Source organism: Actimicrobium sp. GrIS 1.19 (genome assembly GCF_035984655.1).
GTDB lineage: Bacteria > Pseudomonadota > Gammaproteobacteria > Burkholderiales > Burkholderiaceae_D > Actimicrobium.
Genome location: NZ_JAXCHT010000019.1, coordinates 1 through 91,781, shown reverse-complemented (window position 1 = coordinate 91,781; position 91,781 = coordinate 1). Strand labels below are relative to the sequence as shown.

The following is a 91,781-nucleotide window of genomic DNA, read 5'->3' as shown; positions in this document are numbered from 1 at the left end:
ATTACGCCGCAAATCTGGTGGCGCCATTACGCCGACAATCTTGTGGCGCCTTAACGCCGATTACGGAATGGCTCCTTAACGGCGAAAATTCACAACGGGCGTACTTGAAAGCAAAGCTGGCGAAGCCCTGCTCGGGAAGGCAGGCAAGGCAGCCACCACCAGAAACTGGGCAACCGTCCTCAAGCTACAGGCATTGGCAAACGAAACCGACGCCTGACCCATTCATCGACAGTGCCCGGCAATCCGTTTGGCTTCGGTGCTGGCGGCCTTGACGTCGTACATTGAAACAGTTTGCACCGCGTCTTCGAGCAAATCTAGGATGCCGTCCATCCGCGTAATCAGCTGATGAATCGCGGGCAGAGACGTGCGATACATCATCTCTTGGCACGCCCCCTGGCTCTTGATGCAAAAGATGCGACGTAAATACAATGCAGGTGACCGTGCCGGGGATTCTACGATTTGAACGCATTAACGATTGGTGCAGCTGTATGTGACTTCAGGAACTTGAGTGAAAGCAGGCCAACAACTATTCCAGTAAGTGCCCCAGCCCATAGATCAGATACGGTGCTGCTCCTTGCGGGAATAATGAGCTGATAGGCCAGCGCGCCATCGATCATGCCTAAGAGTGCGGCGAGCATCGGTCGGGCGAGATTCAGCCGAACCAGCAGGAACAAGCAAGGAAACCCTATTACAAGGCCCACTGCAAATCCGAAGATGGCTGCGAAGACTCCGAGAAAGACTAGAGGAGCGATAATTTCCAGCCAAGGGATTGGTCCCGGTCTTGTGAGCATCTCGGGGACCATCAATAATGGAAACACGATGCCAGCACAAATACCAGCCTTGACGGCTGCGTTCAGACAAATACGAGCGGAAACAGTCACTTGCAACCTATTGAGAGGCGGGCTTGCGCAGAAGTACACACTGCGTCCAGCTCGAGTGGCAAGCTATTTGGCGACATAGAACAATGCGAACGTAAATGTAATGGCGAGGCCGACCCAAAGCAGGCCTAGACCTGATGGAGCACGGCGTTCCAGCCTTGCCAGCAAGTCGGCAGCTTCGTCAGCACCTTCATCTTTGTTTGATCTGGGCAACACCCTGCTGAACAACAACGTCCCCATGGCGAACACGCATGCGCCAAGGCCTTCGACTCCTATCAAGAAGAAGAACCAGACAGGATCGACGGCTCGGAGCACTGTACGTGCGAAATGAGATCGTGCGGATTTCATAATGATGGTGCCACTGCCAATTGCCTCGGCGATCTCAAACATGAAAAACAGAGCCAGGACGCAGGACCAAACGACAAGAATTGCAATTCTGATCCGGCCCGCGATGGATGTCTTTGCCATGACAATCAAACGTGAAAGTGTGAAAGTGGGTCGTCCGAAGCGCCACGAAAACGAGATAGCACGGGGGTGTAAATAATTTTGTGTAATCGGTCATTTGGCAGGAGACTGCCATCCACAAGGAACCCAATGACCAAACGCAAAGCACAGCGTTAGAGTCATTCCGCTCGGCTGCCAAGTCGGCGCTCAGCTCGTGATTCAGCCATACCGACGCCAATGCTTTGGTACTGCAATTGCACGTCCAATGTCAGCTCACGCCGCCCGCGCCTTCTCAACAATAATCCCCTCGATGATCTTGGCCACGTCTTCGCACCGGTCCGTCACCGTCTCCAGCAACTCGTAAATCGCTTTCAACTTGATCAGCGTGCGCACATCCGACTCTTCGCGAAACAGCTTCGACATGGCCGCCCGCATCACGTGGTCGGCGTCGGATTCAAAGCGGTCGATTTCACTGCACAGTGTGAGGATCTGGCGCGCGTTGCCCATGTCGCTCAACAAGCCGACCGCCTTCTGCACGCGTTGCGCACAGCCCAGGCATAGCTCGGCAAGCCGTTTGGCTTCGGTGCTGGCGGCCTTGATGTCGTACATTGAAATGGTTTGCGCTGCGTCTTCGAGCAAATCCAGAATGTCATCCATTCGCGTGATCAGCTGATGAATCGCATCGCGGTTGAGCGGCGTAATGAATGCCCGGTGCAACAGCTCGATGACTTCGTGGGTGACCTTGTCGGCGTCCTTTTCGATGATTTCGATGGCATGCACGCGCAGCTCGAGATCATCAAAATTGGTCATCAATGCGACCATCTGCTCGGCGCCCTTGACGCACAGTGCCGCGTGCTCGTTGAACAACGTAAAGAATTTGCCTTTTGCTGGCATCAGCCGTCCGAACATATCCATCTCTTTCAACAAAAATACTTAGTCGCCGCCATACAACGGTGCATTGCCGGTGTAATTATCAAATTTGGTGTATTGCCCCATGAAGGTCAGTCGGACGCTGCCAATCGGGCCGTTACGCTGTTTGCCGATGATGATTTCGGCAGTGCCCTTGTCGGGCGAATCGGGGTTGTAGACTTCATCGCGATAGATGAACAGGATCACGTCGGCATCCTGCTCGATGGCGCCGGATTCACGCAAGTCGGACATGACCGGACGTTTGTTGGGGCGCTGCTCCAGCGAGCGGTTCAGCTGCGACAGTGCGATCACCGGGCAATTCAGTTCCTTGGCCAGGCCTTTCAGGCTACGCGAGATTTCCGAAATTTCGGTGGCGCGGTTTTCGCCCGATGAATTGGCCGACATCAGTTGCAGGTAATCGATGATGATCAGACCGAGCTTGCCGCACTGGCGCGACAGGCGGCGTGAACGGGCGCGCAACTCAATCGAATTCAGGGCTGGCGTTTCATCGATGTACAACTGCGCATCGTTCATCTTCTGAATCGCATGGGTCAGGCGCGGCCAATCCTCGTCGGCCAGCTTGCCGGTGCGCAGCCGATGCTGGTCGAGCCGGCCGACCGAACCCAGCATCCGCATGGCCAGCTGGGTGCCGCCCATCTCCATCGAAAACACCGCCACCGGCAGCCCGCTTTCAATGGCGACGTTCTCGCCGATATTGATCGAGAACGCGGTCTTGCCCATTGACGGCCGGCCGGCGACGATGATCAGGTCGCCGGGCTGCAGGCCGGAGGTCATCTTGTCGAGGTCGGCGAAGCCGGTCGGCACGCCGGTGATGTCGTTCTGGTTGTCGCGGTTGTACAGCTCGTCGATGCGCTCGACGACCTGCGTGAGCAGTGGCTGGATTTCCTGAAAGCCCTGTGCGCCGCGCGCGCCCTCTTCCGCAATCGCGAAGATCTTCGACTCGGCTTCGTCCAGCATCTGCTTGACTTCCTTGCCCTGCGGATTGAAGGCCTGGCCGGAGATTTCATCGGACACGGTAATCAGTTTGCGCAACACGCCGCGGTCACGCACGATTTCGGCATAGCGCCGGATATTGGCGGCCGATGGCGTGTTCTGCGCCAGCGCATTCAGATACGACAGGCCACCGACTTCTTCGGCCTTGCCGGTGCTGGTCAGCGATTCGAACACGGTAATGACGTCGGCCGGACGCGAGACGTTGATCAGCTTGACGATGTGCTGGAAGATGACCCGATGATCGTAGCGGTAAAAATCATCCTGGTGGACGAAGTCGGCAATGCGATCCCATGCGGCATTGTCGAGCAACAGACCGCCGAGCACCGACTGCTCGGCCTCGATCGAGTGCGGCGGCACGCGCAGTGCATCGAGCTGCGCATCTGGTCGCGAATCAGGGCGGGAATCGAAGCGGGAGTCGGGGCGGTCACGATTATTCATTGGCCGAATTATACCCTTGAGACGTGTTGCATCCTGGATGCATTCGGGAATATTCGCCCATGATCGCGACCTCCTCCGGGCGAAACCGAGCCAATGCGACAGGCGTAAAAAAAGCCGGACGAATCCGGCTTTCGATTACAACGCGACGCTGTCAACTCAAGCGTGCTCGCCCAACACTGCGACGGTGACTTCAACCACGACGTCGGTGTGCAACGCCACGGCGATCGCGTGATCACCAGTGGTTTTCAGCGGGCCTTGCGGCATGCGGATCTGTGCTTTTTCGACGGCGAAACCCTGCTTGGTCAGCGCTTCCGAAATGTCGGCATTGGTGACGGAGCCGAACAAACGGCCATCGACGCCCGACTTCTGCGAGATCTGCACGGTCATGCCGGTGAGCTTTTCGCCCTGGGCTTGTGCTGCGACCAGCTTGGCTTCAGCAGCTTTTTCCAGCTCGGCGCGTTTGACTTCGAATTCCGCGACAGCGCTGGTGGTGGCACGACGTGCCATGCGCTGCGGGATCAGGAAGTTACGTGCGTAACCGTCCTTGACTTTGACGACTTCGCCAAGATTGCCGAGATTAATGACTTTTTCCAACAAAATGATTTGCATGTTTTTCTCCGAATTGGGTAATTGACTGGATTAATTAAATCGCGGTCAATTACGCGTGGTGCAGGTCGGTGTACGGCAGCAGCGCGAGGAAACGTGCGCGCTTGATTGCCGTGTCGACTTGACGTTGATAGTGAGCGCGGGTACCGGTCAGGCGTGCTGGCATGATCTTGCCGTTTTCCTGAACGAAATCCTTCAGTGTATCCACGTCTTTGTAATCGACCTGTTCCACGTTTGCTGCGGTGAAGCGGCAGAATTTTTTACGCTTGAACAATGGGTTCTGTTGTTTGCGTTTTTCTTTAAGCTTGAGCTTGTTCTTGTCGAATTTTTTACCGAATGCCATTTGAGGCTCCTGTATCTAAAGGTGGTTCGAAATCAATGATGTGAAATACGAGACTTCTGCTATTGCGGTTCTTGCGAGCCAGAAAACCGGTGAACTGAAACGTTGCGCCCAATTGGGCCTGATTGAACCGACCTGAAATTTCGCCTGCTGCTATTGCAAAAACTTCAAACTCGACCAACCTTTCAACGCCTGCTTCAGTCTGTTGTGATGTGTGCAGCAATGTCGCTGACACGATCGGGATGCCTGCCGGTGTATAGCGCAAGATTTCTCGCTCGGCGATGCTGGCAACACACTGAAACTGGTTCACTGCTCCGGCCTGCAATTACGCAGCAGGCGCCTCGGAACGATGGCTCTTGGCCGCATCTTCCTTCTGCACTGCCTTCATCATTGGCGAAGGTGTGGTTTCAGCCTTCTTCAGTTTGACGGTCAGGTGACGCAGAACCGCATCATTGAATTTGAAGCCGGTCTCGATTTCAACCAGGGTCTCGTTGTCGCATTCGATGTTCATGCAAACATAGTGTGCTTTGGCGAGTTTCTGGATCAGGTAAGCCATCTGGCGACGACCCCAATCTTCGACACGGTGAATCTTGCCACCGCGGGCGGTGACAACGCCTTTGTAGCGTTCGATCATGGCGGGCACTTGCTCGCTCTGATCCGGATGGACGATAAAAACGATTTCATAATGACGCATACAGACTCCTTCTGGACGTATTGAAAAATTGCCCACCCCGGCGTCAAGACGAGTGTGGGAAGAGGACAGCCCGAGACTATAACCGCGAATGGCGGAAAACTCAACGAATATGGCCGCCTGCGCGCCGATCAGCCGGTAACGCCCCGCCGCTTCGTCGTTAATTCGCTTGCTTTTGCCTGCACACTGTATAAAACTACAGCCTGTCTATTTAACCAGCAGGTTCCGCCATGATCAAACTGACTGCGCGCCAGGAACAGATTCTCAACCTGATCAAGGACGCCATCGAGAACACCGGTTTTCCGCCCACCCGTGCCGAGATCGCCAATGAACTGGGTTTTCGATCAGCCAATGCGGCGGAAGAACATCTGCAGGCGCTGGCCCGCAAGGGCGCGATTGAAATCTCACCCGGCACCTCGCGCGGCATCCGCCTGCTGGAAATGGGCATCGAGCGCACCGGCGGCCGGCAGATGACGCTGCCGCACGTGGCGCTGATGCAATTGCGCCTGCCGCTGATCGGGAGGGTTGCCGCCGGATCGCCGGTCCTGGCGCTGGAGCACGTCGAAGCCAACTACAACGTCGATCCCGCGCTGTTTTCCGCCAGGCCGGATTATCTGCTGAAGGTGCGCGGGATGTCGATGCGCGATGCCGGCATTCTCGATGGCGATCTGATCGCGGTCAAAAAGAGCGACGTGGCGCGCAACGGCCAGATCGTGGTGGCCAGGCTTGGTGACGATGTCACGGTCAAGCGCTACCGGAAAACCGACGCATTCATTGAACTGATGCCGGAAAATACCGACTTCAAAACCATTCGGATTGACCCGGACCGCGAGGATTTCGCGCTGGAAGGGTTGGCGGTCGGCTTGCTGCGCGCCTGGGGCTAGCACGCCGCCTCCTGACCATTCGCTTCTTACTTGCGCGTGGCGAGGATCTGCTTGGCGATGCCGCGCAGGATATTGACCTCCTCGGTTTCCAGCCCGGTGCGGGCGAACAGCCGTTTCAAGCGCGGCATCAACTTCTTCGGATTGTCCGGATTCAGAAAATCAATCGCAACCAGCGCCTGCTCCAGATGCTGGTACATGCCCTCGATGTCGGCCAGGCCGGCAGCATCTCCCTGAAAACCAATGACGGAGGCGATCTTCGTCTCGCCGAGCGCGGCCATCCTGCATTCATAGGCCAGCACCTGCACCGCCTGGGACAAATTCAGTGACGAATACCCCGGGTTGGCCGGGATGTTGATCAGCACATTGCATTTTTCAACAATCTCGTTGGGCAAGCCAAAACGTTCGTTGCCCAGCACCAGCGCCGCCTGCAGCCCGGTGTTGGCCGCCAGTTCAGTGGCCAGCGCCCGCGGCATCACCACCGGCGGCGAAAATTCGCGCAATCGTGCGCTTACCGCAGCGGCGTAATTGCAGTCGGCCAGCGCCTCTTCGATCGAACCCACGATGCGCGCGCCGGCCAGCACATCCTGCGCACCACTGGCAAACGCCACCGCCTCATCCTGCGATACGGCGTCGGCGAAGCGCGGATTGACCAATACCAGATCGGAAAATCCCATGGTTTTCATGGCCCGCGCGGCGGCGCCGATATTGCCCGGGCGGCTGGTCTCGACCAGTACGAAACGGAGGCGATTGAAAACAGACGTGTCGATTTGGGCAGGGTTCATTTAAAATGGCGCCATTGCGCGGCACGTTGGAGAAAAAATCGGTGTTCGATTTTGAAGACGACGATGCCGCATCGCTCATTAAATCAATTCAGGCTGCGGCATCGACGTTGTGGATGTCGCCGCCATTTTAACGGAACCGCCATGCATCCCATGCTCAATACGGCGATCAAGGCCGCGCGTCGCGCCGCCGCGATCATCAACCGCGCCTCGTTCGACCTCGACCGCGTCAAATACGTCGAAAAAATGCCCAACGATTTCGTCACCGAAGTCGACCAGGCCGCCGAACAGGCAATCATCGAGATCCTGATTGGCGCGTATCCGGGCCATGCGGTGCTGGCGGAAGAGTCCGGCGCCTCGACCAATCTGCACGACGACAATGAAAACGTCTGGATCATCGATCCGCTCGACGGCACCACCAATTTCATCCACGGCTTTCCCCAATACTGCGTCTCGATCGCGCTGCAGCATCGCGGCCAGATTACCCAGGCGGTGATTTACGACCCGACCCGCAACGATCTGTTCACCGCCTCGAAAGGCGATGGCGCGTACCTCAACGACAAGCGGCTGCGCGTCGGCAAGCGTGACCGCCTGCAGGATGCGCTGCTCGGCACCGGTTTCCCGTATCGCAATATGCAGGGACTGGAAGAGTACATCGACATGTTTCGCATCATGACCCAGAAGTGCGCCGGCTTGCGGCGCCCTGGCGCGGCCGCGCTGGATCTTGCGTACGTGGCGGCGGGCCGCCTCGACGGGTACTTCGAAAAAGGCCTGAAGCCATGGGACATGGCGGCCGGATCGCTGATGGTCACCGAAGCCGGCGGCATCTGCGGCACCTTCGATGGCGAATCCGACTACCTGTACAAGGATGAAGTCATCGCCGGCTCGCCGAAGATCTTTGCGCAGATGGTTGCCCAGCTCGGCCCGTTCGCAAAGAAGTGACGTAACGTGACCAGTGCGGTTGCAGCTTGCCCATGGCATGGCTGCAGCCGCACCGTCTGGCTCACTGCGACATTTCCATCTTGATGCGCACGCGGTCTTCCTCCTCCTGCCGCGCCAGCTCCAGCTCGCGCATGACCGCGCCGACGTCGGCCGGACCTTCGGCCAGTGCAAACTTCCCGGTCAGCGCCGTCTCCGGCGTGAGCAAGCCATCCTTGTAAAGACTCCAGATTTCCTTCCCATACTGCGTGCCGACCAGCTCGGGCGCTACCACGCCGAAAAAATTCGTCAGGTTGTCGACATCGCGTTCCAGCATGCTTGAGGCCACGCTGCTGGCGGCTGCATCCAGCGCCTGCGGCAAGTCGATGATCACCGGGCCGTCCGCATCGACCAGGATGTTGTACTCGGACAGGTCGCCATGGATCACGCCGGCACACAGCATCTTCACCACTTGCCCGATCAGCATCGCGTGAAACGCCAGCGCACGCGCATGGTCGAGCTCGACATCGTTGAGGCGCGGCGCCGCGTTGCCGTCGGCATCGGTAATGAGCTCCATCAGCAGTACGCCTTCAAAACACACGTACGGCGTCGGCACCCGCACACCGGCGGCAGCCAGTCGATACAGCGCGTCGACCTCGGCGTTTTGCCAGACTTCCTCGGCCATCTTGCGGCCATAGCGCGTGCCCTTCTCCATCGCCCGCGCCTGCCGGCTGTTCTTGACGCGCCGACCTTCCTGGTAGGCCACCGCCTGATGAAAACTGCGCTCGGTAGCGTCCTTGTAGACCTTGGCGCAGCGCACGTCGTCGCCGCAGCGCACCACATACACGGTGGCTTCCTTGCCGCTCATGAGCTGACGCATGACCTCATCGATCAAACCTTCTTCAACCAATGGCTGGATTCTTTTTGGTGTTTTCATTGATGCATTCTCACAAGTCAGGCTTGGCGTCGGACTTGATGGTGGCAGGGTCGAGCGGTTCACGGGTCTTGTCGTCGGCACGGCCATTTTCCGGATCGCCCAGGTAGCCCTCGACCCGCTCGAAGAACTGGTCATAGAACTTCCTTGCAGCGATCGTCTCGCTGCCGACCTTGACCAGGGCATCGTCAGTCGAGCCAAACGGCAGCGACAGCGAACCCAAGACGCTGACGCCGACACTGGCGGTGGTGGTGCTCTTCTTCAGCGTGTAGGTGTCGCGCACGGCATTGGCGAAGACGGTGGTCGCATTGCTGCCGTTGCTGTCGGCGGCGCAGACGACATCGAAGTCGACCTGCAAGTGGGTGTCGGGGTCAGGCTGAAAATTCTTCTTGCCCTTGACGTGCGACGTCGCCGCCTCGCGAACCAGATAACCCTGTCCCAGCAAGGCCCGGCGCGCCGCTTCGCAGACCACCGACTCCGTGCCGGCAAAGCTGTGTGCGAAGGTATTGGCCACGCCAAATTCATCGCTGTGACGCAGCACCGGTTTCGGCGTTGCACAGGCGGACAGTGCAAGGATGGTCATGCCATGCAAAACAATTCGGGGAAGTTTACGCATTGATTGTTCGATTCCGTATGGGGTGGGATTGACTCCGACTGCGCGCGATCGTGGCGCAATTTCATGACGCGGCGTGGGTCCCGTCCCGAAGCATACCGGGTTCTTCCTGCCGGGACGATGTTTTAGCAACGCTGACACGTCGCATCGAGTAGCGTGGCCGCGCCTTGCCGGCCAGGTTTTCACAGGCGCGCACGCCGTTCCGGCCGGATAAGCTGTTGCCGGTCTCCAACCCCTGCTATACTACGGCGGCGCGGCACATTGTCCAGTCATCCTGCCGCGGTCTCACTTCTCCGCATCCTAATCCGTTTGCCTGCGACTGGCGCCCCAAGTGGCGACAGGCCGAACTTCTATAAAGTTTCACTATGTCTTTTGCTCAACTCGGCCTGTCAGCCGATATCGTGCGTGCCGTTACCGAACACGGCTATACCGTCCCTACCCCGATTCAGGCGCAGGCCATTCCGGCCGTGCTGCTGGGCGGCGATTTGCTGGCCGGCGCGCAAACCGGCACCGGCAAAACCGCCGGCTTCACGTTGCCAATCCTGCATCGCCTGTCGAGCGGTGCAGCGGCGCCCACCAGCAGCACCAGCGCGCGTCCGATCCGGGCGCTGATCCTGACGCCGACGCGCGAACTCGCCGCGCAGGTGGAGGAAAGCGTGCGCACCTACGGCAAGTATTTGAAACTGACGTCGGCGGTGATTTTCGGCGGTGTCGGCATCAATCCGCAAATCAAGCTGTTGAAGCATGGCGTTGACATTCTGGTCGCCACGCCAGGCCGTCTGCTCGATCACATGCAGCAAGGCACCGTCAACCTGTCGCAAGTCGAGATCCTGATTCTGGACGAAGCCGACCGCATGCTCGACATGGGCTTCATCAAGGACATCAAGAAGATCCTGGCGGTGCTGCCGAAGAAGCGCCAGAACCTGCTGTTCTCGGCCACCTTCTCGGAAGAGATCAAGACGCTGGCCGATGGCCTGCTGAATGCGCCGGCCATGATCGAAGTGGCACGACGCAATTCGACGGTCGAAATCATCGCGCAGAAAATCCATCCGGTTGACCGCGACAAGAAACATCCGCTGCTGGCACATCTGATCAAGACCCGCGAATGGTCGCAGGTACTGGTATTTACCCGCACCAAGCATGGCGCCAACAAGCTGGTCGAGCAACTCGAGAAGGACGGCATCAGCGGCATGGCAATCCACGGCAACAAGAGTCAATCGGCGCGCACCAAGGCGCTGGCTGAATTCAAGGATGGCAAGTTGCAGGTGCTGGTTGCGACCGACATCGCCGCGCGCGGCATCGACATCGATCAACTGCCGCATGTGGTGAATTACGATCTGCCCAACATCCCTGAAGACTATGTCCACCGGATCGGTCGTACCGGCCGTGCCGGCGCCACCGGCGAAGCCGTCTCGCTGGTCTGTGTCGATGAACACGAAATGCTGCGCGATATCGAAAAACTGATCAAGCGTGAACTGCCGAAGGAAGTCATCGCCGGTTTCGAACCCGATCCAACCGCGCGCGCCCAGCCGATTCAGCTGCGCAGTGGCGGCGGCGGTGGCCGTGGTCAGCCGCAAGGCCGCACCACCGTCGTCAAGAACCGGGTCTCGCCACCGGCCAAGCCGAGTGGCGGTCCGTCGAAGAGCTTTGGCGCCGTCAAATCGTCAGCACCACGTCGTTCCGGCGGCCGCGGACGCTGATCCGGTTGCGCCGCCGCAGCGAATGCGGCGGCGCATGTTTTATCGGCGGATCAGGATTCTTTTTCGCTACAATGCCCGGACGGTGCAGATCCGCGCCGGCATAGATCAATGTGGCCGAGATACGCCTTATTCATGCGACAAGCTGAGCCTGTTTTCCATTCCTGCAGCGTGCGCCTTGCGTTAAACGGCCGGATCGTTCGCGCGATGCGGTCGCGAGGTACGCCTTGAAGTTCGGCCCCGGATTCATCACGCGGTCGCTGGCACGCCTGCAACTTCTGATTCTGTTGCCGGCGCTCGCCGTGCTTCTGCTGGCGCTGGTCTGGACCGTTATCTACGTCCGCCTGGTCGACGAACGGGCCGCCGCCATCGACGACGCCACCAGCATGGCCGAGTCGCTCAGCCGCGATTATGCCGACCGCACCGCGCGGGTAATGCGGCAGGTCGATCAGGTCACCCGTTTTTTGAAATTCGCAGTCGAGCAGCAAGGCACACAGTTTCGTTTCGATGAGTTCGTGCGCAACAGGGGCATGCTGCCGGCCGACCTGCTGGCCCATGTCAGCCTCTTCAACAGTCGCGGCGACGGCGTTGCCAGCAATCGCGCCGGCGCCATGAGCAACGTCGCCGATCGCGATTATTTTGCCGCGCATGTTGATGTCGACACCGGCGAGTTCCATATCAGCAGCCCAGTGATGGAGCCAGGTGCAAGCGAGTGGTCCATCATCGTCAGCCGCCGCCTGAACCATCCGGACGGCAGTTTTGCCGGCGTGGTCGCGTGCGCGCTGCAACAGGATTTCCTGACCAACTTTTCACCGATCGCGCTGTATCCGGGTGGTTTCGTCGGCCTGCTCGGCGCCGATGGCCGGTTCCGCGCCAGTCGCATCGGCGCGCGCCTGTTCTCGGGCGACGACAAGCATTTCTCGGGCTGGATCAAACCGGTCGCGGCGAACCGCTCGGTCGCCTTCATCCGCGACAACCCGTTTGACCACATCAGCCGGATCTTCAGCTATCAGCAGCTGGACGAATTTCCGTTGATGGCGGTGGTCGGCATCGAAGAGCAGCGCGCGCTGCAATCCTTCTACCGCCACCGCATCGTGTATCTCTGGACTGGGGCGGCCGGCTCACTGGGCATCCTCGCCTTCATCGGATTATTGCTGGTGCAGGGTACGCGGCTGCGCAAGAGCGAACTGGCAACAGTCCGCGCCCAGGCGGTATTCCGGGCCGCGGCCGAAGGCAGTCCCGACGCACTCACCATTTTGCGCGCAGTGCGTGGCACGAATGGGCAAATCAATGACTTCATCATCACCGAGATCAATGAGCGCGGCGCCCGTCTGATTGGGCGCACCAAAGACGACATTCTTGGCCTGACGCTGGCGGTGACGGTGCCCAGCGCGCACCTCGATGGCCGCTTCGCTAAATATCTGCAGGTAATGGCAAGCGGCAAGCCGATGGAGCTGGAATTCGCGGCCGACACGCCGATCGGGCCGCTCTGGCTGCGCCATCAGGTAGTGCCGATCGAGAATGGCCTTGCCATCACCACGCGCGACATCACCGCACGCAAGCTGGCCGAACAGGAAACGCGCAACAGCCGCGCCTTCCTGCAATCGTTGATCGACAATCTGCCGCTGGCGGTCTATGCCCGTGACATGCGCGGCAAGGATGGCAAGATGATCGTCTGGAATCAGACGGCGGAACTGGTCACCGGCATCGCCGCATCCGCGGTGCTCAATCAACCGGGCGCCAGCGCCCTGCCCGGTTGGATCAACGACACCCTCAATGAACTCGAAACGCGCATGAAAGACGATCCGATGGTGATCGATGTGCCGCAGGTACCGTTTCGCAGCATCGATGGGCGTGACCATTTTCTGCGGGTCATTTCGGTGCCGCTGCTTTCCGAGGACGGCAAGCTGGACTACATTTTGGGTATCGCCGAAGACATCACGATCAATCGCCAGCAGGAGCTGGCACTGCGCAGCAAACAGGCCGAGCTGGTCGCCGCCAACGATGCGTCGCCGCTAGGACTGTTCCGCACGGATCCGAAAGGCAACTGCACCTACGTCAACCGCACCTATGAGGAGATGGCCGGGATATCGAGCACCCAGGCGCTCGGCGACGGCTGGGTCAAGGCGATTCATCCGGAAGACCGCCTGAAGGTGATCAAGGCATGGAACCGCATCCCCGGCGTCCATACTTCCTTCCTTGGCACCTATCGCTTTCGCCACCTGAACGGACGGCTGGTGTGGGTCTCGATGAAGACCGCGCCGATCGTGGTTGATGGCGAAGTGGAAGGCTACGTCGGCAGCGTCGACGACATTACGGCCCGGCGCGAAGCCGAGCAGGCGCTATCAAAAAGTGAACAGCGCTTGCGCACGATTACCGATACGCTGCCGGCACTGGTGGCGTTTGTCGATGCCGAGCAACGCTATCGCTTCAACAATCTGGCCTACGAACGCGCCTTTGGCATCAACCGCGACGACATCAAGTACCAGACCATCCGCCAGTTTGTCGGCGAAGAGCAATACGCCTACATCGAACCGTATCTGCAGCGCGCGCTGAACGGCGAAACGGTAACCTTCGAACACGAGGAAGGCGCTAACGGCGCACAGCGGTGGGCCGAAGCAACTTACATTCCCCAGCTCGCCCTCGAAGGCAAGGAAGTGGTTGGCATTCACATGATGATTCACGACATCACCGCCAAGAAACGCGAAGAACAGCGCCTGCTGCAACTGGTGCAGATCGACAGTCTGACCGGCCTGGTCAATCGCACCGGCTTCGAAAACAGGCTGGCGCTGGCCATGACGCATTCGCGCTCGGACCAGAATCTGATGGCATTGATGTATCTCGACATTGATCACTTCAAGAACGTCAACGACAGTCACGGACATCCGGTCGGCGATGCGCTGTTGAAGGGTTTCGCCGGGCGACTCTCGCGCGCGGTGCGTTCCACCGACATCATCGCCCGCCTCGGCGGCGACGAATTCACCGTTATCATGGAGCACATCAGCAAACGCGAGGACGCTGAAAAGATTGCCGCCAAAATCATTACCGCGATGCGACCGTTGTTCATGCTCGAGGGCCGGCCGCTTTCGATTACCGCCAGCATCGGCGTGGCGTACTTCAACGGCACCTCGGCCGACGCCAAGAGCCTGATCCGGCAGGCCGATGAGATGCTCTATCAGGCCAAGGCACGCGGCCGTGATCAGTATTGCCTGTGGCCACCGACAACATGATGCGCCGCGCGCGGCACCGGAGTACCAAATGAAAATGCGCAAGAAGTCGGACCTGCCAAGCAAAATCTGCGTGCAATGCGGCCTGCCGTTCACATGGCGCAAGAAATGGGAAAAAACGTGGAACGACGTCAAGTACTGCTCCGAGCGCTGCCGCCGCAGCACGCCAAATTGAGCACTTAATGAATGGGGCGCCGCCGGACCTCTCGCGCCCTCTGGAAGGGATCACCGTGCGACAGTTGCAACCCAAAAAATTACTGCATTCAAAATGGACGGCAGTGCACGTTGTCGCCAGGGAAAAGCACTTCCTCGTCACCCGCGTGATGCAGCCGGAGCAGCCCGACGCGCCCATTGAATGGATCGACATCGAGGCGGTGCACAGTCAGGCGGTGCGACGCATCGCGTGGCAAGAGCTGACCGACGCGGCACGCTGGCATCAGGGCTGGGTATGAGCATGGGATCGCTGGGCAGTGCATTTCGCGCCCTGGTCATCGGTGCCAGCGGCGGCATCGGCAGCGCCTTCGTCACCGCGCTGGAGGCCGATCCGGCTTGCAGCGCGGTGCTCGCACTGCATCGGCACAGCCATCCGCCGATCGACTTTGCGGACGAGGCCAGCATTGCCGCGGCCGCCGCGTCAGCCGCCAGCCACGGACCGTTTCAGCTGATCATCAACGCTGCCGGCCTGCTGCATTCGAGCCACTTCATGCCGGAAAAGCGTCTCGCCGATCTGCACTACGAACAGATGCTCGAGACCTTTCGCGCCAATACCTTCGGCCCGGCCATGGTGCTGCGCCATTTCACCCCATTGCTGGCGCGCGAGCGCAGCATCATGGTGATGCTGTCGGCCAAGGTCGGCAGCATTGAAGACAACCGGCTCGGTGGCTGGTACAGCTATCGCGCTTCCAAGGCGGCGCTCAACATGCTGGTGAAGACGGCGTCGATCGAAGTCAGGCGCAGCAGAGCGCTGGCGGTGCTGGTCGCGCTGCATCCGGGCACGGTCGACACGTCGCTGTCAGGCCCATTCGATGGCGCGCGCATCGGCCGCCCGGCACGGCAGGCGGCCGGCGAAATGCTGCATGTGATCGACCGGCTCGGCGCGGCGCAGTCCGGCGGTTTTTTTGCCTACGACGGCGCGCAACTTGCATGGTGATGCGGCGCCCGCCGGCTGTTAAGATGTGCGGCCAGTCCGTGCCGTCACCGGCCGATGATTACAGAAAAGAACAAGCCGACGCATGACCCACCAGCCCGACCCCGACCTGAAATCGCATACCCCGATGATGCAGCAGTACCTGCGCATCAAGGCCGATCATCCCGACACCCTGCTGTTCTACCGCATGGGCGATTTCTACGAAGTGTTCTTCGACGATGCCGTCAAGAGCTCACGCCTGCTCGGCATCACCCTGACCCAGCGCGGCAATTCCAACGGCGCGCCGATCAAGATGGCCGGCGTGCCATTTCATGCGGTCGAGCAGTACCTGGCCAAACTGGTCAAGCTGGGCGAGTCGGTGGCCTTGTGCGAGCAGATCGGCGACCCGGCCACCAGCAAGGGACCGGTCGAACGCAAGGTGGTGCGCGTGATCACGCCAGGCACCCTGTCGGACGCCGACCTGCTGCCGGAAAAATCCGACCGCCCGCTGCTGGCACTGTCGGTGCTGGTGCAGCGCAAGCAGTTGACGGTGGGACTGGCCTGGCTCTCGATGGCCAGCGGTGCGCTGCGCATGATGGAATTTGTCACCGATGCCGGCGCCATCGATGCGCGCCTGAAGCAGGAGCTCGAACGCATCGCGCCCGCCGAAATCCTGATTTCCGACGCCACCGATGATTGGCTGCGCGCCTCTGGCGCTATCGCCCGCACGCCGGTGCCGCACTGGCATTTCGACATCCCCAATGGCCGCCGCACGCTGCTCGACCAGCTGGGCGTGGCGACCCTGCAGGGCTTCGGCGCCGACGACCTCGGTGCCGGCTGCGGCGCGGCGGGCGCATTGCTCAAGTATGCCCAGAGCACGCAGGGCAAAGGGCTGGGTCATGTGCGCACCCTCACCGTCGAATCGGAAAACGAATTCATTGGCCTCGATGCCTCCACCCGCCGCAACCTGGAGCTGACCGAGACGATCCGCGGACAGGAAGCCGGCAGCGCCTCGCCGACGCTGTTTTCCTTGCTCGACCATTGCCGCACCGCGATGGGTTCGCGCCTGCTGCGCCATTGGCTGCATCATGCGCGGCGCGACCAGCGCGTGGCCCGGGCCCGCCACGCCGCCATTGCTGCACTGCTGCGCTCCGATGCTGCCGCCGGGCTGGCGACCACGCTGGCGGCGGTCCCCGACGTGGAGCGCATCACCACCCGCATCGCCCTGCTCTCGGCCCGGCCGCGCGACCTGGCCGGCATGCGTGCCGGCTTGCAGCAACTGCCGTCGCTGCGCGCGTATGTCGACATGTGCAATCGCGAAGCCGATGCACCGCTGCTGCGCGAGATTCAGACTGCGCTGGCGACGCCGACGGACTGTCTCGATCTGATCGAACGCGCGATTGCGCCGGAACCCGCCGCGATGGTGCGCGACGGCGGCGTCATCGCACGCGGCTTCGATGCCGAGCTGGACGAACTGCGCGGGCTTTCGGAGAACGCCGGACAATTTCTGGTTGATCTCGAAAGCCGTGAACGCAGCCGCACCGGCATCGCCAATTTGCGCGTCGAATACAACAAGGTGCATGGCTTTTATATCGAAGTCACGCATGGCCAGACCGACAAGGTGCCGGACGATTATCGCCGTCGCCAGACCCTGAAAAATGCCGAGCGCTACATTACGCCGGAACTGAAGGCGTTCGAGGACAAGGCACTGTCGGCGCAGGACCGCGCCCTGACGCGCGAGAAAATCCTGTATGACCAGCTGCTGCGGGATCTGGCCCGGCACATCGGCCTGCTGCAGGAGATTGCGCGCGCGTTGGCCCGTCTCGACACACTGGCGGCACTGGCCGAGCACGCGGCGCGGCACGACTGGTGTGTCCCGCAACTGGTGGCGGAACCGTGCATCACGATCGTCGCGGGTCGGCACCCGGTCGTCGAGAACGTCATCGAACGCTTCATTGCCAACGATTGCGCGTTCAGCGACGAGCATCGCCTGCTGCTGATTACCGGCCCGAACATGGGCGGCAAATCGACCTACATGCGCCAGGTTGCGCTGATCACCCTGCTGGCCTACGTGGGCAGCTACGTGCCGGCCACGGCCGCCACCATCGGCCCGATCGACCGTATCTTTACCCGCATTGGCGCGGCCGACGACCTCGCTGGCGGACGCTCGACGTTCATGGTTGAAATGACGGAATCGGCCGCGATTCTGCATGGCGCCACGGAGCAGTCGCTGGTGCTGATGGATGAAGTCGGACGCGGCACCTCGACCTTCGACGGACTGGCGCTGGCCTGGGCCATCGCCCGCCATCTGATCGACATCACCCGCAGCTTCACGCTGTTTGCCACCCATTACTTCGAGCTGACGCAATTGGCTGACGCCCATCCGACCGCCAGCAATGTGCATCTGTCGGCGATCGAACACAAGGATCGCATCGTCTTCCTGCACGCCGTGCAATCCGGCCCGGCATCGCAGAGCTACGGCTTGCAGGTGGCGCAGCTGGCCGGTGTCCCGCAACCGGTGATCCGCGCCGCGCGCAGGCATCTGGCGCTGCTGGAAGCGCAATCGGTACAGTCGACGCCGCAGTTCGATCTGTTCGCCACCAGTGCCGCGATCGTGCCCGCCGACGAGGTTGCACCGCCGCAGCTGGCCGACGCGCTGCGCGATGCGCTCGACCAGATCGATCCCGATGCGTTGACCCCGCGCGATGCACTGGAACAGCTGTACCTGCTCAAGCAACTCGCCCTTGGCCCGGCCGCATGAGCCGGCCATGTTGAGCCTCGCCCGGCCTGCACTGCTGGCGATGTTATTGGTCGCCGGCGTCGCCGATGCCGCTGGCGCCGGCTTTGATATCGGCATCATCGCGCCGACTGCGCGTGCCGCCGGCGAGGACAGCGCGGTGCGGCGCGCCATCGCCGAGAGCGACGAGGACAACCTCGCATTCGTGGTGGTCAACGGCATCAAGAGCGCCGAAGAAGGCTGTGATGATGCGCTGTATCTCGAACGTAAACTGCTGTTCGATGCGGCAAAAAACGGCGTGATCGTCGCGCTCAACGGTGACGATTGGGTCGACTGCAAGAATGCGGCGGGACGGTCGATTGCCGCGGAACGCCTGAATCGCCTGCGCGAATTGCTCTACGTCGACGATTTTTCATTCGGCGGTAGCAAGATTCCCGTATCGCGCCAGTCAAACACGGCAAAATTTCGCACCTACACGGAAAACATGCGCTGGGAATTCGGTCCCATCCTGTTCGCCACCGTCAATCTGCCGGCAGCCAACAACCACTATTTGCAGGCGGCCGGTCGCAACAATGAATTCGAAGACCGCCTGATTGCCAATCATGACTGGTTGCAGCGACTGATGACGATTGCGTCGCGTCGCAAACTGGAGGGACTGGTCTTGTTCTGTGACGGCAATCCCATGACACCGCCGCAGGCGCAATACCGGCGCGACGGCTTCGCTGAAATTCGCGCCCAGCTCAGGCAGCTTGCGACACACTTTTCCGGCCGGATCCTGATCGTGCATCAGGGCCTGCAGCACGACCCTGACCATGTCGACGGGATCCGCTGGCGCGGCAATCTGGGCACCGTTGCGGTCACGCCGGGATGGATGCGGCTGCATGTGGAGCCTGGAACGCCGGGCCTGTTCCAGCTCAATGCCCTTGAGACGACCGATTCGGGCCGCAGCAACGGCAAAAAAAAACCGCAACCCTGAAGCGGTTGCGGTTTTGTGACAGCGTGCAGACGCAGCGGTTTCAGTGCACCGGGTGGCTTCGGAACTGATCGCCCGCTTCGTCATCGGGTTCGTCGTGATGATGGCCGTGTGCACCGTGGACATGCTCGTGAACGATTTCTTCATCGGTCGCGGCACGCACTTCGGCGACTTTCAAGGTAAAGCGCAACGCCATCCCGGCCAGCGGATGATTGCCATCCAAAACCACCTTGTCGTCGGCAATGTCGGTGACCGTGAAAATCATCGATTCGTCATCGTCTTCGCCGCCATCGGGCAAGCCTTCGAACTGCATGCCGACTTCAAGCGGGGTTGGCAGGCGGTCGCGTGGCTCGACCTTGACCAGCGCTGGATCGTATTCACCGAACGCATCGTCCGGCTCAACCTGAATCGTGGTGTCGAAGCCGGCATCCTTGCCATCGAGCGCTTCTTCAATCTTTGGCAGCGTGTTTTCGTAACCGCCGTGCAGATACACCATTGGCTCGCGCCCTTCTTCGATCAGATTGCCCTGGGCATCCGACAGTGTGTAGTTGACGGTCACTACCGTATTCTTGGCAATCTTCATGGGGAACCCTTTCAATAAGTGATCGGCGGATTATACCTGTCGCGCTTGCAGTGGGCGATGCATCGCACCAAAAAGGCGGCGCGCAGGTCGGTCGCAACCGCCCCTGAGGCTATAATGCGGCGATGAAAAAACTGACTCTGTTGGGTGGCGTGACACCCGCGCAATTCCTCAAGGAATTCTGGCACAAGAAACCCTGCGTGATTCGCCAGGCCATTCCCGGCTTCGCGCCCATCATTTCGCGCGAAGCCTTGTTCGAAATGGCTGGCCGTGACGATGTCGAATCGCGTCTGGTGACGCACTTCCGGCAGAAATGGGAAATGCAATCGGGCCCGCTCGATGCCATTCCGGCCATCACCAAGCGTGACTGGACTCTGCTGGTGCAAGGGGTGAACCTGCACGACGACGCAGCCGATGCGCTCTTGCGCCAATTCAATTTTCTGCCCGATGCGCGTCTTGACGATCTGATGATCAGCTATGCGACCGACGCCGGTGGGGTCGGTCCTCATGTAGATTCCTACGACGTCTTCCTGCTACAGGCGCAAGGCACCCGTCGCTGGCGCATTGGGGCACAGCAGGACCTGACCCTGCAAGCGGGCGTACCGCTGAAAATCCTGCAGCGCTTCGCACCGAGTGAAGAATTCGACCTGGAACCGGGTGACATGCTGTACTTGCCGCCAAACTATGCGCACGAAGGCGTGGCAATCGGCGAGTGCATGACCTATTCGATCGGATTCCGCGCGCCGTCGTACCAGGAATTGGGCGAATCGTTCCTGCAGTTCATGACCGATTCGATCGACTTGCCGGGCCAGTACGCCGATGCGGAGCTGGCGCCGACCACCCGTCCGGCCGAGATCAGCGCCGCAATGCTGGCGCAAGTCAGCGCCGAGCTCAACAAGGTGCAATTCACCCGTGACGATATCGCCATCTTTTTGGGCGAATATCTGTCCGAGCCAAAATCCAGCGTGTCCTTTGAACCAGTCAAACGACCATTGACGCTGGATAAATTCATGGCGCTTGCGGGCAAGCGCGGCGTGCGCCTGTCGCGAAAAACGCAGATGCTGTATCGAGGTGAGCTTGTCTTCATCAATGGCGAGTCGTTCGCCGTGAGCCGCGCGGACAAGGCGCTGCTGAGCGTACTGGCCGATCAGCGCACACTTGATGGAGAGGCAATCGCGACCGCCTCGCTGGACGTGGCCGAAGCGTTGCACGACTGGTATCGCCAAGGCTGGCTGCTCCTTGAAAAATGATCGAAGCGATGCGTTTTGCGCTCTGTTGCATCTTGTTACTTACCAATAAGCAAAGCCGGGTCGTATCGAAACAATAAATCCGTTATAATTAGCCGCTTAGGAATGCCTGGCTTTGTATCTCTTTTATCGCAGTCAAATTGGAAACACAGCCAAGTTTTTCTATAGAGCGATAATTACCGGTAATTATTCATCGCACAATTTTTATAAATTTGTTTTCCTTGAAGGAATATCCATGAAAAAAACTCTGTTGATCGCCTCCCTGTTGGCTCTGGCTCTTGCTGCTTGCGGCAAAAAAGAAGAAGCCGCTGCTCCTGCACCAGCTCCTGAAGTCGCCGCTCCAGCACCAGCTCCTGCTGCTCCAGCCGCTGACGCAATGAAGCCAGCTGATCCTGCTGCTGCTCCAGCCGCTCCTGCTGCTGATGCCAAGCCAGCTGACGCTGCTCCAGCTGCAGATGCAATGAAGCCAGCCGGTAAGTAATTTTTCCCGGTATTAAAAAGCCGACTTTCGAGTCGGCTTTTTTTCGTCTGGCGCAAGCTGACAGCGGCTCACGTCTTCATCATTCCAGTTCCAGCCAGCCAAATCCGTCGGCCTGATCGGCAATCGTGATCGCCGCAGTCGTCGTTCCCCCGAGCCCGGCAGCTATTGCCGCTGCCGCCAGCGCGGCGGTGTTATTTTGTTTGCTCAAATGTGCACCGATCACCATCGACAATCTGGATTTGTCGAGCGCGGCCAGGATGTCCCGGCTACTGTCGTTCGACAAATGACCGTAGGCGCCACCGATGCGTCGTTTTAGCGAGGGTGGATAAACGGAATTGGCAAGCATGACGCGGTCGTGATTACACTCCAGCACCAACGCATCGCAGCCATTGAGTGCACTCACCAGATGCGTGGTCATGTGTCCGGCATCAGTGAGTACCCCGAGCCTGCCGTTGCCGTCCTGCGCCACATATTGCACCGGCTCGCGGGCGTCATGCGGCACCGTGAAAGGTGTCAGTTCGAGATCGCCGATGGCGAGTGCTTCGCCGTCACGACAGAAATGAATCTCCACGCCGCTGCAGTCGGCGTTAACCGCCTGAAACGTCCCGTAACTCAGCCAGACCGGCACCCGATGACGCCGTGCAAATTTGAAGACGCCACTGACGTGGTCGGAATGCTCGTGCGTGACCACGATGCCGGACAGGTCCGCAGCAGCCAGGCCGAGCCTGGCCAACCGGCGTTCGGTTTCACGAATGGCAAAGCCGCAGTCAAGCATGACGTTGGTTCTTGTCATGCCTGATGCGGCTGCTATCAGTAGCGCGTTACCTTCGCTGCCACTGCCGAGACTGGCGAATTTCAAGGGCGGTGGCCGCTTGACGCCAGGCGCTTACTTGAGCTGCTCGTTGAGCAGCGTCAGAATGCGGTCGGCGGTGCTCGACGTCTCGGGATTGCCAGCGCCATTGAGCACGGTGACGCGGCTGTTGGCGCCGAATTCCTTGACCGAGACGCGATAACGCTGCGCGCCCTTGGCCTTGTCGTCGGAGCTGGTGAACAGGCGCGAGAAGAAGCCCTTTTCCTTCGATGGCGTGCTCTGCGCATCCTTGTTCAAGTCGACGTAGCGCACGTAATACACACCTTGCACCCGGTCGCGATCTTCAACGGTAAACCCGACGCGGTCCAGCGCAAGGCCAACCCGACGCCAGGCGCGGTCGAAGGCTTCGTCGACTTCAACGTAACCGCCGGCGCCTTCCTTGACCATCTTGGCATGGGCCTGCTGCGTGGTGGCTTGCGCCACGGTTGCCTTGGCCTTGACTTCTTCGACGCCGAGACGCGCCAGCAGACGTGACAGGAATTCGGCTTCGAGTTCAGGATCAACCGGACGCGGGGTCCACACCGAACTGTCCTTTTGTTGACCAACCAGGACTTCCTGGGCGCCACGATGGCTGATGTAAATCTCCGTGCTGCCATCGGCGCGGCGTTCGAGGCGCGTACGGAATTTGTCCCGCTCGCCGGTCGAGTACAGCGAGTCGAGCACCTTGCCGATCGAGTTGCGGATAAAGTCCTGCGGAATCTTGGCGCGATTTTCCGCCCAATCGGTTTCCATGATGCCGGCTTCCGGCGTTTCGATATTGATCAGAAAACCGGAGTCCTGCCAAAAATCCTTGATCTGCGGCCACAGCACTTCCGGAGTCTGACTCACGACCAGCCAACGCTGGTTGCCGTCGCGCTCAACCCGTGCCTGCGGCGTCACGACCGGCGCAATCACATTGGGTGTCGCCAGGGTAGCCTGCGGCTTGGTGCCCGCCTGCGCGTTGTACCCCGATGCCGTCGCGGTGCCGCGATTGGCTTCCGGGATCGCATAGCGACTGTCGCGCTGGAGCTGGGTCAGATCCGGCGGCACTTCCAGATTCGTGGTGTTTGCCTTGCTGGCGCTTTTGTAATCCAGCCGATTCGGCTCCAGCATCGTCGTCAATGATCCACAGCCGGCCAGGCTTGCCAGCGCAAGCGCCAGAATGGTATTACGCTCAAAAGAAGAATGGCGTGCAGTTTCAGTGTTCTTGCGAATAGTCATGTCGATACGGTTTGAGAGTCGAATGGAGTTCGAAGGATGCATCGAACGAAAGCGGCTTATTGTAGTACACCAGATTCACGCATCGCGGTACGGACCACGTCACGGTATTCTTCGCCAAGCGGAACCAGCGGTAGCCGCATGCCCGATTCAATCAGGCCGGCTTCGTGCATCGCCCATTTCAGCGGCACCGGATTGGGTTCGACAAATAATTTATTGTGCAACGGCAGCAGGCGATTATTGATCTTGATGGCATCGGCAATCCGCCCTTCCATCGCTGCGACACACAATTCGTGCATCGCGCGCGGGGCGATGTTGGCGGTCACCGAGATGTTGCCCTTGCCGCCGCAGAACATCAGCGCCATCGCCGTTGGATCGTCACCCGAATAGACTGCAAACGAGGCCGGTGCGAGACGCAACAGATCGACGCCGCGGGCGATATTGCCGGTTGCATCCTTGACGCCGATGATGCCTGGCACGCCGGCAAGACGCAGAATGGTTTCATTGCTCATATCGGCCACGGTGCGGCCCGGCACGTTGTACAAAATCGCCGGAAAGTCGACTGACTCGGCGATTTTCCTGAAATGCTGGTACATGCCTTCTTGCGTCGGCCGGTTGTAATACGGCACCACCAGCAGAGCCGCATCGGCGCCGACGCTCTTGGCAAAACGGGTCAGTTCGATCGCTTCGGCGGTCGAATTGCCGCCCGTGCCGGCAATGATCGGAATGCGCTTTGCGGTATGTTCGACCGCCACCTTGATCAATTCGCAGTGCTCGTCGACCGTGACCGTCGGCGATTCACCCGTCGTGCCAACGATGACGATGCTGTCAGTGCCTTCGGCGATGTGCCAGTCGATCAATTTGCGTAACCCGGGCAAATCGAGACTGCCATCGGCGTGCATCGGAGTGACGATTGCAACTATGCTGCCAGTGATCATGATGAGCTGTGGACGAAAAGAATTAAAGCGACGATTGTAGCGGATAGCCAGCAGCAACGGGGCCGCGTTGCACCATTGGATAACAAAGCATTACAAATGACCACCGCCGGACGATGGCGTCAGCGCGCCGCGGATGGCGCACAGGCGTTGCAGCATGGCTGGCTTGGGCTGGCTCACGCGGCCGTCTTCGAAAGCCAGCACATGCATGTGGCACGGCGCAGCAGCAGTGGCCTGCAGCAGTTCTGCCGGTTGCAGCAGGAAATCCGGATTGGACGGTTTGCCGAACAGCGCGTTGCCTGCGGCGAAGGTTTCGTAGATCAGCACGCCGCCTTCGATCAGGCTGTCGAACAGCAGCGGCAGCAGCGGTCGATGCAGATAGTTGGTCACGACAATGCCGGCGAACGCCTGCGGCCTGAGCCAAGTTCCGAGCACCGCATCAGCCGCTTCGAGGTCGACGCACAGCGTCTCGATCCTGTGGCCGTCCAGTGCATCCAGCGCCGCCTGGTCGCGGTCCACCGCCAGCACGGCAAATCCGGCCGCCGCCAGCAAGCGCGCATGACGGCCGGTCCCGCATGCCAGGTCAAGCACCCGACCCGCAGGAATGCAGGTGACGAAGCGCGCCACCCAGGCCGACGGCGCGGCAATGGGCGCGTTCAACTGTAGGACAGTCCCATTGCTTCACGCACGTCGCGCATGGTTTCCTGCGCCAGCTTGCGCGCGGTATCGCAGCCATCCGCAACGATGGCGCGCACCAGCGACGGATCGTCGAGATAGACCTGGGCCCGCTCGCGCATGGGCTCCTGCTCTTTCAGGATGGCGTCGATCACCGGCTGCTTGCATTCGAGGCAGCCGATACCGGCGCTCTTGCAGCCCTTGGCCGCCCATTCCTTGGTCGGCTGATCCGAATACACCAGATGCAACTGCCACACCGGGCAGCGGTCCGGATCGCCCGGATCGGTGCGCCGCACGCGCGCCGGATCAGTCGGCATGGTGCGGATTTTTTTGGTCAGGCTGTCCTTGTCTTCGCGCAGCGCAATCGAATTGCCATAGCTCTTGGACATCTTCTGGCCATCGAGCCCGGGCAGGCGCGACGATTCGGTCAGCCGTGATTGCGGCTCGACCAGGATCAGCTTGCGACTGCCCTCCAGATAACCGAACAGCCGCTCGCGATCGATCATGCTCAGATTCTGGGTATCGTCGAGCATCGCCTTGGCCTGCTCGAGCGCCTCGCCCTGGCCCTGCTCCTGATACGCATTGCGCAATTCGTTGTAGATCTTGGCGCGCTTGCCGCCGAGCTTCTTGACGGCATCGCGGGCTTTCTCTTCAAAGCCCTTTTCCTTGCCATACAGATGATTGAAGCGGCGCGCGATCTCACGCATCATTTCCACGTGCGGCACCTGATCGGCGCCCACCGGTACCTGGCTGGCGCGGTAAATCAGCACATCGGCCGCCTGCAACAACGGATAGCCGAGAAAGCCATAGGTCGCCAGATCGCGGTCGGCCAGTTTCTCCTGCTGATCCTTGTAGGTCGGGACGCGTTCGAGCCAGCCCAGCGGCGTCGCCATCGACAGCAGCAGATGCAGCTCTGCATGCTCCGGCACCTGCGACTGGATGAACAGCGTCGCCTGTGACGGATCGACGCCAGCGGCCAGCCAATCGATGAGCATGTCCCAGGTGCTTGTCTCGATAATGCTCGGATCGTCGTAATGGGTCGTCAGCGCATGCCAGTCGGCCACAAAGAACAGGCACGGCAGCTCGGATTGCAGCTTGACCCAATTCTTGAGGGCGCCGTGAAAGTGGCCAAGGTGCATCGCACCGGTTGGGCGCATGCCCGAGACAACGCGATCAGGATACATAGTCGATCAATTTAAAAGTAGGTTGAAGGGTGCGGTCAGCACGGTGAGTATGGCTGCGCCGGCCAGCATGACCGGCTGCACCCAGATCGGATACAGAATCTTGGTCATCGCCAGTCCAAGCACAATGAAAAATCCATAGGGTTCGAGTTTGGCATACTGGAATGCGGCCTTATTGGGCAGCAGGCTGAACATGATGCGTCCGCCATCGAGCGGCGGAATCGGAAACAGGTTGAAGGCGAATACCACCAGATTCACGGTCACGCCGGCCTCGACCATCTTGAAGAAGAACGGTTCGGTGACGCCCGACAGTGTCAGGCCGATGCCCAGCAATGCCCACATCAATCCCATGAACAGATTCGACGCCGGCCCTGCCAGCGCCACCCAGCGCATGTCGCGCTTGGGATTGCGCAGGCGACCGAAGTCGACCGGGACCGGCTTGGCATAGCCGAACAGGAATGCGCCGCCAGTGAAAAAATAGAGCAGCACCGGGATCAGGATGGTGCCGAACAGATCGATGTGCGGAATCGGATTGAGCGTCATGCGCCCGGCCGCATAGGCCGTGTTGTCGCCAAAGTAGCGCGCGGCGAACGCATGGGCTGCTTCGTGCAGCGTAATGGCAAACAGCACCGGCAAGGCATAGACCGCGACGGTCTGGATTAAATCATTCATGGGCGGGATTCTAGCAGAGGGAGAGTCAAGAACCGCCGGACAGCGCAGTCACGGAAGAATCATCAGAAGCCAAACAGCGATACCGCGCCGCGCCCGGTGCGCAGCAATACCGGTTCAGGGCCGCTCAGGTCGACCACCGTGGTCGGTTCCAGACTGCACGGCCCGCCATCGATGATCAGATCAAGCTGCTTTTCAAGCCGGTCGCGGATGGTTTCGGCATCGTTGATGGCGATCTCGTCGCCCGGCAGGATCAGGGTCGTGCCCAGCAACGGCTGCCCCAGCTCCTGCAGCAGCGCCTGCGCAATCGGATGTTGCGGCACGCGCAGTCCGATGGTCTTGCGCGAGGGATGGCTGACCCGGCGCGGCACTTCCCGGGTCGCCTCGAGGATGATCGTGTAGGCGCCCGGCGTGACCGCCTTGAGCATGCGGTATTGCCGGTTGTCGACCTGCGCATACTGCGAAATTTCGGCCAGATCGCGACACAGCAAGGTCAGGTGATGCTTGTCGTCGACGCCGCGAATCCGGCGCAGCCGCGTCACCGCATCCTTGTCATCGAGATGGCAGACCAGCGCATACGACGAGTCGGTCGGCAACGCCACGATGCCGCCGGAATGAATGATCTGCGCGGCCTGACTGATCAGGCGCGCCTGCGGGTTCTCGGGATGCATCTGAAAAAATTGCGCCATAAAAAACAACGGCGGCCACGCGGGCCGCCAGACCTTCCGGTAAAAAAATTAGCGTTGGCCGCGCAACGCGGCGATACGTTCTTCCAGCGGCGGATGGGTTGAAAACAAGGCGGAGAATCCCGGCTTGTCATTGATGCCCATCGACGCCAGTGCCTGCGGCAATCCGTTCGGTTCCATGCCGCCAAGCCGGGCCAGCGCATGCACCATTGGTTCCGGCGAGCCCAGCAGTTTGGCCGACCCGGCATCGGCGCGGAATTCACGATGGCGCGAAAACCACGCGACGATGATGGAGGCGCCGATGCCGAACACGATTTGCGACACGAACACCGTCACCATGTAGCCGATACCAGGACCTTCGTTGTCGCGCGAAATCGCGCGATCGACCAGATAGCCGACCACCCGCGAGAGAAACACCACGAAGGTATTGACGACACCCTGGATCAGCATCATCGTGACCATGTCGCCATTGGCGACGTGGGCGATTTCATGACCCAGCACCGCTTCGATTTCGTCCTTCGTCATCGATTCAAGCAAGCCGGTCGAGACTGCCACCAGCGCCGAATTCTTGAACGCCCCGGTGGCAAATGCATTGGCTTCGCCGTCATACACCGCAACCTCGGGCATGCTGATGCCGGCCCGTTGCGCCAGCTTGCCGACCGTGTCGACAAGCCAGACCTCGGTGGAATTGGCCGGCGCGTCGATCACCCGCGCCCCGGTCGACCACTTCGCCATCTGCTTGCTGATCAGCAGCGAAAAAATCGATCCGGTAAAGCCGACCACCAGCGAGAACACCATCAGCATCGGCAGGTTCAGTCCGGTACCGGTCAGAAAGCGATCGACACCCAGCAGCGACAACACGATCGCCATCACGGCCATCACTGCGATATTGGTAGCCAGAAACAGGATGATGCGCTTCATGCAGAGTCCCCACGAGTTAATGAATTACGCGTTACATGCGGCCATTGCGGGGAGATTTCAAGACCAGCAGTCACAAACCCCAATCGACCCAGACCGGCGTGACGGAAGGCGGCAGCGGCGGCAGTTCGCCCAGATCAACGCGCGATTCGCCCGGGCCGTGGAAATCGGACCCGCGCGAACCGCGCAAGCCGAAGTGTTTTGCTACCCGGGCATATTCGTCGTACTGATCCACGGTGTGGCTGCCGGTCACCACTTCGATGCCCGCGCCGCCGAGCTGGATGAATTCGTCCAGCATGGCATTGCGTTGCAATTCGCTGAAATGATAACGGCCCGGGTGCGCCACCACGGCGATGCCGCCGGCGCCCCGGATCCATTCGACCGCCTGTTTCAACGTGGCCCAGCGGTGCGGGACATAGCCGGGTTTGCCCTCGATTAAATATTTACTGAACACGCTGGCCACATCGCTGCAGATACCCAGTTCGATGATGTAGCGCGCAAAGTGGGTGCGCGAAATCAGGTCCGGATTGCCGACAAATTTGAGCGCACCGGCAAAGGCATCGGGAATGCCGACCTGCGCGAGCTGCCGCGCCATCTCGTGGGCACGCTGTTCGCGACCCGAGCGCGTGCTGTCGAGGCCGTCGACCAGCTGCTGGTTGGTCTCATCGATTTGCAATCCGATGATATGGACGGTCTCGCCACCCCAGGTAATCGAAATTTCGACGCCGGCAACGTATTGCAGATCAAGTGCCCGCGCCGCTGCACGGGCGGCCGCGATGCCGCTGACTTCGTCATGGTCGGTCAAGGCCCAGACATCGACGCCGTTGGCCTTGGCCCGCGCGGCAACCGCCGCGGGTCCGAGCAAGCCGTCGGAAATGGTGGAATGGCAATGCAAATCGAAATTCATCACTTTGATCACTTTGTTAACGCCCGCACTATTAATTTCTCAAGTTTTCGATTGTAACGTGCCGAAAGCGGTGAGCATGGCAATCGATGTGGCATGATTACTGAAACTCGTTTGACTGCGCCACTTTCGGCGTACCGAACCACTTAAACCAAGACTTGCAACCCATGGCCGCAACCCGCTTTTCTGCAACCGCCGAAGTTGGCGCACTGAACCACGCTGCCTGGCAATGTCAATATACCGATCCGGCGCGCGCACTCGAGCACGCGTTGCGCGGCGTGGCGTTGGCACAGGAACTCAATGATCAAATGGGGCTGGCCTATGCGTTGCTCAACAAGGCCTTGCACGAGCTCAGCTTTTGTCCGGTCGAACAGGCCGAAGCCACGCTGCTGAGCGCACACGCCTGTTTTGATGCACTCAACGATCCGCGCGGCCTGATGCTGGTGCAAACCGGCCGCGGGGGATGCCTGTTGCTGCGGAATGAAATCGATGCCGCGCAACAGGTGCTGGAAGAAGTCATGCGCGCGCCGGAAAGCATCCGTGAACCGCTCGATGCCTACTACGCCCTCTACCGCCTCGGCTACATTCATTTCCATCGGGGCGAAGTGCAGGAAGGATTGCGCTACTACTACAACGCGCTGGGACTGGTGCAGCATCGCAAGTCGCTGCCGCTGGCCTGCCAGGCACTGTCGGATCTTGGCTCGGCGCAAATGGAACTGGCCAATTACGACGAAGCACGCAATCTGCTGGAACAGGCCTTCGAAATTTCGAAGACGGTTGCCGTCTCGTTTCGCCACCTGATCATCGCCAATCTGGCCAGCGTGCATCTGGAAACCGGCAACCCCGCCGCGGCACTGGCGCTGATCGAAGACCACATTCCCGGCTGCAGCACCTTCTTTCGCGCCGGCGAGCGCGCCTTCCTCGATGTGGTCGCCGCACAAGCCTACGCCGCACTCGGACGCTGGGACGAAGCCTTGCCACTGGCAGAGGCGGCGCTGACGGAATCCCGCTCCATCGACGATCTTGAAATCACCAACCAGTCGCTGTGGATGCGTGGCGTCATCGAGAACGGCATGGGTCACCAGCAGCAGGCGCTGACCTATCTGCTGGACGCCGAGCGCGGCTTCGACAAGGTCAAGAATGTGTTCTACATCCTGCACGTCTATCGGGCCCTGGCCGACACCTACCGCAGTCTTGATCAGTGCGATCTTGCCTACGGCTATCTGGACACGTTTCATCGCGCCTATGAAGCGGCGCTTGGCTCAAGCTCGAAGGCGCGCTTCTTCACACTGCAGATCCAGCATGAACTGGCGCGCGCCGAACTCGAACGCGACTACGCACTGCAGCAGCACAGCAAGCTGGAAGAGGTCAATCTGGCGCTGCTGCGCAAGATCGATGAAGTCGAAGCCCTGCAGGCAGCGCTGCACGAGCAGGCCGTGCGCGACCCGCTGACCGGCCTGTACAACCGGCGTTTTCTGGATGCGCAACTGACCCCGATGCTGGAACTGGCTGGCCGCAACGGTCATACCGTGTGCGTGGTGCTGATCGACGTCGACCACTTCAAGCGCGTCAACGATGATTTTGGTCACGCCATTGGCGATCAGGTGCTGGTCAAGCTGAGCGATCTGCTGCTTGAGCACATGCGCAGCAGCGACCTGGCGGTGCGCTATGGCGGCGAAGAGTTCTGCCTGGTGTTTCCGGTCGCAACCGCCGCCGACACCGATCAGAAACTGCGCACCTTGCTGCAACAGTTCCAGGCCTTCTCGTTGCTGTCTTCCGGCCATGCCCTGACGGGCCAATCATTCTCGGCCGGCATTGCGGAATTTCCGCACCATGGCGTCACTGCCGACACCCTGCTCAAGGTTGCCGACACGATGCTGTACCGGGCCAAGAGCGAAGGCCGCGCACGCATCCTACTGGCCAGCTAAAAAGTTCTCGATCAGTGTCGCCAGTTGCTCGGGCTGGTCATGATGCAGCATGTGCCCGGCGCGTTCGATCATCTCCGTTTGCACCTGCGCCAGGAAACCGATACGCCGATCGATTTCGATGCGCGCCTGTTCCTTTGGCCCCATCCAGCGCCAGACATCGGTGTCGGCCGCTTCAACCCAGAGCACCGGTGCCGTGATCTGACGCCAGCAGGCCATGACTTCCTCGACCCGATACAGCAGCGGACTGGACAGCTTGTGCGCCGGATCGCCGAGGATGCGCCAGCTCTCGGCGTCCTGGCGCACAGCCCAATGTCCCGACAGGAATTCGGCGCGCGCATCGGTCAGGCGCGGATTGGTCTTCTGCAAGCGCGCGGCCACCTCGCGTTGCGACGCATACGTGCGCAACGCACCCGGGGTGGCCAGCTCATCGAGCCATTTCGCGTAGCGCTGCGGCGCCTGCTCCGGCTGCGTCACCGGCATGCCGAAGCCTTCCAGATTGATCAACCGCGCGACGCGGTGCGGGCGCACGCCGGCATACAAGGTGGCGACGTTGCCGCCCATGCTGTGTCCCAGCAAATTCACCGGCTGCTGTGGGGAATAGTGTTGCAGGATCGCGTCGAGGTCGCCCAGATAATCGGCGAACCAGTAGCTGTCCGAGCCGGAACTGTCGGTCAGGCCGAAACCGCGCCAGTCCGGCGCGATCACATGCCAGTCGCGCTGCAACCCGTCGACCACGAACTGAAACGAGGCCGAGACATCCATCCAGCCATGCACCATGAACAGTACCGGCGCGTCGGCGTTGCCCCAATGGCGAATGTGATACTGCAGACCACGTACCGTGATAAATTCAGAGCGAGAAGGTTTCATGTTTTCCTGAGGTGGCAGTGCGCTATCCGGAAGATTCCTAAAATAGAACGACCGTGCAAAATTATACCGGAGACACCATGTCAGCAGTCAGCAACGTGCGCGACGACTACCGCACCCTCTACGACAATTTTCGCTGGCACATTCCCACCCGCTTCAATATTGCCGAGGTGTGCAGCCGGCGCTGGAGCCGTGATGCGCATCGCATTGCGCTGCGTTGCGAAGACGCCGACGGCGACATCATCGAGCTGAGCTACGCGGAACTGCAACAGGAAGCCAACCGCCTCGCCAATGCGTTGCGCTTTCTGGGGGTACAGCAGCAGGACCGGATCGCCATCATCCTGCCGCAACGGGTCGAAACCGCCATCGCGCACATGGCCAGCTACCAGCTCGGCGCGATTGCCATGCCGATGTCGATCCTGTTCGGCCCCGACGCGCTGGAGTACCGCCTGCACGACAGCGAGGCCACGGTGGCCATCGTCGATCGCGCCGGTCTCGACAACCTGCTGGCCAGCCGCGCCAGTTGCGTCGCCCTGAAACACATCATCTATGTCGACGGCGAGTACGCCGGTTGCCTCGACTGGCACGAACTGCTGGCCGAGGCATCGACCGATTTCACGCCGGTCGACACGCTGGCCAGCGACCCGGCGATCCTGATCTACACCAGCGGCACCACCGGCGCGCCAAAGGGTGCACTGCTGCCGCACGCGGCGCTGATTGGCAACCTGACTGGCTTCGTGGCGTCGCAAAACTGGTTTCCGCAACCAGGCGACGTATTCTGGTCGCCGGCCGACTGGGCCTGGACTGGCGGCCTGATGGACGCGTTGCTGCCGACCCTGTATTTCGGCCACACCATCGTTGGTTATCAGGGGCGCTTCAGTGCCGAGGTCGCGTTCCGCATCCTGCAGGACCATGCAGTGACGAATGCGTTTCTGTTTCCGACCGCCCTGAAGATGATGATGAAAGCCGAGCCGCTGCCGCGCCGGCGCTGGCGACTCAAGCTGCGCGCTATCATGAGCGCCGGCGAAGCGGTGGGCGATGCGGTGTTCCACTGGGGCCAGACTGCGCTGGGCGTGACCATCAATGAAATGTTCGGCCAGACCGAAATGAATTACCTGGTCGGCAATAGCGCCGAGCGCTGGCCGGCGCGGCCGGGCAGCATGGGACGGCCCTACCCCGGCCATCGGGTCGCAGTAGTCGATGACGCTGGTGTCGAAGTCGCCGTTGGCGAAACTGGCGAGGTGGCGTTGCACCGGCTCGACCGGCATGGCACGCCCGACCCGATTTTCTTTCTCGGCTACTGGAAGAATCCGCAGGCAACGGCACAAAAATATCGCGGCGACTGGTGCTGCACGGGCGACCTTGCATCGATGGATGCGGATGGCTATCTCTGGTATCAGGGACGTGCCGACGACATGTTCAAGGCCGCCGGATATCGTATCGGCCCCTCCGAAATCGAGAATTGCCTGGTCAAGCACGCCGCAGTTGCGAACGCCGCCGTGGTGCCAAAACCGGATGCCGAGCGGGGCAATCTGGTCAAGGCGTTCGTGGTTCTGGTGGCCAGCGTGGAGCGCAATCCGGATGCGGATGCCGCCTTGAAGATCGCCCTGCAACAACATGTGCGCGGACAGCTGGCGCCGTATGAGTACCCGAAGGAAATCGAATTCATCGACGCCCTGCCGATGACCACCACCGGCAAGCTGCTGCGCCGCGTGCTGCGCGATCTGGAAGCGCAGCGGGGGGCGCCGCCAGCCTGACGCCGCTGGCCCGATCAACGCGGCGTCGGCGGTGCGATGCAGGACAGCGGTAAAATGCCCCCTCACATCGCATTCGCAGAGGAAACCCATGGCCATCTACCAATTCGGCGAGCACAGCCCCGCCATCGATCCGTCCGCCTGGGTGGCCGACAACGCCACGGTGGTCGGACGCGTCAGCCTGGCCGCCAACGTCAGCATCTGGTTCAACGTCACCGTGCGTGGCGACAACGACCCGATCACGGTCGGCCAGAACAGCAATATCCAGGAAGGCTGCGTGCTGCATACCGACCTCGATGTCCCGCTGACCATTGGCAGTAACGTCACGGTCGGCCATCAGGCGATGCTGCATGGCTGCACCATCGGCGAGGGCTCGCTGGTCGGCATTCAGGCCGTGATCCTGAATGGCGCGCAGATCGGCCGCAATTGCCTGGTCGGCGCTGGCGCACTGGTCACCGAGGGCAAGCAGTTTCCCGACAACTCACTGATCATCGGCTCGCCAGCGAAGGCCGTGCGCACGCTGAGCGACGCCGAGATCGCCGCCTTGCATGCCAGCGCAGCGCACTACGTCGCGCGCGCGCATGCCTTCAAAACCCAACTGAAACGGATCGACTGATGGCGCACGACACACTGCAGAAATTCATGTTCGAGGGCGCACCGGTGCGCGGCGAACTGGTCGAATTGTCCGACACCTGGCGTCACGTGCAGGCGCGCCGCGCATACCCGGCTGCGGTCAAGACGCTGCTGGGCGAAATGCTGGCTGCAGCGGCCCTGCTGTCGGCGAATCTGAAATTCAACGGCGCCATTGTGCTGCAGATCCATGGCGACGGCCCGGTGCGTTTGCTGGTGGTTGAATGCGATGGCGACCTGCAGATGCGCGCCACCGCCAAGTTCGACGCCGACACCGTGATCAGCGAGAACGCGATGCTCGGCGACCTGGTCAATCTGCACGGCAACGGCCGCTTCGTCATCACGCTCGATCCGAAGGACAAGCTGCCCGGCCAGCAAGCGTACCAGGGCGTGGTACCACTCGATGGCGACTCGATTGCGACCGTCATCGAGAATTACATGCTGCGTTCCGAACAGCTCGACACGCGCTTGTGGCTGGCCGCCGACGAGCATGTCTCACGCGGCCTGCTGCTGCAGAAACTGCCCAGCACCGGCGGCATTGATGCACCGATCGACGATGACCTGGCCACCTGGGATCGCAGTGTCATGCTGGCCTCGACGCTGAAGCAGGCCGAGCTCCTCGATACCGACATCGAGACGCTGATGCGCCGCCTGTTTTGGGAAGAAACGATTCGCGTGTTCGACCCGAAGCATCCGACCTTTCGCTGCACCTGCAACCGCGAGCGGGTCGGCAGCATGCTGCAGATGCTGGGCGCCGAAGAAGTCGAGTCGGCGCTGGCGGAAATGGGTCAGATTGAAGTCGATTGCGAATTCTGCGGCCAGCACTATGCCTTCGACAAGGTCGATTGCGCCCATCTGTTTGCGGTGGAATCCGTGGCCGAGGCAATCCCGGCGGCCAGTCACGTCAAGCACTGACCGTCATGGCTGCGCTGCCGGCACGGCAGGTGCCGGTGCAGCCTTGTTCGGCTCAAGAATCTGGATGAAGACCTCGTCGCTCTTGATCATCCCGAGCTCGTAGCGGGCCCGTTCCTCGATGGCGCCGGTGCCGTCTTTCAAGTCCTGCACTTCGGAGGCCAGCTTGTCATTGCGGGCCTTGAGGTCATCAGAGCGCTTGCGTGCCACGGTGACCTGTTGATCCAGCTCCCAGACATGCAGCCAGCCGCCCTTGCCCAGCCATAGCGGATACTGAATCAGCAGCAGCAGGGCAGTCAGGCAAATCAGGATGAGGCGCATCGTGAGGGATTCGGACGACCGCGCCGAACCTGTTGGTCCGACGCGGCAGATCGCTTAACGCAGATTGTAGAACGCGTGACGACCAGGATAGCTGGCGATATCACCGAGATCTTCTTCAATGCGCAGCAACTGGTTGTATTTCGCCATGCGGTCCGAACGCGACAGCGAGCCGGTCTTGATCTGCAAGGCATTGGTGCCGACGGCGATGTCGGCAATGGTCGAGTCTTCGGTTTCGCCGGAACGATGCGAAATCACCGAGGTGTAACCGGCGCGCTTGGCCATTTCGATGGCGGCAAAGGTTTCGGTCAGGGTGCCGATCTGGTTGATCTTGATCAGGATCGAATTGGCGATGTTCTTCTGGATGCCTTCGCGCAGGATCTTGGTGTTGGTGACGAACAGGTCATCGCCCACCAGCTGGATCTTCTTGCCCAGCGATTGGGTCAGCGTGGCCCAACCGTCCCAATCGTTTTCGGCCATGCCGTCTTCAATCGAAATGATCGGATACTTGTCGCACCAGGTCGCCAGCAGATTGGTGAAATCGGACGACGACAGCGCCAGGCCACCCTCGCCGGCCAACTGGTATTTGCCATCCTTGTAGAACTCGCTGGCCGCGCAATCCAAACCCAGCGCGATCTGGGTGCCAGGCTCGTAGCCGGCTTCCTCGATGGCCTGGATGATCAGCTTGATGGCCATTTCGTGGTTGGTGACCGACGGCGCAAAACCGCCTTCATCGCCCACCGAGGTGGCCAGGCCCTTGCCATGCAGGATTTTTTTCAGCGTGTGGAAAACTTCGGCGCCGTAACGGATAGCTTCGCGAAAACTCGGCGCGCCAACCGGAATGATCATGAATTCCTGGATGTCGAGATTGTTGTCGGCATGCGCACCGCCATTGATCACGTTCATCATCGGCACCGGCATCTGCATCGCGCCGCTGCCACCAAAATAACGATACAGCGGCAGACCGGATTCTTCCGCCGCTGCCTTGGCCACGGCCATCGACACCGCCAGCGTCGCATTGGCGCCAAGACGGGCCTTGTTTTCGGTGCCGTCCAGATCGATCAGGGTGCGGTCGAGGAAAGCCTGCTCATTGGCGTCGAGGCCCATGATGGCTTCGGAGATTTCAGTATTGATGTGTTCGCAGGCCTTCAGGACGCCCTTGCCGAAATAACGGCCCTTGTCGCCGTCGCGCAGTTCGATGGCTTCGCGCGAGCCGGTCGAGGCGCCGGACGGCACCGAGGCACGGCCCATCACGCCCGACTCCAGCAAGACATCACACTCGACAGTCGGGTTACCGCGTGAATCCAGAATTTCGCGGCCAATAATATCGACGATTGCACTCATGGGGTTCTCCTGAATTTGCTGTAATTGAAATGGTTGAATCGTGTCAGGCGAAGCTGGTTTCGAGGAAACCGTTCTTCTTGACCACGCGATCGAGTTCGATGAGCGTGCTCAACAATTCCTGCATGCGTCCCAGCGGCACCGCATTCGGGCCATCGGATTTGGCTTCGGCCGGATTCGGATGGGTTTCCATGAACAATCCCGAAATCCCGACAGCAATCGCAGCCCGCGCCAGCACCGGCACGAATTCGCGCTGGCCGCCGGAGGAACTGCCCTGCCCGCCCGGCAACTGCACCGAGTGGGTGGCGTCGAAGACGATCGGGCAGCGTGTTTCGCGCATGATCGCGAGCGAACGCATGTCCGACACCAGATTGTTGTAGCCAAACGAGACTCCGCGTTCGCACGCCATGAAGTTGTCGTCCGGCAGACCGGCTTCCCGAGCGGCGGCACGCGCCTTGTCGATCACGTTGACCATATCGTGCGGCGCCAGGAACTGACCTTTTTTGATATTCACAGGGCGTCCCGATTGGGCGCATGCGTGAATGAAGTCAGTTTGACGACACAGGAAGGCCGGTGTCTGCAGCACATCAACCACCGCCGAGACCGGCTTGATTTCCTCGATCGAATGGATGTCGGTCAGCACCGGGACCTGCAATTGCTTTTTGACGTCGCCGAGGATCTCAAGGCCCTTTTCCATGCCGAGGCCGCGGAACGAGGTCCCGGACGAGCGATTGGCCTTGTCGAACGATGACTTGTAGATGAACGGGATGCCGAGCGCGGCGGTGATTTCCTTGAGCTGGCCGGCCGTATCCATCGCCATCTGGCGCGATTCGATCACGCAGGGACCGGCAATCAGAAAGAAAGGTTGATCGAGTCCGATCTCAAAACCGCAGAGTTTCATGCCGCATCCTTCAACTGGTTGGCCTGCTTGTGCGCCAGCGCTGCGCGCACGAACGAAATGAACAGCGGATGGCCATCGCGCGGGGTCGATTTGAACTCCGGATGGTATTGCACGCCGATGTACCAGGGATGGGCATTTTCGCCGGTGCGTGGCAATTCCATGATTTCACACAGGTCTTCGGTCGGGGTGCGGGCCGACACGATCAGCCCGGCCTCTTCGACCCGCGCGAGGTAATGGTTGTTGGCTTCGTAGCGATGACGATGGCGTTCGGTGACGACATTGCCGTAGATTTCGGCCGCCAGCGTGCCGGGCTTGACCGCGCAGGTTTGCGCGCCCAGCCGCATGGTGCCGCCGAGGTCGGAATTGATGTCGCGCTTTTCCACCTTGCCGTCGTGGTTTTGCCACTCGTTGATCAGGGCCACCACCGGCTGCTCGGTCTCATTGTCGAATTCGGTCGAATTGGCCTTGGTCAGCCCGGCCTTGTTGCGGGCATATTCCAGCAACGCGACCTGCATGCCGAGGCAAATGCCGAGGTACGGGATCTTGTGTTCGCGGGCGTAACGGGCGGCAGCAATCTTGCCCTCGACACCGCGCTTGCCGAAACCGCCCGGTACCAGGATGGCGTCGTATTTGGCCAGTCCGGCGGTGCCGGTCAATTCGATTTCCTCGGAATCCAGATACTCGATGTTGACCCGGCTTTCGGTATGGATACCGGCGTGACGCAGTGCTTCCGTCAACGACTTGTACGACTCGGTCAGGTCGACGTATTTGCCGACCATGCCGATGGTGACGTCGTATTTCGGATTTTCGAGCGCATGCACCAGACGGGTCCACATCGACAGATCGGCCGGCTTGGGCGACAGGCCGAGCTTGTCGCAGACAATCTTGTCGAGACCCTGGTCGAACAGCATCTGCGGGATCTTGTAAATCGTGTCGGCATCCCAGACCGAAATCACGGCATCTTCCGGCACGTTCGAGAACAGCGAAATCTTGGCGCGCTCGTCGTCCGGGATCGGCCGATCGGCGCGGCACAGCAGCGCGTCCGGGAAGATACCGATTTCGCGCAGCTTCTGGACGCTGTGCTGGGTCGGCTTGGTCTTGAGTTCACCGGCCGACACCAGATACGGCACCAGCGTCAGATGCACGAATGCGGCTGCATTGCGACCGGCGCGCAGGCTCAGCTGGCGCACTGCTTCGAGAAACGGCAGCGATTCGATGTCACCGACCGTACCGCCGATTTCAACCAGTGCCACGTTGTAGCCTTCGGCGCCGCGATGGATGTAATCCTGGATTTCATTGGTGATATGCGGAATGACCTGGACGGTCTTGCCCAGATATTCGCCGCGACGCTCCTTGCGGATCACCGATTCGTAGATCTGGCCGGTGGTGAAGTTATTCACCTTGCGCATCTTGGCCGTGATGAAGCGCTCGTAGTGACCGAGGTCGAGGTCGGTTTCGGCCCCGTCGTCGGTGACGAACACTTCACCGTGCTGGAATGGACTCATTGTGCCTGGATCAACGTTGATGTACGGATCCAGTTTCAGGAGAGTGACTTTCAGGCCGCGCGATTCGAGGATCGCAGCGAGGGAGGCGGCGGCAATCCCTTTGCCAAGGGAAGACACGACGCCGCCAGTAACGAAGACAAACTTGGTCATTGCAGATGGTGCCGAACGGCACGTGCGGGAAATTGAAATTATACCGCAAGCTGGTGTGCCAACCGAGCAATTGCGGTCTTTTCTGCGCGTCCAGTTGGCACGCCGCAGCGCGACGCGGCGCGCAATTGGTCGTTACAGCGCGTAGGAGAACAGCAAGCGCACGAAACTCTGCGCACCGACGCTGTCTGGCAGATCCCGTATTTCGTTGCCGCGCCGGACCACCGAGACGCTCGCGGAGAACGGCGCGCTGATCCAGACGGCGCCAGCCTCGGCCTCGGCCACCAGCCGTTTCGGCGTCACCGTATGCGGACTGTCGCTGGAAAACAGGCCGCCTTGCAGGCTGGCGTTGTAGGCCACCGCACGTGCCTCGATGCGCATGAAGCCATGCAGCGTCGACTGGTCCGGCAGCGCATTGAGTCGTCCGGCACGCAATTGCAGGCTGGCGCCGGCGTCGGTGAAGATATTGCCGAGACGGGCCTGCAGCGTGGGCGTCAGGTCGACGGCATTGGCAAGCTGCCAGCGCACCGGCGCCAGCTCGCCGTACAGCACTGCGCCGAATTCGTTGCGCACTTGGCGCGACCAGCCTTTCGGTTCGGGTTGGCTGATCAGGCGATGCAAATGGGTCTGGGTCCATTCGCCACCGGCACAGGGGCCGAGGCAGCCGAGATCAAGACCGGCCTTCCAGTGCGTGCCATCGGTCCGATGCTGTTCGCGATAGACGCCACCGAACAGCCAGGCCGCATACGGATGATCCGGCGGCCCGACCAGCGTCGGCGGCAGCTTGATATCGGAAGGCGTGTACAACTCCTGTCCGATACGCCAGCCGACCACCTCCAGCAAGCCGTCGCGATGCAAGTCAAAACGTTCGCCAAAGCGCGCGCCGCTGGTGTAGAAGCCATCGTCCTTGTTGAGCAACAGACTGTCGTTATCGATCTCGACCGTCACCGAAGCCTGCCCTTCGTCACGCACGCGGCGTGCATCGGCCCAGCTCTGCGCCAGCGCGGCCGAGCCGCTGCAGGCCAGCAACGCGATTAGCGCGACACGGATTGGCAATCTCATCGTCCGGACTCCTGAAGTAATTGTTGAATCATCGCATGGGTGGCCTGCGCCGCGGCCTCGGGCGCTTCCATCGGAAACAGATGCCCGCCGGGCAGCATAGCAAGATGCTTTCCGACCAGACGGCGCGTCGCCGCCATGCCGGCCTGGCGGCATTCGACCGAATCGCGCCCGCCGATGAAGCCCACCGGCACCGGAAAACGTCCGCCGGCGAGCTTGCCCAGATGATGCGGCAGGGCCCGGTACACCGCGGTTTCGATTTCGCGCCGAAAGCGCAGCGTGACGCCCTGCGCATGCGGCACCGTGCCCTGTTCGACGTAGTCGCGCAGCACCTGCTCCGGCCAGATCGCGAACATCGGCTTGGCGGCAAAATGCCTGTACGCCTCGTCGGTGTCGGCCCACAGGATGCGGCGGCGTTCGGAAAACTGCGCCGGCGAAAAGCGTTTGTCAAAACGTCCGGCCTTCGCCAGCCGCAGTGCCATGGCGCGCCAGCCCGCCACCACTGGCGAATCCAGCAACACCACGCAGCGCACCAGATCGGGCCGCGCCTTGGCCGCCATCAGGCTGAGCATGCCGCCCAGCGAATGGCCGACCAGAATCACCGGGGTCGTGTAGCGCTGCGCCAGTTCATCTTCCAGCTCGCGCTGCAACGCGGCCCAGCCATTGGCGACCGGATAGCGTGGATTGTGCGCATGCATGGCCAGCGCCTGGACGTCGTAATGCGGCGCGAGCGCACGAAAAAATACCCGGTAGGTATCGGCCGGAAAACTGTTGGCGTGGGCAAAATGCAGAATCGGTTTGGTCATGTGGGATGCGTCATCGGCCATACCAGTAGCGGGGATGGTCGAGGCGGTAAGTACTCCAGGTCAGGTCGTGCGCGAATTGTAATGTGATTGCGCCGGCAACATCGGTACGAATGCGCGCAATGTTGTGCTCGCCGTAGCGGGCAAAGACTTCCGCTTTCGGATGCCCGTAGCGATTGCGGTAGCCGACCTGGAACAGCGCCAGCGTCGGTTGCACGGCCGCCAGAAAGGCGTCGGTCGACGAGGTGCCGCTGCCATGATGGGGCGCCAGCAGCACCGTGCTGCGCAGTTTGTCGGGCATGGCGTTGATCATTTCGATTTCCTGGATTGCCTCGATATCGCCCGGCAGCAGCATCGATGCGCTGCTGCGCGAGACCTTCAGCGTGCAGCTGTGCGCATTCGGCTTCCATTTGTCGCTGTCGTAAATCGCCGCTGCCGGATACAGCATTTCGAAGGTGACACCATCCCAGCTCCACTTCTGGCCTGCCAGGCAGCGACGGTGCTGCGGCGCCGCCCGCACGATGGCATGGTCGGGCGGCAGCGACGTGGTCACCAGACCGACCGGCAGCGCATCAAGCAGCGACAACCCGCCGCCGGCATGGTCGGCATCGCTGTGCGAGATCACCAGCGCATCGAGCCGCGTAATCCCGCGCGCTTTCAGATACGGCACGATCACCCGGCTGGCGCCATCCGAGCCCGGCGAATAGGCCGGTCCGGTGTCGTACAGGAGGCGGTGCTGGGCGGTCTCGATCAACAACGCCATGCCCTGTCCGACATCAAACGCCAGCACCCTGAATTCACCATCAGCCGGATGCGTCGGTGCATTCACCAGCAGCGGCAACCAGCCGACCCAGCCGGCCCAGCGCACCGGCCAGCCGCGTGGCGTCAGCAGCCACAGCGTGCCGATGGCGGCCAGGGCGAACATCCATGGCGCCGGCACCGGCGCGTTCCAGACCGCCATCGGCAGCTGGCTGAACCAGCCCAGCGCCAGTGCCAGCATCTCGATGCAGCCGTGCCCCAGCCCGAGCAGCCAGCCGCCGACCGGCATTGGCGCCACGCTGCCGATCAGGGCAAGCGGCGTGACGATCAGGCTGATCAGCGGAATCGCCACCGCATTGGCCACCGGACTGATCAGCGAGACCTGACCGAACAGCAGCAGCGTCAACGGCACCAGGCCGACCGTGACGACATATTGGGTGTGGATGTGCGGACGCAGCGCGACACGGATGCGTTGCCAGCGGCTTGTGCCAGCGGCGCTGGCGACCCGTCCCACCGACGCGTACAGGATCGTCGCCACCGCGCCGAACGAGAGCCAGAAGCCGGGCGCGAGCACGGCCCACGGATCGAGCAGCAGCACCACGCCCAGCGCCAGGCACAGCACATGCGACACGCTGGTCAGCCGGCCACACCAGAGTGCCGCCGCCACTACCGCCAGCATGTACAGCGTGCGTTGCGCCGGTACGCCCCAGCCGGCCAGCAGCACATACAGCAGTGCAGTGCCGACCCCCACCAACGCGGCAAATTGCTGCGCCGGCAAACGCAGCGGCAAGGCCTCCTGCGTAAAGAACGAGCGCCGCCACAAGGCGTTTCCAAGCAGCGCAAACAAGCCGGCCACCATCGTGATGTGCAGTCCTGAAATCGAGATCAGATGGCCGATGCCGGTGCGTGTGAAGATGGTCCAGTCAGATTGCGGCACGCCGCGCTGATCGCCGACCACCAGCGCCACCAGCACGCCGGCATAGCGCTGGCCCGGCAGCGTGGCAAGGTGCGCGCGCGCAACCAGGCGCGACTGTGCTCGACCAGGTTGCCGGGACTGAACACGAACCGGTCGAGTCGCACATTGGCACGCGATGGGTTGTCATCGGACCGCACCGAGCCGGTCGCGCGCAGTCGCTGTTCCAGCAGCCACGCTTCGTAATCGAAACCGTAGGGATTGGCATTGCCGTGCGGTCGCGCCAGCCGGACCGTCAGTTGCCAGCGTTCGCCCGGCTGGACATCACCGACCGCCTGCGTCGGCTGGCCATGAAAACCGGCCGACCACATCAGCGCCAGTTTCGGCGGCAAAGTCGGAACCACGCCATCGAGCGGCAGGACGCGCTCCACCGCAAAATTGAAACGCACGCCCTGCTCGGCGTTGTCCGGCAGATTGTCGATGGTGCCGATCACGGTGACATCGCGGCCTTCGAGGGCCAACGGCAATTCCTGCTGCAAGTACAGCTGCGCAATCAGTGTCGCCCAGGCGAAGCCGATGGCCGCACCGCACGTCAAATGGAGAGGAACACGCAGGCGGGCGCGCATGATCCGGCGCGACAGCCCCAACGCGCACGAGGCGACGAGAAGAATGGCCGCGGCGGCCGCCACCGGCAACAACTGCGCCTGCATCTGCAACACGCACACTCCCACCGCAAAGCCGATCAATACGCCGCGCATCGACAATCAGAATGGCAGGATCAGTCGCGGCATGGCAACCAGGGCATTGGCATTGGTCGCGGCCGCAACCGCGTCGAGGCTGATACCGCGCAGTTCCGCCAGCACCGCGCCGATGGCGGGAATCTGGCACGGTTCGTTGCGGGCGGGATGCAGCCACGCCGGCGCGATATCCGGTGCGTCGGTTTCCAGCACCAGTGCCGCGAGCGGCAATTCGGTTGCCAGCCGTCGAATTTGCAGCGCGCGCGTGAAGGTCATCGCACCGCCGAACCCCAGCTTGAAGCCCAGGTCGATGAACGCCGCGGCTTGCTGAAAGCTGCCATTGAAGGCGTGCGCGCAGCCGCCGCTGACGGGGATGCGGCGCAAATACTTGAGGACGATATCGAGCGAACGCCGCACATGCAATAACACCGGCAGATTGAAATCGCGCGCGATTTTCAACTGCTCGGCGTAGAAGTGTTCCTGTTTCTGGCGCAACGGGCCAACGTTCAGTTCGGGGATGAAGAAGTCGAGCCCGATCTCGCCGATCGCGACAAAGTTCGGGTCCTGCAGGGCATGCGGGATCAGGTCGCGCAGCGCCTGCAGGTCGGCCAGTTCAGCGCGAGCGACAAACATCGGATGAATGCCGAGCGCGTAGACGCAATTCGCATTGGCCGCGGCCAGCGCTGCCACGGTCGCAAAATTGGCGCGTTCGACCGCCGGAATCACAATCCGCGCCACGCCCTGCCCGGCGGCCTGCACGGCAATGGCATCGTGTTCGCCGGCGAATTCGCCGGCGTCAAGGTGACAATGCGTGTCGATCCACATGGCGCCAGGTTTATTCCGAGTAGGGTTCCAGTCCGCGTTCGGACAGCCGCAGGATGCGGTCGCAATGGCGCGCCAGTTCCACGTCGTGGGTGACGATCACGAACGAGGTGCCCAGCGTGCGCGACAACTCCAGCATCAGATCGAAGGTCTGGTGCGCAGTGCCGCGATCGAGGTTGCCGGTCGGCTCGTCGGCCAGTACGCAGGCCGGCTGCGTGACCAGCGCACGCGCCAGCGCCACGCGTTGCCGTTCGCCGCCGGACAACTCGCCCGGGACATGGGTGATGCGCTTTTCGAGGCCGACCCGCGCCAGGATCTTGCGGGCCGCGTCATGTGCCTCCGCGCGCGCCACGCGGCGAATCAGCAGCGGCATCGCGACGTTATCGAGCGCGGAAAACTCCGGCAGCAGGTGATGAAACTGGTACACGAAACCGAGCGAGCGATTACGCAGGTCGCCGCGGGTTTTTTCCGGCAGATTGGCAAAGTCGTGTCCCAGCAGCGTGACCTTGCCGGTGCTGGGCGTATCGAGTCCGCCGAGCAGATGCAGCAACGTCGATTTGCCGGAACCGGAGGCGCCGACGATGGCAACGCGCTCGCCTTTTTGAACATTGAAATCAATGCCGCGCAGCACATCGACCGAATATTTACCCTGGGTGAAGGTCTTGCTCAACCCCTCGCACGACAGCACGGTGTCACTCATTACAACGTCACTCATAACGCAAGGCCTCGGCAGGTTTGACACGGGCCGCCCACCAGCTCGGATACAGCGTCGCCAGGAATGCCAGCACCACGGCAACACAGCCGATGGTGGTGACATCCGGCCAGCGCAAATCGGACGGCAAGGCGCTGATCAGGTAAATGTCGCGCGGCAGGAACTGCACGCCGAGCAGGTGTTCGATCACCGGTACGATCACGTCGACATTCAGCGCCACCAGCACGCCGAGCGAGACGCCAATGGCGGTACCGATCAGGCCCACCAGCGCGCCCTGGATCATGAAAATTTTCATGATCGAACGCGGCGACGCACCCAGCGTGCGCAGGATGGCGATGTCGGCCTGCTTGTCGGTCACCGTCATCACCAGCGTCGAGACCAGATTGAAGGCGGCCACGGCGATGATCAGGGTCAGGATGATGAACATCATGCGTTTTTCAGTCTGTACCGCGGCGAACCAGGTGCGGTTTTGCTTGGACCAGTCGCTGATAAGCACATTGCCGCTCAGGATATGCGACAGGTCGCGCGCCACTTCCGGCGCACGCTGCATGTCGGCGATGCGCAGGCGCACGCCAGAAGGTGCATTCAGGCGGAACATCTTTTGCGCATCCTCGATGTGCATGAAGGCGAGCGTCGAATCATATTCGTAATGTCCGGCCTCGAAGATGCCGACCACCTTGAACGCCTTGTAGCGCGGCACGATGCCAGCCGGTGTGATCTGCCCCTCGGGCGCCACCAGCGTGACGCGGTCGCCAATGCCGGCCTGCATGGCACGGGCCAGTTCGCCGCCAAGCACAATGTTGAACTCGCCGGCACGCAGGTCGGAAAACTTGCCTTGCCGCACCTGGGCCGCGACTTCGGAGACGTTCGGTTCCTGTTCCGGCAACACCCCGCGCACGACCACGCCGCGCAGGACGCCGTCACGGGTCATCATCGCCTGGCCGGCCACGTACGGTGCGGCGCCCTTGACTTCCTTGTCCAGGAACGCTTCCTTGGCGGTGGCTTGCCAGTCGGCCAGTCCGGTGCCGGGCTCATACACCTCGATGTGCGACAGCACCGACAACATCCGGTCGCGCACTTCTTTCTGGAAGCCATTCATGACCGACAGCACGACAATCAGCGCGGCGACACCCAGCGCGATACCGGCCATCGAAATCAAGGAAATGAAGGAGATGAAACTGTTGCGGCCACTGCGGCGACCGGCGCGGGTGTAGCGAATCCCGACCAGCCATTCGAACGGAAGATTTTTTAACATACGGGGGCGAGGCTCCTGATAGCACCGCGCATCTTGCCACACATACCGGGAAATGAAAAACGGCAGCGATAAGTCGCGCCGTCGCTGCAGCACGATGACACGTGTTTTTTAGTGTGACCGGACAGGGCGTTTCAGGCGTCATCGTCGCTTTCAACACACAGCGAGCACCCATTCAATGCGGCCAAACTTCATCGGTGTGACGGGACTGCCCAGAGCCGGCTCCACCTTGTTGTGCCAACTGCTGGCGCAACATCCCGAAATTCATTGCGAGGGCCGCAGCTCGCCGCTGTGCAATACGCTGCTTGGCATCCGGCGCATGATCAGCGACGACTCGTTCTTCCTGTCCCAGCTCGACAATGCGTTCGACAGCAGCTATGCCCACCTGACTGCGGCGATGCAAGGTTTTCTGCACGGCTGGTATCACGATTGCGGCAAAAAGGCGGTGGTCGACAAGAATCGCGCATGGCTGCATGCCATCGAATTGCTGCTGCATCTGGAGCCGGAGGCCAAGCTGGTGGTCTGCCTGCGCGATCTGGGCCAGATTTACGGTTCGATCGAAGCCCAGCACCAGCGCACCATCCTGGTCGATTTCATCGACCATCTGGGCGACTATGACCGCATGGGACGCGCCGACATGTTGTTCGGCAAAGACAAGGCGATCGGCGCGCCGCTGATCTCGCTGCAGGCCGTGCTGGATTTGCCGAAGAAGGTCCAGGAGCGCTTGTACTTTGTGCGCTTCGAAGACATGCTCGAACAACCGGCCGTCTGCATGTCGCACATTTACGCCTGGCTCGGCCTGTCGCCGCACGTGATCGATCCCGAGCAGCTAAGCATCGGCATCCAGGAAAGCGACAGCCACTACCGGATGAAGTATTCACACCGGCAATCGGGCCGGATCAGCGCCCCAACGCGCCACGAACTGCCGCCGCGCATTCAGGCGCAGATCGACAGCGCCTACGCCTGGTACACGCAGTTGTACTACCCGCAGAAGAAATCACAGGCAGTCTGAGCCAAGCGCGCCGGTCAATGCACCGGCGTTGCTCAGAATCCCTTGCCGAATTCCACCCACGCGCGGGTGGAGCCGACGCCGTCGAGCTGGACCGGCTTGGTGCCGAACGTGGTGGCGAGCGTGGTTTGGACACTCATGTTCGCCTCGCCGCGCCAGTTCAGACCGACACCGGCGCCGCTGAGCATGGCACTGTTGATACCGCTGTCCCACGGGTTTTTGTTGATCGTCACATGCGCACTGTCGACGAAGGCAATCGCTTGCCAGCGTTGGCCGAAGCGATGCTGGAACTCGACGCTGCCACGATATCCACTGTCGCCCGACACCGTCCCAACGTCATACGCCCGCACCGAGGCAGGGCCGCCGATACTCATTTTTTCGGAGGAATCGAGATTGCCGTTGGCCCATTGCGCGGCGCCGCTGAGCAGCAACGCATCGTCGGTCGTCAGGCCTTGCAGGCGCGACGCGCTGGCGGTCCATTTCGAGAAATTGCCACGCGTGCGTGCGGTGGCGGCATCGGCTGCCTCCGCCGCCGCGTCGTCGAAGCGGACCCGGCCACTGGTCCAGCTCAGGCTGCCGGTATTGACGGCGGCGCCAAACAAGGCATCGCGTGCATCGCCGGTCAGCAACAGGGTCTGGTTCGACAAGGTGCGGTGGGTGCGCAAGGCGCTGGTATCGATCTGGTCACGCAAGCGCACCTGGTCGAACTGCAGTTGTCCGTACAGGTTGGCGTCACGGCTGCGCAGGAACGGATGCCGCAGCCACAGGCTGGCCACCCGTGCATTGCCATGTGCGTCCAGCGCCGACAGCGCGTTGCCCAGCTCGTAATGCAGCGCCGATACCGAGCCGCCCAAATGCGTGCCGAGGCCATTCAGCAGGGTGTCATACGAGACCCGGCCATACCCAAGTCCATTGCCGGAGGTGAGCACCGACGCGCTCAGCAGATCGCCATGATGCAGCGGATTGCCGACGTTGACAGTGCCGGCCAAGCGCGCCCGGCCGGTGTAGCGGTTGCCGTAGTTGTCGGCAACGACATTGCCGGTGACCATGTCGGTCGGCGTGACGTCGACCTGCAGGTCCGAGGTGCCGACCGTGGCGCCCGGCTTGAGGGTCGCAGTGAGCGCCACCCCGAGCACGTCCGACATCAGCAGCAGAACGTGATCCATGTCCTTTTGCGCCACCATCTGGCCGCTTTGCAGGCCCGCCAGGGTCGCTTCCAGCAGCGGCGTCCCGACCCGGCTGCCGTTGTCGAGGCGCAGCTGGCCGTAACGCGCTTCGATGACCTCGATCTGCACCACGCCGGCGGCAATGGTTTGCGCCGGAACGATGGCACGCATCAACGGATAGTCATGCTGCTGGTAATAGGCGGTGATGCGCGCGGCAACCTCGCCCAGCTGCGCCAGCGTCAGATTTTTTCCTTCGGCGTCGGCCACCAATGCGTGCAGCGTCGCGCCATCAAACAACGTATTGCCGGTAATCTGGATCGCGGTCACTGCGAAGGGCACGCCGGCAGCCTGCCCGGCCGAACCGCCGTTGCTGATCGACAGCCCGGTTGCAGCCGGCGACGGCGCCGGTGCCCGGGCCGGTTGAATCTGCTGCAGGATCGACCCGGCATCGGGGGCCACCGGTCCGGCAGCCTGCGCGAACAATGGTGTCATCGCGGCAAGCAGGACCGACAATCGGGTTTTCATGAAGCGCCGCGGGTGGTTTGCGTTATTCAATGTCACATCCTTAATCATTGTTATTGAGACGGTCAGTCGGCAGGCGCACGCCTTCGTTGACGATATTCAGTGATGGTCCGCTGACCCCGATGCGCAGCGTGACGTCGGGGCCGGAGCGCGCCGCCGGGCCGCTCGAGGCCGTTTCGCCAGCGTCCGAACGCGCCGGTGGTGCGACCGGCGCGACCACCGGAGGCAACGTCATCGGCGCTGCCTGCACATTCGCCGCCACCGGACTGGCCAGCGCGGCGAGCTGCGAACGCACCTCGAAAATCGCTGCAGGAATCGGTGCCGGCGCGACTGGTGCGACAGGCACAACCGGTGCAACTGGCTCGACCGGCACAACCGGAGCAACAGGTGGCGGCACAGCCACCGCAATGATCGCGGCGGTCAAGCCGGTCGGCTGCAGCGCATTGTAGTTACCCGCATCGGCGCCGCCCAGCGTGAATCCACTGACCGTCACCGCCTTGCCGGCACCGACACTGCTGTCGGCAAAGGCGCCGCTGCCGACACCAGCGACATTGACGACATCCTGGCCCAGCGCCGTCACCTGCGCCGTCCCGGCCAGCAACGCTACCGTGCTCGCATCGTAGTTCTTGTCCAGCGCTGTCACGCCGCTGATCGACAGGTTGGCGCGATCGATCGTGCTGGCCGTGTTGTTGGCGTAGGTGATCAGGTAATTGCCGCCGCCGTTGCTGTCGCTGACCGTGACGCCGGAGGTGGCGACGACCTTGTTGCCGCTGCCGGCATTCTTGTCGGTGAAGGCGAAGCTGCCGCCGCTGAGATGGTCGCTGCCATACAGCGTGCCGCCCAGCAGCGTGACCGTGCCGGCGGCGCTCAGGGTGCCGTCGTAGGTCTTGCTCACGACACCGCTGCCGACGGTCAGCCCGGCCTTGTTCACGGTCAGTGCACCATCGACATAATTGATCAGGTAACCCTGCTGGCCGGAATACAAACCGCTGGCCGTGATCACGTCACTGCCGGCGTTGATGGCGCCCTGCGCCGTGCCGCCGTAACCAACCGTGCCGAGCAGGTTGCTGTTCGGCGTCAACGAATAGGTCACGCCATTGCCACCGGCATACGCCACCCCGTCATAGGTCTTGACGGCGTTGTTCGCCGTCACCGTCAGCGCCGTCATGAACGAGCGCAGCAGCGGGATGGTGTGACCGTCGTAGCCGACCCAGGTGTTGGTGAAATCCAGCGAACCGAAACTGCTCTTTTGCAGCATCGCCGCAGAGGTCAGCCCGGTTGCGCCAGCGCCACCACCGCTGGTCGCCTGTTGCGAGGTCTGCGTATTCCAGAAGCTGTTGTTGACGCCCGCGCCGCTGCTGGTGACGCCAATCAGCCCGCCAACGTAACTGGTGCCGGTGACATGCCCGGTCGAGTAACTGTTGTTGATCACGCTGTTTTTGTTCATCGAGCCCATCAGCCCGCCGACGCCCTGCCCGCCCACCACCGCGCCAGTGGCGTAGCTGTTGTTGACACTCGCGCTGTTATGACCGTAGCCGACCAGCCCGCCGACGTTGGACCCGCCGGTCAGGCTGGTGATATCGCCGGTCGCATAGCTGTTGCTGACACTGCCGCTCCAGTTCTGGCCGACCAGCCCGCCAAGGTAGCTGCTGCCGGTCACCGATCCGGTGTTGTAGGAGTTGCTGATGAGCGCCGAACTGTTGGCGTTGTTGCCGGTAATGCCACCGACGTACCCGCTGCCGGTAACACTTCCACCCGTCAGCCCCAGATTGCGGATGACACCGCCATTGCCGCCGAACAGGCCAACGTAGCTGGTCGTTGGCAGGTTGATGACCAGCCCGTTGATGACGTGGCCAAGACCATTGAACGAGCCGGTGAACAGCGAGTTGTTATCGCCCACCGGGATGAAGGAACTGTTCGACCAGACATCGCTGGCGGTGCCGGTCGCGCTGGCACTGATGTTCTGTCCGAGGAAATAATTTCCTGCCAAATTCATCGACATCAACTGCAACTGATGCGCGTTGGTGATCGTGCTGGAGTACTCGGCAGCGAGCATCGGACGGGTTGCACCAGCGACCGCACCGGCATTGTTGAGCCTGCCGTCGTTGTCGACCATCACCCAGTTGTTGCCGGTCGCGCCGGGCGTCGTGGTGAAGGTAAAGCCGGCAAAATTGGCGGCGGTCTGCATTTGCAGGCTGGTCAATCCGGTCGCCCCGGTGGCGGAACCACTGCCGACACCCGTTGCACCGGACACAGTGGAATTCCAGTAGCTGCTGGCGATGGTGCTGTTGTTGGCGCCGACCAGGGCACCAAACTGGCTGGTCCCCGTCACGGTGCCAGTGGCATAGCTGGTACTGATGTTGGAGCCGAATTGATTGAAGGCGACCAGTCCGCCGGCAATGTGGTTGCCCGTCACCGCACCGGTTGCGTAGCTGTTGCTCACGGTCGCCATGTTGGTGCCGATCAGACCGCCAGAAAAATAATTGCCGGCTGAAACTGCCCCGCTTGCGTAGGAATTGTTGATCACGCCGAAGTTATAGGCTGACAGACCGCCGGCATTGTCACCCGTGGCCAGGACCGTGCCGGTCGCGTGGCTGTTGTTGACCGTGCCATAGTTGATGCCCATCAGGCCACCCACCACACTGGAACCGGTTGCCGTGCCAGTGGCATACGCGTTGGTGACCTTGCCGTTGTTCACACCAGCCAGCACGCCGACATAATTGCTGTTCGGACCGTTGACCCCGCCGCCGATCAAACCGATATCGGTGACCGTACCGGTCGACGCGATCTGACCGAACAACCCGAGTCCGCTGTTGCCCGAATTGGGGCGGTTGATGGTGAGATTGGTGATGGTATGGCCGAGCCCGGCAAACGCACCGCTGAATGCGGTGGTGCTGTCTCCCACCGGCGCAAAGCCGGCGCCGGCATTCCAGCCGGACGTCGCGCTGGCATCGATGTCGCCGCCCAGTGCGTAGTTCAGCGCCAGATTGCCGTTCATGCCCTGCAAGTCGGCGCCGCTGACACTGCCCTCCGCGCCGAGACCGTTCAGGACGACGAAGTTGACCGCCGTGCCGTTCGAGCCCTGGGTGGTGCTGAAATGATTACCCGCCGGCAGATTCACTGGAGCGCGTACATTGACCACGTTGGTATTGCCCGCCGCCACCGCGCCCTGGCCAAACAGCAGCGCCAGGCTGGCACTGCCGGAGCCGTTCAGGCCGGCATTGATGTTGATGTTGTTTTGCGCATTCAGCGTGAGCTTGTTGGCCGACCACGAGACCACGTCATTGACATTGACGTTGCCGGCCGTGCCGCTGTTGCCGCTGCTGCTGAGAATCGTCACGTTGCCCGCGCCCAGACCCGACATCAGCGACGCCCCGGTCATGTTGCCGCCGGACGCCGCGATCGTGAAGTCGACCGGATCGATCAACCAGGTGCCGGCCATGCCGAGAGTGGCCGCCGTGGTGATTTTTGCGCTGTCGGCCACCTGCACGTGCGCCGCACTGGTTTCAATGAAACCGCCGTTGCCGCCCTGCGGCGCGCTCGCGTCCAGCGTGCCGCCAACCTGCACCGAGCCGGCCGCCATGCCGCCCAGCAGCACGATGCTGCCGTTGCGATGCTCGACCGTGCGCGCTTCGATCACGCCGGTGTTGTTGACCACGCTGGCCAGCAAGGCATCCTTGGCCCCCGCCGTCATCATCACCAGTCCGCCATTGGCCTGGATCAGCCCGCCGTTGTCGGCCTGGCTGTTGAGCACGCTGCGCTCGACCTGCAGGCTCACCAGGCTAGTGTTCTGAAACGTCAGCGTCGCCGCGCTGCCCGCGCCCAACGCCACCGCGCCCTGTGGCGCGCTGATGCTGCCGTGATTGCTGACCTGATTGCCCAGCAGCGCGATATAGCCGCCGTTGGTGGCAGTGAGGGCACCCTGGTTGACCACGCTGCCGGTGCCATTGCCGCTGAAGCTGCGCACTGCGCCGCTCAGGTTGGCATCACTGACGTCCAGCGTCGAGGCCACCAGCCCGCCGACATTGACCTGCGCGCCGCGACCGAACAGGATGCCGTTCGGATTGATCAGGTAGACCTGGCCGTTGGCATTCAGATGGCCGAAAATCTGCGAGCCGTTGCGGTCGGCAATCCGGTTCACCGCCACTGCGCTGGCCGACGGCTGGACAAAATTGACGGTCTCGGCCGCGCCGACGTTGAAGCTGCGCCAGTTCAGCGACAGGTTCTGGCTGGCCTGGTTGATCGTGGTGGTGGCGCCGGCCTGCTGGATGCCGGCGCTGCCGGAGACCACCTGCCCGCCCTCCGGCCCCGCCTGCGCGCCCACCGCCGTCAGCGCCAGCGCCGCTGCCACCAGCTTGCGTCGGCCGCCCTTGCCACGCCCGCGCGTGGTTTCTGCCACCGCCACCCAGCTCTGCAGCACCTGGCTCCAGACAAGACGAAAAATGTGATTCATGGAGCCGTGGCGTTTCATCGTGCAATCCTTTTTTATTGTGGCGGGCACCAAACCTGGTTAGCCCCGCTGGCAGAACACTGCCGTCAATTGACTTGACTCGGTAACACTTTCACTGAGGAAACATGCACGACTACTAAAACTCCTCCACTGTTGAGCAAAAGGCGCTCCGCCTTTTTTGGTGGCCGCGCGATGGATTACGGCAGATCGCCGCGTTACAGGCGCGCATCGTCGGCCATCGCCGTCGGAGGCGAGGCCACCCGCGGCAACCGTATCGACGTTGGATTATCTACACACTGATATCGAGATTGCCGTGGTCGGGCAGCGGCTCATAGGAGCTCGCAAGCGCCTCTCGCTGTGCGGCAACCTGTTTGCGCTGATCGGCCAGTTGCGCTGCCTTGCGCGCCTCGTCGCCGGCGTCATCATGCGGATCCAGCGTGGTCGCTGCGGCCGGGGTCACGGCGTTAATTGCCGGGACCAATTCCGCGGGTTGCCGGACGGCGTTGGCGGCATGCACATCTCCCAGGCGGAATGCGGCAGCCGCGGCCAGTACCGCTGCATTGGCTGCCAAGGCGTTGGCGTCATTGACGGTTTGCGGCGGTGCGCTGATCGCCGCCGCGGTCGCATTGGGCGGGACAGGATTGCTTGTTGCGACGAGCGGAGCTGCCACGATCGCCGGTTGAGGCGGAACCACGTTGTCGGCGGCCTGTACAGCCAGAGCGACAGCCGCGGCGGTGACGCTCGGGTCGGTCACCACCGGAGTGACGACCGCACTGGTCGCCGCCGGCTGCGGCAAGGCGGTCTGGACGGCGGGCGATGTCGCAATCGGCGCTGCCGCCGCGCTGCTGCCCAGCACCGTGTTCGAACTGGTGGTGTCAATCGCCTGGGCCAGGGCGGCATTCGACACCGCAGCATTCTGCTGGAGCGCAGCAGCGGCAATCGCAGGATCGGTGAGCGCGGCGGGGTTGCCAACAAGGGTACTGGCGGCGGCTCCGGTTGCGGTCGCGTCTCCGGTTGCGGTTGCAGCCACCGGCTCGCTGAGCGTTACCGGAATTGCTGCCGCAGTGATCGTCGCCGGCAGCGCGATATCGGGTGTGGCGGTGACGCCCGTCGACGGCACGGCAGGACTGGCTGCCGCCGCGACTACCGCGGCAGCCACCGGCGATGGCAGCGCCGCCAGCGCGGCGACGGTCGCATCCGGATTCCCTGCCAGTGCCGCTGGCGCGCTTGACGCACCATCAAACGGCGTTACGCCGGGATCGGTCGAAAACAGCGCGGCGTCCTGCGCGACCACCGATTGGGCGCCTTGGCTCAGGGTCTGAAATGCTTGCGCCAGCGCGGTCGCGGTACTGGCCGGATTGGCCTCGAACGCTGCTTGCAGCGTCGGCAAATCGATGCTGAACTGCGCAGTGCCGCCAGCCGCACCGGCGCTCTGGAAATTGATGCCGCCCTGCTTCAGACTGGCCAGCAGCGCGTCGCCCGGGGTGGTCGCCGGCAGCGCATCGAGACCCGGCAGCGCACTGTCGGCCGGGGCACTGATCGCATTGAGCAGGCTGTCGACATGGCCGGACTGAAAATTATTGAGCGCGTCGACAATCAGCTGGGTTGCGGCAAGAAACTTGCCAAACGCATTCACGCCATCGACCGCGGCGCTGCCTCCGGCCGCATTGTCATTGATCGGCTGCGCACGAAAACGCGCCAGTGCGGCCTGCAACTGGCCCAGTGTCGACAAATCGACAATGCTGGATCGCGTATCGGCAGCAAGGACGGCCTGTTGCTCCGCCAGGGCGGTCGATGGAATCACCGGATTGACATTGGCAATTCCGGCTGTCGCCACCGGATCGATGCCTGAAGCGGCTAATGGGGGAATGTTCACGGGCGGTCTCCTTGGTGCTGGTCGGCGCTTGTCAGCAAGCTGGCCAGGGATCAGAATCAGACGAAAAACGCAGATGGTGACGCGCGTACCTGTACGAACCATACTACTTGCTTCGTGGCGCTGCCGGTGCGTGAAATCGGGCGGTTTGCCGATCATGGTTTTTCCGCATCATTAACCGCCGCCGATGCGTACAATCGCGCCATGAGCCATCTCGACATCCTGCTTCCGTTTTCCCTGCCGCCGCCCGCCATGGCGCCAGATCTGCTGCGGGCCATGCAAACGCCGTCACTGGCCATGCTGCTGGCGCGCAGCAATCTGCTGCACAGTGACAGCCACGACCCGTACGCGCGCGCGCTGCCCCATGAATTCTGGTTAGCGCAGGCCATCGGATTGCCGTTCGACGCCGCAGCCGCCAACACTCCGCCGGTAGCACTGCATGCCATGCAGCAGCGCGGCGTGGCAACCCCGCCAGGCATCTGGTTCATGCTGCATCCGGTCCACATCCACATTGCGCGCGATCATCTGGTGCTGACCGACCGGCGCCGCCTTGCCCTGAGTGAGGTCGACGCACGGGCGTTGTTTACGCTGGCCGCGCCGCTGTTCGAGGAGATCGGCCAGGAACTGGTGTACGGCGATGCCGACCACTGGTTCCTGCGTGCCGACAGCTGGCGCGAATTGATTACCGCGACGCCGGACGCGGCCTGCGGCCACAACATCGACATCTGGATGCCCAAGGGCCCGGGCGAACGCGACTGGCGCAAGGTGCAGAACGAGATCCAGATGCACTGGCATGACAGCGCCGTCAATCGCGCGCGCGAGGAAGCCGGATTGAATCCGGTGAATTCGCTGTGGCTGTGGGGTGCGGCGCAAGCGCCGATGATCATGCACAAGTCCGAGTACAGCGCGCTCTTCCTTGGCACCGACACCGATGCTGCGACGGTGCTCGCGGCGCGCCCGCAGCGCGGCCTGCTGATGCTCGATGGCCTGATCGAACCGGCCTTGGGCGAGGACCTCAACGAATGGCTGATGCGCATCAACCAGCTTGAAGCAACCTGGTTCGCGCCATTGCTGCGGGCATTGCAGGATGGCGTGTTCGATCGCTATCGCCTGATCCTGACCAGCGGCACCGTCAGCGTCGAGCGCAGCGTCAGCCGCCACGGCCTGCGCAAATTCTGGCGCAAGCCATCGCTCGACGGACTGCTGGCATGACCCGAATCGTTACCCGCGCGGTGCCGCAACGCGATGTCGAACGGCTGATCCAGGAAGGCATTCATCCGGTCATGGCGCGCTTGTATGCCGGCCGCGGCCTGCTCAACAGGCAGGAACTGTCGAGCGAGCTGAGCGCCTTGATCGCGCCCGCCGGTCTGCTGCATATCGATACCGCGGCGGCCTTTCTGGCCGATGCGATTGCCGCCCGCAAGAAGCTGGTGATTGTCGCCGACTACGATTGTGATGGCGCCACCGCCTGCGCCGTCGGCCTGCGCGGCCTGCGCATGCTGGGGGCCAACGTCGACTTCATCGTGCCGAACCGGTTCGAATACGGCTACGGCCTGACGCCCGAGATCGTGGCGCTGGCCGAACGCGAAAAATCACCCGACATCATCATCACGGTCGACAACGGCATCGCCAGCATCGACGGCGTGGCCGAAGCCAACCGGCGCGGCATCGAGGTGGTGGTTACCGACCACCACCTGCCGGCGGCAACGCTGCCAGCGGCGCGCGTGATCGTCAATCCGAACCAGCCCGAATGCGGCTTTCCGAGCAAGCATCTGGCCGGTGTCGGCGTGATGTTTTACGTGTTGCTGGCGCTGCGCGCCGAACTGCGCCGGCGCGGCGTGTTCGATCAGCAGAGCCAGCCGAAACTCGATGCATTGCTCGATCTGGTCGCGCTCGGCACCGTTGCCGATGTGGTCAAGCTCGATGCCAACAACCGGATTCTGGTGGCGCAGGGCCTCAAGCGGATGCGCGCCGGTCGCATGCATGCCGGCGTGGCCGCGCTGTTTCGTGCCGCCGGCCGTGAAGCGCGCCGCGCCACGCCATTCGACCTCGGCTTTGCGCTCGGCCCGCGCCTGAACGCGGCCGGACGCCTGGCCGACATGGCGCTCGGGATCGAATGCCTGACTACCGACGACGAAGGTCGCGCCTGGGCCATCGCCCAGCAACTCGATGGCATCAATCGCGAACGGCGCGACATCGAAGCCGGCATGCAGGACACCGCGCTGGAACTGCTCGACAGCTTTGATCCGCACGACCGCTCCACCATCAGCGTGTTCGACGCCGGCTGGCATCAGGGCGTCATTGGCATCGTCGCCTCGCGGCTGAAGGACAAATTCTATCGACCGACCTTCACCTTCGCACCGGCCGCGGATGGCTGGATCAAGGGTTCGGGCCGCTCGATACCGGGCTTTCATTTGCGCGATGCGCTGGATCTGGTCTCGAAACATGCGCCAACGCTGATCGACAAGTTTGGCGGCCACGCCATGGCGGCGGGATTGTCGCTGCGGGCGGAGAATTTTGATGCCTTTGCCGCGGCGTTCGAAATGGTCGGCAAAAGCTGGCTCACCAAAAACCAGCTGGAGCGCGTGCTGGAATCCGATGGGTCGCTGGAGGATGCCTTCTTCACCACGCAGTTCATCGAACTGCTCGAATCGCAGGTGTGGGGCCAGGGCTTTGCGCCACCGGTGTTCTGCGACGAGTTTCGGGTGATCAGCCAGCGGGTGCTCAAGGAACGTCATTTGAAATTGCAACTGGAACGCAACGGCCAGCGCCACGACGCGATCTGGTTCGGCCACACCGACGATTTGGGCGCGCGGGCACGCGTGGCGTATCGGCTCGATGCGAACGAATATAACGGCGTCACCCGCGTCCAGTTGATGGTGGAGTTTGCGCAGGGTGTTTGATTTGCTTGAACCACGGGAGCATCGATGAACCGGATTACATTTCTGTTGGTGCTGGCAATCGCAGCGCTACCGTTGGCAGTGTTCGCCGCGCCGGCCCAGTACTACCGCTGGCAGAGCAAGCTTGACGGCGCCCTCGCCTGTCAGCAAACGCCACCGGGCGACGGCTGGCTAAGGGAAAGCGGTCCATACCGCGACCCGCACTGCAAGAAGCTGGTGAAGCCTGCCGATCCGCTGGCGCAGTAAAAGATCCTACCTCAACCCTTCGCGAAAGACGCCCAACATGGAAGCAAAAATGGTGACCTCGGCCCTTGAATTGCCGGGCTACGTAATTTCCGACAACGTCGGCATCGTGCGCGGGATCGTGGTGCGCTCGCGCTCAGTCGTGGGTGCATTTTTTGGTGGGCTGCAAACCATCGTCGGCGGCAACATCACCATTTACACCAACCTGTGCGAGCAGACCCGCAAGGACGCCTACAAGATCATGTGTACCCAGGCGTCGAAAAACGGCGCCAATGCGATCATCGCGATGCGCTATGACGCCACCGAAGTCATGCGCGGCGTGACCGAAGTCATTTGCTACGGCACCGCCGTCATCGTGACGAAACACAGCTGAGCATGAAAACAATTCTCTTCCTCGGCACGCTGTTCTTCGTTCTCGGCATCGTGGTGTTCCTGATCCAGCTCTGGGGTGCGGTCTGGAGTGCAGCGCTGTTTCTGAAAATTGAAATTACGCTGGGCGCCCTGTTCCTGATCTTCTCCGTCATCTGGTACGCGCAGCGGGAGTATCGCGCCACCAAGCGGCAGGAACATGGGGATTCGCTGGATTGAGCCACGCTTTGGTGCGGTGAGATATTTTTCCTGCGCAAGCTGACGATAGAGCTTGTCCGCCTCTGGCTTGATGCAGTTGATGTTCGCAAACCGCGTGCTGCCCTTGCTGATGTTGGCCGTCCGCAGATCGCCGGCCCAGTCATAGGGATCCTGGAACAGGCGGAAGTGAATCGCCCGCAGGGCTGGCAGGGTAATGTCGTCGAAGTCCGGTTCGAACTGATCAATGCGCGCCTGGGTCAGTTCGATGTCGGCCGTCTCCAGGGCTGCTGCCCCGATGATGCCAAGCGTGTTGATCAGTACGTTGCAGTCGGGATAGCAGTATTGACGGTCCGAGACACGGGACGCAATCGCATGGATTGTCGTAGCATGCAACCTGTTGTAGCCAGCGCCATGCGCCTTGATCGAAAACCCACAAAAGGAAGCCATCATGTCCTTCAAAAAACACCTGACCACCCTGGCTTTACTAGCGAGTTCGCTGGCAGCCATATCGCCCGTCACGCTTGCCGCCACCGACGCCGCGACTGCCAGCGCCGCCATTGACGCCGCCGTCTACGACAACAACTACTGGCGCACCGACGCAGAAAAAGCGCGCGACCGCGCACGTCGTCCGGCCGAAGTGCTCGCCTTTATCGGTGTCACGCCCGCCATGACGGTGGCGGAAAACTTCCCCGGCGGAGGCTGGTACAGCCATATTCTCGGACCACTGCTCAAGCAAAAGGGCACCTATTTCGGCGCCGAAACCGCACCGGAGATTTTTCTTGAAACCCTGCCCGAGGAGCGGCGCGAGGCCGCCATTGCCAAGCGCAACAACTGGCAAGCCACGTTTGGCGAGTCCCAGCTGCAGCTGGCCGGCCCGAAAGCCAGGGCGTTCTTTTACGGCCGGCCAGCGGGCCAGCCCGGCTATCAGGCTGGGCAAAGCGTGGATGTCATTTTCGACGCCCGCAACATTCACAATCTGGTCACTGCCGACAACAAGAAGACCGATCTGATTTTCGCCGAGTACTTTCGCGTGCTCAAGAGCAAAGGCGTCCTTGGCATCATTGACCACCGCGAAAACGAGAACAGCGATCGCGCACCGGAAGCCTCGGCCAGGCTCGGTTACGTCAAGGAAAGCGTCATGATCGCGATGGCCGAAAAGGCGGGGTTCAAACTTGTCGCACGGAGTGATCTGCTGGCCAATCCGAACGACACCAAGGACTATGCCGATGGGGTATGGACGTTGCCACCGGTGCTGACGCTGAAAGACAAGGATCGCGCCAAATACGTGGCCATCGGCGAATCGGACCGGATGCTGCTGAAATTCATCAAGCCATAAACGCAACCATGCCCACATCCCGACAAGTTGCGTTTGAACGCATCGCCGCCGAACTCGGCTACGACTTTGGCGGCGCGATCAAGATTGGCGGCAATTACGCGCCGTTCGTCATCCATCGCAATGAAGTCTATGTCAGCGGCCAGATTCCGCGGGTTGCCGATACGGTGATGGTGACCGGTCGGGTCGGCGCAATGGTGTCCTTGCCGCAGGCGCAGCTGGCCGCACGCATTTGCGCCATGCGCGCGCTGGCATTGCTGCGTCAGGCCGCCGGCGACCTTGCGCGCATCGAGCGCATTCTTCGCATCACGGTTTTTGTCCAATGTTCGGACGACTTCACCCAGCACAGCGAAGTTGCCGACGCGGCGTCGGAGGTCCTGCATGCGGTCCTGGGCGATGCGGGAATGCATACGCGCACTTCGGTCGGGGTTCTGCAATTGCCGAAGAACGCTGCCGTGGAAATGGATCTGGTTGCTGCAATTGCGTAGGTGGCTTGGCGCCGGCCATCGTGTGGATCGCCGACGCACTGGCTGAAGCACAACCATCATGCTTGACCATTGATGTTTTGGCTCAGCACGACATTTCGGCAAGCAAGCCAACCAACACCGGGCGCGAAGCCCCCGTCAGCTCGCCGTAAAAACCAGATGCGTCGAACTGGTGGTGCTGTACTGCACGTCAATTGATAGTGGCGTCAGCGTGCCATCCGTGCGCATCCGAAAGCGCGATTGCTCCGTGTAGAGAAGCAGGTTCGCCGTGTTGAAATCGCGCGTTATCAGGTTGGCGATCACCGTTGAGGTTGACGTGCCGTCGGGTTCGATGACTTAGCTCATTGTCCGTTGGCCCTTCAATGTTTTCTTGCTGCTGTCGGTGTAAATCGTCTCGGTGCCATAACTCCCGGTGTCACCACTCCTGGCAGCGGTTGGTAGCGCCGTAGGTGCGCTCAGGAACACACCGTACTCGTCGCCGACAGCATTGTGGCCAAGCGGCGTGTAATTGCTGTCGAAATACTCGACCGACGTTGCTGTGGTTGAGGCCGGAATGCAATTTGTCATCAAGACGGTCGATGTCGAGGTTTCGGCCAGCGCCGCTACCCCTTCGAAGTTGCCGCCCCCGGCTGGTTTGCCGTTGACGATCTGTGCCGATCCGGCGCAGGTGCCGGAAATGATGAACGATGTGGTGCTGCCGCTGGCAATGCGCGCCTTGTAGCCGGACTGCAGCGAGAACGTTGGCGCAGGAACCGGCGTAACGGCGACAGGCCCACCCGCGCTGCCCCCACCTCCGCAGCCGGAGACGAGCGCCGTCAGGGCGACGATGATGGAAACGGCTTGAATGAACTTCGACATGCTGTGATTCCTTCTCTGAATGGTCGTTTCATGCGCAGCTGGCGCTGGTTGTCTCAGGTACGTCATCGTCATGTCAGCGCCCTGCGTCGTTCGGTCTGCAACGTCTGGCGGGCTGCAGGCGCAATAAGCGGACCATCTGCAGCCCACTCTAAAGTTAATATTAAAACAATTGATTCTCCTGTGGAAATGTACTTTCAGTAGTATTTTTTTGGTATTGAAACGCGACAGGCTTCGTCAAGGCAGGAACTGGAACGCCAGCCATTTTTTCGCTCGACGCGGCGCTCCGATGCCATCGATATGGCAATGTCGGCCGGATCGCGACTCCGGTTGATCCGACCGGGCTGGCGTGCGTCGACATGGATCAAACATCGTTCATCATTTTTGCGGCTTGATCGGGATTCGCGGTACGGTGTCACATCAACAACACTGTTCGTTCGAAAGGAATCCCCATGAGTCTGTTCAGCGCCATCCTCGACAAACTCGGATTCGGTCACAAGGACGCTGCGCCGAGCGTGCCAACGGCCGTCCCGGAACCCGCCCCGGACATCGCTACGGCGTCGGCGCCCGCTGCCGTCGCGGTGACGGAAGTCGATGTCGTCGCAAAACTCGAAGGTCTTGCGGCAGAAAATCCGCAGACATTGAACTGGAAGGTATCCATCGTCGACCTGCTCAAGCTGCTGAACCTCGACAGCAGCCTGGCCGCGCGCAAGGAACTCGCCACTGAGCTGGGTTGCCCCGGCGCGATGCTGGCCGACTCCGCACAGATGAATATCTGGCTGCACAAGACGGTGCTGCAGAAGCTCGCCGCAAACGGCGGGAACGTTCCGAAAGAACTGCTCTGAACTGTGTCTTCCTTTCGTCCCCACGCAATTCTGGAGAAATTCCGATGACTTTACCTCGCCCCTTGATCATCGCCATTCTTGCTGCGGCAGCGTCCGGGCCCGTGTCTGCGGAGTCACCTCGGGGCGCAGATGCCGCATCCATCGAGCGCGGTCGATACCTCGTGAAAATTGCCGGTTGCAACGACTGCCATACACCCGGTTACCTGCAGACCAATGGCAAGGTGCCGGAGTCGCAATGGCTCACCGGCGATCAGCTCGGCTGGCGCGGACCATGGGGTACCACCTATGCCAGCAATCTGCGGCTGGTTTTTGCCAAGCTGACCGAAGCCGAGTGGCTCAAACTGGCGACCACCGCGCAATATCGGCCGCCAATGCCCTGGTTCACCCTGCACGAAATGACCAAGCCGGACCTGCGCGCCATTTATCGGTTCGCGAAATCACTCGGCCCCGCCGGCGATGCGGCGCCCGCCTATGTACCGCCCGATCAGGAGCCCAAGGGACCGTTCGTGCTGTTTCCGACGCCGCCGAAATGATTCCGTGCCGGGCGGAAGAACAATGAGGCCGGTCGAAAGCCTGCAATCGGCCTGCATGCAAGCTGCCGAAAGCGCGTATTCTTGCGCCATCGATGCAACCTTGAAAGCTGTCCATGACCTACGAAGAATTTCTGGATGAAGTCACCACACTTCTGACCGAAATGTATGACCTCGACGATGCCGCCGCAATCAAACTCGTGACGGATGCGCAGGAGGCCGAATTTTTCAGTGTGCACGACGATGTGCCTGCAATGTGCACTGCCGAGCAGGCGAAAAAAGACGCGATTACGCTGTTCGAACAAAAACAGAACAAGCAACAAACGCAGAAAAAACAGCAGCAACGGGTGCGCGAAAAGAAATAGTGCCCTGCGCGCCAGCACGGCGCGCCATGCCATCGGCCGGGACCTGATCCCGCACCCGACGCGGTCGCCATCCGACCAATCATCACTCTCGCAAAACTGGATCACCCCATGTTCGTTCTCATTGCAGGCTTGCTGATTTTCCTCGGTGTTCACTCGGTGCGCATCGTGGCCGAGGATTGGCGCACGACGCAACGCGCCAGTCTTGGTGAAAACACCTGGAAGATGGCGTATTCGCTGATCTCGCTGATTGGATTCGCGGTGCTGGTGTGGGGCTACGGGATGGCGCGTCAACAGCCGGTCGTGGTGTGGACACCACCCACCGGCATGCGCCACCTCGCCGGGTTGCTGACATTGGCAGCGTTCATCCTTCTGGTGGCCGCCTACGTGCCGCGCAACGGCATCAAGGCGCGCGTGCATCACCCGATGATTCTGGGTGTGAAGCTGTGGGCGGCGGCCCATTTGCTCGCCAATGGCACGCTGGCCGACATGCTCTTGTTTGGCAGCTTTCTGGTCTGGGCGATTTTCTCCTTCAAGGCGGCGCGACAACGGGATCGTGCCACTGGCGTCATCTACCCGGCGGGAACCGCGACCGGCACCATCACGGTTGTCGCAGTCGGCATTGCGGCATGGGCGTTATTTGCGTTCTGGCTGCATTACTTGCTGATCGGTGTCAAGCCGTTTGCCATGGCAGTCCTCCCGCAATAAGCGCCGCTGCACCAGCCTCGCTGGAGAGGCGCGTTGTGTGCTGGCGTTCGGACTGATCGGATATGAGCACCCTCCGGGTGCGATTCCGCGCGGCAAGTTACACTCCGGATTCCCGATACGTGACCCCGGCCAATGACGATGCATGAACCTGACCAGCCCAGCGCCAACCCGATATCCCGCCAGCGCGCACGGCTCTGGCCACTGCTGGCCATTGGCGTCACCCTTGGCCTGATTCTGTGGCTGGGCTGGACCTGGTTCCAGCCGGCGGCACAGCGCAAGATCGTCATGAGCGTCGGCAGCAGCACCGGCATCTATCAAGCCTTCGCCGTGCAATATGTCGAAGCGCTCGCGCAGCAGGGCATCACGCTGGAATTGCGCAAGTCCGCGGGCGCGGTTGACAACTACCAACGTCTCAAGGACCCGGCCAGCGACATCGATGTCGCGCTGCTGCAATCCGGCGTGGGCAGCGCCCGGGACGCGCCGAATCTGCTGGCACTCGCATCGGTGTCGTATGAACCGATCTGGCTGTTTTACCGCGATCCACAGACCATCGACCGGATTGCCCAGCTCTCTGGCAAGCGCATCGGCGTGGGCCAGCCCGGCAGCGGCTTGCGCAAGGTGGCGCTGGATGTGCTGCTGGCGCATGGAATCGGTGCGGCCAATTCGACGATCTCCGAGCTGACCTCGACGCAGGCGGCCGACGCACTGCGTGACGGCCGGCTGGATGCGGCATTTTTTATCGGTACGCCAGAAGTACCCGCCATTGCCGGCCTGCTCAACAGCGACCTGAAGCTGATGAATTTCAGTCAGGCCGACGCCCTTGTCCGGCGCTTTCCATCGCTGTCCAAGGTCATCTTCCCGCGTGGCGCGATCAACCTGCAACAGGACCTGCCGCCACAGGATGTCACGCTGCTGTCGAGCACCGCCCTGCTGGTTGCCAAGAACACATTGCACCCGTCCCTGATTTACGCCTTGCTCGACACCGCCTTCGAGGTGCATGGCGTGCCGGGCTTCTTTGCCACACGCAGTGACTTCCCGAATCGGCGCATCGATGACTTCCCGATGTCCGACGAAGCCAATCGGTATTTCAAATCCGGACGGCCGTTTCTGCAAAATTATCTGCCGTTCTGGCTGGCCAATTTACTGGAACAGCACTTCGTGTTGCTGGTGCCCTTGCTGGCAACGCTGTTTGCCTTGATGCAGGCGGTGCCGCGGCTGATCGGCTTCCAGATGCGCTCGCGACTGGCGCATTGGTATGGCGAAGTGAAAACGCTCGAGGATGCGATGCGCGCCGTACCGAATCCCGTCGCCAGCGAGCTTGCCGCGTGGCGCGATGCGCTCGAGGCAATCGACGGCGAAGTCCATCGGATCGAATTGCCGCAGCATCATTTCAACCAGTTGTACGGGCTCAAGCTGTCGATCCAGCTGCTAAGCGACCAGTTGCGGCGGCTGACCGCCCAGGCCCTGGCAGAATGAGTGCCCGAGCCGGCAGCGGCAACCCGGAAGGCCCTGTCGCTGGCGTATAATCTTGGGCTCAATCGCTCAACAAGAAAACACCATGATGGAAGCAGAACAATTAAATTCCCTGGCCGGCCTGCTCGCAGACCTGACCAGCCGCGCCAACGAACTTCGGAGGTATCTTTGACTTCGATAACAAGTCAGAGAAACTAGACCAGGTCAACGCCGAACTCGAAGATCCGAAAGTCTGGGACGACCAGAAGCGCGCTCAGGATCTCGGCAAGGAAAAGAAATCGCTCGAATCGATCGTGCTCACGCTGATCAAGATCGATGCCGATTTGCGCGACGCCAGCGATTTGTTCGCCATGGCGCGCGAAGAGCAGGATGAAGACACCTTGCTGGCGGTCGAAGCCGATGCCCACGGCCTCGAAAAGCTGGTCGAGGGCATGGAATTCCGCCGCATGTTCAACAATCCGATGGACCCCAACAACTGCTTCATCGACATCCAGGCCGGCGCCGGCGGGACCGAAGCACAGGACTGGGCCTCGATGCTGATGCGCCAGTATCTGCGCTACTGCGAACGCAAGGGTTTCAAGACCGAGATCCTGGAACAGTCCGACGGTGAAATCGCCGGCATCAAGACCGTCACGCTAAAGGTCGAGGGCGACTACGCCTACGGCTTCTTGCGTACGGAAACCGGCGTCCATCGGCTGGTGCGCAAATCGCCATTCGATTCCGCCAACGGTCGTCATACGTCCTTCTCCAGCCTGTTCGTGTATCCGGAAGTCGATGACTCGCTGGAGATCGATATCAATCCGGCCGATGTGCGGGTCGATACCTATCGTGCCTCCGGCGCCGGTGGGCAGCACATTAACAAGACTGACTCTGCCGTGCGCCTGACCCACGCGCCGACCGGGATCGTGGTGCAGTGCCAGAACGATCGCAGCCAGCACCGCAATCGCGCCGAAGCCTGGGCCATGCTCAAGTCGCGCCTGTATGAGCACGAGATGCGCAAGCGCATGAGCGACCAGCAGAAGCTGGAAGACTCCAAGACCGATATCGGCTGGGGCCACCAGATCCGTTCCTACGTGCTGGACCAGTCGCGCATCAAGGATCTGCGCACCAGTTTCGAGACCGGCAATACCAAGGCGGTGCTCGACGGCGATCTCGATGAATTCATTGCGGCCTCGCTCAAGCAAGGTGTTTAATTTCGGCGAGGCGCCCTGCGCCTCCCACTCTTTTTGATTGCTCCCACATGACATCGCACACCGAAGCCGCAGGCGTTCCTCTCGACGAAAACACGATCATTGCCGAACGACGCGGCAAGTTGACAGCAATGCGCGCCAATGGCGTCGCTTTCCCGAACGATTTCCGGCCGCAGCACAAGGCCGCCGCACTGCATCTGCAATACGGCGCACTCGACACCGCGGAACTGGAACAGCAAGCCGTCAAGGTCATCGTGGCCGGTCGCATGATGTTGAAGCGCGTGATGGGCAAAGCCTCGTTCGCCACCATCCAGGATGCCTCCGGCGACAAGGCCGATGGCCGCATCCAGCTCTACATCGCCGGCGACCTGATCGGCGTGGAAGCGCATGACGCCTTCAAGCACTACGACCTCGGCGATATTCTCGGGGCCGAAGGCGTGCTGTTCAAGACCAAGACCGGCGAACTGTCGATCAAGGTCAGTGCGCTGCGCCTGATTACCAAGTCGTTGCGGCCGCTGCCGGACAAGTTTCACGGACTGGCCGATCAGGAAATGAAATACCGCCAGCGCTATGTCGACCTGATCATGAGCGAAGACACGCGCCGCACCTTCAAGGCGCGCACCGCGACAATGTCGTCGATCCGCAATTTCATGAATCAGCATGACTTCATGGAAGTCGAAACGCCGATGCTGCATTCGATTCCTGGCGGCGCGGCGGCCAAGCCGTTCATCACGCATCACAACGCGCTCGACATGCAGATGTTCCTGCGCATTGCACCGGAGCTGTACCTGAAGCGATTGGTGGTCGGCGGCTTCGAGCGCGTCTTCGAAGTCAACCGGAATTTCCGCAACGAAGGCGTATCACCGCGCCACAATCCGGAATTCACGATGATGGAGTTCTATGCGGCGTATGTCGATTACCGATGGCTGATGGACTTTACTGAAGCAGTGATCCGGCAGGCCGCGGTCGATGCGCATGGCACCGCCACCCTGACCTATCAGGGACGCGAACTCGATCTGTCCAAGCCGTTCCAGCGCCTGACGGTGCTGGAGGCCATCAACAAATACGCGCCTGGGTACGCTACCGAACAGTTGAACGATACTGAATTCCTTAAAGTTGAACTCAGGAAATTCGGTGTAAAACCATTCGCAACAGCTGGTCTCGGGGCGCTGCAGCTGGCGCTGTTCGAAGAGACTGCCGAGGCGCTTCTGTGGGAACCGACGTATATCGTCGATTATCCCGCGGAAGTGTCACCGCTGGCACGCGCTTCCGATACGGTACCTGGCATTACCGAGCGGTTCGAGCTGTTCATTTGCGGCCGGGAATTGGCCAACGGTTTTTCGGAGTTGAATGACCCGGAAGATCAGGCAGCGCGCTTCCATGCGCAGGTGGCGGCAAAAGACGCTGGCGATGAAGAGGCCATGTTCTACGATGCAGATTACATCCGCGCACTCGAGTACGGGATGCCACCGGCCGGCGGATGCGGCATCGGCATTGACAGGCTGGTGATGCTGATAACGGACTCACCGAATATCCGCGACGTGATTCTGTTTCCGCATCTACGCCGCGAAGACTGAGCACCTTTACATTCGATTACGATTGACACAATAACTTGTAACCGTGGATTGACGGTCATGTTCATACTCGGTTCACCGAGGACAGCCTTGCCGTTTTACCCTACAGGAGAAATCATGAAACTTAATAAAATGTCCGGCCGCATTCATCCCTTGATGGCTGTTGCCGCAGTTGCCGTGATCGTCGTCAGTCTGGTTGGCGTTGCCGCCATCACCGGAATCCTGCCAAGCTCGACGGCAAATCAGGCAGGCAATATTCCCGCCCAACCGACCTACATGACGCCCGATGCACCAAACTCACAACCGGCGCCCCTTGCACAAAACCAGCCGGCACCGGTCAAACATGTGGTGCAGCACAATCGTCCGAATAACGATTACGCACAGCGCGACGAACAACAGGCTGCAGCAGCGTGTTCGAACTGCGGTCGCGTTGAGTCGGTGCAAGCCATCCAGAGCGCGGCCAAGCCAAGCGGTGTCGGTGTCGGCGTCGGCGCTGTCCTCGGCGGTTTGCTGGGTAACCAGGTCGGCGGCGGCAATGGCCGCACGCTGGCAACGGTTGCCGGCGCAGTTGGCGGCGGCTACGCCGGTAATGAAGTCGAAAAGCGCAATCGCACCACCACCACCTACCAGGTTCGGGTACGGATGGACAATGGCGACATGCGCACCTTCTCGCAAGACGGTCCTGACGGCTGGCATGCCGGCGATCGCGTCCGGGTCGTCAATGGCGCACTGACTTCGCGCGGCTAAGCCTCTGCGGTGCTTGCCTGCACCGCAGGCAGCCGAATAAAAAAAGCGTGCATCGATTTTTCGGTGCACGCTTTTTTGTATTCAGAACCAGACAATCAGATTATCTTGCCTCGTCAATCCAGGCCATCTGGATTGCCTCCAGAATCTTTTCACCTGAACGTGCCGGGTCGTCGTCAAAGCCATCGAGCTCGCATACCCATTTATGCAGATCGGTGAAACGCACCGTCAGCGGATCGACCGCGGGAAATTTTTCGCACAGGTCTTCGGCAATGCGGATCGTGTCAGTCCATTTCATGGCGTAGCTCCCCGGTTCGACAGGTCAGTGATTTTCGCTGACCTGATTGATCGTATATTTCGGAATTTCAACTACCAGATCTTCATCGCCGACCAGCGCCTGGCAGGACAGGCGCGAGGTCGCCTCGAGGCCCCACGCCATATCGAGCAGGTCCTCTTCTTTCTCGGCCGGCTCGCCAAGCGAGGCAAATCCTTCGCGAATGACCACATGACAGGTCGTGCAGGCACAGGATTTCTCACAGGCGTGTTCGATGTCGATGTCATTGTCGAGCAGTACGTCGCAGATCGACCGGCCTTTCGGCGCCTGCAGGACAGCGCCGTCAGGGCAAAGGGACGGATGCGGAAGAATTACGATTTGTGCCACGGAAGTGTCCTCGAAAAAGGGAATCAGGAAATCTGGTCGAGCGTCTTGCCCGACAACGCTTGCCGCACGCTGCGGTCCATCCGGCGCGCGGCGAATTCGTCGGTACCCGCTGCGAGCTGTTCAATTGCAGCCTTGATGGCATCGGCATCGTCGCCGGCAGCGCAGTCGCGCACCTTGACGATCAGTTCGGTCACGCTGGTGCGCTCCTCATCCGACAACAGATGCGCGTCGGCGCCTAACGCGGATTCGGTGGCCAGAACAATCCGTTCTGCCTCGACCTGCTCTTCGCGCAGGGCGCGCAATTTCATGTCGATGTCGGCGGACTTGAACGAGTCCTGCAACATCTGGGCGATTTGATCGTCGGCCAGACCGTATGACGGTTTCACCGCAATCGATGCCTCGACGCCGGAATGCAGCTCACGCGCCGATACCGACAGCAAGCCATCGGCATCGACCTGATACGTGACCCGAATGCGCGCGGCGCCAGCAGCCATCGGCGGAATGCCGCGCAATTCGAAGCGCGCCAGCGAGCGGCAGTCGCTGACCAGTTCGCGTTCGCCCTGCACAATATGGACGGCGAGCGCAGTCTGGCCATCCTTGAAGGTTGTGAACTCCTGCGCGCGCGCGCAGGGAATGGTTGAATTGCGCGGAATGACTTTCTCGACCAGGCCACCCATCGTCTCGATGCCGAGCGACAGCGGAATCACGTCGAGCAGCAACCAGTCGTCGCCGGCGGCACGATTGCCAGCCAGCAGATTGGCCTGGATCGCAGCACCCAGCGCCACCACCTTGTCCGGATCAATGTTCGCCAGTGGCGTCGATTGAAAAAATTCGGCGACACTTTTGCGCACATGCGGCATCCGTGTCGCGCCACCGACCAGCACCACGCCATCGATGTCATCCACCGTCAGCCCGGCGTCACGCAACGCCTTGCGGCTCGGCGTGATGGTCTTGGCGACCAGATGTTTGGTCATCTCGACGAATTGCGCTGCGGTCAGGCTGAGACGGACCTCCTCGCCGGAACCAAGCACCGCATCGAGATGGGTTTCGCTCTTGGTCGAGAGCAGCTCCTTGGCTTCCCGTGCCTTGACCATCAGCACACTGGTGTCTTCATCCGACAGCGGCGCCAGCCTGGCCTGCTCGATGATCCAGCAACACAGCCGATGATCGAAATCATCCCCGCCCAGCGCCGAATCGCCGCCCGTCGACAACACCTCAAAGACGCCCTTGCTGAGCTTGAGGATGGAAATATCAAAGGTGCCGCCCCCAAGATCGTAGACTGCGAAGGTGCCTTCGGATGCGTTGTCGAGACCGTAGGCAATCGCCGCCGCAGTCGGCTCATTGAGCAGACGCAGCACATTCAACCCGGCCAGCTTGGCCGCGTCCTTGGTGGCCTGGCGTTGCGCGTCGTCGAAATAGGCCGGCACCGTGATCACCGCGCCGACCAGGTCATCGCCCAGCGCATCTTCCGCACGCTGGCGCAATGTGGCGAGGATTTCGGCAGAGACCTCGACCGGGCTTTTCACGCCAGCCACGGTTTTCAATTGAACCATGCCCGGCGTGTCGAGAAAGTCATACGGCAAATTCTCGGCGTAGGCGATGTCTTTCAGGCCGCGTCCCATGAAGCGCTTGACCGACGAAATCGTATTGCGCGGATCGGTAGTCTGCGCCGCCAGCGCGACATGACCGATCTGGGCGTTGCCATTCGGCAGGTAGCGCACGATCGACGGCAGCAAGGCGCGCCCTTCGTCATCGCTCAGCACTTCCGGCACGCTGTTGCGGACGGTGGCGACCAGCGAATTGGTGGTGCCAAGATCAATCCCGACCGCCAGCCGATGCTGATGCGGCGCAGTGGACATGCCCGGTTCTGAAATTTGTAGTAACGCCATGTGAGTCTCGACAATCTAAATGGGAGTAACGCAAATTCTTGGCAGATGAAAAATGGGGTCAGAGTGAGGCGACCCCAGCTTTCCAATTACCCTTCGAGCATTTCGAACTGCTGGCCGATTTCTTCGGCAAACCTGTCCAGAAACATCAACTCGCGCACCGATTGGGCTGCTGCGATGAAGTCACCGGCATCGAGCAGCACACCGATGCGCCCTACCAGCGCGCTCGCGGCGGATTTGAGATCGCCCTCCAGTCGCGTCAATTCATCCAGATCGCGCGCCGCCTTCGCGTCGTCCAGCGCCTCGCGCCATTCGATCTGCTGCATCAGGAAATCCATCGGCATCGCGGTGTTCGACTCGGTCTGCAAATCGACACCGTGCATTTCGCACAGATACGCTGCCCGCTTGAGCGGATTGCGCAACGTTTGATAGGCCTCGTTGGCGCGTGTGGCCCATTGCATGGCGACGCGTTTTTCGGCGTCGGAGCCGTTGACGAATTTGTCCGGATGGACCTGATTCTGGACATCGCGATACGCCTGATCCAGCGCCGCAACATCGATGCCAAACTGCGCCGGCAGATGAAATAACTCGAAGTGGTTTTGCATGCTTGTTCAAAACAAAAGCCTGTTCATGCTGCAACAGGCCTGGGCAAATCACGCGCGGGCACAGCAACGTGCCCGCTCTCTATATACGGAAGCTTTCGCCGCAGCCGCACTCGTCCTTGACGTTGGGATTGTGGAACTTGAAGCCTTCATTGAGGCCTTCCCGCGCGAAGTCCAGTTCGGTGCCGTCAATGTACGGCAAGCTCTTCGGGTCGACAAACACCTTCACGCCATGCGATTCGAACACGCTGTCTTCGGTGCCGCTCTCGTCGACATATTCGAGTTTGTACGCCAGACCGGAACAGCCGGTCGTGCGCACGCCGAAGCGCAGGCCAATGCCCTTGCCGCGTCGCTCCATATAGCGGTTGATATGCTTCGCCGCTTTTTCAGTCAGTGTAATGGCCATGGTGTTGGTCTGTTCCTGTCAGGCTGGTACGTCGGTTGCGTGCCTGGTTTTGTAATCGAGCACGGCCGCCTTGATGGCATCCTCCGCCAGGATCGAGCAGTGAATCTTCACTGGTGGCAAGGCCAGTTCCTCGGCAATCTGGGTGTTCTTGATCGACATTGCCTGATCCAGCGTCTTGCCCTTGACCCATTCGGTCACCAACGACGACGACGCAATCGCGGAACCGCAGCCGTAGGTCTTGAATTTGGCATCGGTGATGATGCCATCGGCGCCGACCTTGATCTGCAGCTTCATGACGTCGCCGCAGGCCGGCGCACCGACCATGCCGGTGCCGACAGTCTCGTCATCCTTGTCGAATTTTCCGACGTTGCGTGGATTTTCATAGTGGTCCAGCAGTTTTTCCGAGTAAGCCATTTGGTGCTCCTTTGAATGAGGTTTGCTGCCGCGATTAGTGCGCGGCCCACTGGATGGTACTGATGTCGATGCCATCCTTGTACATGTCCCACAGCGGCGACAACTCGCGCAGCTTGGCGACCTTTTCCTTGATCAGGTCAATCGTGAAATCGATATCTTCTTCGGTCGTGAAACGGCCAAACGTAAAGCGGATCGAGCTGTGTGCCAGCTCGTCGCTGCGACCGAGCGCACGCAGCACATACGAAGGCTCCAGGCTGGCCGAGGTACAGGCCGAGCCCGACGACACGGCAATGTCCTTGATGGCCATGATCAGCGATTCGCCTTCGACGTAGTTGAAGCTGACATTCAGGTTATGTGGCACGCGATGTGCCATGTCACCGTTGATGTAGACCTCTTCCATTTCCGACAGGCCCTTTGCCAGCCGGTCGCGCAGCGCGGTGATGCGGGCAATTTCGCTATCCATCTCTTCGCGGGCAAGCCTGAAGGCTTCGCCCATGCCGACGATCTGGTGCGTTGGCAGCGTGCCCGAACGCATACCGCGTTCATGACCGCCGCCGTGCATTTGCGGCTCGATGCGGATGCGCGGTTTGCGTCGCACATACAGCGCGCCGATGCCTTTCGGTCCATAAGTCTTGTGCGCGGTAAAGGTCATCAGGTCGACCTTGGTCTTTTCCAGATCGATCTTTACCTTGCCGGTGGCCTGGGCTGCATCGCAATGGAACACGATGCCTTTCGAGCGGCACAGTTCGCCGATCTCATCGATTGGCTGGATGACCCCGATCTCGTTATTGACCAGCATCACCGACACCAGAATCGTGTCCGGACGAATCGCTGCAGCAAGTTGCTCGATGGTGATCAACCCATTGTCCTGCGGTTGCAAATAGGTTGCCTCGAAACCCTGGCGTTCGAGTTCGCGCACGGTGTCCAGCACAGCCTTGTGCTCGGTCTTGACCGTAATGATGTGCTTGCCCCTGGTCTTGTAGAACTGCGCAGCGCCCTTCAATGCCAGGTTGTTGCCTTCGGTCGCGCCAGAGGTCCAGATGATTTCGCGCGAATCGCAATTGACCAGCCGGGCGACTTCCTCGCGCGCCTCTTCGACTGCTTTCTCCGCAGTCCAGCCGTACATGTGGCTGCGCGACGCCGGATTGCCAAACTGCTCGCGCAGGTAGGGAATCATCTTGTCGGCCACGCGCGGATCGATCGGCGTGGTCGCCGAATAATCCATATAAACCGGAAAGTGCGGCGCTTTCAGCGTATCAATCAAACTTTTTTCAAGGGGGGCATTCATTTGCAGGAGCTCCAATCAGGATGCGGCGTGGGAACGGTGCAGCACCACGACGCTTTGTTCACTATGTTTTTGTTTTTGCTGGTCGACCAGATCTTTTAGCGAGACCGAATCGAGGTATTCCACCATCTTCGAATTTAACGTTGACCACAGGTCGTGCGTCATGCAGCGCGTTGCGTGTTCGGTGCTGGCACCGTGACAATTTTCCTTGCCGCCACACTGGGTCGAATCCAGCGGCTCATCGACGGCAATGATGATGTCGGCGACGGTCACGTCCTCGGCCCGGCGCGCCAGGTTGTAACCACCACCGGGACCACGCACCGATTCCACGATTTCATGACGACGCAGCTTGCCGAACAACTGCTCCAGGTAGGAGAGCGAAATCTCCTGCCGGCGACTGATGCCGGCCAACGTCACCGGCCCGCCATGCTGGCGCATCGCCAGATCGATCATCGCGGTTACCGCAAAGCGCCCCTTTGTTGTCAGTCGCATGGTGGTTCAATCCTTAAACAGGTCCGGTTGGGCAGAATCAAAATAGTTGAGTAATTTTATCAGGTATTACAAAGTTGACTGATTTCGTCAGGTATCGATTGTAACGGCTTACGGGAATCGCTGCTCGCGACCGCCATGGTCACGCCGGGTGCCGCTAACAGATGCATGGGCCCGAACAACCGGTGCATCGACAGATTGCCAATAAACGTCAGGTTGTAGGGGTGTTCTGCGGCTTGCTGCGGAAAGCGCTCGGCTCCCGGCAACGCATTGACCTGCGCAGCGATCTTCCCCCACAGCACCAGACTAGGCGCCGGAACGCTGCGTTCGGCCAGGCTATCGAGAATTTTCTTCAGGAATGGCAACCAGAAGCGCGCCTCCTTGACCGGCGGCACGTCGGGACGAAATACCGGCGTGGCATTGAGCAGCAGGAAGCCGTGCGCCGTCAAATTCGATTGCAACTGCGGCATTGTCTGAATTCGGCCGGAGTCGGGACACTGCGCCTGCAGGCCGATTGCCGCCATCGCCGTGCCAGTGGTCTGGTCAATGTGCAGCGCCCCTTCGGCGACCAGCAACATTTTCATGAAGTTGCGCAACGAGGTGGCCCGATTCACCGACTTGGACAAACCCGTGTCGGACCACAGGCTCGTCACTGCACCATCCATGAAACACACGCCGGTTGCGCTTGCCGCACGCGGATACGGGCCCTCGCCGACCAGCACATACCGCACCGCGTTCAACGGTTGGGCAAACGCAGCCAGCAAGCGCCCGTCGGTCGGCAGATAGCTGTCGCCGGCCAGCTCGGGCAGATAGCCGGGGTTCGCCTCGGCCACCGCAGTCAATCCTGCCAGCAGCGCCGGATGCCAGGACGGATGCGCCTGTTCAAGCGTTGCCAGAATTGCTGCGGGAATCGGTGAGGTCACCTCATTTTCCCGAAATCGACAGGATATTGTCGGAGCCGCTGGCGCCAAACAATTGTTCTTTCAGGATGCGCAACTGGTCGCGCACTTGCGCCGCCTTTTCGAACTCCAGATTCTTGGCGTGGTCGAGCATCAGCTTTTCAAGACGCTTGATTTCCTTGCTGACCTGCTTTTCGCTCATCGATTCGTACTTGGCGGTTTCCTGCGCGGCCTGCAAGTCCTCGCGCGCTTCCTGCGGACTGTAGACGCCGTCGATCAGGTCCTTGATCTTCTTGTTGATACCCACCGGCGTGATGCCGTTGGCCAGGTTGAAGGCGATCTGCTTGTTGCGGCGGCGCTCGGTTTCATCGATCGCCCGGCGCATCGAATCAGTCACCTTGTCGCCGTACAGGATTGCCTTGCCGTTCAGGTTTCGTGCCGCCCGCCCAATGGTTTGAATCAGGCTGCGCTCAGAACGCAGGAAGCCTTCCTTGTCCGCATCCAGAATCGCCACCAGCGACACTTCGGGCAAGTCCAGTCCTTCGCGCAACAGGTTAATCCCGACCAGCACATCGAATGTCCCGAGCCGCAGATCACGCAGGATTTCGACCCGCTCCACCGTATCGATATCGCTGTGCAGGTAGCGCACCTTGATGCCATGATCGCTGAGAAATTCGGTCAACTGTTCGGCCATGCGCTTGGTCAGCGTGGTCACCAGTACGCGCTCGTTTTTTGTCACGCGCTCGGTGATCTCGGACATCAGGTCGTCGACCTGTGAGCTGGCTGGCCGCACCTCGATGGCGGGATCGACCAGACCGGTTGGCCGCACCACCTGCTCGACCACTTGCCCCGCATGCTTGACCTCATAATCGGCCGGCGTGGCGGAGACAAAAATGGTCTGGCGCATTTTCCCCTCGAACTCGTCGAAACGCAGCGGCCGGTTATCCAGCGCCGACGGCAAGCGAAATCCGTAGTCGACCAGATTGGTCTTGCGCGCACGGTCGCCGTTGTACATGCCATTCAACTGTCCGAGCAGCACATGCGACTCGTCGAGGAACATCAACGCGTCACGCGGCAGGTAATCGACCAGCGTCGGCGGCGGCTCGCCGGCTTTGGCGCCGCTGAGGTGACGCGAATAATTTTCAATGCCCTTGGTGAAGCCGATTTCCTGCATCATTTCCAGATCGAAGCGGGTGCGCTGCTCCAACCGCTGCTCCTCGATCAGCTTGTTGTCGTTGCGGAAGAACTCCAGCCGCTCGCGCAACTCGTCCTTGATCGTCTCGATCGCGCGCAGCACGGTGGCACGCGGCGTCACGTAATGCGAACCAGGATAGACCGTAAAGCGCGGGATCTTCTGCCGCACCCGGCCGGTCAGCGGATCAAACAGCTGCAGGCTTTCGATCTCGTCATCGAACATTTCCAGCCGCACCGCCAGCTCGGCATGCTCGGCCGGGAAGATATCGATGGTGTCGCCGCGCACCCGGAACGTGCCCCGTCCAAAGTCAATTTCGTTGCGGGCGTATTGCATCTGGATCAGGCGTGCAATCACATCGCGCTGGCTGACCTTGTCCTTGGCGCGCAGGGTCAAGATCATTTGATGGTATTCGTTCGGATTACCGATACCGTAGATGGCCGAGACCGTCGCGACGATCACCACGTCGCGCCGCTCCATCAGGGATTTGGTGCAGGACAGGCGCATCTGCTCGATGTGCTCGTTGATCGACGAATCCTTCTCGATGAACAGATCGCGCTGCGGCACGTAGGCTTCCGGCTGGTAGTAGTCGTAGTAGCTGACGAAATACTCGACCGCGTTGTAGGGGAAGAATTCACGGAACTCGCTGTACAACTGCGCCGCCAGCGTCTTGTTCGGCGCAAACACAATCGCCGGACGGCCCATTTGGGCGATCACATTGGCCATGGTGTAGGTCTTGCCGGAACCAGTCACGCCCAGCAGTGTCTGGAACGACAGGCCATCCTCGACGCCCTCGATCAGCTTGGCAATCGCGGCTGGCTGGTCGCCTGCCGGCAGGAACGGTTGGAACAGACGAAACGGCGAATCCGGAAACGTAACCACTTTCGTTTCGTCGATCGCATTGGAAACTTCGGACAATTCAGCCATGATGGGTCGACCTTTGGTAAAATTGCAGGCTGCAAACCGGCGTCGGCAATGTGCTGCGACGCTGTTCTCAACCCGGCTGCAAGCACGCTTTTGCAGCGAACCATAAATGTTATCACGATGACCGCTCCCCTTTCTGCCTCGCTGTTCACCGCCATTGAGATGGCTCCCCGCGACCCGATTCTGGGCATTACAGAAGCGTTTAATGCGGACAAGAATCCTGCCAAGATCAATCTCGGTGTCGGCGTGTACTGCGATGACAATGGCAAGGTCCCGTTGCTCAGTTGCGTGCGACAGGCCGAAGCGATCCTCGCTGAAAAGGCCGCGCCGCACACGTATTTGCCGATTGACGGTCTGGCTGCCTACGACAAGGCGGTACAGGAATTGGTCTTTGGCGCCGACAGCCCGGTCATCGCCGAAAAACGCGCGATCACCGCTCAAGCCATTGGCGGCACCGGCGCACTGAAGCTCGGCGCCGATTTCCTGCAACGCTTCTCGCCGGACGCGCAAGTCTGGATCAGCGACCCAAGCTGGGAAAACCACCGCGCGCTGTTCGAATCGGCCGGCTTCACCGTCAACAATTACCCGTACTACGATGCCAGCACCCGTGGCGTGAATTTCAGCGGCATGCTGGAAGCGCTCAACACCATGCCGGCCGGCTCGGTCGTCGTGCTGCATGCGTGCTGCCACAATCCAACCGGCGCCGACCTGAGCGACGCACAATGGCTCGACGTGATCAAGGTCGTCACCAGCCGCGGGCTGGTGCCCTTCCTCGACATGGCCTACCAGGGCTTTGGCGACGGCATCGAGGCCGACGGCAAGATCGTGCGCCAGTTCGCCGCAGCCGGTGGCCCGTTGTTCGTCTCGAACTCGTTTTCGAAGTCGTACTCGCTGTATGGCGAACGCGTCGGCGCGCTGAGCATTGTCGCCATCAATGCCGAGGAAGCCGCGCGCGTCCTGTCGCAATTGAAGCGCGTGATTCGCACCAACTATTCGAACCCGCCAATGCACGGCGGCCAGATCGTTGCGACAATCCTCGCAACACCGGAACTGCGCGCACTGTGGGAAGAAGAATTGTCCGGCATGCGGCTGCGCATTCGTGAACTGCGCCAGTTGCTGGTGGCAAAACTGAAAGAAAAAGCCCCGGCGCACGACTTTGATTTCGTCAACAAGCAACGCGGCATGTTTTCCTATTCCGGCTTGACCAAGGCACAGGTCGAACGCCTGCGCGACGAATTTTCGATCTACGCGGTAGACACCGGACGCATCTGCGTCGCAGCATTAAATTCGCGGAACATCGACATTGTCGTTGAGGCGATCGCAAAAGTATTGTAGACTCCGGGCTCGTTGCGACAGGCAACTTTTCTCCTGTCGTAGCGCTGCCGAAGAACGCAAGTTTCTTTGACAGCAAGCAACCAGCCGCCTATAATGCGGCTTCTTTTCCCTGATAGCTCAGTTGGTAGAGCGACGGACTGTTAATCCGCAGGTCCCTGGTTCGAGTCCAGGTCGGGGAGCCAGAATACTGTAGTAAAATCAAAGAGTTGCGAGAAATCGCAGCTCTTTTTTTTGTCCTAATTTTTTCGTGGGGTTACACAGGGGTTACGCCAGCCATCTATCTCCATCTATTTCGATCTGGTCCAGTGAGCGGGTTCCCCAGACGCAAATCGAAAGGGCGAGCCTGAATACCGCGGAATCAAAAAGCTTGATTCGTAAGCAAGTGCCCCCCCCCAATTGACCCTCGATAAACGCCGACCACTGACAACGAAATATCGAACTTTCGATGCACGGAACGGCTTGATTTTTACGTCTTGGAAAATTATGGCAGGTGCGAGCCCCAAACAGATCGGCGAGGCGCTTCGTCCCTGGACCACCAGAGAAAAAAGTGCTTCTGCCGTCTCGCAAGTGCATTCTGTCATAGTCGGCAAGGAAATGACTACTGTAGAAATTTAAGTACACCGGAAATTGTGAAAAGTGACGGTGTGTAGCCACCCCCTCAGACCTAGGCTAGGAATGACCCTCCACCCCGAAAAATACGCCACTGAAGATGACCTGCAATGGTTCGACATTGAAAAATATTCAGGCCTTGAAAACGCCACTCTAGCTCAATGGGGACAGCTGATACGTGATCGTGTCTGGCTGGAGAACACCGTCAATGCGCACCTTAAATCCCCTTCTTCGCTTGCCCCCGAGGATAGGGAAGCTTTGCGTACCTTTTGCGTGCTCCACTTCGAATCAATCAAAGCGAATCCGCTGCATCCATTGGGGTTCGAACGAACCTCAAACAGCGCTTCTCATGTCTCCGATACGCCCACGGTTCAGTTATTGACGGGAAAGCGGTTGACGTGGCTAAGTGCAGCGTTCGATGAGCTTGACCCACGACCGCTGATCGTGGATCCGGGGTTTGCAGCGACCTCAGACAATGCGGACCACCTTTTCCGCAACTTCGCTCACCTAATGATAAACATGAACGTGACAGACGCAGTGATCAAGGCCGACTTCGCTATGTGGCTTCGCAAATATCGTAAAAGCGCAGTTCCTCTCGACGGAGGCACTTACACAGAAAAAATTAAAGCTTGGTCCGCCTCCGGTGTCGTGGGCTACAAAGACCTCACACTGTTCGAAAAAATCAGTGGCAAAAAAATTCGGGCGAACGACAAGGTGGTCCTCATTCGGCCCGATGGCGGCAGCACAAAGGAGGATCAAAATGCTCGTCGCAACTTGGACAAACAAGCTGCGCGGATTTTCCGGGAGGAGGTTTGTGAACTACTTGAAAACTCAGATCGATAGCACATTCGACTACTTTACCCGCTGCATCCGTCAAGTTCCGGACCAAATTTTGGCCCCTATTTCGGTCCGGGCTTGAGAGGAAGATAGGTTGAGACTCCGTATCACCGGGACGTCCGGTGCTAAACGAGAGCCCTTTATGACGCAAGTATCAACAACACTTTTTACGCAGAGTCCGCTTCTGTGCCGCAAAGATGCCGCAAGATATTTGGGTGTCGCTGCCCAGACCCTGGCCCAATGGGCCTACAACAAAAGAGTCCAGATTCCGGTTACCAAACTCGGGCGCAAAGCCCTTTACAAACAAACGGATTTAGATGCATTTGTTGCATCCAACACAGTAGGCGGGAACCATGCGCATTGACGACACTTTAATCACCGAGCAAGACACCGACAGTGATGAAGTTGACAGTGGTTCAGTTTTTGCGTCTTCGCAGCCGGTCCACATTTATCCGAAAGGCGCGTTACAGCTGATTCAGAGCAAATGTCCGACCATGCGCAATTATTGCCACATTGGGGTATCGCACACGATGTCAGAAGCCCTTGTCTCCGGTCTCAATCGTGAATTGGCTTCCTTTGAGGGCGGTATCGAGCTTGCACATGCAGCGTGCAGCAATGCACCAGGCTTTGTTCAAACCCAATTTGACACCGACATCGTAGCCGCGGGATTGCCCAATCAGCCAAAGTACACGTGCAAGCAAATTCGTGCCGATGGAGCAACGACTTGTCCAGAAGGTGGCTGCCCAATGCCAACGGGAGAAAATGCCGATGCTCCCGCAGATTTGTTGACGTGGGCTTGCAACATGAATGAGGTTGGACTGCCAGTGATTGCAAAGTCGGTTGTTGCGAGTGAGTTTGGCAACAATATCGTTCGGGTTGGTGACGCCCTGTACATCTACCGGGAAGGGACCTTCTCAGAAGTCAGCGACCTCACCTTGGGAACGAGCGCAGTGCCTCATCTCGGTCTCGACTTTAGGCCGAGGCACGTTGACGATATTGTCAAGATGATGCGCATTCAGAGTGAACGATCGGAGGTAGTTTTTCGACCAAATCCGAATTTCATTTGCTTCCAAAACGGGACGCTGAATGTTGCAACCAAGGCATTGGAGCCGCATAGTCCGGTGCACAAGTTGCTGAACCAAATTCCGCATCCGTATCCTGCCGACGAAGAATGCCCCGGATTCATTGCCTACCTGAACGATATTTGGGGCGGAGACATCGACTGTGCCGAGAAAATTCAACTGATACGCCAGTGGATCGGCTATCTCCTCGTCGCCGATAGCAGCATGCAGAAGATGTTGATTTTTCATGGACAAGGTGCTAACGGCAAGTCGGTGCTGATGGACTTGATCAGGCAAATCGTCGGGGAGGACAACACTGCGAGTGCCATGCTGGATCGACTGCGTCAGTCCTATGTGCGTGCCACCATGGAAGGAACCCTGTTGAATGTCTCGGCAGATCTGCCAAGGAAAAGCATCGTCGCTGACGGTGACTTGAAGGCTTTGATTTCCGGGGATGCCATCGAAGTTGCGTTGAAGCATAAACCGTCAAGGACGATTCGGCCGTACGTTCGGATGATGGTTGCGACGAACAACATGCCGGATTGCAAGGACACCAGCGACGGTTTTTTTCGCCGCTTGATCATCTTGAAGTTCAACCGGCAGTTTACTGAAGCTGAGCGTGATCCAAATTTGTTGACAACGCTCCTGCTGGAAATTCCGGGAATTATCGCCTGGGCACTGGAGGGATTGTACGAACTGCGGACACAGGGTCGCTTTTCGATTCCGGAGTCATCGGAACAAGCGGTAAAACTCTACCGAGACGATATCTCTCCGGTTAGGATTTTTACTGAGGAATGCTTGGTGGCCGCACCGGGCCAATCGGGAATTCCTTCTCATGATCTCTTTTCGGCATATCGAAAGTGGTGTCAAAGTCGCGGTTTCTATGCTGGGAATACCGTAACCCTCGGCCGTGAGCTATCGGCGTTGGGGTTTAGTCAGCGTAAGTCTGGGACGACTTGGTGGCAGGTAACACCGAAAGCCGATGCGCAGGAATACTTTCGACCGGCCCAGGTCGTGGTCCAGACTCTTCCCCCTCTGCCCGGCTCGTGACGGCCAATTGCTGCATGCGTTCGTTGATTCGTCTGAACAATTGTGGCGCTTACCGCGAATCATCCCCCCTATCTTCCCAGATCGACATCGATGTTACGGTGCTGGGGAGATTGGGGAGATATTTTCAGCATTGATCGGCTAAATTGAGTTGGAATTCCTGCGCGCAGCTTCAATCAATTGTCAGAAATCCGAGAGCCCCGAATCGACAGTTTATATCCCGGAATACTTTGTTATATTCAGCGTCCAGAATCGATTGAATCTACCGTTCGTTAACGATACGCTCAACGAGATAGCTTCCGAAACACAGCGAGGAACTATCGTCTAGGTATGAAATAGTTACGCCGCCAAAATAAAAATGAAGCTTGGCACTCCCAAGTCACGACGGCGAACAAGGCAGCAATACCGCCGTCAGAAAGCTGATACGGCCTTCGCAAATGCGTGAAGAACCAACGCGAAACGAAACGGGATAGATCCAGGAACACTGACGCCAAATTTTTGTGCATCAGGATGTTCATATTCTTTTCATGAAAAATAATTTCACCAAATCAGTGAAGAGCAAAATGACGAACTAAGATAAGTACAGAGTGATGGAAATAGCATCACCGTTTACACGAAAAGTAGATACCAATGAACAACAAGGAAGAAATAAAAAAAGCCATCTTCAATATGGGTGGAACAAAAATAGCTGCAAATAAATTGTGGGTTTCCACGAGTGCGATCAGTAAGTGGATGAGAAACGGTGTCATACCAAATTTGGATATGGCAACAAAGGTATCCGAGGCAAGTGGTTTTACGATTGATTCGCTGAGGCCGCGTTTTGAGCAGAAGTTTGATTAATATTCGGCCCTGCTTGTTGTCCTGCCGGTGGGGCGAGCAACGAAACAAAAAAAGAAGCCGGAAGAAAATTGCGTTTTCAACCGGCCCAAAAAAATAACAACGAAAGTATGTATATGTATTTTAATTCAGAAAAAATAGGCAAGACTGACGCCCAAAAAAGTGTAATCACGAACATCATCGGCACGAACGTCTTGAGCAATGCAATCCAGGCAACAGTAGCGGCAGAGGAGCTGCATTTTGTAATCAGCGAATTTTCGGGCCATCAAGACAACGCTCCCAAAGCGAAAAGTCATACGTGGGACTCCTTTTGTAAGGAGTTCAGTAAGCATGCTGTCCAAACCACGAAGCAAGGTCCGGCGTGGTCCCCGGCCAGTTACCTGAATGGCACAACTCGAAAGAACGGGAATGTCGATCAGATCTCCATGGCCGTGATCGACGTCGATAATGGCACCTCCCTAGATGTGTTGCTGCCAAGGTTGAAAGGCTTTGCATGTTTGGTGCACAGCTCGTACAGCCACACCGCTGAAGTTCCCAAATATCGGGTGGTCATTCCGTTTGCAAAACCTGTGGCTGCAGCCGAATGGCCTGATATATGGACTCGACTGAATCAGCTTGTCGGTGGCTGCAACGATCCAGCAACCAAGGATCCATCACGGCTGTATTACAAACCTGCGCACGCACCTGAAGCGGAGCATCACTTCGCACAGTTTCAGGAAGGATCGCCAATCAGTATTGCGGATCTACCAGCGTTGGCAACGCCAATGACAACTTCGCCAATCACATTTTTTCCGCGAAGTGTCAGAAACTCGACGGCGGAAGTCGATGGCATTGAAACAGCAGCTTCACAGCTGCATTTTGAACAGGGTCTTAAAGTAGTGGAACAGCGCTGCGCATTCATGCAGTTTGCGTCGGCAAAGGAAAATCAACAGCACCTTTCAGAGCCGTTGTGGATGGCTATGATTTCGAACGCCTGTAGATTTGAAAAGAGCGAGCAATGGATTCATGAGTCCAGTCGACATCATGGTGAATATGACGAAAATGAAACCACTAGCAGAATAGAACGTTATCGTATCGGATCACCGCCAATGACATGCCAACGCATACGTGAGTTAGGCTTCCAGAATTGTCCTACCGGCGGCTGCAAAAGGCCGAATGGAGAAGTTACAAAAGCACCTGCGGGGTTGTATGGTTGGATGTTTCGCAACCAATTGGGTGCCGCGGAAACGATATCCAATCAAATTCCTGAGTCGTACTCTGTTTCCGGCTTCAGCATCAACGACGAGGGTGTGTTTATGTCGGTAAATAAAAAAGGGGAAGCGAAGAGCCAACTGAAAATTTCATCCCGAATCGATGTCGTTGCGCTGACGCGGGACCAAGACAGTGGTAATTGGGGTATGCAGTTGCGTTTTTGCGATCCTGACAATGTGATGAAGTCCTGGGCACTTCCGAGAGAGCTACTCGCCAGCTCGGGAGATTCGTATCGATCATCATTGCTGAAGATGGGCGTTTCAATTGAACCCAGCAAGGAGGCACGTGATGGTCTGGCGGGCTACTTGGTCGCAGCACTGCCGGCGGCACGTGCCCTTTCTGTGCGCCAACCAGGCTGGTCGAATGGCAGCTTCGTTTTGCCTGACGCTGTATATGGTCGATCTTCCGAACCAGTAGTGTTTCAAACTAACGACACTGACGAACTCAAACGATTTTCCCAGAAGGGGTCACTTGAATCATGGCAGCAGAATGTAGCGTATCCGTGCATTGGGAATTCCCGTGCCATTGCATCAATCTGTATTGGGTTGGCTCCTCCGCTACTTGCACTGCTCGGTGAGGACAATGGTGGCTTTCACTTGCGCGGAAACAGCAGCATCGGAAAATCGGTTTGCCTGTTTCTTGGCTCAAGCGTCTGGGGTGGCTCAGGGTTGATCAGAACATGGAACGTGACAGTAAATGGCCTCGAAGGTGTGGCTGCCATGCACAACGATGTTCTGCTACCCTTGGATGAGCTGGGACAAGCAGATGGCAAAGCCGCTGGTGAAGCGGCCTATATGCTCGGAAACGGCCAGGGTAAAAGTCGAGCAGGACGTGGCGGCGAAGCACGGTCTGTGAAAAAATTCCGAAATCTAGTTTTGTCATCCGGTGAAAAGAGCATCTCCGTATTGATTTCGGAGGCTGGGTCAACTGCGATGGCCGGGCAGGAAGTCCGGATGGTTGAAATTCCGGCGGACGCCGGTTGCAACTTTGGGGTCTTCGAAGACATTCATGGTGCAAGGTCTTCGCAGATATTTGCAGAAACGTTGAAGCATTCTGCAGCCTCCCACCATGGTCATGCGGGACGTGCCTTCGTAGAAATGCTTGCCGACCAAGCGCTGCAACCAAGGTTGATCGAGAAGGTCAAGGCATTGATGAAGAGGTTTGTCGAGACCTACGTCCCGAGCAATGCGAACGGTCAAGTTGGCCGGGTTGGAAACCGTTTTGCGTTAATCGCAGCAGCAGGTGAACTGTGCATCGAGCTTGGCATTCTTCCTTGGCCAGAGGGTGAGGCTTTTGCTGCATGTCAGAAATGCTTTATGGCGTGGATTGATCTTCGTGGCGGGATTGAAAACCATGAGTCGTCACAAGCTATTGCCAAGGTAAGGCGTTTCATTGAACTTAATGGCGAAAGTAGATTCACGGCATGGAACGAAGATATCGATAATAACGGTATGGGAAAGACCATTCAACGTGCAGGATTTCGTCGTGCGACGTCTGATGGAAGAACTGAGTATTTCGTTTTCCCTGAAGCCTACAAATCGGATATTTGTGCTGGAATGGACGCTCGATTTGTCACTAAAACGCTGATCGAAAACGAATTATTAAACGTTGATAATAGAGGAAAACCTCAGATTGACATTCGACTTCCGGGGATGGGAAAAATGCGGGTTTATCATTTGACAGCGGACATCATGGGAGAAGCTGTATCACAACTGCCAAAAGAGGAGACACTTGGGAGACAGCCACAAGTCTCTAAACTTGGGGCCAAATACGATCTTTAAAGACTGTCTCATGTGTCTCACATGTCCCATAAATAAAAATACAGTTTCTGATTTTTTTAAAATTTAATAAATTACCAAATTATTCAATGCTGATGTTTTTATTGGGAGACAGATGAGACATGTGAGACAGAGTATAAAGTGCCGGTAAATACTGGCATTTTTATATACGGAAGTGAAAATAGTAATGAGATAGATGGGAGACAAGGGAGACATTCATTTCCGGAAGGAAGTATCTCGCTGTAACTTCACAAACTTGACGAGACGGGTTATTACTATCTAAGCTGGTGGGGGCATAATCGCTTGTCGGCTGCGACCTCATCTTGTCTGCATTTGAGTCCTCAGAACTGTTACCGGGTTTGACGTAGCGATACCGTATTGCTTAATTTTACGGCGGCTTCATCTGTTGTAGCTGAAGTTGCATTTGAAGCTGAGACTGCTCCATTTGCAATGTCCGTATGTCTGATTCCAACCTCTTTTGATTTAGTTGCTGCGTATTTTTTTCCAGTGAATCATGCATTGCCCAAATCTGTTGCTGAGCTATCATTGCGGGATCTTCGTTTTGACGTTCCCAGGGAAGGATTATAAAAGGAGTTGCCTCTGGCACCTGCTCATGAGGCCACATTAATAAATAGAGTGCTCCCAATAGAAGCGCTACTACTATTAGTGCCAACCCGGCGATTTTTGTAGAGTGCGACATAATTTTTATCTCTTGGTTATTTTTAATTAAGGCAAATCTTGAAGCCAATTAATTACATATTCCTTTTTTTCGCAATTCAGTTCGCACTTATAGGGATGCTGCGATATTAATTCCCTCAAAATAGTGGGCCTACACATGCCAACATTTTCTAAATTCAAAGCAGCAATCGATCTTTAAGCTCATCCCCGCCTTCGAAGTGGCAGGTCAACGCGTTCGAATCAGTACGCTGCCGGGGGGGTTGCACAAAAATGAGTTATGACCCCATTCGGAGTTGGTCATTTTCGGTTGCTCATATCATCGCAACGTCTCATTCTTTTACCTCTCTTCTATCGTCTGCTTGTTGGCGTCATACGTATAACTGACGATCTCTCCGTTGATTAGCATGTTTGCCGCTGCTTCAATAATGTGTAGCGGGGCTATGAACCATTCCCTTGGTGAGAACCGTTTCCCCTGCTTGTTATAGACATCCACATTCAGGCATGCTTTGCCGAAAAATGTGTGCAGCAGCAGTTCAAACTTTTGTGGGTTGAGGTTGTAGCACTCAAATACCGCAATGACCTTCACCTTTGCCATCAGGTAGGTTGGCTCCTCTGCTGCATTCTTCACCCGCTCTGGAACGGGAACGGTGGAGTAGCCGATCTTGTATAGGTTCTTCGTAGCGGCGATTTCAGGCACCTGGCTGAGTGATTGAAGCACATAGAGGTAGCCCGATTTCTTATCGTCTGCCTGTATCTGTTCCAGCGCCTCTAGCGCCTTCTCGGGGTGACCCAAGATACGACGACCAGTCTCGTCCTTGTATAGCTCAGTGGCAAGGGAGCGAAGCAGCATGTTGGACTCAGTGCCGTTCTCAAAGATGCAGCGTAGGCGAGCGTTGACCTTGCCGTTCTTCACTTCCTTCTCGCCCACCTCGGACACGTAGACCATGACCCCATGGAGTACAAAGAAGTGTCCAGGCTGGATCTGCTGCTCACCTGTAAACTGCCGTGTCTCACGAACGCCGTCCTTGAGTTCCGCATGACACGTCTTGAACAGGTGTTCAAACTGCTCAAAGTCTTTGCAGCGCTTACGCTGGGCTATTTTCTCGGGCATTTCCATTGCAGTGCGTGGCACATGCTTGAGGTCAAAAATGTTTTCTGCATCGTCGCCCAGTAGGCCAAACGAGTCGTCCGCGAAGATGTCTGCCACCGACGTTATGGGCTTGGGTTGCTCCACATAGGTGAGCAATCTGAACTCATCCACCTCCTGCAAGGCCTCGCATTTCTCCTTGCTCGTTCTAAGTCCCTTGAGCCTGTTGAAAAGCTGGAACTCCTGAATTTCGGCCGGGTTTGACTCAGGCTCCTTGCCTTGCTGACGGTAGAAATCATTGATCTGCTGAAACGATTGGAGCAGCCGTTCGTCTACGGACATTGCGGCTCGCTTCGGCTTGATATTGAGTAAGCCAAAGGCATCGTCTTCCACAATTTTCAGGAGCTTGTCCTTCTCCACAATCTATACCCCTTGCTGTCTGCGTTGGGCCTTGAGATAGACCAGGGCGTCAGCCATCCGACGTTCAAGTGGGTCAAGAGAATTGATGTTCGGCTCTCTCCCTTGGACCGTAAAAAAGTCTTTGATTTTTGGCCACAGCAACACCGCTTCGTCATCGCTCATCTGCACGCGAGTGGCCTCAATAGTATCTTGAATAATCTTGAACACTTTCGTTGTGAGCGCCTTGGATAGGATCTCGAACGCCTTCTGGAACGGGTTGACCCGATCAATCAGGTCAATGTGCAAATCATCGATATTGATGAACTTGTCGGCCATGCGAACGAAACGCTTGTCACCTTCTTGCTTGATTTCGCCATTCTTGATGACCGAATCCACGACCACATGCTGGCGAACTTCTTCAACTTCCTCGTCGGAAAGCTCTGGGTATTTAATCTTGATGATTTTCGGAATCATCACCTTGTTGATGACCTCTGGGTCAACGTTGCCCGGCAGCGCCTTCACAATCTTGTCGTCAGATAAGATTGCAGCCTTGAGGTCGTTCAAGTCGGACTCAATGATGTCTTTGACTCGCTTGGACGAAGGTTCTTTCAGACCACGAACCTTGATCTCAGTGTCGGTGCTCTTGTCGTCGTCGCTCAGCTTTGTTTTGAACTTGAAGTTGGGGGCAAGCACCTGCTCCATGAGTAGCGAACAGGTGATCGCTTTCAACATGTTGTTGACGGACAGCCTCACCAAATCGTCTTCAGCGTCGGGCTGGGCTATGAGGTTCGTGAACTGAGCATGGTTCTTGTTGTCACTGTCACGGGTGCAGCGGCCAATGATCTGAATGATTTCAGTGAGCGATCCACGGTAGCCAACTGTCAAAGCGTGCTCGCAGAATTTCCAATCAAAGCCTTCCTTAGCCATGCCAAGGGCAATGATTAGATCCATGTCCTCTGGGGTCTTAATGTGGCGAAGATACTCAACGGTGCGCTCACGTGCATTGGGTTCGTCATGAACGAGATCGGCGACCTTCAGCTTCTTGCCGTCGCCATGCCGAACGACATGGATAACACCCGTGTCAGGGTCGCGATGAGTAACCGTGCCAATGATGTCCAGAATCTGATCCACCTCGTCATACTTATCCTTGGTGGACTCGCCTGACTGCACATTGGGTATGTGAAGAATGGTCTTCTGATCGGTGTTCAGCACTTCGTCTATGGCACTGGTGTACTTGCCTTGATAGAAGTGGTAGCCGATACCAAGCGACTTAAGAAATGTATAGCCGTTCAACTGCTCGTAGTAGTTGTAGCTGACCTTGGTGAACTGCGCTTCGTCTTCGGGCAAGAGGACCGGCACACTGTCACCACGGAAGTACGAGCCGGTCATGGCAGCTATGTGCACGTCGGACTTGGCCATGACGGTTCTTAGCAGTTCACCAAGACGGTTTTCCCCGTCGGCAGACACATGGTGGAACTCGTCAATGGCAAGCAGCACGTTGTCAAATTCGGACTCTTCCAGAGCTTCAAAAGCGAAACGCAAAGTGGCATGGGTGCAGATGAGAATCTTGGCGTCGTTCTTTAAAAAATTGATGAACGCCTGAACCTTGCTTTTGTCGCCACCAGGCGTGCAGAGGTTGTTCCGTGGCTCGACCATCCAGTCCGCGAAGAAGCCAAACTTGCTGAGCTCCACACTGTCAAAGGAACCGCCAATGGACTTCTCAGGAACGGCAATGATGGCCTTAGAAAGCCCTTGGTTTATTAGTTTGTCCAAAGCAATGAACATGAGCGCACGGGACTTGCCAGACGCTGGGGGTGCTTTCAGTAGTAGGTATTGGGCATTGCGAGCTTCAAAGGCACGTTCCTGCATCTCCCGCATGCCGTACTTGTTAATACTGGTGCTTCGGCCAGTCTGTTCGTAGGTGACATCAACAATATTAGGCATTCTGGGTTCCCGTCATTTTTTCATAAAGCTTGAACAGATGGTCAAGGCGTTCTTCGTCGTTAACGAACGGTTTTGCTCGGAAGCAGCGCTCGACTACCTCATCTAGGCGTGCATGTGCCTCCATTAGATCGGGCGGCATCAAGTCAGGGTCATACAGATCAGAAAGACTCAGCTCAGGGTAGCGCTCCCGTGCGCCGAGAATTTCAAACACTAAGCCAGTGATAGCCCGCTTATTCTGTTCAGTCAGCGAAGGGACTGGGAAATTGTTGTAGCCCAAAGTTGATGAATATCTCGGATCTTCCTTAATTTTTCCACAGGAGGCTTTGATGTTGAGAATCGCTTAAAACTGACCCACTGTTTTCATCTAAAAATGACCCACCCTGTTTGCGCGTAGATTACCCCGCGTCTGTGGATAAGTCTTC

At 59.6% G+C, this 91,781-nt stretch carries 89 protein-coding genes, 1 tRNA gene and 1 pseudogene; 38 read left to right on the top strand and 53 right to left on the bottom strand.

Going from position 1 to position 91,781, the window contains the following annotated elements; genetic code table 11:
- Positions 1 to 228: 228 nt before the first annotated feature.
- The 9 genes and pseudogenes from RCH09_RS14045 to rpsF form a co-directional block, all read right to left on the bottom strand.
- Positions 229 to 351, bottom strand: a pseudogene (locus RCH09_RS14045) (DUF47 domain-containing protein); the annotation flags it as partial.
- Between the two features lie 101 nt (positions 352 to 452).
- Entirely contained in the window at positions 453 to 881 is a 429-nt protein-coding gene (locus RCH09_RS14040) for a hypothetical protein (protein ID WP_326941740.1), read from the bottom strand.
- 63 nt (positions 882 to 944) lie between these two features.
- On the bottom strand, positions 945 to 1,346 hold the full coding sequence (locus RCH09_RS14035) for a hypothetical protein (RefSeq protein WP_326941739.1): 402 nt from the start codon (positions 1,344 to 1,346) through the stop codon (positions 945 to 947).
- Between the two features lie 249 nt (positions 1,347 to 1,595).
- Positions 1,596 to 2,231: a DUF47 domain-containing protein gene (locus RCH09_RS14030; protein ID WP_326941738.1), complete on the bottom strand. Its 636-nt coding sequence runs from the start codon at positions 2,229 to 2,231 to the stop codon at positions 1,596 to 1,598.
- 24 nt (positions 2,232 to 2,255) lie between these two features.
- Positions 2,256 to 3,683, bottom strand: a complete 1,428-nt coding sequence (locus RCH09_RS14025) for a replicative DNA helicase (protein ID WP_326941737.1) — start codon at positions 3,681 to 3,683, stop codon at positions 2,256 to 2,258.
- A gap of 156 nt (positions 3,684 to 3,839) precedes the next feature.
- Positions 3,840 to 4,292: a 50S ribosomal protein L9 gene (gene rplI, locus RCH09_RS14020; protein ID WP_326941736.1), complete on the bottom strand. Its 453-nt coding sequence runs from the start codon at positions 4,290 to 4,292 to the stop codon at positions 3,840 to 3,842.
- A 49-nt stretch (positions 4,293 to 4,341) separates the two neighbouring features.
- Positions 4,342 to 4,632 carry a 30S ribosomal protein S18 gene (gene rpsR / locus RCH09_RS14015; RefSeq protein WP_326941735.1) on the bottom strand — a complete coding sequence of 97 codons (291 nt, stop codon included), beginning with the start codon at positions 4,630 to 4,632 and terminating at the stop codon, positions 4,342 to 4,344.
- Entirely contained in the window at positions 4,619 to 4,939 is a 321-nt protein-coding gene (gene priB, locus RCH09_RS14010) for a primosomal replication protein N (protein ID WP_326941734.1), read from the bottom strand. The genes rpsR and priB overlap by 14 nt, the downstream gene beginning before the upstream one ends.
- A 15-nt stretch (positions 4,940 to 4,954) precedes the next feature.
- Positions 4,955 to 5,323 carry a 30S ribosomal protein S6 gene (rpsF, locus tag RCH09_RS14005; RefSeq protein ID WP_326941733.1) on the bottom strand — a complete coding sequence of 123 codons (369 nt, stop codon included), beginning with the start codon at positions 5,321 to 5,323 and terminating at the stop codon, positions 4,955 to 4,957.
- Between the two features lie 227 nt (positions 5,324 to 5,550).
- On the opposite strand from rpsF, the gene lexA reads away from it, so the two are divergent.
- Positions 5,551 to 6,204, top strand: coding sequence for a transcriptional repressor LexA (gene lexA / locus RCH09_RS14000; protein WP_326941732.1), 654 nt, complete (start codon positions 5,551 to 5,553; stop codon positions 6,202 to 6,204).
- Positions 6,205 to 6,230: 26 nt separating this feature from the next.
- On the opposite strand, the gene RCH09_RS13995 is transcribed toward lexA, so the two are convergent.
- Positions 6,231 to 6,986 (bottom strand): RNA methyltransferase, encoded by a 756-nt coding sequence (locus RCH09_RS13995; RefSeq protein WP_326941731.1) that lies wholly within the window; start codon positions 6,984 to 6,986, stop codon positions 6,231 to 6,233.
- 5 nt (positions 6,987 to 6,991) lie between these two features.
- On the opposite strand from RCH09_RS13995, the gene RCH09_RS13990 reads away from it, so the two are divergent.
- On the top strand, positions 6,992 to 7,117 hold the full coding sequence (locus RCH09_RS13990; protein ID WP_326941730.1) for a hypothetical protein: 126 nt from the start codon (positions 6,992 to 6,994) through the stop codon (positions 7,115 to 7,117).
- Positions 7,118 to 7,127: 10 nt separating this feature from the next.
- Positions 7,128 to 7,925 (top strand): inositol monophosphatase family protein, encoded by a 798-nt coding sequence (locus RCH09_RS13985; protein ID WP_326941728.1) that lies wholly within the window; start codon positions 7,128 to 7,130, stop codon positions 7,923 to 7,925.
- A 61-nt stretch (positions 7,926 to 7,986) separates the two neighbouring features.
- On the opposite strand, the gene RCH09_RS13980 is transcribed toward RCH09_RS13985, so the two are convergent.
- Both RCH09_RS13980 and RCH09_RS13975 read right to left on the bottom strand, forming a co-directional pair.
- Positions 7,987 to 8,838 carry a PA4780 family RIO1-like protein kinase gene (locus RCH09_RS13980; RefSeq protein WP_326941727.1) on the bottom strand — a complete coding sequence of 284 codons (852 nt, stop codon included), beginning with the start codon at positions 8,836 to 8,838 and terminating at the stop codon, positions 7,987 to 7,989.
- Positions 8,839 to 8,848: 10 nt separating this feature from the next.
- Positions 8,849 to 9,451, bottom strand: coding sequence for a DUF2242 domain-containing protein (locus RCH09_RS13975; protein ID WP_326941726.1), 603 nt, complete (start codon positions 9,449 to 9,451; stop codon positions 8,849 to 8,851).
- Between the two features lie 362 nt (positions 9,452 to 9,813).
- Here RCH09_RS13975 and RCH09_RS13970 point away from each other — a divergent pair, with 362 nt between their 5' ends.
- From RCH09_RS13970 to RCH09_RS13940, 7 genes are all read left to right on the top strand, one after another.
- Positions 9,814 to 11,148: a DEAD/DEAH box helicase gene (locus RCH09_RS13970; RefSeq protein WP_326941725.1), complete on the top strand. Its 1,335-nt coding sequence runs from the start codon at positions 9,814 to 9,816 to the stop codon at positions 11,146 to 11,148.
- A gap of 224 nt (positions 11,149 to 11,372) precedes the next feature.
- Positions 11,373 to 14,375 (top strand): PAS domain S-box protein, encoded by a 3,003-nt coding sequence (locus tag RCH09_RS13965; protein ID WP_326941724.1) that lies wholly within the window; start codon positions 11,373 to 11,375, stop codon positions 14,373 to 14,375.
- A 28-nt stretch (positions 14,376 to 14,403) separates the two neighbouring features.
- Positions 14,404 to 14,547 carry a DUF2256 domain-containing protein gene (locus tag RCH09_RS13960; protein WP_326941744.1) on the top strand — a complete coding sequence of 48 codons (144 nt, stop codon included), beginning with the start codon at positions 14,404 to 14,406 and terminating at the stop codon, positions 14,545 to 14,547.
- Positions 14,548 to 14,554: 7 nt separating this feature from the next.
- A complete protein-coding gene (locus RCH09_RS13955; RefSeq protein WP_326941723.1) occupies positions 14,555 to 14,824 on the top strand; it encodes a TIGR02450 family Trp-rich protein in 270 nt (89 codons plus the stop codon).
- A gap of 2 nt (positions 14,825 to 14,826) precedes the next feature.
- Positions 14,827 to 15,522 (top strand): SDR family NAD(P)-dependent oxidoreductase, encoded by a 696-nt coding sequence (locus RCH09_RS13950; RefSeq protein ID WP_326941722.1) that lies wholly within the window; start codon positions 14,827 to 14,829, stop codon positions 15,520 to 15,522.
- An 82-nt stretch (positions 15,523 to 15,604) separates the two neighbouring features.
- Positions 15,605 to 18,259 (top strand): DNA mismatch repair protein MutS, encoded by a 2,655-nt coding sequence (gene mutS / locus RCH09_RS13945; protein ID WP_326941721.1) that lies wholly within the window; start codon positions 15,605 to 15,607, stop codon positions 18,257 to 18,259.
- A 7-nt stretch (positions 18,260 to 18,266) separates the two neighbouring features.
- Entirely contained in the window at positions 18,267 to 19,211 is a 945-nt protein-coding gene (locus RCH09_RS13940) for a hypothetical protein (protein ID WP_326941720.1), read from the top strand.
- 40 nt (positions 19,212 to 19,251) lie between these two features.
- On the opposite strand, the gene RCH09_RS13935 is transcribed toward RCH09_RS13940, so the two are convergent.
- Positions 19,252 to 19,791 carry an FKBP-type peptidyl-prolyl cis-trans isomerase gene (locus RCH09_RS13935; RefSeq protein ID WP_326941719.1) on the bottom strand — a complete coding sequence of 180 codons (540 nt, stop codon included), beginning with the start codon at positions 19,789 to 19,791 and terminating at the stop codon, positions 19,252 to 19,254.
- Between the two features lie 122 nt (positions 19,792 to 19,913).
- Between RCH09_RS13935 and RCH09_RS13930 the strand changes: the two genes are divergently transcribed.
- Both RCH09_RS13930 and RCH09_RS19730 read left to right on the top strand, forming a co-directional pair.
- Positions 19,914 to 21,038: a ribosomal protein uL16 3-hydroxylase gene (locus RCH09_RS13930; protein ID WP_326941718.1), complete on the top strand. Its 1,125-nt coding sequence runs from the start codon at positions 19,914 to 19,916 to the stop codon at positions 21,036 to 21,038.
- Between the two features lie 232 nt (positions 21,039 to 21,270).
- Positions 21,271 to 21,516, top strand: a complete 246-nt coding sequence (locus RCH09_RS19730) for a hypothetical protein (RefSeq protein ID WP_442785039.1) — start codon at positions 21,271 to 21,273, stop codon at positions 21,514 to 21,516.
- 79 nt (positions 21,517 to 21,595) lie between these two features.
- Here the strand turns inward: RCH09_RS19730 and RCH09_RS13920 are convergent, their stop codons facing one another.
- The 9 genes from RCH09_RS13920 to RCH09_RS13880 all read right to left on the bottom strand — a co-directional run bounded on the left by RCH09_RS13920 (position 21,596) and on the right by RCH09_RS13880 (position 29,558).
- The gene (locus RCH09_RS13920) at positions 21,596 to 22,375 is read right to left on the bottom strand and encodes an MBL fold metallo-hydrolase (protein WP_326941716.1); all 780 of its coding nucleotides are present in this window, start codon (positions 22,373 to 22,375) and stop codon (positions 21,596 to 21,598) included.
- A 27-nt stretch (positions 22,376 to 22,402) separates the two neighbouring features.
- A complete protein-coding gene (gene bamC / locus RCH09_RS13915) occupies positions 22,403 to 23,587 on the bottom strand; it encodes an outer membrane protein assembly factor BamC (protein WP_326941715.1) in 1,185 nt (394 codons plus the stop codon).
- A gap of 56 nt (positions 23,588 to 23,643) precedes the next feature.
- A complete protein-coding gene (gene dapA, locus RCH09_RS13910) occupies positions 23,644 to 24,522 on the bottom strand; it encodes a 4-hydroxy-tetrahydrodipicolinate synthase (protein ID WP_326941714.1) in 879 nt (292 codons plus the stop codon).
- A gap of 90 nt (positions 24,523 to 24,612) precedes the next feature.
- Positions 24,613 to 25,179 carry a class I SAM-dependent methyltransferase gene (locus RCH09_RS13905; RefSeq protein ID WP_326941713.1) on the bottom strand — a complete coding sequence of 189 codons (567 nt, stop codon included), beginning with the start codon at positions 25,177 to 25,179 and terminating at the stop codon, positions 24,613 to 24,615.
- Entirely contained in the window at positions 25,176 to 26,378 is a 1,203-nt protein-coding gene (locus RCH09_RS13900; protein ID WP_326941712.1) for a tryptophan--tRNA ligase, read from the bottom strand. Before RCH09_RS13900 ends, RCH09_RS13905 begins: the two co-directional genes overlap by 4 nt.
- A 6-nt stretch (positions 26,379 to 26,384) precedes the next feature.
- Positions 26,385 to 27,047, bottom strand: coding sequence for a site-2 protease family protein (locus RCH09_RS13895; protein WP_326941711.1), 663 nt, complete (start codon positions 27,045 to 27,047; stop codon positions 26,385 to 26,387).
- Between the two features lie 62 nt (positions 27,048 to 27,109).
- Complete coding sequence (locus RCH09_RS13890; protein WP_326941710.1) at positions 27,110 to 27,733, bottom strand: L-threonylcarbamoyladenylate synthase; 624 nt, start codon at positions 27,731 to 27,733, stop codon at positions 27,110 to 27,112.
- Positions 27,734 to 27,781: 48 nt separating this feature from the next.
- Positions 27,782 to 28,651 carry a protease HtpX gene (gene htpX / locus RCH09_RS13885; RefSeq protein ID WP_326941709.1) on the bottom strand — a complete coding sequence of 290 codons (870 nt, stop codon included), beginning with the start codon at positions 28,649 to 28,651 and terminating at the stop codon, positions 27,782 to 27,784.
- Positions 28,652 to 28,721: 70 nt separating this feature from the next.
- Positions 28,722 to 29,558, bottom strand: coding sequence for a 3',5'-nucleoside bisphosphate phosphatase (locus tag RCH09_RS13880; protein WP_326941743.1), 837 nt, complete (start codon positions 29,556 to 29,558; stop codon positions 28,722 to 28,724).
- A gap of 161 nt (positions 29,559 to 29,719) precedes the next feature.
- Between RCH09_RS13880 and RCH09_RS13875 the strand changes: the two genes are divergently transcribed.
- Positions 29,720 to 31,480, top strand: coding sequence for a tetratricopeptide repeat-containing diguanylate cyclase (locus tag RCH09_RS13875; protein ID WP_326941708.1), 1,761 nt, complete (start codon positions 29,720 to 29,722; stop codon positions 31,478 to 31,480).
- Here RCH09_RS13875 and RCH09_RS13870 read toward each other — a convergent pair.
- Positions 31,466 to 32,347 (bottom strand): alpha/beta fold hydrolase, encoded by an 882-nt coding sequence (locus RCH09_RS13870; RefSeq protein WP_326941707.1) that lies wholly within the window; start codon positions 32,345 to 32,347, stop codon positions 31,466 to 31,468. The genes RCH09_RS13875 and RCH09_RS13870 overlap by 15 nt on opposite strands.
- Before the next feature lie 77 nt (positions 32,348 to 32,424).
- Here RCH09_RS13870 and RCH09_RS13865 point away from each other — a divergent pair, with 77 nt between their 5' ends.
- The 3 genes from RCH09_RS13865 (at position 32,425) to hslO (ending at position 35,643) form a co-directional block, all read left to right on the top strand.
- Positions 32,425 to 34,101, top strand: a complete 1,677-nt coding sequence (locus RCH09_RS13865; protein WP_326941706.1) for an acyl-CoA synthetase — start codon at positions 32,425 to 32,427, stop codon at positions 34,099 to 34,101.
- An 88-nt stretch (positions 34,102 to 34,189) separates the two neighbouring features.
- A complete protein-coding gene (locus tag RCH09_RS13860; RefSeq protein WP_326941705.1) occupies positions 34,190 to 34,714 on the top strand; it encodes a gamma carbonic anhydrase family protein in 525 nt (174 codons plus the stop codon).
- Positions 34,714 to 35,643 (top strand): Hsp33 family molecular chaperone HslO, encoded by a 930-nt coding sequence (gene hslO, locus RCH09_RS13855; protein WP_326941704.1) that lies wholly within the window; start codon positions 34,714 to 34,716, stop codon positions 35,641 to 35,643. The genes RCH09_RS13860 and hslO overlap by 1 nt, the downstream gene beginning before the upstream one ends.
- 3 nt (positions 35,644 to 35,646) lie before the next feature.
- On the opposite strand, the gene ftsB is transcribed toward hslO, so the two are convergent.
- The 11 genes from ftsB to RCH09_RS13800 all read right to left on the bottom strand — a co-directional run bounded on the left by ftsB (position 35,647) and on the right by RCH09_RS13800 (position 46,912).
- Complete coding sequence (gene ftsB, locus RCH09_RS13850) at positions 35,647 to 35,961, bottom strand: cell division protein FtsB (protein WP_326941703.1); 315 nt, start codon at positions 35,959 to 35,961, stop codon at positions 35,647 to 35,649.
- A 54-nt stretch (positions 35,962 to 36,015) separates the two neighbouring features.
- Entirely contained in the window at positions 36,016 to 37,302 is a 1,287-nt protein-coding gene (gene eno, locus RCH09_RS13845) for a phosphopyruvate hydratase (protein ID WP_326941702.1), read from the bottom strand.
- Between the two features lie 43 nt (positions 37,303 to 37,345).
- Positions 37,346 to 38,200 carry a 3-deoxy-8-phosphooctulonate synthase gene (gene kdsA, locus RCH09_RS13840; protein ID WP_326941701.1) on the bottom strand — a complete coding sequence of 285 codons (855 nt, stop codon included), beginning with the start codon at positions 38,198 to 38,200 and terminating at the stop codon, positions 37,346 to 37,348.
- Complete coding sequence (locus RCH09_RS13835; protein WP_326941700.1) at positions 38,197 to 39,855, bottom strand: CTP synthase; 1,659 nt, start codon at positions 39,853 to 39,855, stop codon at positions 38,197 to 38,199. Before RCH09_RS13835 ends, kdsA begins: the two co-directional genes overlap by 4 nt.
- A 132-nt stretch (positions 39,856 to 39,987) precedes the next feature.
- Complete coding sequence (locus tag RCH09_RS13830) at positions 39,988 to 40,914, bottom strand: lipid A deacylase LpxR family protein (protein WP_326941698.1); 927 nt, start codon at positions 40,912 to 40,914, stop codon at positions 39,988 to 39,990.
- Positions 40,911 to 41,717, bottom strand: coding sequence for an alpha/beta fold hydrolase (locus RCH09_RS13825; RefSeq protein ID WP_326941697.1), 807 nt, complete (start codon positions 41,715 to 41,717; stop codon positions 40,911 to 40,913). Before RCH09_RS13825 ends, RCH09_RS13830 begins: the two co-directional genes overlap by 4 nt.
- A gap of 10 nt (positions 41,718 to 41,727) precedes the next feature.
- On the bottom strand, positions 41,728 to 43,440 hold the full coding sequence (locus RCH09_RS13820) for a DNA internalization-related competence protein ComEC/Rec2 (protein WP_326941696.1): 1,713 nt from the start codon (positions 43,438 to 43,440) through the stop codon (positions 41,728 to 41,730).
- Positions 43,359 to 44,144, bottom strand: a complete 786-nt coding sequence (locus RCH09_RS13815; protein ID WP_326941695.1) for a ComEC/Rec2 family competence protein — start codon at positions 44,142 to 44,144, stop codon at positions 43,359 to 43,361. The genes RCH09_RS13820 and RCH09_RS13815 overlap by 82 nt, the downstream gene beginning before the upstream one ends.
- Before the next feature lie 6 nt (positions 44,145 to 44,150).
- Positions 44,151 to 44,948, bottom strand: a complete 798-nt coding sequence (locus RCH09_RS13810; RefSeq protein WP_326941694.1) for a TatD family hydrolase — start codon at positions 44,946 to 44,948, stop codon at positions 44,151 to 44,153.
- 10 nt (positions 44,949 to 44,958) lie between these two features.
- Positions 44,959 to 45,660, bottom strand: coding sequence for a lipoprotein-releasing ABC transporter ATP-binding protein LolD (lolD, locus tag RCH09_RS13805; protein ID WP_326941693.1), 702 nt, complete (start codon positions 45,658 to 45,660; stop codon positions 44,959 to 44,961).
- Positions 45,653 to 46,912, bottom strand: coding sequence for a lipoprotein-releasing ABC transporter permease subunit (locus tag RCH09_RS13800; RefSeq protein WP_326941692.1), 1,260 nt, complete (start codon positions 46,910 to 46,912; stop codon positions 45,653 to 45,655). The genes lolD and RCH09_RS13800 overlap by 8 nt, the downstream gene beginning before the upstream one ends.
- 175 nt (positions 46,913 to 47,087) lie before the next feature.
- Here RCH09_RS13800 and RCH09_RS13795 point away from each other — a divergent pair, with 175 nt between their 5' ends.
- Positions 47,088 to 47,921 carry a sulfotransferase family protein gene (locus RCH09_RS13795; protein ID WP_326941691.1) on the top strand — a complete coding sequence of 278 codons (834 nt, stop codon included), beginning with the start codon at positions 47,088 to 47,090 and terminating at the stop codon, positions 47,919 to 47,921.
- 32 nt (positions 47,922 to 47,953) lie between these two features.
- On the opposite strand, the gene RCH09_RS13790 is transcribed toward RCH09_RS13795, so the two are convergent.
- The 3 genes from RCH09_RS13790 to RCH09_RS13780 all read right to left on the bottom strand — a co-directional run bounded on the left by RCH09_RS13790 (position 47,954) and on the right by RCH09_RS13780 (position 55,932).
- Entirely contained in the window at positions 47,954 to 49,639 is a 1,686-nt protein-coding gene (locus tag RCH09_RS13790) for a ShlB/FhaC/HecB family hemolysin secretion/activation protein (protein WP_326941690.1), read from the bottom strand.
- Between the two features lie 10 nt (positions 49,640 to 49,649).
- Complete coding sequence (locus tag RCH09_RS13785) at positions 49,650 to 54,059, bottom strand: two-partner secretion domain-containing protein (protein WP_326941689.1); 4,410 nt, start codon at positions 54,057 to 54,059, stop codon at positions 49,650 to 49,652.
- Between the two features lie 286 nt (positions 54,060 to 54,345).
- On the bottom strand, positions 54,346 to 55,932 hold the full coding sequence (locus RCH09_RS13780; protein WP_326941688.1) for a hypothetical protein: 1,587 nt from the start codon (positions 55,930 to 55,932) through the stop codon (positions 54,346 to 54,348).
- 201 nt (positions 55,933 to 56,133) lie between these two features.
- On the opposite strand from RCH09_RS13780, the gene RCH09_RS13775 reads away from it, so the two are divergent.
- The 4 genes from RCH09_RS13775 to RCH09_RS13760 are packed head-to-tail and all read left to right on the top strand — an operon-like array spanning position 56,134 to position 59,445.
- Entirely contained in the window at positions 56,134 to 57,141 is a 1,008-nt protein-coding gene (locus tag RCH09_RS13775; protein WP_326941687.1) for a hypothetical protein, read from the top strand.
- Complete coding sequence (recJ, locus tag RCH09_RS13770; RefSeq protein WP_326941686.1) at positions 57,138 to 58,832, top strand: single-stranded-DNA-specific exonuclease RecJ; 1,695 nt, start codon at positions 57,138 to 57,140, stop codon at positions 58,830 to 58,832. Before RCH09_RS13775 ends, recJ begins: the two co-directional genes overlap by 4 nt.
- Before the next feature lie 24 nt (positions 58,833 to 58,856).
- Positions 58,857 to 59,075 (top strand): hypothetical protein, encoded by a 219-nt coding sequence (locus tag RCH09_RS13765; RefSeq protein ID WP_326941685.1) that lies wholly within the window; start codon positions 58,857 to 58,859, stop codon positions 59,073 to 59,075.
- 37 nt (positions 59,076 to 59,112) lie between these two features.
- Positions 59,113 to 59,445, top strand: coding sequence for a YbjQ family protein (locus RCH09_RS13760; RefSeq protein WP_326941684.1), 333 nt, complete (start codon positions 59,113 to 59,115; stop codon positions 59,443 to 59,445).
- Here RCH09_RS13760 and RCH09_RS13755 read toward each other — a convergent pair.
- Positions 59,409 to 60,089, bottom strand: coding sequence for a hypothetical protein (locus RCH09_RS13755; protein ID WP_326941683.1), 681 nt, complete (start codon positions 60,087 to 60,089; stop codon positions 59,409 to 59,411). The two genes, RCH09_RS13760 and RCH09_RS13755, sit on opposite strands and share 37 nt — an antisense overlap.
- Here RCH09_RS13755 and RCH09_RS13750 point away from each other — a divergent pair.
- A complete protein-coding gene (locus RCH09_RS13750) occupies positions 60,088 to 60,975 on the top strand; it encodes a class I SAM-dependent methyltransferase (RefSeq protein ID WP_326941682.1) in 888 nt (295 codons plus the stop codon). The two genes, RCH09_RS13755 and RCH09_RS13750, sit on opposite strands and share 2 nt — an antisense overlap.
- An 8-nt stretch (positions 60,976 to 60,983) precedes the next feature.
- Positions 60,984 to 61,460, top strand: a complete 477-nt coding sequence (locus RCH09_RS13745) for a RidA family protein (protein ID WP_326941681.1) — start codon at positions 60,984 to 60,986, stop codon at positions 61,458 to 61,460.
- Positions 61,461 to 61,793: 333 nt separating this feature from the next.
- Here the strand turns inward: RCH09_RS13745 and RCH09_RS13740 are convergent, their stop codons facing one another.
- Positions 61,794 to 62,315 (bottom strand): hypothetical protein, encoded by a 522-nt coding sequence (locus RCH09_RS13740; RefSeq protein WP_326941680.1) that lies wholly within the window; start codon positions 62,313 to 62,315, stop codon positions 61,794 to 61,796.
- A gap of 449 nt (positions 62,316 to 62,764) precedes the next feature.
- Here RCH09_RS13740 and RCH09_RS13735 point away from each other — a divergent pair, with 449 nt between their 5' ends.
- The 8 genes from RCH09_RS13735 (at position 62,765) to RCH09_RS13700 (ending at position 69,741) form a co-directional block, all read left to right on the top strand.
- Positions 62,765 to 63,157: a DUF3597 domain-containing protein gene (locus RCH09_RS13735; RefSeq protein ID WP_326941679.1), complete on the top strand. Its 393-nt coding sequence runs from the start codon at positions 62,765 to 62,767 to the stop codon at positions 63,155 to 63,157.
- 44 nt (positions 63,158 to 63,201) lie between these two features.
- Positions 63,202 to 63,690: a cytochrome C gene (locus RCH09_RS13730; RefSeq protein ID WP_326941678.1), complete on the top strand. Its 489-nt coding sequence runs from the start codon at positions 63,202 to 63,204 to the stop codon at positions 63,688 to 63,690.
- A 113-nt stretch (positions 63,691 to 63,803) separates the two neighbouring features.
- The gene (locus RCH09_RS13725; RefSeq protein WP_326941677.1) at positions 63,804 to 64,052 is read left to right on the top strand and encodes a hypothetical protein; all 249 of its coding nucleotides are present in this window, start codon (positions 63,804 to 63,806) and stop codon (positions 64,050 to 64,052) included.
- Positions 64,053 to 64,160: 108 nt separating this feature from the next.
- Entirely contained in the window at positions 64,161 to 64,757 is a 597-nt protein-coding gene (locus RCH09_RS13720; protein ID WP_326941676.1) for an NnrU family protein, read from the top strand.
- A 138-nt stretch (positions 64,758 to 64,895) separates the two neighbouring features.
- Positions 64,896 to 66,233 carry a TAXI family TRAP transporter solute-binding subunit gene (locus RCH09_RS13715; RefSeq protein ID WP_326941675.1) on the top strand — a complete coding sequence of 446 codons (1,338 nt, stop codon included), beginning with the start codon at positions 64,896 to 64,898 and terminating at the stop codon, positions 66,231 to 66,233.
- Between the two features lie 85 nt (positions 66,234 to 66,318).
- A protein-coding gene (gene prfB / locus RCH09_RS13710) for a peptide chain release factor 2 (RefSeq protein WP_326941742.1) occupies positions 66,319 to 67,423 on the top strand; the annotation gives its coding sequence in 2 pieces (ribosomal slippage) (positions 66,319 to 66,399 and positions 66,401 to 67,423; 1,104 coding nt in all).
- Positions 67,424 to 67,470: 47 nt separating this feature from the next.
- Entirely contained in the window at positions 67,471 to 68,997 is a 1,527-nt protein-coding gene (lysS, locus tag RCH09_RS13705) for a lysine--tRNA ligase (RefSeq protein ID WP_326941674.1), read from the top strand.
- 114 nt (positions 68,998 to 69,111) lie between these two features.
- The gene (locus RCH09_RS13700; protein WP_326941673.1) at positions 69,112 to 69,741 is read left to right on the top strand and encodes a glycine zipper 2TM domain-containing protein; all 630 of its coding nucleotides are present in this window, start codon (positions 69,112 to 69,114) and stop codon (positions 69,739 to 69,741) included.
- Positions 69,742 to 69,841: 100 nt separating this feature from the next.
- Here RCH09_RS13700 and iscX read toward each other — a convergent pair whose 3' ends face one another.
- From iscX to uvrB, 10 genes are all read right to left on the bottom strand, one after another.
- Entirely contained in the window at positions 69,842 to 70,036 is a 195-nt protein-coding gene (gene iscX / locus RCH09_RS13695; RefSeq protein WP_326941672.1) for a Fe-S cluster assembly protein IscX, read from the bottom strand.
- 24 nt (positions 70,037 to 70,060) lie between these two features.
- Positions 70,061 to 70,399, bottom strand: coding sequence for an ISC system 2Fe-2S type ferredoxin (gene fdx, locus RCH09_RS13690; protein WP_326941671.1), 339 nt, complete (start codon positions 70,397 to 70,399; stop codon positions 70,061 to 70,063).
- Positions 70,400 to 70,422: 23 nt separating this feature from the next.
- Complete coding sequence (gene hscA, locus RCH09_RS13685) at positions 70,423 to 72,288, bottom strand: Fe-S protein assembly chaperone HscA (protein WP_326941670.1); 1,866 nt, start codon at positions 72,286 to 72,288, stop codon at positions 70,423 to 70,425.
- An 86-nt stretch (positions 72,289 to 72,374) separates the two neighbouring features.
- On the bottom strand, positions 72,375 to 72,890 hold the full coding sequence (hscB, locus tag RCH09_RS13680) for a Fe-S protein assembly co-chaperone HscB (RefSeq protein ID WP_326941668.1): 516 nt from the start codon (positions 72,888 to 72,890) through the stop codon (positions 72,375 to 72,377).
- 79 nt (positions 72,891 to 72,969) lie between these two features.
- Positions 72,970 to 73,293, bottom strand: a complete 324-nt coding sequence (iscA, locus tag RCH09_RS13675) for an iron-sulfur cluster assembly protein IscA (protein WP_326941666.1) — start codon at positions 73,291 to 73,293, stop codon at positions 72,970 to 72,972.
- Positions 73,294 to 73,311: 18 nt separating this feature from the next.
- Positions 73,312 to 73,707, bottom strand: coding sequence for a Fe-S cluster assembly scaffold IscU (gene iscU, locus RCH09_RS13670; RefSeq protein WP_326941665.1), 396 nt, complete (start codon positions 73,705 to 73,707; stop codon positions 73,312 to 73,314).
- A gap of 34 nt (positions 73,708 to 73,741) precedes the next feature.
- Entirely contained in the window at positions 73,742 to 74,995 is a 1,254-nt protein-coding gene (locus RCH09_RS13665; RefSeq protein ID WP_326941664.1) for an IscS subfamily cysteine desulfurase, read from the bottom strand.
- Positions 74,996 to 75,010: 15 nt separating this feature from the next.
- Positions 75,011 to 75,484 carry a Fe-S cluster assembly transcriptional regulator IscR gene (gene iscR / locus RCH09_RS13660; RefSeq protein ID WP_326941663.1) on the bottom strand — a complete coding sequence of 158 codons (474 nt, stop codon included), beginning with the start codon at positions 75,482 to 75,484 and terminating at the stop codon, positions 75,011 to 75,013.
- A 59-nt stretch (positions 75,485 to 75,543) separates the two neighbouring features.
- On the bottom strand, positions 75,544 to 76,404 hold the full coding sequence (locus tag RCH09_RS13655) for a uracil-DNA glycosylase (protein WP_326941662.1): 861 nt from the start codon (positions 76,402 to 76,404) through the stop codon (positions 75,544 to 75,546).
- A gap of 1 nt (position 76,405) precedes the next feature.
- Positions 76,406 to 78,499 carry an excinuclease ABC subunit UvrB gene (gene uvrB / locus RCH09_RS13650; RefSeq protein ID WP_326941661.1) on the bottom strand — a complete coding sequence of 698 codons (2,094 nt, stop codon included), beginning with the start codon at positions 78,497 to 78,499 and terminating at the stop codon, positions 76,406 to 76,408.
- 117 nt (positions 78,500 to 78,616) lie between these two features.
- Here uvrB and RCH09_RS13645 point away from each other — a divergent pair, with 117 nt between their 5' ends.
- From RCH09_RS13645 to RCH09_RS13615, 7 genes are all read left to right on the top strand, one after another.
- Entirely contained in the window at positions 78,617 to 79,831 is a 1,215-nt protein-coding gene (locus RCH09_RS13645) for an amino acid aminotransferase (protein ID WP_326941660.1), read from the top strand.
- A 106-nt stretch (positions 79,832 to 79,937) separates the two neighbouring features.
- Positions 79,938 to 80,013 (top strand) — tRNA-Asn (locus RCH09_RS13640).
- Positions 80,014 to 80,506: 493 nt separating this feature from the next.
- Complete coding sequence (locus RCH09_RS13635) at positions 80,507 to 81,283, top strand: DUF6387 family protein (RefSeq protein WP_326941659.1); 777 nt, start codon at positions 80,507 to 80,509, stop codon at positions 81,281 to 81,283.
- 136 nt (positions 81,284 to 81,419) lie between these two features.
- Positions 81,420 to 81,641 (top strand): helix-turn-helix domain-containing protein, encoded by a 222-nt coding sequence (locus tag RCH09_RS13630; RefSeq protein ID WP_326941658.1) that lies wholly within the window; start codon positions 81,420 to 81,422, stop codon positions 81,639 to 81,641.
- The gene (locus tag RCH09_RS13625; protein WP_326941657.1) at positions 81,631 to 83,388 is read left to right on the top strand and encodes a DNA primase family protein; all 1,758 of its coding nucleotides are present in this window, start codon (positions 81,631 to 81,633) and stop codon (positions 83,386 to 83,388) included. The genes RCH09_RS13630 and RCH09_RS13625 overlap by 11 nt, the downstream gene beginning before the upstream one ends.
- Positions 83,389 to 84,015: 627 nt before the next feature.
- On the top strand, positions 84,016 to 84,225 hold the full coding sequence (locus RCH09_RS13620) for a helix-turn-helix transcriptional regulator (RefSeq protein ID WP_326941656.1): 210 nt from the start codon (positions 84,016 to 84,018) through the stop codon (positions 84,223 to 84,225).
- A gap of 68 nt (positions 84,226 to 84,293) precedes the next feature.
- Complete coding sequence (locus tag RCH09_RS13615) at positions 84,294 to 87,254, top strand: DUF927 domain-containing protein (RefSeq protein WP_326941655.1); 2,961 nt, start codon at positions 84,294 to 84,296, stop codon at positions 87,252 to 87,254.
- A gap of 385 nt (positions 87,255 to 87,639) precedes the next feature.
- Here the strand turns inward: RCH09_RS13615 and RCH09_RS13610 are convergent, their stop codons facing one another.
- From RCH09_RS13610 to RCH09_RS13595, 4 genes are all read right to left on the bottom strand, one after another.
- Positions 87,640 to 87,999 (bottom strand): hypothetical protein, encoded by a 360-nt coding sequence (locus RCH09_RS13610; protein ID WP_326941654.1) that lies wholly within the window; start codon positions 87,997 to 87,999, stop codon positions 87,640 to 87,642.
- Between the two features lie 267 nt (positions 88,000 to 88,266).
- The gene (locus RCH09_RS13605; protein ID WP_326941653.1) at positions 88,267 to 89,436 is read right to left on the bottom strand and encodes a GIY-YIG nuclease family protein; all 1,170 of its coding nucleotides are present in this window, start codon (positions 89,434 to 89,436) and stop codon (positions 88,267 to 88,269) included.
- 3 nt (positions 89,437 to 89,439) lie between these two features.
- Positions 89,440 to 91,359: a DEAD/DEAH box helicase gene (locus RCH09_RS13600; protein ID WP_326941652.1), complete on the bottom strand. Its 1,920-nt coding sequence runs from the start codon at positions 91,357 to 91,359 to the stop codon at positions 89,440 to 89,442.
- Entirely contained in the window at positions 91,352 to 91,687 is a 336-nt protein-coding gene (locus RCH09_RS13595) for a type IIL restriction-modification enzyme MmeI (protein ID WP_326941741.1), read from the bottom strand. The genes RCH09_RS13600 and RCH09_RS13595 overlap by 8 nt, the downstream gene beginning before the upstream one ends.
- Between the last annotated feature and the right edge of the window lie 94 nt (positions 91,688 to 91,781).

Coding starts and splice junctions, on each gene's coding strand:
- RCH09_RS14035 (WP_326941739.1), bottom strand. CDS start 1,346: ATGGCAAAGACATCCATCGCGGGCCGGATCAGAATTGCAATTCTTGTC.
- RCH09_RS14030 (WP_326941738.1), bottom strand. CDS start 2,231: ATGTTCGGACGGCTGATGCCAGCAAAAGGCAAATTCTTTACGTTGTTC.
- RCH09_RS14025 (WP_326941737.1), bottom strand. CDS start 3,683: ATGAATAATCGTGACCGCCCCGACTCCCGCTTCGATTCCCGCCCTGAT.
- rplI (WP_326941736.1), bottom strand. CDS start 4,292: ATGCAAATCATTTTGTTGGAAAAAGTCATTAATCTCGGCAATCTTGGC.
- rpsR (WP_326941735.1), bottom strand. CDS start 4,632: ATGGCATTCGGTAAAAAATTCGACAAGAACAAGCTCAAGCTTAAAGAA.
- rpsF (WP_326941733.1), bottom strand. CDS start 5,323: ATGCGTCATTATGAAATCGTTTTTATCGTCCATCCGGATCAGAGCGAG.
- lexA (WP_326941732.1), top strand. CDS start 5,551: ATGATCAAACTGACTGCGCGCCAGGAACAGATTCTCAACCTGATCAAG.
- RCH09_RS13995 (WP_326941731.1), bottom strand. CDS start 6,986: ATGAACCCTGCCCAAATCGACACGTCTGTTTTCAATCGCCTCCGTTTC.
- RCH09_RS13990 (WP_326941730.1), top strand. CDS start 6,992: ATGGCGCCATTGCGCGGCACGTTGGAGAAAAAATCGGTGTTCGATTTT.
- RCH09_RS13985 (WP_326941728.1), top strand. CDS start 7,128: ATGCATCCCATGCTCAATACGGCGATCAAGGCCGCGCGTCGCGCCGCC.
- RCH09_RS13980 (WP_326941727.1), bottom strand. CDS start 8,838: ATGAAAACACCAAAAAGAATCCAGCCATTGGTTGAAGAAGGTTTGATC.
- RCH09_RS13975 (WP_326941726.1), bottom strand. CDS start 9,451: ATGCGTAAACTTCCCCGAATTGTTTTGCATGGCATGACCATCCTTGCA.
- RCH09_RS13970 (WP_326941725.1), top strand. CDS start 9,814: ATGTCTTTTGCTCAACTCGGCCTGTCAGCCGATATCGTGCGTGCCGTT.
- RCH09_RS13960 (WP_326941744.1), top strand. CDS start 14,404: ATGAAAATGCGCAAGAAGTCGGACCTGCCAAGCAAAATCTGCGTGCAA.
- RCH09_RS13955 (WP_326941723.1), top strand. CDS start 14,555: ATGAATGGGGCGCCGCCGGACCTCTCGCGCCCTCTGGAAGGGATCACC.
- RCH09_RS13950 (WP_326941722.1), top strand. CDS start 14,827: ATGGGATCGCTGGGCAGTGCATTTCGCGCCCTGGTCATCGGTGCCAGC.
- mutS (WP_326941721.1), top strand. CDS start 15,605: ATGACCCACCAGCCCGACCCCGACCTGAAATCGCATACCCCGATGATG.
- RCH09_RS13940 (WP_326941720.1), top strand. CDS start 18,267: ATGTTGAGCCTCGCCCGGCCTGCACTGCTGGCGATGTTATTGGTCGCC.
- RCH09_RS13935 (WP_326941719.1), bottom strand. CDS start 19,791: ATGAAGATTGCCAAGAATACGGTAGTGACCGTCAACTACACACTGTCG.
- RCH09_RS13930 (WP_326941718.1), top strand. CDS start 19,914: ATGAAAAAACTGACTCTGTTGGGTGGCGTGACACCCGCGCAATTCCTC.
- RCH09_RS19730 (WP_442785039.1), top strand. CDS start 21,271: ATGAAAAAAACTCTGTTGATCGCCTCCCTGTTGGCTCTGGCTCTTGCT.
- bamC (WP_326941715.1), bottom strand. CDS start 23,587: ATGACTATTCGCAAGAACACTGAAACTGCACGCCATTCTTCTTTTGAG.
- dapA (WP_326941714.1), bottom strand. CDS start 24,522: ATGATCACTGGCAGCATAGTTGCAATCGTCACTCCGATGCACGCCGAT.
- RCH09_RS13900 (WP_326941712.1), bottom strand. CDS start 26,378: ATGTATCCTGATCGCGTTGTCTCGGGCATGCGCCCAACCGGTGCGATG.
- RCH09_RS13895 (WP_326941711.1), bottom strand. CDS start 27,047: ATGAATGATTTAATCCAGACCGTCGCGGTCTATGCCTTGCCGGTGCTG.
- RCH09_RS13890 (WP_326941710.1), bottom strand. CDS start 27,733: ATGGCGCAATTTTTTCAGATGCATCCCGAGAACCCGCAGGCGCGCCTG.
- htpX (WP_326941709.1), bottom strand. CDS start 28,651: ATGAAGCGCATCATCCTGTTTCTGGCTACCAATATCGCAGTGATGGCC.
- RCH09_RS13875 (WP_326941708.1), top strand. CDS start 29,720: ATGGCCGCAACCCGCTTTTCTGCAACCGCCGAAGTTGGCGCACTGAAC.
- RCH09_RS13870 (WP_326941707.1), bottom strand. CDS start 32,347: ATGAAACCTTCTCGCTCTGAATTTATCACGGTACGTGGTCTGCAGTAT.
- RCH09_RS13865 (WP_326941706.1), top strand. CDS start 32,425: ATGTCAGCAGTCAGCAACGTGCGCGACGACTACCGCACCCTCTACGAC.
- RCH09_RS13860 (WP_326941705.1), top strand. CDS start 34,190: ATGGCCATCTACCAATTCGGCGAGCACAGCCCCGCCATCGATCCGTCC.
- hslO (WP_326941704.1), top strand. CDS start 34,714: ATGGCGCACGACACACTGCAGAAATTCATGTTCGAGGGCGCACCGGTG.
- ftsB (WP_326941703.1), bottom strand. CDS start 35,961: ATGCGCCTCATCCTGATTTGCCTGACTGCCCTGCTGCTGCTGATTCAG.
- eno (WP_326941702.1), bottom strand. CDS start 37,302: ATGAGTGCAATCGTCGATATTATTGGCCGCGAAATTCTGGATTCACGC.
- kdsA (WP_326941701.1), bottom strand. CDS start 38,200: ATGAAACTCTGCGGTTTTGAGATCGGACTCGATCAACCTTTCTTTCTG.
- RCH09_RS13835 (WP_326941700.1), bottom strand. CDS start 39,855: ATGACCAAGTTTGTCTTCGTTACTGGCGGCGTCGTGTCTTCCCTTGGC.
- RCH09_RS13830 (WP_326941698.1), bottom strand. CDS start 40,914: ATGAGATTGCCAATCCGTGTCGCGCTAATCGCGTTGCTGGCCTGCAGC.
- RCH09_RS13825 (WP_326941697.1), bottom strand. CDS start 41,717: ATGACCAAACCGATTCTGCATTTTGCCCACGCCAACAGTTTTCCGGCC.
- RCH09_RS13815 (WP_326941695.1), bottom strand. CDS start 44,144: ATGCGCGGCGTATTGATCGGCTTTGCGGTGGGAGTGTGCGTGTTGCAG.
- RCH09_RS13810 (WP_326941694.1), bottom strand. CDS start 44,948: ATGTGGATCGACACGCATTGTCACCTTGACGCCGGCGAATTCGCCGGC.
- lolD (WP_326941693.1), bottom strand. CDS start 45,660: ATGAGTGACGTTGTAATGAGTGACACCGTGCTGTCGTGCGAGGGGTTG.
- RCH09_RS13800 (WP_326941692.1), bottom strand. CDS start 46,912: ATGTTAAAAAATCTTCCGTTCGAATGGCTGGTCGGGATTCGCTACACC.
- RCH09_RS13795 (WP_326941691.1), top strand. CDS start 47,088: ATGCGGCCAAACTTCATCGGTGTGACGGGACTGCCCAGAGCCGGCTCC.
- RCH09_RS13785 (WP_326941689.1), bottom strand. CDS start 54,059: ATGAATCACATTTTTCGTCTTGTCTGGAGCCAGGTGCTGCAGAGCTGG.
- RCH09_RS13775 (WP_326941687.1), top strand. CDS start 56,134: ATGAGCCATCTCGACATCCTGCTTCCGTTTTCCCTGCCGCCGCCCGCC.
- recJ (WP_326941686.1), top strand. CDS start 57,138: ATGACCCGAATCGTTACCCGCGCGGTGCCGCAACGCGATGTCGAACGG.
- RCH09_RS13765 (WP_326941685.1), top strand. CDS start 58,857: ATGAACCGGATTACATTTCTGTTGGTGCTGGCAATCGCAGCGCTACCG.
- RCH09_RS13760 (WP_326941684.1), top strand. CDS start 59,113: ATGGAAGCAAAAATGGTGACCTCGGCCCTTGAATTGCCGGGCTACGTA.
- RCH09_RS13750 (WP_326941682.1), top strand. CDS start 60,088: ATGTCCTTCAAAAAACACCTGACCACCCTGGCTTTACTAGCGAGTTCG.
- RCH09_RS13755 (WP_326941683.1), bottom strand. CDS start 60,089: ATGATGGCTTCCTTTTGTGGGTTTTCGATCAAGGCGCATGGCGCTGGC.
- RCH09_RS13745 (WP_326941681.1), top strand. CDS start 60,984: ATGCCCACATCCCGACAAGTTGCGTTTGAACGCATCGCCGCCGAACTC.
- RCH09_RS13740 (WP_326941680.1), bottom strand. CDS start 62,315: ATGTCGAAGTTCATTCAAGCCGTTTCCATCATCGTCGCCCTGACGGCG.
- RCH09_RS13735 (WP_326941679.1), top strand. CDS start 62,765: ATGAGTCTGTTCAGCGCCATCCTCGACAAACTCGGATTCGGTCACAAG.
- RCH09_RS13730 (WP_326941678.1), top strand. CDS start 63,202: ATGACTTTACCTCGCCCCTTGATCATCGCCATTCTTGCTGCGGCAGCG.
- RCH09_RS13725 (WP_326941677.1), top strand. CDS start 63,804: ATGACCTACGAAGAATTTCTGGATGAAGTCACCACACTTCTGACCGAA.
- RCH09_RS13720 (WP_326941676.1), top strand. CDS start 64,161: ATGTTCGTTCTCATTGCAGGCTTGCTGATTTTCCTCGGTGTTCACTCG.
- RCH09_RS13715 (WP_326941675.1), top strand. CDS start 64,896: ATGCATGAACCTGACCAGCCCAGCGCCAACCCGATATCCCGCCAGCGC.
- lysS (WP_326941674.1), top strand. CDS start 67,471: ATGACATCGCACACCGAAGCCGCAGGCGTTCCTCTCGACGAAAACACG.
- RCH09_RS13700 (WP_326941673.1), top strand. CDS start 69,112: ATGAAACTTAATAAAATGTCCGGCCGCATTCATCCCTTGATGGCTGTT.
- iscX (WP_326941672.1), bottom strand. CDS start 70,036: ATGAAATGGACTGACACGATCCGCATTGCCGAAGACCTGTGCGAAAAA.
- hscA (WP_326941670.1), bottom strand. CDS start 72,288: ATGGCGTTACTACAAATTTCAGAACCGGGCATGTCCACTGCGCCGCAT.
- hscB (WP_326941668.1), bottom strand. CDS start 72,890: ATGCAAAACCACTTCGAGTTATTTCATCTGCCGGCGCAGTTTGGCATC.
- iscA (WP_326941666.1), bottom strand. CDS start 73,293: ATGGCCATTACACTGACTGAAAAAGCGGCGAAGCATATCAACCGCTAT.
- iscU (WP_326941665.1), bottom strand. CDS start 73,707: ATGGCTTACTCGGAAAAACTGCTGGACCACTATGAAAATCCACGCAAC.
- RCH09_RS13665 (WP_326941664.1), bottom strand. CDS start 74,995: ATGAATGCCCCCCTTGAAAAAAGTTTGATTGATACGCTGAAAGCGCCG.
- iscR (WP_326941663.1), bottom strand. CDS start 75,484: ATGCGACTGACAACAAAGGGGCGCTTTGCGGTAACCGCGATGATCGAT.
- uvrB (WP_326941661.1), bottom strand. CDS start 78,499: ATGGCTGAATTGTCCGAAGTTTCCAATGCGATCGACGAAACGAAAGTG.
- RCH09_RS13645 (WP_326941660.1), top strand. CDS start 78,617: ATGACCGCTCCCCTTTCTGCCTCGCTGTTCACCGCCATTGAGATGGCT.
- RCH09_RS13635 (WP_326941659.1), top strand. CDS start 80,507: ATGACCCTCCACCCCGAAAAATACGCCACTGAAGATGACCTGCAATGG.
- RCH09_RS13630 (WP_326941658.1), top strand. CDS start 81,420: ATGACGCAAGTATCAACAACACTTTTTACGCAGAGTCCGCTTCTGTGC.
- RCH09_RS13625 (WP_326941657.1), top strand. CDS start 81,631: ATGCGCATTGACGACACTTTAATCACCGAGCAAGACACCGACAGTGAT.
- RCH09_RS13620 (WP_326941656.1), top strand. CDS start 84,016: ATGAACAACAAGGAAGAAATAAAAAAAGCCATCTTCAATATGGGTGGA.
- RCH09_RS13600 (WP_326941652.1), bottom strand. CDS start 91,359: ATGCCTAATATTGTTGATGTCACCTACGAACAGACTGGCCGAAGCACC.